103 protein-coding genes, 1 tRNA gene and 1 riboswitch are annotated in these 114,327 nt (G+C 71.3%); of the genes, 49 read left to right on the plus strand and 55 right to left on the minus strand.

The genetic code is table 11. The features are described from left to right. The coding region (locus ABT171_RS00005; RefSeq protein ID WP_351238003.1) for a type I polyketide synthase at positions 1-1,451 on the minus strand (1,451 nt) is incomplete at its 3' end. Positions 1,452-2,115: 664 nt separating this feature from the next. Here ABT171_RS00005 and ABT171_RS00010 point away from each other — a divergent pair. The 4 genes from ABT171_RS00010 to ABT171_RS00025 all read left to right on the plus strand — a co-directional run bounded on the left by ABT171_RS00010 (position 2,116) and on the right by ABT171_RS00025 (position 5,622). Then, positions 2,116-2,964: a 3-hydroxyacyl-CoA dehydrogenase family protein gene (locus ABT171_RS00010; RefSeq protein WP_351238005.1), complete on the plus strand. Its 849-nt coding sequence runs from the start codon at positions 2,116-2,118 to the stop codon at positions 2,962-2,964. Between the two features lie 104 nt (positions 2,965-3,068). Next, complete coding sequence (locus tag ABT171_RS00015) at positions 3,069-3,365, plus strand: acyl carrier protein (RefSeq protein ID WP_351238007.1); 297 nt, start codon at positions 3,069-3,071, stop codon at positions 3,363-3,365. Beyond that, on the plus strand, positions 3,358-4,497 hold the full coding sequence (locus ABT171_RS00020) for an acyl-CoA dehydrogenase family protein (RefSeq protein ID WP_351238009.1): 1,140 nt from the start codon (positions 3,358-3,360) through the stop codon (positions 4,495-4,497). The genes ABT171_RS00015 and ABT171_RS00020 overlap by 8 nt, the downstream gene beginning before the upstream one ends. Before the next feature lie 18 nt (positions 4,498-4,515). Beyond that, positions 4,516-5,622, plus strand: coding sequence for an HAD-IIIC family phosphatase (locus tag ABT171_RS00025; RefSeq protein WP_351238011.1), 1,107 nt, complete (start codon positions 4,516-4,518; stop codon positions 5,620-5,622). A gap of 9 nt (positions 5,623-5,631) precedes the next feature. Here the strand turns inward: ABT171_RS00025 and ABT171_RS00030 are convergent, their stop codons facing one another. The 16 genes from ABT171_RS00030 to ABT171_RS00105 all read right to left on the minus strand — a co-directional run bounded on the left by ABT171_RS00030 (position 5,632) and on the right by ABT171_RS00105 (position 23,878). Continuing rightward, on the minus strand, positions 5,632-6,300 hold the full coding sequence (locus ABT171_RS00030) for an O-methyltransferase (RefSeq protein WP_351239065.1): 669 nt from the start codon (positions 6,298-6,300) through the stop codon (positions 5,632-5,634). 79 nt (positions 6,301-6,379) lie between these two features. Then, positions 6,380-7,735: an MraY family glycosyltransferase gene (locus ABT171_RS00035; RefSeq protein WP_351238013.1), complete on the minus strand. Its 1,356-nt coding sequence runs from the start codon at positions 7,733-7,735 to the stop codon at positions 6,380-6,382. Positions 7,736-7,852: 117 nt separating this feature from the next. Next, complete coding sequence (gene glyA / locus ABT171_RS00040; protein ID WP_351238015.1) at positions 7,853-9,091, minus strand: serine hydroxymethyltransferase; 1,239 nt, start codon at positions 9,089-9,091, stop codon at positions 7,853-7,855. A gap of 85 nt (positions 9,092-9,176) precedes the next feature. Continuing rightward, positions 9,177-9,857, minus strand: coding sequence for an arsenate reductase/protein-tyrosine-phosphatase family protein (locus ABT171_RS00045; protein ID WP_351238017.1), 681 nt, complete (start codon positions 9,855-9,857; stop codon positions 9,177-9,179). Continuing rightward, positions 9,854-10,501: an L-threonylcarbamoyladenylate synthase gene (locus ABT171_RS00050; RefSeq protein WP_351238019.1), complete on the minus strand. Its 648-nt coding sequence runs from the start codon at positions 10,499-10,501 to the stop codon at positions 9,854-9,856. The genes ABT171_RS00045 and ABT171_RS00050 overlap by 4 nt, the downstream gene beginning before the upstream one ends. A 50-nt stretch (positions 10,502-10,551) precedes the next feature. Further along, the gene (prmC, locus tag ABT171_RS00055; protein WP_351238021.1) at positions 10,552-11,397 is read right to left on the minus strand and encodes a peptide chain release factor N(5)-glutamine methyltransferase; all 846 of its coding nucleotides are present in this window, start codon (positions 11,395-11,397) and stop codon (positions 10,552-10,554) included. A 51-nt stretch (positions 11,398-11,448) separates the two neighbouring features. Then, a complete protein-coding gene (gene prfA, locus ABT171_RS00060) occupies positions 11,449-12,516 on the minus strand; it encodes a peptide chain release factor 1 (protein ID WP_351238023.1) in 1,068 nt (355 codons plus the stop codon). Between the two features lie 107 nt (positions 12,517-12,623). Then, the gene (rpmE, locus tag ABT171_RS00065) at positions 12,624-12,845 is read right to left on the minus strand and encodes a 50S ribosomal protein L31 (RefSeq protein WP_093720256.1); all 222 of its coding nucleotides are present in this window, start codon (positions 12,843-12,845) and stop codon (positions 12,624-12,626) included. A 159-nt stretch (positions 12,846-13,004) separates the two neighbouring features. Continuing rightward, entirely contained in the window at positions 13,005-14,138 is a 1,134-nt protein-coding gene (locus ABT171_RS00070; protein ID WP_351239067.1) for an LCP family protein, read from the minus strand. 370 nt (positions 14,139-14,508) lie between these two features. After that, complete coding sequence (rho, locus tag ABT171_RS00075) at positions 14,509-16,470, minus strand: transcription termination factor Rho (protein WP_351238026.1); 1,962 nt, start codon at positions 16,468-16,470, stop codon at positions 14,509-14,511. Positions 16,471-16,874: 404 nt separating this feature from the next. Continuing rightward, a complete protein-coding gene (gene thrB / locus ABT171_RS00080) occupies positions 16,875-17,792 on the minus strand; it encodes a homoserine kinase (RefSeq protein WP_351238028.1) in 918 nt (305 codons plus the stop codon). A 238-nt stretch (positions 17,793-18,030) separates the two neighbouring features. Beyond that, positions 18,031-19,089: a threonine synthase gene (gene thrC / locus ABT171_RS00085; RefSeq protein ID WP_351238030.1), complete on the minus strand. Its 1,059-nt coding sequence runs from the start codon at positions 19,087-19,089 to the stop codon at positions 18,031-18,033. Positions 19,090-19,095: 6 nt separating this feature from the next. After that, positions 19,096-20,388: a homoserine dehydrogenase gene (locus ABT171_RS00090; RefSeq protein ID WP_351238032.1), complete on the minus strand. Its 1,293-nt coding sequence runs from the start codon at positions 20,386-20,388 to the stop codon at positions 19,096-19,098. Positions 20,389-20,540: 152 nt separating this feature from the next. Continuing rightward, positions 20,541-21,932, minus strand: a complete 1,392-nt coding sequence (gene lysA, locus ABT171_RS00095; protein WP_351238034.1) for a diaminopimelate decarboxylase — start codon at positions 21,930-21,932, stop codon at positions 20,541-20,543. 54 nt (positions 21,933-21,986) lie between these two features. Further along, positions 21,987-23,114, minus strand: a complete 1,128-nt coding sequence (nrtL, locus tag ABT171_RS00100) for an ArgS-related anticodon-binding protein NrtL (RefSeq protein ID WP_351238036.1) — start codon at positions 23,112-23,114, stop codon at positions 21,987-21,989. Between the two features lie 158 nt (positions 23,115-23,272). Then, positions 23,273-23,878: a response regulator gene (locus ABT171_RS00105; RefSeq protein WP_503072325.1), complete on the minus strand. Its 606-nt coding sequence runs from the start codon at positions 23,876-23,878 to the stop codon at positions 23,273-23,275. 118 nt (positions 23,879-23,996) lie between these two features. Here ABT171_RS00105 and ABT171_RS00110 point away from each other — a divergent pair. Further along, positions 23,997-24,068 (plus strand) — tRNA-Arg (locus ABT171_RS00110). Between the two features lie 221 nt (positions 24,069-24,289). Here ABT171_RS00110 and ABT171_RS00115 read toward each other — a convergent pair. Both ABT171_RS00115 and ABT171_RS41830 read right to left on the minus strand, forming a co-directional pair. Further along, positions 24,290-24,667, minus strand: coding sequence for a hypothetical protein (locus tag ABT171_RS00115; protein ID WP_351238040.1), 378 nt, complete (start codon positions 24,665-24,667; stop codon positions 24,290-24,292). Between the two features lie 339 nt (positions 24,668-25,006). Continuing rightward, entirely contained in the window at positions 25,007-25,174 is a 168-nt protein-coding gene (locus ABT171_RS41830; RefSeq protein WP_503072330.1) for a hypothetical protein, read from the minus strand. Positions 25,175-25,335: 161 nt separating this feature from the next. On the opposite strand from ABT171_RS41830, the gene ABT171_RS00125 reads away from it, so the two are divergent. After that, the gene (locus ABT171_RS00125; RefSeq protein ID WP_351238042.1) at positions 25,336-26,124 is read left to right on the plus strand and encodes a hypothetical protein; all 789 of its coding nucleotides are present in this window, start codon (positions 25,336-25,338) and stop codon (positions 26,122-26,124) included. A 284-nt stretch (positions 26,125-26,408) separates the two neighbouring features. On the opposite strand, the gene ABT171_RS00130 is transcribed toward ABT171_RS00125, so the two are convergent. Next, positions 26,409-26,930: a hypothetical protein gene (locus ABT171_RS00130; RefSeq protein WP_351238044.1), complete on the minus strand. Its 522-nt coding sequence runs from the start codon at positions 26,928-26,930 to the stop codon at positions 26,409-26,411. Positions 26,931-27,084: 154 nt separating this feature from the next. Continuing rightward, positions 27,085-28,110: a non-homologous end joining protein Ku gene (gene ku, locus ABT171_RS00135; RefSeq protein ID WP_351238046.1), complete on the minus strand. Its 1,026-nt coding sequence runs from the start codon at positions 28,108-28,110 to the stop codon at positions 27,085-27,087. Between the two features lie 70 nt (positions 28,111-28,180). On the opposite strand from ku, the gene ligD reads away from it, so the two are divergent. Further along, on the plus strand, positions 28,181-29,068 hold the full coding sequence (ligD, locus tag ABT171_RS00140; protein WP_351238048.1) for a non-homologous end-joining DNA ligase: 888 nt from the start codon (positions 28,181-28,183) through the stop codon (positions 29,066-29,068). A 34-nt stretch (positions 29,069-29,102) separates the two neighbouring features. Here ligD and ABT171_RS00145 read toward each other — a convergent pair whose 3' ends face one another. Next, entirely contained in the window at positions 29,103-29,906 is an 804-nt protein-coding gene (locus tag ABT171_RS00145; protein WP_351238050.1) for a nuclease-related domain-containing protein, read from the minus strand. Between the two features lie 101 nt (positions 29,907-30,007). On the opposite strand from ABT171_RS00145, the gene ABT171_RS00150 reads away from it, so the two are divergent. The 5 genes from ABT171_RS00150 (at position 30,008) to ABT171_RS00170 (ending at position 35,545) form a co-directional block, all read left to right on the plus strand. Further along, on the plus strand, positions 30,008-30,517 hold the full coding sequence (locus ABT171_RS00150; protein ID WP_351238052.1) for a protein-tyrosine phosphatase family protein: 510 nt from the start codon (positions 30,008-30,010) through the stop codon (positions 30,515-30,517). A gap of 108 nt (positions 30,518-30,625) precedes the next feature. Then, complete coding sequence (locus ABT171_RS00155) at positions 30,626-31,372, plus strand: hypothetical protein (RefSeq protein ID WP_351238054.1); 747 nt, start codon at positions 30,626-30,628, stop codon at positions 31,370-31,372. After that, a complete protein-coding gene (locus ABT171_RS00160) occupies positions 31,369-32,619 on the plus strand; it encodes an ATP-binding protein (protein ID WP_351238056.1) in 1,251 nt (416 codons plus the stop codon). The genes ABT171_RS00155 and ABT171_RS00160 overlap by 4 nt, the downstream gene beginning before the upstream one ends. A 71-nt stretch (positions 32,620-32,690) precedes the next feature. Beyond that, positions 32,691-34,052, plus strand: coding sequence for an FtsW/RodA/SpoVE family cell cycle protein (locus ABT171_RS00165; RefSeq protein ID WP_351238058.1), 1,362 nt, complete (start codon positions 32,691-32,693; stop codon positions 34,050-34,052). Positions 34,053-34,087: 35 nt separating this feature from the next. After that, a complete protein-coding gene (locus tag ABT171_RS00170; RefSeq protein WP_351239069.1) occupies positions 34,088-35,545 on the plus strand; it encodes a peptidoglycan D,D-transpeptidase FtsI family protein in 1,458 nt (485 codons plus the stop codon). A 5-nt stretch (positions 35,546-35,550) separates the two neighbouring features. Here the strand turns inward: ABT171_RS00170 and ABT171_RS00175 are convergent, their stop codons facing one another. Continuing rightward, a complete protein-coding gene (locus ABT171_RS00175; RefSeq protein ID WP_351238060.1) occupies positions 35,551-36,411 on the minus strand; it encodes a hypothetical protein in 861 nt (286 codons plus the stop codon). An 85-nt stretch (positions 36,412-36,496) separates the two neighbouring features. Further along, complete coding sequence (locus tag ABT171_RS00180; RefSeq protein WP_351238062.1) at positions 36,497-37,606, minus strand: ferritin-like domain-containing protein; 1,110 nt, start codon at positions 37,604-37,606, stop codon at positions 36,497-36,499. Positions 37,607-37,729: 123 nt separating this feature from the next. On the opposite strand from ABT171_RS00180, the gene ABT171_RS00185 reads away from it, so the two are divergent. The 4 genes from ABT171_RS00185 (at position 37,730) to ABT171_RS00200 (ending at position 40,897) form a co-directional block, all read left to right on the plus strand. Next, entirely contained in the window at positions 37,730-38,668 is a 939-nt protein-coding gene (locus tag ABT171_RS00185) for an AurF N-oxygenase family protein (protein ID WP_351238064.1), read from the plus strand. A gap of 100 nt (positions 38,669-38,768) precedes the next feature. Beyond that, a complete protein-coding gene (locus ABT171_RS00190) occupies positions 38,769-39,425 on the plus strand; it encodes a TetR/AcrR family transcriptional regulator (protein WP_351238066.1) in 657 nt (218 codons plus the stop codon). 4 nt (positions 39,426-39,429) lie between these two features. Next, positions 39,430-39,732 carry a DUF8847 domain-containing protein gene (locus tag ABT171_RS00195; RefSeq protein ID WP_351238068.1) on the plus strand — a complete coding sequence of 101 codons (303 nt, stop codon included), beginning with the start codon at positions 39,430-39,432 and terminating at the stop codon, positions 39,730-39,732. Positions 39,733-39,856: 124 nt separating this feature from the next. Then, positions 39,857-40,897, plus strand: coding sequence for a C40 family peptidase (locus tag ABT171_RS00200; RefSeq protein ID WP_351238070.1), 1,041 nt, complete (start codon positions 39,857-39,859; stop codon positions 40,895-40,897). Positions 40,898-40,904: 7 nt separating this feature from the next. On the opposite strand, the gene ABT171_RS00205 is transcribed toward ABT171_RS00200, so the two are convergent. From ABT171_RS00205 to ABT171_RS00230, 6 genes are all read right to left on the minus strand, one after another. Then, positions 40,905-41,153, minus strand: coding sequence for an SCO4226 family nickel-binding protein (locus tag ABT171_RS00205; RefSeq protein WP_351238072.1), 249 nt, complete (start codon positions 41,151-41,153; stop codon positions 40,905-40,907). Between the two features lie 139 nt (positions 41,154-41,292). Further along, positions 41,293-42,546, minus strand: a complete 1,254-nt coding sequence (locus ABT171_RS00210; RefSeq protein ID WP_351238074.1) for a styrene monooxygenase/indole monooxygenase family protein — start codon at positions 42,544-42,546, stop codon at positions 41,293-41,295. A 26-nt stretch (positions 42,547-42,572) separates the two neighbouring features. Continuing rightward, positions 42,573-43,184 (minus strand): GTP-binding protein, encoded by a 612-nt coding sequence (locus ABT171_RS00215; RefSeq protein ID WP_351238076.1) that lies wholly within the window; start codon positions 43,182-43,184, stop codon positions 42,573-42,575. Continuing rightward, on the minus strand, positions 43,165-43,575 hold the full coding sequence (locus ABT171_RS00220) for a DUF742 domain-containing protein (RefSeq protein ID WP_351238078.1): 411 nt from the start codon (positions 43,573-43,575) through the stop codon (positions 43,165-43,167). The genes ABT171_RS00215 and ABT171_RS00220 overlap by 20 nt, the downstream gene beginning before the upstream one ends. Further along, entirely contained in the window at positions 43,572-44,069 is a 498-nt protein-coding gene (locus tag ABT171_RS00225; protein ID WP_351238080.1) for a roadblock/LC7 domain-containing protein, read from the minus strand. The genes ABT171_RS00220 and ABT171_RS00225 overlap by 4 nt, the downstream gene beginning before the upstream one ends. Next, complete coding sequence (locus ABT171_RS00230; protein ID WP_351238082.1) at positions 44,066-47,461, minus strand: sensor histidine kinase; 3,396 nt, start codon at positions 47,459-47,461, stop codon at positions 44,066-44,068. Before ABT171_RS00230 ends, ABT171_RS00225 begins: the two co-directional genes overlap by 4 nt. 384 nt (positions 47,462-47,845) lie before the next feature. Between ABT171_RS00230 and ABT171_RS00235 the strand changes: the two genes are divergently transcribed. Continuing rightward, entirely contained in the window at positions 47,846-48,634 is a 789-nt protein-coding gene (locus ABT171_RS00235; RefSeq protein WP_351238084.1) for a protein phosphatase 2C domain-containing protein, read from the plus strand. A gap of 16 nt (positions 48,635-48,650) precedes the next feature. Here ABT171_RS00235 and ABT171_RS00240 read toward each other — a convergent pair whose 3' ends face one another. After that, positions 48,651-49,142 carry a MarR family winged helix-turn-helix transcriptional regulator gene (locus ABT171_RS00240; RefSeq protein WP_351238086.1) on the minus strand — a complete coding sequence of 164 codons (492 nt, stop codon included), beginning with the start codon at positions 49,140-49,142 and terminating at the stop codon, positions 48,651-48,653. Positions 49,143-49,380: 238 nt separating this feature from the next. Between ABT171_RS00240 and ABT171_RS00245 the strand changes: the two genes are divergently transcribed. After that, the gene (locus ABT171_RS00245) at positions 49,381-50,217 is read left to right on the plus strand and encodes a lysozyme (protein WP_351238088.1); all 837 of its coding nucleotides are present in this window, start codon (positions 49,381-49,383) and stop codon (positions 50,215-50,217) included. Between the two features lie 80 nt (positions 50,218-50,297). On the opposite strand, the gene lon is transcribed toward ABT171_RS00245, so the two are convergent. Together lon and ABT171_RS00255 are read right to left on the minus strand one after the other, a co-directional pair. Beyond that, the gene (gene lon / locus ABT171_RS00250; protein WP_351238090.1) at positions 50,298-52,718 is read right to left on the minus strand and encodes an endopeptidase La; all 2,421 of its coding nucleotides are present in this window, start codon (positions 52,716-52,718) and stop codon (positions 50,298-50,300) included. A 94-nt stretch (positions 52,719-52,812) separates the two neighbouring features. After that, complete coding sequence (locus tag ABT171_RS00255) at positions 52,813-53,622, minus strand: rhomboid-like protein (RefSeq protein WP_351238092.1); 810 nt, start codon at positions 53,620-53,622, stop codon at positions 52,813-52,815. Positions 53,623-53,817: 195 nt separating this feature from the next. Here ABT171_RS00255 and ABT171_RS00260 point away from each other — a divergent pair, with 195 nt between their 5' ends. From ABT171_RS00260 to ABT171_RS00275, 4 genes are all read left to right on the plus strand, one after another. Continuing rightward, positions 53,818-54,498, plus strand: coding sequence for a spermine/spermidine synthase domain-containing protein (locus tag ABT171_RS00260; protein ID WP_351238094.1), 681 nt, complete (start codon positions 53,818-53,820; stop codon positions 54,496-54,498). A gap of 113 nt (positions 54,499-54,611) precedes the next feature. Then, positions 54,612-55,352: a response regulator transcription factor gene (locus tag ABT171_RS00265; RefSeq protein ID WP_351238096.1), complete on the plus strand. Its 741-nt coding sequence runs from the start codon at positions 54,612-54,614 to the stop codon at positions 55,350-55,352. Continuing rightward, a complete protein-coding gene (locus ABT171_RS00270; RefSeq protein ID WP_351238098.1) occupies positions 55,349-56,464 on the plus strand; it encodes a HAMP domain-containing sensor histidine kinase in 1,116 nt (371 codons plus the stop codon). The genes ABT171_RS00265 and ABT171_RS00270 overlap by 4 nt, the downstream gene beginning before the upstream one ends. A 303-nt stretch (positions 56,465-56,767) precedes the next feature. After that, positions 56,768-60,544: a multifunctional oxoglutarate decarboxylase/oxoglutarate dehydrogenase thiamine pyrophosphate-binding subunit/dihydrolipoyllysine-residue succinyltransferase subunit gene (locus ABT171_RS00275; RefSeq protein WP_351238100.1), complete on the plus strand. Its 3,777-nt coding sequence runs from the start codon at positions 56,768-56,770 to the stop codon at positions 60,542-60,544. Positions 60,545-60,613: 69 nt separating this feature from the next. Here ABT171_RS00275 and fxsT read toward each other — a convergent pair whose 3' ends face one another. The 8 genes from fxsT to ABT171_RS00315 all read right to left on the minus strand — a co-directional run bounded on the left by fxsT (position 60,614) and on the right by ABT171_RS00315 (position 74,652). Next, on the minus strand, positions 60,614-63,622 hold the full coding sequence (gene fxsT, locus ABT171_RS00280) for an FxSxx-COOH system tetratricopeptide repeat protein (RefSeq protein ID WP_351238102.1): 3,009 nt from the start codon (positions 63,620-63,622) through the stop codon (positions 60,614-60,616). A 129-nt stretch (positions 63,623-63,751) separates the two neighbouring features. After that, positions 63,752-65,173, minus strand: a complete 1,422-nt coding sequence (locus ABT171_RS00285) for an aKG-HExxH-type peptide beta-hydroxylase (protein ID WP_351239071.1) — start codon at positions 65,171-65,173, stop codon at positions 63,752-63,754. After that, positions 65,173-66,297, minus strand: coding sequence for an FxsB family cyclophane-forming radical SAM/SPASM peptide maturase (locus ABT171_RS00290; RefSeq protein WP_503073033.1), 1,125 nt, complete (start codon positions 66,295-66,297; stop codon positions 65,173-65,175). Before ABT171_RS00290 ends, ABT171_RS00285 begins: the two co-directional genes overlap by 1 nt. A gap of 222 nt (positions 66,298-66,519) precedes the next feature. After that, complete coding sequence (gene fxsA / locus ABT171_RS00295) at positions 66,520-66,702, minus strand: FxSxx-COOH cyclophane-containing RiPP peptide (protein ID WP_351238106.1); 183 nt, start codon at positions 66,700-66,702, stop codon at positions 66,520-66,522. Between the two features lie 38 nt (positions 66,703-66,740). After that, positions 66,741-70,241: an SAV_2336 N-terminal domain-related protein gene (locus tag ABT171_RS00300; protein ID WP_351238108.1), complete on the minus strand. Its 3,501-nt coding sequence runs from the start codon at positions 70,239-70,241 to the stop codon at positions 66,741-66,743. A 7-nt stretch (positions 70,242-70,248) separates the two neighbouring features. Beyond that, on the minus strand, positions 70,249-71,265 hold the full coding sequence (locus tag ABT171_RS00305; RefSeq protein WP_351238110.1) for an AAA family ATPase: 1,017 nt from the start codon (positions 71,263-71,265) through the stop codon (positions 70,249-70,251). 109 nt (positions 71,266-71,374) lie between these two features. Beyond that, the gene (locus tag ABT171_RS00310; protein ID WP_351238112.1) at positions 71,375-74,098 is read right to left on the minus strand and encodes a VMAP-C domain-containing protein; all 2,724 of its coding nucleotides are present in this window, start codon (positions 74,096-74,098) and stop codon (positions 71,375-71,377) included. Next, a complete protein-coding gene (locus ABT171_RS00315; RefSeq protein ID WP_351238114.1) occupies positions 74,095-74,652 on the minus strand; it encodes a CU044_2847 family protein in 558 nt (185 codons plus the stop codon). Before ABT171_RS00315 ends, ABT171_RS00310 begins: the two co-directional genes overlap by 4 nt. Positions 74,653-74,834: 182 nt before the next feature. Here ABT171_RS00315 and ABT171_RS00320 point away from each other — a divergent pair, with 182 nt between their 5' ends. From ABT171_RS00320 to ABT171_RS00330, 3 genes are all read left to right on the plus strand, one after another. After that, a complete protein-coding gene (locus tag ABT171_RS00320) occupies positions 74,835-75,017 on the plus strand; it encodes a DUF6104 family protein (protein ID WP_019075209.1) in 183 nt (60 codons plus the stop codon). Positions 75,018-75,205: 188 nt separating this feature from the next. Beyond that, complete coding sequence (locus tag ABT171_RS00325; protein WP_351238117.1) at positions 75,206-76,123, plus strand: DUF4097 family beta strand repeat-containing protein; 918 nt, start codon at positions 75,206-75,208, stop codon at positions 76,121-76,123. A gap of 1 nt (position 76,124) precedes the next feature. Further along, on the plus strand, positions 76,125-77,171 hold the full coding sequence (locus ABT171_RS00330) for a PadR family transcriptional regulator (RefSeq protein WP_351238119.1): 1,047 nt from the start codon (positions 76,125-76,127) through the stop codon (positions 77,169-77,171). Between the two features lie 70 nt (positions 77,172-77,241). Here ABT171_RS00330 and ABT171_RS00335 read toward each other — a convergent pair whose 3' ends face one another. Together ABT171_RS00335 and ABT171_RS00340 are read right to left on the minus strand one after the other, a co-directional pair. Then, positions 77,242-78,207, minus strand: coding sequence for a zinc-binding dehydrogenase (locus tag ABT171_RS00335; RefSeq protein ID WP_351238121.1), 966 nt, complete (start codon positions 78,205-78,207; stop codon positions 77,242-77,244). Between the two features lie 194 nt (positions 78,208-78,401). Next, positions 78,402-79,625, minus strand: a complete 1,224-nt coding sequence (locus tag ABT171_RS00340) for an NAD(P)-dependent malic enzyme (protein WP_351238123.1) — start codon at positions 79,623-79,625, stop codon at positions 78,402-78,404. Between the two features lie 553 nt (positions 79,626-80,178). On the opposite strand from ABT171_RS00340, the gene ABT171_RS00345 reads away from it, so the two are divergent. From ABT171_RS00345 to ABT171_RS00355, 3 genes are read left to right on the plus strand one after another with little or no spacing between them, the layout of a single operon-like run. Next, positions 80,179-81,129 carry an ABC transporter substrate-binding protein gene (locus ABT171_RS00345; RefSeq protein ID WP_351238125.1) on the plus strand — a complete coding sequence of 317 codons (951 nt, stop codon included), beginning with the start codon at positions 80,179-80,181 and terminating at the stop codon, positions 81,127-81,129. Positions 81,130-81,176: 47 nt separating this feature from the next. Beyond that, positions 81,177-82,139: an amino acid ABC transporter permease gene (locus ABT171_RS00350; RefSeq protein WP_351238127.1), complete on the plus strand. Its 963-nt coding sequence runs from the start codon at positions 81,177-81,179 to the stop codon at positions 82,137-82,139. A 50-nt stretch (positions 82,140-82,189) separates the two neighbouring features. Continuing rightward, a complete protein-coding gene (locus tag ABT171_RS00355; protein WP_351239073.1) occupies positions 82,190-82,942 on the plus strand; it encodes an amino acid ABC transporter ATP-binding protein in 753 nt (250 codons plus the stop codon). Between the two features lie 59 nt (positions 82,943-83,001). Here the strand turns inward: ABT171_RS00355 and ABT171_RS00360 are convergent, their stop codons facing one another. Then, a complete protein-coding gene (locus ABT171_RS00360) occupies positions 83,002-83,241 on the minus strand; it encodes a hypothetical protein (RefSeq protein WP_351238129.1) in 240 nt (79 codons plus the stop codon). A gap of 219 nt (positions 83,242-83,460) precedes the next feature. Here ABT171_RS00360 and ABT171_RS00365 point away from each other — a divergent pair, with 219 nt between their 5' ends. Further along, the gene (locus ABT171_RS00365; protein ID WP_351238131.1) at positions 83,461-84,090 is read left to right on the plus strand and encodes a CGNR zinc finger domain-containing protein; all 630 of its coding nucleotides are present in this window, start codon (positions 83,461-83,463) and stop codon (positions 84,088-84,090) included. Here ABT171_RS00365 and sodX read toward each other — a convergent pair. After that, positions 83,994-84,428: a nickel-type superoxide dismutase maturation protease gene (sodX, locus tag ABT171_RS00370; RefSeq protein WP_351239075.1), complete on the minus strand. Its 435-nt coding sequence runs from the start codon at positions 84,426-84,428 to the stop codon at positions 83,994-83,996. The genes ABT171_RS00365 and sodX overlap by 97 nt on opposite strands. 145 nt (positions 84,429-84,573) lie before the next feature. Here sodX and sodN point away from each other — a divergent pair, with 145 nt between their 5' ends. Continuing rightward, a complete protein-coding gene (gene sodN, locus ABT171_RS00375) occupies positions 84,574-84,969 on the plus strand; it encodes a superoxide dismutase, Ni (protein ID WP_014674929.1) in 396 nt (131 codons plus the stop codon). Between the two features lie 110 nt (positions 84,970-85,079). Here sodN and ABT171_RS00380 read toward each other — a convergent pair whose 3' ends face one another. Further along, complete coding sequence (locus tag ABT171_RS00380; RefSeq protein WP_351238134.1) at positions 85,080-85,664, minus strand: helix-turn-helix domain-containing protein; 585 nt, start codon at positions 85,662-85,664, stop codon at positions 85,080-85,082. Positions 85,665-85,782: 118 nt separating this feature from the next. Between ABT171_RS00380 and ABT171_RS00385 the strand changes: the two genes are divergently transcribed. The 5 genes from ABT171_RS00385 (at position 85,783) to ABT171_RS00405 (ending at position 89,303) form a co-directional block, all read left to right on the plus strand. Further along, the gene (locus ABT171_RS00385; RefSeq protein WP_351238136.1) at positions 85,783-86,619 is read left to right on the plus strand and encodes an EamA family transporter; all 837 of its coding nucleotides are present in this window, start codon (positions 85,783-85,785) and stop codon (positions 86,617-86,619) included. Positions 86,620-86,882: 263 nt separating this feature from the next. Further along, positions 86,883-87,590: a B3/B4 domain-containing protein gene (locus ABT171_RS00390; protein WP_351238138.1), complete on the plus strand. Its 708-nt coding sequence runs from the start codon at positions 86,883-86,885 to the stop codon at positions 87,588-87,590. Positions 87,591-87,684: 94 nt separating this feature from the next. Continuing rightward, a complete protein-coding gene (locus tag ABT171_RS00395; RefSeq protein WP_503073040.1) occupies positions 87,685-88,038 on the plus strand; it encodes a helix-turn-helix transcriptional regulator in 354 nt (117 codons plus the stop codon). Between the two features lie 40 nt (positions 88,039-88,078). Continuing rightward, entirely contained in the window at positions 88,079-88,495 is a 417-nt protein-coding gene (locus tag ABT171_RS00400) for a VOC family protein (RefSeq protein WP_351238142.1), read from the plus strand. Positions 88,496-88,538: 43 nt separating this feature from the next. After that, the gene (locus tag ABT171_RS00405; protein ID WP_351238144.1) at positions 88,539-89,303 is read left to right on the plus strand and encodes a VOC family protein; all 765 of its coding nucleotides are present in this window, start codon (positions 88,539-88,541) and stop codon (positions 89,301-89,303) included. 74 nt (positions 89,304-89,377) lie between these two features. Here the strand turns inward: ABT171_RS00405 and ABT171_RS00410 are convergent, their stop codons facing one another. The 3 genes from ABT171_RS00410 to ABT171_RS00420 all read right to left on the minus strand — a co-directional run bounded on the left by ABT171_RS00410 (position 89,378) and on the right by ABT171_RS00420 (position 92,555). Next, a complete protein-coding gene (locus ABT171_RS00410; protein WP_351238146.1) occupies positions 89,378-89,710 on the minus strand; it encodes a DUF952 domain-containing protein in 333 nt (110 codons plus the stop codon). Between the two features lie 186 nt (positions 89,711-89,896). Next, positions 89,897-91,036: a family 2 encapsulin nanocompartment cargo protein polyprenyl transferase gene (locus tag ABT171_RS00415; RefSeq protein WP_351238148.1), complete on the minus strand. Its 1,140-nt coding sequence runs from the start codon at positions 91,034-91,036 to the stop codon at positions 89,897-89,899. A 112-nt stretch (positions 91,037-91,148) separates the two neighbouring features. Then, on the minus strand, positions 91,149-92,555 hold the full coding sequence (locus tag ABT171_RS00420) for a family 2B encapsulin nanocompartment shell protein (protein ID WP_351238150.1): 1,407 nt from the start codon (positions 92,553-92,555) through the stop codon (positions 91,149-91,151). Between the two features lie 218 nt (positions 92,556-92,773). Between ABT171_RS00420 and ABT171_RS00425 the strand changes: the two genes are divergently transcribed. Beyond that, on the plus strand, positions 92,774-93,367 hold the full coding sequence (locus tag ABT171_RS00425) for an N-acetylmuramoyl-L-alanine amidase (protein WP_351238152.1): 594 nt from the start codon (positions 92,774-92,776) through the stop codon (positions 93,365-93,367). A gap of 70 nt (positions 93,368-93,437) precedes the next feature. Further along, positions 93,438-94,346, plus strand: coding sequence for a 1-aminocyclopropane-1-carboxylate deaminase/D-cysteine desulfhydrase (locus ABT171_RS00430; protein ID WP_351238154.1), 909 nt, complete (start codon positions 93,438-93,440; stop codon positions 94,344-94,346). Here the strand turns inward: ABT171_RS00430 and ABT171_RS00435 are convergent. Further along, positions 94,343-95,938, minus strand: coding sequence for a Na+/H+ antiporter (locus tag ABT171_RS00435; protein ID WP_351238156.1), 1,596 nt, complete (start codon positions 95,936-95,938; stop codon positions 94,343-94,345). The two genes, ABT171_RS00430 and ABT171_RS00435, sit on opposite strands and share 4 nt — an antisense overlap. A gap of 61 nt (positions 95,939-95,999) precedes the next feature. Here ABT171_RS00435 and ABT171_RS00440 point away from each other — a divergent pair, with 61 nt between their 5' ends. From ABT171_RS00440 to ABT171_RS00450, 3 genes are all read left to right on the plus strand, one after another. Continuing rightward, positions 96,000-96,260, plus strand: coding sequence for a UBP-type zinc finger domain-containing protein (locus ABT171_RS00440; RefSeq protein WP_351238158.1), 261 nt, complete (start codon positions 96,000-96,002; stop codon positions 96,258-96,260). A gap of 336 nt (positions 96,261-96,596) precedes the next feature. Beyond that, positions 96,597-97,013, plus strand: a complete 417-nt coding sequence (locus ABT171_RS00445) for an ATP-binding protein (protein WP_031163342.1) — start codon at positions 96,597-96,599, stop codon at positions 97,011-97,013. Between the two features lie 17 nt (positions 97,014-97,030). Continuing rightward, positions 97,031-98,122: an RNA polymerase sigma factor SigF gene (locus tag ABT171_RS00450; RefSeq protein ID WP_351238161.1), complete on the plus strand. Its 1,092-nt coding sequence runs from the start codon at positions 97,031-97,033 to the stop codon at positions 98,120-98,122. 1 nt (position 98,123) lies between these two features. On the opposite strand, the gene ABT171_RS00455 is transcribed toward ABT171_RS00450, so the two are convergent. After that, entirely contained in the window at positions 98,124-98,570 is a 447-nt protein-coding gene (locus ABT171_RS00455; RefSeq protein ID WP_351238163.1) for a hypothetical protein, read from the minus strand. A 140-nt stretch (positions 98,571-98,710) separates the two neighbouring features. Between ABT171_RS00455 and ABT171_RS00460 the strand changes: the two genes are divergently transcribed. Together ABT171_RS00460 and ABT171_RS00465 are read left to right on the plus strand one after the other, a co-directional pair. Beyond that, positions 98,711-99,679, plus strand: coding sequence for a diacylglycerol/lipid kinase family protein (locus tag ABT171_RS00460; protein WP_351238165.1), 969 nt, complete (start codon positions 98,711-98,713; stop codon positions 99,677-99,679). A gap of 331 nt (positions 99,680-100,010) precedes the next feature. Continuing rightward, the gene (locus ABT171_RS00465; RefSeq protein WP_003992873.1) at positions 100,011-100,268 is read left to right on the plus strand and encodes a WhiB family transcriptional regulator; all 258 of its coding nucleotides are present in this window, start codon (positions 100,011-100,013) and stop codon (positions 100,266-100,268) included. A 177-nt stretch (positions 100,269-100,445) separates the two neighbouring features. Here ABT171_RS00465 and ABT171_RS00470 read toward each other — a convergent pair whose 3' ends face one another. Beyond that, positions 100,446-101,912 (minus strand): sensor histidine kinase, encoded by a 1,467-nt coding sequence (locus ABT171_RS00470; protein ID WP_351239077.1) that lies wholly within the window; start codon positions 101,910-101,912, stop codon positions 100,446-100,448. 505 nt (positions 101,913-102,417) lie between these two features. On the opposite strand from ABT171_RS00470, the gene nagB reads away from it, so the two are divergent. From nagB to ABT171_RS00500, 6 genes are all read left to right on the plus strand, one after another. Then, positions 102,418-103,203: a glucosamine-6-phosphate deaminase gene (gene nagB, locus ABT171_RS00475; RefSeq protein WP_351238167.1), complete on the plus strand. Its 786-nt coding sequence runs from the start codon at positions 102,418-102,420 to the stop codon at positions 103,201-103,203. A gap of 153 nt (positions 103,204-103,356) precedes the next feature. Continuing rightward, positions 103,357-104,121 carry a GntR family transcriptional regulator gene (locus tag ABT171_RS00480; protein ID WP_351238169.1) on the plus strand — a complete coding sequence of 255 codons (765 nt, stop codon included), beginning with the start codon at positions 103,357-103,359 and terminating at the stop codon, positions 104,119-104,121. A gap of 98 nt (positions 104,122-104,219) precedes the next feature. Beyond that, positions 104,220-104,510 carry a DUF3311 domain-containing protein gene (locus tag ABT171_RS00485; RefSeq protein ID WP_351238171.1) on the plus strand — a complete coding sequence of 97 codons (291 nt, stop codon included), beginning with the start codon at positions 104,220-104,222 and terminating at the stop codon, positions 104,508-104,510. After that, the gene (mctP, locus tag ABT171_RS00490) at positions 104,507-106,135 is read left to right on the plus strand and encodes a monocarboxylate uptake permease MctP (protein ID WP_351238173.1); all 1,629 of its coding nucleotides are present in this window, start codon (positions 104,507-104,509) and stop codon (positions 106,133-106,135) included. The genes ABT171_RS00485 and mctP overlap by 4 nt, the downstream gene beginning before the upstream one ends. Positions 106,136-106,283: 148 nt before the next feature. Further along, positions 106,284-106,383: riboswitch (adenosylcobalamin-variant (AdoCbl-variant) riboswitch) on the plus strand. Positions 106,384-106,518: 135 nt separating this feature from the next. Further along, a complete protein-coding gene (locus ABT171_RS00495) occupies positions 106,519-108,882 on the plus strand; it encodes a ribonucleoside-diphosphate reductase subunit alpha (protein ID WP_351238175.1) in 2,364 nt (787 codons plus the stop codon). Further along, complete coding sequence (locus tag ABT171_RS00500) at positions 108,882-109,892, plus strand: ribonucleotide-diphosphate reductase subunit beta (RefSeq protein ID WP_351238177.1); 1,011 nt, start codon at positions 108,882-108,884, stop codon at positions 109,890-109,892. Before ABT171_RS00495 ends, ABT171_RS00500 begins: the two co-directional genes overlap by 1 nt. A 494-nt stretch (positions 109,893-110,386) precedes the next feature. Here the strand turns inward: ABT171_RS00500 and ABT171_RS00505 are convergent, their stop codons facing one another. Continuing rightward, positions 110,387-110,578, minus strand: coding sequence for a hypothetical protein (locus ABT171_RS00505; RefSeq protein ID WP_351238179.1), 192 nt, complete (start codon positions 110,576-110,578; stop codon positions 110,387-110,389). A 92-nt stretch (positions 110,579-110,670) separates the two neighbouring features. On the opposite strand from ABT171_RS00505, the gene ABT171_RS00510 reads away from it, so the two are divergent. Beyond that, entirely contained in the window at positions 110,671-111,633 is a 963-nt protein-coding gene (locus tag ABT171_RS00510) for a GlxA family transcriptional regulator (protein WP_351238181.1), read from the plus strand. A 22-nt stretch (positions 111,634-111,655) separates the two neighbouring features. Here ABT171_RS00510 and ABT171_RS00515 read toward each other — a convergent pair whose 3' ends face one another. Together ABT171_RS00515 and cyc1 are read right to left on the minus strand one after the other, a co-directional pair. Beyond that, on the minus strand, positions 111,656-113,026 hold the full coding sequence (locus ABT171_RS00515) for a bifunctional albaflavenone monooxygenase/terpene synthase (RefSeq protein WP_351238183.1): 1,371 nt from the start codon (positions 113,024-113,026) through the stop codon (positions 111,656-111,658). Next, positions 113,023-114,108 carry an epi-isozizaene synthase gene (gene cyc1 / locus ABT171_RS00520; RefSeq protein WP_351238185.1) on the minus strand — a complete coding sequence of 362 codons (1,086 nt, stop codon included), beginning with the start codon at positions 114,106-114,108 and terminating at the stop codon, positions 113,023-113,025. Before cyc1 ends, ABT171_RS00515 begins: the two co-directional genes overlap by 4 nt. Positions 114,109-114,327 lie beyond the last annotated feature (219 nt).

A 114,327-nucleotide genomic window follows, 5' to 3' on the forward strand; every position in this document is an offset into this window, starting at 1 on the left:
CCGGCCACCAACTCACCACCCGAGGAACCGACCACCACAGCCCGGTCCTCCAAAGCCGCCCGCCCCGCCAGCGACCACCCCACATCCACCGGCGACACACCCTCGCCCACACGGGACAGCAACCGCTCGGCCTGCGCCCGCAGCGCCCCTTCCCCACGCCCGGACACCACCCACGGCACCACCGAAGGCACCGACCCCGAGACCCCCGGAACCTCCGGAGCCTCCGGAGCCTCCTCCACGATCACATGCGCGTTGGTCCCGCCCATTCCGAAGGACGACACACCCGCAACGAGCGAATCGGCTTCCCGGGGCCAGGTTCCCAGCTCTGTCTGCACCTGTAGCTGGAGCGAATCCAGTGGGATGTCAGCCGGGGGTTCCGTGAAGTTGAGGCTTGCCGGAACAAGCCTGTGCCTGATCGACAGAACGGCCTTTATGAGACCGGCGACACCGGCCGCGCCTTCCAGGTGTCCGAGATTCGTCTTCACCGATCCGACGCGCAGCGGATTACCGTTCGGGCGCTTCCGGCAGAAAGCGGCGCCAAGTGCCGCCGCTTCGATCCGGTCGCCCACACGTGTGCCGGTTCCGTGAAGTTCGACATACTGAACAGCGGCGGGGTCAATGCCGGCGCGTGTGCATGCGAGGCCGATGACTTCTTCTTGTGCCGCCTGGTGCGGCACGGTGAGTCCCGGTCCGCCTCCGTCGTTGTTCACCGCGCTGCCGCGAATGACACAAAGGACGCGGTCCCCGTCGGCGAGGGCGTCGGAGAGTCGCTTGAGAACGACGATTCCGCCGCCCTCTCCGCGGACGTATCCGTTGGCCTGCGCGTCGAAGGTCCGGCACTGTCCGTCGGGGGAAAGTCCGCCGAACTTCTCCGAGCGTTCGGCGCTCTCGGGGGCGAGGGCGAGGTTGACCCCGCCGGCCAGGGCGAGGGTGCACTCTCCGGTACGCAGCGCCTGGGCGGCCTGGTGCACGGCGACGAGGGAGGAGGACTGGCCGGTGTCGACGGTGATGCTGGGTCCGCGCAGGCCAAGGGCGTAGGAGACGCGATTGGCGATGATGCTGCGAGCCAGGCCGGTCATGGCGTACTGGCCGACGGCGGCGGGCGCCTGGCGGTGGGTGAGCATCGCGTAGTCGTCCCACATGGCGCCGACGAACACGCCGGTCGAGCGGCCTTGAAGGCTCGGCGGAGCGATGCCGGAATCCTCCAGCGCTTCCCATGCCAATTCCAGTGCGAGGCGCTGCTGCGGGTCCATCGCGGCGGCCTCGCGCGGGGAAACTCCGAAGAAACCAGGATCGAATTCTTCGACTCGTTCCAGCTTCCCGGGAACGACGGAACGCCCTTCCCGCAACAACTCCCAGAATTCGGCTGAACTGGACACGCCCGGAAAACGGCAAGAAGTGCCGATGATGGCGATGTAATCATCAGTTAAGGCGCGCATGTCGACCGACATACTGTGAAGATCCCCCGTCTGGCATGGAAAGCGGACATTGCACCCGCCGCCACCTTCCCCGGAGGGCGACCGCGCACTCCGGGTACGGCGACTTCCTGCAAGTCGATCGCACCCTAACCCGCTGACGCGATCCGACGTCAAGAAAATTCTGGCTGAAACAAGGTGCTCACCGACGGATGCTTCCGCCTCTCCGGCGGCGTGATCAGGCCATCGTCGTGACGGGCGACCGCACCGCTTCACCTGCGAACTGTGGTGCATCTCACGCCTGAGTGCGGCGGGGCCGGCTGGCATTGCAGTTCACTCCAATGGAACGCGCGCCTGACTGTCCTTCCCCTGCCTCGGACCGCGTGTTAGGTTGCAGTGAACGATCAAGGGGGAAGTCCTGGTGCGTCGGTGACTCTACGTCACCAGGCTGGCTCGTTAGCCGAGTTGTGGACGGCGCGGGTCCCAGGGGGTCTCGGCCGCCCTGGAGCGCGGCCCGTTTCCGGAGCCTCTCCCTCCAGGTGAACATCCGTCCCGTTTCCCGTACTTGCGCAGAAAGCCCATTGCCGTCCGCCGCCCGCCGGTGACGACCGCGACCGTGGCCCGCGCACATGAGCATGCCCCCGTCCCTGACAGCCGTAGCGAGCCGGCCCGGTGAGCGTGAAGGAGTGTGTCCGGCACGATGAGTGAACCAACAGCCCGTCAAGTCGCCATCGTGGGTGCGGGGGTGATGGGTTCGGGGATCGCTGCCCTGGTACTCGGACACGGCATCCCCGTCGTCCTGGTCGACGTCGACGACACGACGCTGAGCGCGGCCCGCACCAGGATCGGGCAGCAGCTGCGGCACGCCCAGCTCATGGGCGCGCTGCCCGCGGACACGGCGCCCGGCGAGCTGACGACCAGCGTGTCCCTGGCCGACGTCGCGGACGCGACCGCGGTGATCGAGGCGATCGTGGAGCTGCCGGCGGAGAAGGCCAAGGTGCTGGCCGAGGTCTCGGCGGCCGTACGGCCCGGGACGCCGCTGATCTCCAACACGTCCGGCATCCCCATCGCCGAGCTGGCCGGGGCGGTGGACCGGCCCGCGGAACTGCTCGGCACGCACTTCATGAACCCGTCGTACCTGATCAAGATGGTCGAGGTCAGCCGGGGTCCGCAGACCGGTGACGCCGCCGTGGCGGCCGTGGTCGAGCTGCTGTCCGCGCTGAACCGCAAGGCGGTCATCGTGCGGGACGCGCCGGGCTTCGTCACGAGCCGACTGCTGCATCCGATGATCAACGCCGCGGCGCGGATCGTCGGCGAGGGCACCGCGACGGCGGAGGCGGTGGACGAGCTGATGGAGGGCTGCCTCGGGCACCCGACCGGCCCGCTGCGCACCGCCGACCTGATCGGCCTGGACAACCTGGCCGACTCCCTCCAGGTTCTCTACGAACGCACCGGCGACCCCTCCTGCAAGCCCGCCGGCCTGCTGCTGGAGAAGGTCCGCCAGGGTGACCTCGGCCGCAAGTCCGGCCGTGGCTTCTACGCGTACTGAGACCGCGCTGAGACCCGCGCTGAGAGCTGATGCCGCGCCGAGACACGCGCGCTGAGAGCCGAAGACCCCCCTGAAAGTCACTCTGAAAGCCGAAAGGTGTTGCGGTGAGCACTGAACAGACCCCGCAGGGCGCCGAGTTGAACGCCGAATCCGTCGAGCGGGAGCTGCTGGGCTTCCTGGAGGCCAAGACCCGGACGTCGCTGACGCCGGACCAGGACATGTTCGCCTCCGGCCTGGTGTCCTCCATGTTCGCCATGGAGCTGGTCGTCCACCTCGAACAGACCTACCAGGTCGCCATCGTGGGCGCGGATCTCAAGCTGGACAACTTCCGGACCGTGCAGCGGATGACGGAGCTGGTGCTGCGGCTGCGGGCCGCGTCGGCCGCGGTCGGCCATGCCTGACCGGCACGTCGGCGATCCCGCTCCCGACGACCGGCTCACCGAGGGGTTCGCTCTCCTCGACTCCCTCGTCGACGGGCGGGCCGAGCAGTGGGATCTGTCCGGCGAGATCCCCCTGGAGGTGCTGCGCACCGCCGGGGAGAAGGGTCTGCTGTGCGCGCAGGTCGCCGGTGAGCTGGGCGGACTCGGCCTCAGCAGCCGGGACAACGGTGAGCTGACGGCGTACGCGGGCAGCCTGTGCAGCTCGCTGCGGAGTGTGATGACCTCGCAGGGCATGGCGGCCTGGACGATCCAGCGGCTGGCCAACCCCGACCAGTCGGCCGCGCTGCTGCCGGAGCTGGTCGGCGGCCGGCTGGCCGCGGTCGGTTTCAGCGAGAGTGGCGCCGGCTCGGACGTGACCGCCATGACCACCACGATCGAGGTGTCGGGTGACTCCGTCGTGGTCACCGGCCACAAGGTGTGGATGACCGCCGCCCACTACGCCGATCTGCTGGTCGTGTTCGGGCAGTGCGAGGGCGGCGCGGCGGTCGTCGTGGTGCCCGCCTCGGCTCCCGGCGTGCACGTGGAGCGGGTCGCCGACCCGCTGGGCTGCCGTGCGGCCGGGCATGCGAACGTGCGTTTCGACTCGGTGCGGCTGCCGCTGTCCAGCCTGCTCGGCACGCCGGGCATGCCGCTGCCGTTGCTGGTCACCACCGCCCTCGCCTACGGCCGTATCTCCGTGGCCTGGGGGTGTGTGGGCATCCTGCGCGCCTGCCGGAACGCCGCGGCGCGGCACGCCGCCTCGCGGGTGCAGTCCGGCAAGCCGCTGCACGAGCACCAGCTGGTGGCGGGGCACCTCGCCGACCTGTACGCGGCCGAGCAGGTCGCGGCCCAGGCGTGCGCGCATGCCAGCGCCTGCTGGGACGCCGGTTCCCCGGACCAGGTCGTGGCGACCGTGCTGGCCAAGCACGTCAGTGCCGGGCACGCGGCCCGCGGTGCCGCGGCGGCCGTGCAGGTGCTGGCCTCGGCCGGGGCGCGGGACGGTCATGTCGTGGCACGCGCGTACCGGGACGCGAAGCTGATGGAGATCATCGAAGGCAGCAACGAAATCTGCCAGTTGATTCTGGCGCAGCACGCCGTGGCGACGGCGCAGTGACCATCCTGGAGGATCTGCATGTCTGAAGCGCCGACCACGGTGAAGTGCCTGGTCTGGGACCTGGACAACACGCTCTGGCAGGGCACGCTGTCGGAGGGCGACGCGGTACGGCCGCTCGACGGGGTGCGGGAGCTGATCATCGAGCTGGACTCCCGGGGCATTCTGCAGTCGGTGGCCAGCAAGAACGACCACGACCTGGCCTGGGCCAAGCTGGAGGAGCTGGGGCTCGCGGAGTACTTCGTGCTGCCGCGGATCGGGTGGGGTCCGAAGTCTGACTCGGTGCGGGACATCGCGGAGCGGCTGAAGTTCGCGCACGGCACCGTCGCGTTCGTGGACGACCAGCCCGCCGAACGGGCCGAGGTCTCCTTCCATCTGCCGGAGGTCCGCTGCTACGCCGCCGACCAGTTGCCGGCGCTGGCGAACCTGCCGGAGTTCAGTCCGCGGAACGTCACCGTGGATGCGCGGCGGCGCCGCCAGATGTACCAGGCCGGCTTCCGGCGTGAGGAGGAGCAGGCCGCTTTCCGCGGGCCGACCGAGGAGTTCCTGCGCTCGCTGGAGCTGGAGATGCGCATCGGCCGGGCGACCGAGGAGCAGCTGTCGCGCGTGGAGGAGCTCACGCTGCGCACCAGTCAGATGAACGCGACCGGCGTGCACTACTCCGACGCGGCGCTGCGCGAGCTGCTGGCCGATCCCGGGCACGAGGTGCTGGTGACGACCATGGCCGACCGTTTCGGTCCGCACGGCGCGGTCGGGGTGATGCTCCTGCGGACGCGGCCGGATGTCTGGCACATCAAGTTGCTGGCGACGTCCTGCCGGGTGGTGTCGTTCGGGGCGGGTGCGGCGATCCTGAACTGGCTGATCGACCAGGCCGCCCGGGCGGGTGCCCACCTGGTGGCCGACTTCCGGCCCACGGAGCGCAACCGCATGATGGAGATCGCCTACCGGTTCGCCGGTCTCGGCGAGGAGCCCTGTGCGTGCCAGGACGCGTTGCCCGACGCGGGAGCGGAGGATCCGCGTCGGCTGCACCTGGTGCCGGCGCCTCGTGAGCCGCACGCGACGATCCGGATCAGCGCACCGGACCTGGCTGCGGACCACCGTGTGGCCACTGCGGGTCCGGTGCACTGACCGGCGTGCTCAGCATGCCTTCTTGCGCACCAGGGTGATGCCATCGGCCATCGGGAGGAGTGATATCTCCACCCGGTGGTCGTCGCGCAGGAAGGAATTCAGCTCGCGGATCGCGACCGTGTCGGGATCCTGGGCTTCCGGGTCGATGACCCGGCCGAAGAAGAGGGTGTTGTCGAGGACGACGAGTCCGCCCGGCCGTACCAGTTCGAGCGACAATTCGTAATAGCGACGGTAATTCGCCTTGTCCGCGTCGACGAAGGCGAAGTCAAAGGTGCCCGCTTTTCCTTCGCCGAGCAGGCCGGCAAGGGTTTCGGCGGCATTCCCGATACGGACGTCGATACGGTCCGACACACCCGCCTTCGTCCAGTACTCCTGGGCGATGCCGGGCCACTTGTCGCTGATGTCGCAGGTGAGCACGCGTCCGCCGGGCGCGAGGCTGCGGGCCATGCACAGGGTGCTGTACCCGGTGAAGGTGCCGATCTCCAGCACCTGACGGGCGCCCGTCAGGCCGACCAGGAAACCGAGCAACTGCCCTTCCTCGGCCATGACCTGCATGGCCTGCCCCATGGGCAGTTCACCGGTCAGCTCCCGCAGGCCGTGCAATATTTCGTCGTCCCGCAGGGAGACGTCACGCACATAGGACAGCAATTCCGGGGAGGACATGATTTGAGTAGCCACCGCCTCAACATAGTGGCGGCGCATAATGTCACGCAAGGGCGCCAAAGCGAACCCTGGAATTAAATTCCCGTGCCCTGTGTCAGCGCGGCGAACCCCGGAAGCGGGACCGGGCGCCGATGGCGGTCGCTCCGTTGGCCGAGGGCGCGCCGGCCGCGACCGGCGTGTTGCGGTCCTCGGCCTCATGTCCGTCACAGCCCCTGCCGGCCGCCGCGGTCCCGCCCGCCGGGGCGGACAGGGCCGCCGACGACGCGGCCGGCGCGACGGCCCGGCGACGGCGGTAGCGCGGCGGCACGAAGGCCTCCGCCCAGCGCGGGGCCCGCGGGGTGAAGCGCGGCAGCAGCAGCAGGACCAGGCCCACCGCGCTGAGGAACACCACGCCGAGCACGATCCACATCGACGCGGAGTTGACCGAGTACGCCAGCGTGCCGAAGGCGATCAGGGCCGACCAGAAGTACATGATCAGCACGGCCCGGCTGTGCGAGTGGCCGATCTCCAGCAGGCGGTGGTGGAGGTGGCCCCGGTCGGCGGCGAACGGGGACTGTCCGCGCCAGGTGCGGCGGACGATCGCGAGGACCAGGTCGGCGGTGGGCACCGCGATGATCGTCAGCGGGAGCAGCAGCGGGATGTAGACCGGCACGGTCTGGTGCACCGCCGCCTTCTCCGAACCCGCGTACAGGTTCAGCGCGTCCGGGTCGAGCTGGCCGGTGATGGAGATCGCGCCGGCCGCCAGCACCAGGCCGATCAGCATCGAGCCGGAGTCGCCCATGAAGATCCGCGCGGGATGCATGTTGTGCGGCAGGAAGCCCAGGCACATCCCCATCAGGATCGCCGCGAAGAGCGTGGCGGGGGCGGCGGCCTCGATGCCGTACGACACCCAGACGCGGTAGGCATAGAGGAAGAACGCGGCCGCCGCGATGCAGACCATGCCGGCCGCGAGGCCGTCCAGGCCGTCCACGAAGTTCACCGCGTTGATCGTGATGACGACGAGCGCGACGGTCAGCAGCGTGCCCTGCCACTGGGTCAGCGCGACATTGCCGACGCCGGGGATGGGCAGCCACAGGATCGTCAGACCCTGGACGACCATCACACCCGCGGCGATCATCTGGCCGCCCAGCTTGATCAGCGCGTCGATCTCGAACTTGTCGTCCAGGACCCCGATCAGCCAGATCAGGGCCGCGCCGGAGAGCAGGGCCCGCGGCTCGTTCGACTTCGCGAAGACCTCGTTGAGGTTGGTCAGGTGGTCGGCGACCAGCAGGCCCGCGCACAGCCCGAAGAACATGGCGATCCCGCCGAGGCGCGGAGTGGGCTCCCGGTGCACGTCCCGGGCTCTGATCTCCGGCATCGCTCCGGCCACGATCGCGAACTTCCGTACCGGCCCCGTCAGCAGATACGTCACCGCAGCTGTTGTGCAGAGCGTCAGCAGGTATTCACGCACGGGCTTCCCCACAGGTCTCGCTGGCCATCACAGACCCACACCCTAGCGATGGATGCATATAAGTGAGGACTTCCGGGTAACGAAGACAGTTGCACGACCGGCCGTGCTTCGGTGCCGTCAGCCTGGATACGGCGGAAACTGGCCGGTGAGGGCGCGCACCTCCTCCCGCGCCGCGGCCGGTGCCGTCTCCCCGCGCAGCACGTCCGCCATCAGCGCCGCGATCCGCACCATCTCCGGCTCCCCCATGCCCTGGGTGGTCACCGCGGCCGTCCCCAGCCGCAGGCCGCGCCCGTCGCCGTGCGGCAGCGCACAGCAGTCCAGGACGATCCCGGCGGCGGCGAGCCGGCCGCGTGCGGTGCGGCCGTCCACGCCCAGCGGGGCCGGATCGACGGTGATCAGGTGGGTGTCCGTGCCTCCCGTGGTGACGGCGAGGCCCTCGGCGGCCAGGTGACCGGCCAGCACCCGGGCATTGGCGACCACCTGACGGGCGTACGCGGCGAACGCCGGGGTCGCCGCCTCGCCGAACGCGACGGCCTTCGCGGCGATCGTGTGCATCTGCGCACCGCCCTGGGTGAAGGGGAAGACGGCGCGGTCGACGCGCTCGGCCAGCTCGCTCCCGCACAGGATCATCCCGCCGCGCGGGCCGCGCAGCACCTTGTGGGTGGTCGCGCACACGATGTCGGCGTACGGCACCGGGTTCGGCGCCACTCCCCCGGCGACCAGCCCGATCGGATGCGCGGCGTCCGCGATCAGGTAGGCCCCGACCTCGTCGGCGACCTCGCGGAAGAAGGCGTGGTCGAAGTGCCGGGGGTACGCGATGGACCCGCACACGATCGCCTTGGGCCGGTGGTTGCGGGCCAGGTGCCGCACCTGGTCGTGGTCGACGAGCCCGGTCTCGGCGTCCACCCCGTACCCCACGAAGTCGAACCAGCGCCCGGAGAAGTTCGCGGGCGAGCCGTGCGTGAGGTGGCCGCCGTACGGCAGGCCGAGGGCGAGGACGGTGTCTCCGGGGCGCAGCAGGGCGGCGTAGGCGGCCAGGACGGCCGAGGAGCCCGAGTGCGGCTGGACGTTGGCGTGGTCGGCGCCGAAGAGCTCCCTGGCCCGGTCGATGGCGGCGCGTTCGGCCACGTCGACGAGCTCGCAGCCGCCGTGGTGCCGGGCGCCGGGGTAGCCCTCGGCGTACTTGTTGGCGAGGGGCGAGCCGAGGGCGGCCAGCACGGCCGGCGAGCAGAAGTTCTCGGCGGCGATCAGCTGCAGGGTGGTCGATTGCCGGTCGAGTTCCGCGAGCAGGATCTCGGCCATCGCCGGGTCCTGCCGCCGCAGGACGTCGGTCTCAAGGGTATGGGTGACCGACATGGCGGGCTCCCGGGCGGTCGACGGTGACGTAACCCCAATGTAGGGCGGGGCCGCGCCGGGCGCGCGCCGCCGCGGCCGGTCGTTGCTACGCCCGCGCCGCGACACCCGTCAGCGCCGTCACCACAGGGTCCAGCGCCTGGTGTATCTCGTCGCCGACGGAGCGGAAGAACGTCAGCGGGGCGCCGTAGGGGTCGTACACCTCGTCCGCCTCCGCATTGGGCGCGAGCAGCCACCCGCGCAGTGCGGCGGCCGCCCGCACCAGTGCACGGGCGCGCAGGACCACCCCGTCCTCCAGCGGCGGCAGCGTGGCCGGGTCTATCGCCCGGACCAGGCGGGTGAACTCCTTCAGGGTGAAGGTACGCAGGCCCGCCGAGTGTCCCATCGAGATCACCTGCGCCCGGTGGTCACGTGTGGCCGTCAGCACCAGGTCGGCCTTGATCACATGCTCGTCGAGAAGCTCCCGGCCGAAGAAGCCCGAGGTGTCCGCGCCGAACTCGGCCAGCACCGCCTCCGCGTTGGCCTCCATCGGGGCGCCCTCGTGGCCCCAGGTGCCCGCGCTCTCCACGATCAGCCCGCCGCCGAGCACACCGAGCCGCTCCGCGACGAAATGCCGGGTCAGCCGCTCGGTGATGGGCGAGCGGCACACATTGCCGGTGCTGACGTGGAGGATGCGGAAGGTGTCGCGCGGGAGCCCGACGAACGTCGTCGTGACCTCCGCGGCACGCTCCCCGATGCCTATGCCACGCCCCGCGTCAGGGGCCGTCAATTCGCCACCTCAAGGTCGGGTACGACCTTCCGCAGCTCCTCCGGCGACAGCGCGCCCTCGCGCAGCAGCACCGGTACCCGGCCGGTGACGTCGACGATGGAGGAGGGGACGTTGCCGGGGGTCGGGCCGCCGTCCAGGTAGACGGAGACGGAGTCGCCGAGCATCTCCTGCGCGGCGTCGCAGTCCTCCGGCGCCGGGTGCCCGGTGAGGTTGGCGGAGGACACGGCCATCGGGCCGACCTCGGTCAGCAGCTCGATCGCGACGGGGTGCAGGGGCATGCGGACGGCCACCGTGCCGCGGGTGTCGCCGAGGTCCCACTGCAGGGACGGCTGGTGCTTGGCGACCAGCGTCAGGGCGCCCGGCCAGAACGCGTCGACCAGTTCCCAGGCCAGCTCGGAGAAGTCCGTGACGAGGCCGTGCAGGGTGTTCGGGGAGCCGATGAGGACGGGGGTGGGCATGTTGCGGCCCCGGCCCTTGGCGGCGAGCAGGTCGGCGACCGCCTCCGAGGAGAAGGCGTCGGCGCCGATGCCGTACACCGTGTCGGTCGGCAGCACCACCAGCTCGCCCCGGCGGACGGCGGACGCGGCCTCGCGCAGACCCGTCGCGCGGTCGGTCGCGTCGTTGGTGTCGTATCGCCGTGCCATCTAGCGGGCCTCCTCGTACACGTACTGCGGTTTCGAAGTCATGGGGGTGGTCACGGCAGCGCCTTGCGGGCGGTCGCGAACCGGGGGCGGTTGTTGAGGTCGGGGTGGTCGGCCGCGTCGGCCCAGCCCCGCTCCTCGGTGAAGATCCAGGGCACCTGGCCGCCCTGGGTGTCGGCGTGCTCGATCACGACGACCCCGCCGGGGCGCAGCAGCCGGTGCGCGGTGCGTTCCAGGCCCCGGATCAGGTCGAGGCCGTCCTCGCCGGAGAACAACGCCAGCTCCGGGTCGTAGTCACGGGCCTCGGGGGCGACGTACTCCCACTCGGTGAGCGGGATGTACGGCGGGTTGGAGATGACCAGGTCGACCTGCCCGTCGAGGTCGGGGAAGGCCGTCAGGGCGTCGCCCTGGCGCAGGTCGACCCTGGACCCCGCCACGTTCTTCCGCGTCCACACCAGGGCGTCCTCGGACAGCTCCACGGCGTGCACGCGCGAGCGCGGGACCTCCTGGGCGAGGGCCAGCGCGATGGCGCCGGAGCCGGTGCACAGGTCGACGATGCACGGCTCGACGACGTCCATGGCGCGTACGGCGTCTATGGCCCAGCCGACCACGGACTCGGTCTCCGGCCGCGGCACGAAGACACCCGGCCCGACCTGGAGCTCCAGGTAGCGGAAGTAGGCCCGGCCGGTGATGTGCTGCAGCGGCTCGCGCTGCTCGCGCCGGGCGATGACCTCCCAGTACCGGGCGTCGAAGTCCGCGTCCTTCACGGAGTGCAGTTCGCCGCGCTTCACGCCGTGCACGAACGCGGCGAGCTCCTCCGCGTCGGTGCGCGGCGAGGGCACGCCGGCGTCGGCCAGCCGCTGGGTGGCCTGGGCCACCTCCGCGAGCAGCAGGTTCACGCGAGTCCTCCGTGTCGTACTCGTACTTGCGCTCGTACGTGCGTACGTGTCTTACGCGGCGGCGAGCTTCGCCGCCGAGTCGGCGTCGACGCAGGCCTGGATGACCGCGTCGAGGTCACCGTCCAGGACCTGGTCCAGGTTGTAGGCCTTGAAGCCGACACGGTGGTCCGAGATGCGGTTCTCCGGGAAGTTGTAGGTGCGGATCTTCTCGGAGCGGTCGACCGTGCGGACCTGGCTGCGGCGGGCGTCGGCGGCCTCCCGCTCGGCCTCCTCCTGCGCCATGGCGAGCAGCCTGGAGCGCAGGATACGCAGAGCCTGCTCCTTGTTCTGCAGCTGGCTCTTCTCGTTCTGGCAGGAGGCGACGACCCCGGTCGGCAGGTGCGTGATGCGTACCGCGGAGTCGGTGGTGTTGACGGACTGGCCGCCCGGGCCGGAGGACCGGTAGACGTCGATCCGCAGGTCGTTCGGGTTGATCTCCACGTCCACCTCCTCGGCCTCGGGGGTCACGAGGACACCGGCGGCGGAGGTGTGGATACGGCCCTGGGACTCGGTGGCCGGCACGCGCTGCACGCGGTGCACACCGCCCTCGTACTTCAGCCGCGCCCACACGCCCTGCCCGGGTTCGAGCTGACCGCGGGCCTTCACCGCGACCTGGACGTCCTTGTAGCCGCCCAGCTCGGACTCGGTGGCGTCGATGATCTCGGTCTTCCAGCCGACGCGCTCGGCGTAGCGCAGGTACATGCGCAGCAGGTCGCCGGCGAACAGCGCCGACTCGTCGCCGCCCGCGCCCGCCTTGATCTCCAGGATGACGTCCTTGTCGTCACTCGGGTCACGCGGCACCAGCAGGAGGCGGAGTTTCTCGGTCAGTTCCTCGCGCTGCTTGTCCAGCTCCTTGACCTCGGCGGCGAAGTCGGGGTCGTCGGCGGCGAACTCGCGCGCGGTCTCGATGTCGTCGCCGGTCTGCTTCCAGGAGCGGTACGTGGCGACGATCGGGGTGAGCTCGGCGTAGCGCTTGTTCAGCTTGCGCGCGTTCGCCTGGTCGGCGTGGACCGACGGGTCGGCGAGCTTCTTCTCCAGATCGGCGTGCTCGGCGACGAGTTCGTCGACGGCCTCGAACATCTTGGGCTCCTGTACTGCGGGGGAAGGGCTGGCGGGCGACCAAAAACGCCGGTCCCGGCGCACGCCCCGGTAGGGCGTACGGCCGTGGACCGGCGAATTGGGGCTCGCTACTTCTTGGAGCCGGCGGCCTTGCCGAAGCGGGCCTCGAAGCGGGCCACACGGCCACCGGTGTCGAGGATCTTCTGCTTGCCCGTGTAGAACGGGTGGCACTCGGAGCAGACCTCGGCGCGGATGGTGCCGCTGGAGATCGTGCTGCGGGTGGTGAACGACGCGCCACAGGTGCAGCTGACCTGCGTCTCGACGTACTCGGGGTGGATGTCGCGCTTCAAGGTGTCTCCTAGGTTTCGGGAGGGCGCCGGGTCGCTGCCGCGGGGTGCGGGAACGTGAACCGGAGCCGACGTACCAGTCTGCCAGGACTGGGCCCATCCCCCAAAACCGGGGGCCGGTGTTCTTTATTCCGCGAGGGATTCCGCAGGGGTCCGCGGCCCTCAGCCGCTCACCACGCCCTTGGCCTCACCGGTGGCCGTGCCCTTGGTGGCCGACCGGGGGATCGGGCGGTCGTTCTTCAGCGCGTCCCACACCAGCTGGGCCTTGGACTTCTCCAGGAGGACCCGGTTGGGGTTGGCCGGGTCGTACTGGACCGGCATGGTGATCATGGTCATGTGCTTCGGGCCGATGCCCTTGAGGCCGTCCGCGAAGTCCATCAGGGAGTTGACCGAGCCGAGGTCGGAGTCGGTGGTGACGGTCTTGGTGGCGGTGTCGGCGAGGTCGTACAGCCTCTTGGGGCTGGTGAGGACGCCGACGTGCTCGACCTGGTCGAGCAGCGCCTTGACGAAGGCCTGCTGGAGCTGGATGCGGCCCAGGTCGGAGCCGTCGCCGACGCCGTGCCGGGTGCGGACCAGGCCGAGGGCCTGCTGCCCGCTCAGGGTGTGGGTGCCGGCCGGCAGCTTCAGGTGGCTCTGCGGGTCGTTGATGCTCTTCGTCGTGGTGACCGGGACACCGCCGAGGTCGTCGACGAGCTTCTGGAAGCCCGCGAAGTCGACCTCCAGGTAGTGGTCCATGCGGATGCCGGTGATCGACTCGACGGTCTTCACGGCGCAGGCCGCGCCGCCGGTGCCGTAGGCCTCGTTGAACATCGAGCCTGCGGCGGGCGGGTGCACGGTGCCCTTGGTGTCGGTGCACCGGGGCCGGTCGACCAGGGTGTCGCGGGGGATGGAGACCACGCTGGCCTTCTTGTGGCCCCGGTAGACGTGGACGATCATCGCCGTGTCGGAGCGGGCGCTGCCGTCGTCGGTGCCGCCGCCGAGCTTCTTGTTCGTTCCCGAGCGGGTGTCCGAGCCGAGGACCAGGATGTTCTCGGAGCCGTTGTCGACCTTCGAGGGCCGGTCGTTGCCGAGGGCCTGGTCGATGTCGACGCTCTTGAGGTTGCCGTTGAGCTTGAAGTACAGGTACCCGGCGCCCACACCGCCCAGCACCACCACTCCGGCGGCCGTCCAGGCCGTGGCGCGCAGGGCCTTGCGGCGCGTGCTGCGGGCCTTGCGGCGGCGGCCCTTGCCTCGTGGGCGGGGACCGGTCTCGCCCGCCTCGGGTATGACGGGCTCCGGCGTGCTCTGGGCGGTCAACATCGCTCCTAGGTCTCGTCGGTCGGTTACCCCCTGCTGTCAGGGTCAGGCGCGGGCAGTACCGCTCCATGGTCGCCCCGCTGGGTCAGACGGAGAAACTCGGGAAAGAGTTGCACAACGCAGAGTGCCCCTCGGGTGGGGCGATGGGCACTCTGCGTGGTCGTTCACCGTGGGTGTACGGCGCTCACCTGCGGCTTCAGCCCCAGAGGCCGCATGCCTGGAACCCGGCGCCGACCGAGATCCTTGTGGCAAAGATCTCGCTTGTGGCCTTTCCGGCCCCCTTGTGCAGGTACAGGTCGGGGTGGCGCCAAAAGGCCGCCCCCCGTCACCTGTGGACGGGGGGCGGCCTTCGGGATCACCTCAACGGCGCTCAGTCACCGTTGCCGGGCGTCGGCGTCGTCTTCTGAATCTGCATCAGGAACTCGACGTTCGACTTGGTCTGCTTCATCTTGTCGAGCAGCAGCTCGATCGCCTGCTGCTGGTCCAGCGCGTGCAGCACCCGGCGCAGCTTCCAGACGACGGCCAGCTCCTCGTTGCCGAGCAGGATCTCTTCCTTGCGGGTACCGGACGCGTCCACGTCCACCGCCGGGAAGATCCGCTTGTCGGCGAGCTTGCGGTCGAGCTTCAGCTCCATGTTGCCCGTGCCCTTGAACTCCTCGAAGATCACCTCGTCCATGCGGGACCCGGTGTCCACGAGAGCCGTGGCCAGGATGGTCAGCGAACCGCCGTCCTCGATGTTCCGCGCCGCACCGAAGAACCGCTTCGGCGGGTACAGCGCGGTCGAGTCGACACCACCGGACAGGATGCGGCCGGAAGCCGGCGCGGCCAGGTTGTAGGCACGGCCCAGACGCGTGATGGAGTCCAGCAGCACGACCACGTCGTGGCCCAGCTCCACCAGTCGCTTGGCGCGCTCGATGGCCAGCTCGGCGACCGTGGTGTGGTCCTCGGCCGGGCGGTCGAAGGTCGAGGAGATGACCTCGCCCTTGACCGACCGCTGCATGTCGGTGACCTCTTCCGGACGCTCGTCGACGAGGACGACCATCAGGTGGCACTCGGGGTTGTTGTGCGTGATCGCGTTGGCGATCGCCTGCATGATCATGGTCTTACCGGTCTTCGGCGGGGCCACGATCAGACCGCGCTGGCCCTTACCGATCGGCGAGACCAGGTCGATGATGCGGGTGGTGAGCACGCCCGGGTCCGTCTCCAGGCGGAGGCGGTCCTGCGGGTAGAGCGGGGTCAGCTTGTTGAACTCCGGGCGGCCGCGGCCGTGTTCGGGCGCCATGCCGTTGACGGAGTCGAGGCGGACCAGCGCGTTGAACTTCTCGCGCCGCTCGCCTTCCTTGGGCTGGCGGACCGCACCGGTGACGTGGTCACCCTTGCGCAGGCCGTTCTTGCGGACCTGGGCGAGGGAGACGTACACGTCGTTCGGACCCGGAAGGTACCCGGAGGTCCGGATGAAGGCGTAGTTGTCGAGGATGTCCAGGATGCCCGCGACGGGGATCAGGACGTCGTCCTCGGCGAGCTGCGGCTCGGCGATCTCGTCACGGCCACGGCGGCCACGACGGTCGCGGTAGCGCCCGCGACGGCCACGGCGGCCGCCCTCGAAGTCGTCCTCGTCCTGCTGACGGTCCTGGCGGCCGCCCTGCTGCTGGCCCTGCTGCTGACGCTGCTGGCCGCCCTGCTGGTCGTCGCCCTTGCTGCGGCGGTCGCGGTCACGGTCGCGGCCGCGCTCACGGCGGTCGCGGCGGCCACGGCCCTCGCCGTCACCGGCGTCACCCTTGGCCTCGCCCTGCTGCGCCTGCTGCTGCGCGGACGCCTCGGCCCTGGGCTCGGCCTTCGCCTCGGCGGCAACGGTCTCGGCGCCGCTCGCGGTGGGGCTGCCCGCCTCGGCGGTGGCACGGCGGCGACGGCGCTCGGTCGGGGCGTCGTCGGAGGCTGGTTGGCCGGGGATCTCGATCTGCTGCTGGGCCACGGCCTTCTCGGCGGGGGCCTCGGCCTTCTTCTCGCCGTCGGCGGCCTCACCCGTACGGGCCTTGGAGGTGGCGCGGCGCTTGGGCTTGGTCTCGGCGGCGGCCTCGGCCTTGGGGGCGGCTCCCCCGGCGGCCTGCGCTTCCTTGATGACCTCGATCAGCTGGCTCTTGCGCATCCGCGCGGTGCCCCTGATACCGAGGCCCGAGGCGACCTGCTGCAGCTCGGCCAGCACCATGCCCTCAAGGCCGGTACCGCGGCGCCGCCGGGAGCCGGCACCGGTGGCAGGCGCGGAGGCGTCCGTGGCGGGCGCGGCAGCGGTCTCCTCGACACGTGCGCCCATCAGATCGGTGGTGTCGCTCACGAAGGGTCCTTCCCTGGAGCGGACGTCGGCCTGTCTGGCTCGGCGACCGGTTGTGCTGTCCGGCTACGGTTCTGTCTTCCGTGAACCGTGCCGGGGCGGTGGTCCGCCAAAGCGGCGGAGGAAATGTGCGGTGATTGGCGCTTCCGCGAGCCGTGGCACTCAGTGTCACGTGGCGTGGTAGCACCGATTCCGGAGCGTGCCCAGTGGCCTGCTCAGTGTCCGCATACGACGTACTGCCCAGGTGCGGCGTACGGAACACGGAGTGGCGTGGGAGGCTCCCGGAGGAATGTCTGTCCCGGACTGGGACACGAGGCACCTCGCCATGGTGGGGTCGGGTGCAGACTTGAGATTAACACTACCGGATCCAACAAACATTCCCCCTCTCCAAATCCGGCAACCGTGTGTCAGGTCGCAAGCGGCAGCACGCTCGCTCCCTGCAGGTCCAGGCTCAGCCGGTTGGCGGCCCAGTCGGCGCCCGCCAGGGTCTCCACCTTGTCGGCGGTGCCGGCGTCGGCCAGGGCCATGACGGTGGGCCCGGCGCCCGAGATGACGGCCGGGACGCCCTCGGCGCGCAGCCGCTCCACCAGCGCGGCGCTCTCCGGCATGGCCGGGGCGCGGTACTCCTGGTGGAGGCGGTCCTCGGTGGCGGGCAGCAGCAGCTCGGGGCGCCGGGTGAGGGCCTCGACGAGCAGGGCGGCACGGCCCGCGTTGACGGCGGCGTCGACGTGCGGCACGGTGCGCGGCAGCAGGCCGCGCGCGGTCTCGGTCAGGACCGGCTTTCCGGGCACGAAAACCACCGGAACGATGGAATCACGGGGCTCCATCCTGATCGCCCGGGCGGCGCCGGACTCCATCCAGGACAGGGTGAAGCCGCCGAGCAGACACGCGGCCACGTTGTCCGGATGGCCCTCGATCTCGGTGGCCAGTTCCAGCAGCGCCGCGTCGTCCAGGCGGGCCTCGCCGCCTATGGTCACGGCGCGGGCGGCGACGATGCCGGCGCAGATGGCGGCGGAGGAGGAGCCGAGGCCCCGGCCGTGCGGGATGCGGTTGGCGCAGACGATCTCCAGGCCCCGGGGCTGTCCGCCCAGCAGGTCGAAGGCGGTGCGCAGGGAGCGGACGAGGAGGTGAGACTCGTCACGTGGGAGGGTCTCGCTGCCCTCCCCCGCGATGTCGATGTGCAGCCCGGCGTCGGCCACCCGGACGACCACGTCGTCGTAGAGCCCCAGCGCGAGGCCGAGGGCGTCGAAGCCCGGGCCGAGATTGGCGCTGGTGGCGGGAACGCGCACCCGGACGGCGGCGGCGCGGAACGCTGGACCGGCCATCGCTCGTTGACTCTCCTTGAGCTGCTTGACTGTCGAAGACATTCGATGACGTACGGGGAGACCCTCGGGCCGCGCAGACGGCGCGGCGCTGCCCCGATGCGAGGGCATATGCAACGGGCGGGTTCGGTACAGCCTATCGAAGGAAGGTTCTGTGGCGACATAGGGCGCACAGGAGGCGCACGATGCGTGTCGTAAGCCCCCTGTGCACCCTGTCAGGGAAAACCCGGGTGCCGGATCCTCAGCCGAGGCCGAGGCGCTCGGCCGCGGCGGCCGCGTCGACCGGGACGGTGACCGGCTGCGGGGCGCCGGCGACGGCCCAGTCGGGGTCCTTCAGACCGTTGCCGGTGACCGTGCACACGATCTTCTGGCCCGGGTCGACCCTGCCCTGCTCGGCGGCCTTCAGCAGACCGGCCACGGAGGCGGCCGACGCGGGCTCCACGAAGACGCCCTCCTGCGCCGCCAACAGGCGGTAGGCGCGCAGGATTTCACGGTCCGTCACCTCGTCGATGGCGCCACCGGACTCGTCCCGCGCCTGCAGCGCGTACTGCCAGGAGGCCGGGTTGCCGATGCGGATGGCGGTGGCGATGGTCGACGGGTCCTTGACCACCTCGCCTCGCACGATCGGCGCACTGCCGGAGGCTTGGAAGCCCCACATGCGCGGGGTCCTCGTGGCGATGCCGTCGGCGGCGTACTCCTTGTAGCCCCTCCAGTAGGCGGTGATGTTGCCCGCGTTGCCGACCGGGAGGACGTGGATGTCGGGTGCGTCGCCGAGCATGTCCACGATCTCGAAGGCGGCCGTCTTCTGGCCCTCGATACGGACCGGGTTGACCGAATTGACCAGTGCCACCGGGTAGTTCTCGCTCAGCGAGCGGGCGAGGGTGAGGCAGTCGTCGAAGTTCCCGTCGACCTGGAGGATCTTCGCGCCGTGCACGAGGGCCTGGCCCATCTTGCCGAGCGCGATCTTGCCCTGCGGCACGAGAACGGCCGAAACCATACCCGCGCGCACGGCGTAGGCGGCGGCGGAGGCGGAGGTGTTCCCGGTGGAGGCGCAGATCACCGCCTTCGCCCCCTCCTCCTTGGCCTTGCTGATGGCCATGGTCATACCGCGGTCCTTGAAGGAGCCGGTGGGGTTGGCACCCTCCACCTTCAGGTGGACCTCACAGCCCGTGCGCTCGGAGAGCACCTGCGCGGGCACGAGGGGCGTACCGCCCTCGCGGAGCGTCACGACCGGCGTGGTGTCGGATACCGGCAGCCGGTCCCGGTACTCCTCGATGATTCCGCGCCACTGGTGGGTCATTGCTGGTTACTCTCCTTCAACCCGCATGATGCTGGCGACACCCCGCACGGTGTCGAGCTTGCGCAGCGCCTCGACGGTCCCGGTGAGGGCGGCGTCGGACGCGCGGTGGGTGACGACGACGAGGGAGGCCTCGCCGTCCTTGCCCTGCTGGCGCACCGTATCGATGGACACCCCGTGCTCGGCGAACACGGTCGCGACCTGGGCGAGAACACCCGGTTTGTCCGCGACGTCGAGGCTGATGTGGTAGCGCGTGACGACCTCGCCCATGGGCGAGACGGTCAGGGCGGCATACGCCGACTCACCGGGCCCCGTTGCGCCGTTGAGCCGGTTGCGACAGACGGCGACGAGGTCGCCGAGCACGGCGGAGGCGGTCGGCGAACCGCCCGCGCCGGGGCCGTAGAACATGAGCTGCCCGGCGGCATCGCTCTCCACGAAGACGGCGTTGTACGCGCCGCGCACGGAGGCGAGCGGGTGGGTCAGCGGAATCATGGCGGGGTGCACACGCGCGGTGACCGACGCACCGTCCTTCGAGCGCTCGCAGATGGCGAGCAGCTTGATGGTGCAGCCCATCTCCTTCGCCGAGCGGAAGTCGGCGGCGGTGACCTCGGTCATGCCCTCGCGGTACACGTCGTCGAGGCGCACGCGCGTGTGGAAGGCGATGCCGGCGAGGATGGCGGCCTTGGCGGCGGCGTCGAACCCTTCGACGTCGGCGGTCGGGTCGGCTTCCGCGTACCCGAGCGCGGTGGCCTCGTCGAGCGCCTCCTGGTACCCGGCGCCCGTGGAGTCCATCTTGTCGAGGATGAAGTTGGTGGTGCCGTTGACGATCCCCAGCACCCGGTTGACCTTGTCCCCGGCGAGGGACTCGCGCAGCGGGCGGATCAGCGGGATCGCACCGGCGACGGCGGCCTCGTAGTAGAGGTCCTTGCCGTGCTCCTCCGCCGCGGCGTGCAGGGCGGCGCCGTCCTGGGCGAGCAGGGCCTTGTTGGCCGAGACGACGGAGGCGCCGTGCTCGAAGGCGGTGGTGATGAGGGTCCGGGCGGGCTCGATCCCGCCGATGACCTCGACCACCACGTCGATGTCGCCGCGTTTGACGAGAGCGGTGGCGTCGGTGGTGACGAGTTCCGCCGGGATGCCCTCACGGACCCTGGAGGGCCGCCGTACGGCGACCCCGGCCAGCTCGACCGGGGCGCCGATCCTGGCGGCGAGGTCGTCGGCGTGCGTCGTCATGATGCGCGCCACCTCTGAGCCGACCACTCCACAGCCCAGCAGCGCCACCTTCAGCGGACGCGTACGCATCATCCGACCTCGTTTCCTCATACCGTCTACGGTTGGTCCAGTCTCACTCACCGGACGGGCGTTTCTACCCTTCGTCCGGATCGTGAGACATGTATTTCATTTGTACGGGGGTGGAAGACCGCAGATCTTCCACGCCCGGGCTTCCTGGTGTCCGGTCACCCGACGTCGAGACGCAGGAGGTCCTCCTCCGTCTCACGCCTGACGATCACCCGGGCCTCGCCGTCCTTCACGGCGACGACGGGCGGCCGGGGCACATGGTTGTAGTTGCTGGCCATGGACCTGCAGTACGCGCCCGTGGCCGGTACGGCGATCAGGTCGCCCGGCGCCAGGTCGGCGGGCAGGAACGCGTCCTTGACCACGATGTCCCCGCTCTCGCAGTGCTTGCCGACGACGCGCGCGCGCATCGGCTCGGCGTCGCTGCGGCGCGAGACGAGGGCGACGCTGTACTCGGCGTCGTACAGCGCGGTCCGGATGTTGTCGGACATACCGCCGTCGACCGACACATACGTCCGCAGCCCGTCCAGCGGCTTGACGGTGCCGACCTCGTAGAGCGTGAAGGCGGTCGGACCGACGATGGCGCGCCCGGGCTCGACGGAGATGCGGGGCGTCCGCAGCCTGGCGGCGTCACACTCGCGGTTGACGATCTCCGTCAGCGCCTTGGCGATCTCATGCGGTTCACGCGGATCGTCGTCACTGGTGTAGGCGATCCCGAGCCCGCCGCCGAGATCGATCTCGGGCAGCTCGACCCCGTGCTCGTCCCGGATGTCCTTGAGCAGCCCGACGACCCGGTGCGCGGCGACCTCGAACCCGGACATGTCGAAGATCTGCGACCCGATGTGGCTGTGGATCCCGATCAGTTCCAGCCCGTCGAGCTGCAGCGCCCGCCGCACGGCCTCGGCGGCCTGCCCGCCGGCCAGCGGAATCCCGAACTTCTGGTCCTCGTGGGCGGTGGCGATGAACTCGTGCGTGTGCGCCTCGACGCCCACGGTGATCCGGATCTGGACCTTCTGCCGCTTGCCCAGGGCCTGGGCGATGTGGGCGACCCGCACGATCTCCTGGAAGGAGTCGAGCACGATCCGCCCGACACCGGCCTCTATGGCGCGGCGGATCTCCTCGGGGGACTTGTTGTTGCCGTGGAAGGCGATCCGCTCGGCGGGCATACCGGCGGACAGGGCGGTGGCCAGCTCCCCGCCGGAGCACACATCGAGGTTGAGCCCCTCCTCGTGCAGCCACCGCACGACGGCACGGGACAGGAACGCCTTCCCGGCGTAGAACACATCGGCGTCGCCCCCGAAGGCGGTACGCCACGCACGCGCGCGTGCCCGGAAATCGGCCTCGTCGAGGATGTAGGCGGGCGTGCCGTACAGCTCGGCGAGCCGGGTGACGTCGACGCCGCCGACGGTGACGACCCCGTCGGCGTCGCGCGCGACGGTCTGGGCCCAGACCTTCTGGTCGAGGGCGTTGAGGTCGGCGGGCGGCGCGGAGTAGTGCCCCTCGGGCAGGACGTCGGCGTGCCGGGGTCCGGCGGGGTGGGCGGAACGGCTCATGGCGTGGCTCTCAGACTCTCTGTCTCTCTCCGGGGCGCATCTGCTCTGGGGCCCTCAGAGGTATTCGGGTGCGTCGATGCCGAGCAGGGACAGGCCACCGGCCAGCACCGTCCCGGCGGCTTCGGCGAGGGCGAGCCGGGCACGGTGGGCGGCCGAGGGTTTCTCCTCGCCGCGGGGAAGCACGGAGGACAGGAAGGGCAGCGCGGCATCGGCAAGGGTGACGAGATGCCGGGCAAGCCGGTCCGGGGCACGGTGGGTGGCGGCCGCGGTGAGGATGCGGGGATGGTCGGCGAGGGGGGTGAGGAGGCGGCGGGCGTCGGGGGCGGCAGGACCCCGGATGCCGGAGGTGAAGAGGCCCCGGGTGCCGGGGGCGGCGTCGGGGGCCGGCGCACCGGCGCCACCAGGATGGGAGGCGCCCACCGGACGGAGCCCCCTGTCCCCCACGAGACCGGGACCCGTGTCCTCGCTGCCCCCCACGGGACCGGGTTCGGCGGTGAAGCCCAGGCGGGCGGCGTTGCGGGTGAGGGACCGGATACGGGCGTGGGCGTACCGCACCCGGAACAGCGGATTGCTCTCCCGCTGGACGAGATGGTCGGCGGTGATCCGCGGCCGGTCGTGCGGCGCCGGATGGAGCAGCGCCCACCGGGCGGCGTCGGCGCCGAGCGGAGCGGGGTCCTCCGGAGCCGGCACGGGCCGCAGACTGACGGGCTCCCCATGCTCGACGGTGGCCCGCCCGCCCTGCGTACGGACGATCCGTACGACCGCGTCGGCGACGACCTCGGCCCGTACCTCGTACGGCACCCGCAGTGCGACGACCTGCCCGGCGAGGGCGTCACCGTGCCCGTACGCGGCACCACGGGCCCGGATCTCCCGGACGAGCCCGGTGACGGGGTCGGCCTGCGCGTCGAGGCTGATGTTGAGAAAGCCGGGCCCGCTGACGACGACGTCCCGGATACCGTCGGCGCCGGCGAGCCGGGGCCGCAGGATCTCGGCGACCCGCAGCGGCGGCTGCCCGGCCGGCCGGGCGAGCTGCAGTGCGACGTTGGTGGCGAAGTCCCCGCACCCTCCGGGCCCCGGCTCGGTCACCACGACACGCTCGGGCACGGGCACACTCAGCTCCCCGTCGTCGACAGCACAACGCACCGCGCGCAGCACGGTGCGGGACAGCTCGACGGGGGTCACGGGACAAGCCTAGGGGAGGGAGGGGGTGGGTGGGCGAGGCGGTTCTCACTGTGGGACGGCCGACGGACGGCAGCCCCCCGCCGGACCGCACCGGGCACATGCGGCACGCGCGGGCAGGCGACGCCGGTGAGCCGCTCAGGCCGAGCCACCCCACAGCCCTAGCCGCCGTAGCCGCCGTACGAGATCCCACCCGGCACACCATCGGCGACCCCGCCGGAGACGCCCTTGGCCAAACCGCCGTCTCCGCCCCCTTCGCCGGCCCCGTCCCCGTCCCCGTCGCTGTTCCCGTCACCGCCCCCACCCCGGTGACCGCCGCCTCCTCCGCGCCCGTCTCCCCCGCTCCCGCGCTCGATGAGCTGCTTGACGAGCCGTACGAGTTCGGCGGGCTCGAAGGGCTTGGCGAGGAAGGCGTCCACGCCGACGTCGAGGCCGGTGTCGACCTCGTACCGCGTGCACGCGCTGATGATGGCGAGGGGCAGATGGTGGGTACGGGGATCGGCACGGAGCCGGGCGGCGGTGCGCAGTCCGTCCAGCCGGGGCATGACGACGTCGAGCGTCACGACATCCGGCCGCACCTGGTGCACCACATCCAGACACTCGGCACCATCGGCCGCGGTCACGACCTCGATCCCTTCCAGTTCGAGGTTGACCCTGATCAGCTGTCGGATGACCTTGTTGTCGTCCACAACAAGCACCCGACCCGAGGCGCCTGGCACAAGTCGAGAGTAGGTCCGGACCGGCCACCGCGTCCGGGTTTTCCCCACTTCCGCCCCCTACAGGTGACCCGCCCCGCCCCACCCCGGGAAACGGATTCCTGATCACCCCGCCGGACCTGCTAGTGTTCTACCCGTCGCCGCGAGCGAACAGCTCCACAACCGACACGCCCCCGTAGCTCAGGGGATAGAGCAACGGCCTCCGGAGCCGTGTGCGCAGGTTCGAATCCTGCCGGGGGCACCGTGGATTAGGTGCCCAAAGACCCCGTCACCAGCGGAAACGCTGAGGCCGGGGTCTTGGCGTATGTGCAGGCGTGTGCCGCCCGAAGCGGGCGTATGCCGGGGCCTGTGGACGAGGCGTGGACGGGATCTTGGAGCCTTCTCCCAGGTGAGCCCGCAAAACGATGTGGCCCCGGACCCGGGACAGGTGTGGGGCCACAGCGCAAGGCGGTACCGACTCCCCTAGTCGGCGGTGACCCCCCAGTAGGCGATCTGCGCGGGCTTACCGTCGCGGTAGAGCACTGTGCAGTTCCCCTGGGCGCGGCCTGGGAAGTCCAACCGCTCGGAGTCGAGCGCGGCGTCCCACTCCTCGTAGGTGGGCCGGCCGTGAGGAGCCCACGCGCGCACCTCGTCATCGGTCAGTGGCCGCATGAACGGACCGTCATCGGTGTCCGCGGCCTCGATCATGAGAGGGAAGTCCAACACGGAGCCCGTGCCGCCGGTGAAGATGTACTCCTGCCACTCCGGGTCATGCCACAGTTCCTCGACGGACCGCCCCTCGAAGCCGTGGTTGTCCCGCGCCAGCTCGTCTTCCTGCTCCTGCCGGAACGCGGCCGCCAAATCACGCTGATACGGACCCGTATGAGTCCATGCGTTGCCACCCATCCGAGTCCCCTCTCCACTCGAACTGCCTGTTCAAGAGCGGAGCGTAAGAGACGGCACTGACAGGGCACCCGCCCCGACGACGGTCACACCCCTGAAGACCACCACAGGCCCCGCAGGGGAGGCCGGCAGCTCGCTGAGGAGCACCGGCTCAGGCCCGACGCCAAGCCTGGCGATGGCGAGCGACGCCGTACACCTGCTCCACCCGGTCGGCCGTGAGAACGCCTGAGAGCGGACCGAGGGCCGACACCTGACGCTCCTGGTACACGCGGACATCGAGCTGCGTAGCAGCCACCTTCAGCTCGGTGACGGCTCCACCGGTACCGGGAAGTCGCAATAGCGCTCAAGCACTCGGGCGACCCGCTTGGCCTCTGCCCGGCTCTTGCGGGCGTAGGGCGCCGGCTTCCCGTGCTCGACCTCGACGATCAGGGCCAGACCGAGGGCGATGCAAGCAACCCTGCACACATGCGGGCGTTTTGGCATATGCCCCCCAGATGGGCCACTGGAGATGCCCAGAGGCAAAGACCAAGTGAACCTGACAGTGCCGGGGAAGCGATGCCGGCTCTCCGATGTCGCGGCTTCCGAGGCGTGCAACCCGCCAACCCCAACAGTCAGGAGGAATCCTGGTGAGCCACCCTCTCCGCAAGCACTCCACGAAAAAAGTTCCAACCTGGCCGTCCTACCGCGGCGAGTCCCACTTTGTTGGGGTGAGCCCGGGCGGATGGGTAACCGTCTACGTAGATCCCAGGCTCGGAACGCCGGGATTCCAGAACGCAGCGGATCTCCTCAGCGATGCCGACCGAGTGGTGGGCATCAACAACCAGATCTTCAGCACGCCCACGGAGCCCGTGAGCGTGATCGTCTTCGCCCTGCACGGCGCCACCGACGGCTCTGGGGGCGCAGACCACCTGGGCTGCACGTTCGAGTCCGGCGGAGCCATCGAGGTCTGTGCCTCCTTCGGGAACCCGGCCCGGGTTTCGGGGCTCTTCGAGGCAGAGCTGAGCGAATGCTCAATGAACGGAAGTCTCTGCGGATTCAGCACCGGTGAGGCATTGTCTCGGTGGTGCGCTGCCGTGGTCAGCAACAACGCGCTGGCTGATTTCGCCTCGGCTCCGGATTGGGCGGACGCAGGCATGCCTGACTTCGTCACCAAGACCGAGCACTCCGACACCAATCCGATCAGTATCGGATGCGGCATGGCATTCATCTCGTGGCTGATCAGCAACGGCCACAAGCTTCCAAAAATCGCCCAAGATATGGTCGAACTGGGTGACGCGGGCACTCTGGCGGATTTGTACGAGAAGCTCTCCGGGAACTCGGCCGACCGTGCTTGGCATGAGTTCAAGAAGGCAATCGATGCGCTGCCCGGCGGAGTTACCAGCGATGATCCGTTCGGCGGATTCCCACCCATGTGATCCGCGCCGGATGGCGCGACGGTAGGGCCGCTGTGCGTACTTCCCGGGGTGGCCGGCTTCGCCCAGTTCGAACTCGCACCGGGTCAGACTTCGAGAGCGGTGTCCCACGCCACCGTGGAGGCCGGATTCGAGGCGGATCACTGGTGACCCCGCCGGACTCACACGGGGAACGCCGGCCTCGGGCTGAACCTCTGCGCTCCCGACTGCCGTATCGAGCAGCCGGGAGCGCAGATTGCGCCTGTTTGTGGCCGCTCCGCTCCGGTGCGGGTCAGGGTACGGGGCAGTCACGCCGGTACGGGCGAGAAGGCGGTCCGGCGACGGTAGTAGTGCACCGTGACGGCGCCCAGCAGCGGGCCCCACAGGAGCAGTGGGGCGTAGACGATGTTGACCAGCCAGGTGCCCCAGGTGGATGCCTCCAGCTCCGCATGGAGCGAGGTGTAGACGAACAGCACGCCGTAGACCGTCGTGGCCAGCGCGCCGAAGCCCGCCAGGATGGTGGCCGGCGCGACGGGGACTCGTCGCCCGCGCAGATACGGGATCCAGCGCGGCCAGGTCTCGCCCCAGCTCTGCACGAGCCCGAGGGTGAGGAGGGCCAAGAGCTCGGAGACCAGGCTGAGCGCGACGAGGTACAAGGATCCCCATCCAGGGGCGTGCATCTGGTCGTACTCGGACTGGGCCAGCCCGACCGGAAGGCCCACCGCGATGGCCAGGCGCCACAGCCCCGAGGGCACATTGCTCAACGCCGCGCCCACAGCGGCACGTTGCGCCCAACGCGGCACGTTCGGCAGCGCGTTCACTCTCATCATGTGATCCACACTGCTGCGCGAGGGCGCTGTCACACATCGTTCTGCGGTCGCGTCCTCCTCACCCGGTCGGCGTACTCACGAGTGCGACCGCCGATGGAGTCGGCCGGCTCTGACCACGCCGAACGCTGCGCCCGCAGCGCACAGCAGTCACCCCTCAGGCCGTGCGCCGGCGCGACGTCGTCTTCTTCTGGGGTGTCTTCTTCGCCGTCGTCTTCGTCGTCTTCGAGGCCGCCGTCTTCTTCGTGCCCTCGGCCGCCTTCGACGTGGACTTCCTCGCCGGTGCCGCCTTCTTCGCGGCGGCCGTCTTCCTGGTCGTGGACGTCGACTTCTTGGTGCCCGCCTCCTTCGGTGCGGACCGGCGGGGCAGGGGTCTGACCTCGGCTTCTGCCGGGGAGGGCGGCGCGCCGCGGGACTCGCGGGCCGCCCGCACGCTGTTCTCCAGGGCCGCCATCAGGTCCAGCACCTTGCCCCCGGCGGCCGGTTCGGGCGCCTCCGGTGGGGCCTCGCCGGAGGCCTTCGCGGCGATGACCTCCTCCAGCGCCTCCCGGTACTCGTCGTGCAGGTCCTCCAGGTCGACCTCGCCGAGGGTGTCCATCAGGGCGTCGGCCAGGTCGAGCTCCTTGTCGCGGATGGTGACGGAGGTGTCCGGGGCGACGCCCTCGGGCGCGCGGACCTCGTCCGGCCACAGCAGGCCGTGCATGGCGATGGCGTCGCCGACCACGCGCAGCATGCCGAGGCGTTCGCGGCCGCGCAGCGCGTACTTCGTGATGGCGACCTTGTTGCTGCGTTTGAGGGCCTCGCGGAGGAGGACGTAGGGCTTGGCGGCGGGGGCTCCGCCGGCCGCGAGGTAGTACGCCGCGTCCATCTGGAGCGGGTCGATCCGGTCGGCCGGGACGAAGGCGACGATCTCGATCGTGCGGGCCGTGGGGATGGGGAGGTGGGACAGGTCGTCGTCGCTGATCGGGATGATCGTGCCGTCGGCGTCCTCGTACCCCTTGCCGATCTCCGACTGGGTGACCTCCCGCTCCTCCAGTTCGCACACCTTGCGGTAGCGGATGCGGCCGTTGTCCTCGGTGTGGATCTGGCGGAAGGAGATCGAATGGCTCTCCGTGGCGTTCACCAGCTTGATCGGGATGCTGACGAGCCCGAAGGAGATGGCGCCGTTCCAGATCGATCGCACGTGCCGCACCCTTCCTTGACCGGGGTACCGATTGCACCGGTTTCACCCGTTTTTCTGGGATTGTCATCTTATGACGCCTATCACAGAGGTGGAGGGGCGGCGGGTCGCCCTCAGCAACCTGCAGAAGGTGCTGTATCCGGAGACCGGCTTCACCAAGGCGGAGCTGGTGCACTACTACGCGACCAGCGCCGAGGTGCTGTTGCCGCATCTGCGCGACCGGGCCGTGTCCTTCCTGCGCTACCCGGACGGACCGGAGGGGGAGGTCTTCTTCACGAAGAACGTTCCGCCCGGCACGCCCGAGTGGGTCACCACCGCCGAGGTGCCGCGGTCCTCGGCGGACAGTCCGGCCCGGATGGTGGTGGTGCAGGATCTGCCGAGCCTGGTCTGGGCCGCGAATCTCGTCACCGAGTTCCACACCCACCAGTGGCTGGTGCAGACCCCGGACGAGGCCGACCGGCTGGTCTTCGACCTCGATCCGGGCGCGCCCGCGACCGTCGTCCACTGCTGCGAGGTGGCCCTGTGGCTGCGCGAGCGGCTCGCGGCGGACGGTATCGAGGCGTACCCGAAGACGGCCGGGTCGAAGGGGCTGCACCTGCTGGCGGCGGTGCGCGGGGTTTCGTCCGAACGGACGAGTGAGTACGCGAAGGCGCTCGCCGTGGAGGCCGAGCGGGCGATGCCGCGGCTGGTGGTGCACCGGATGACGAAGAGCCTCCGGCCGGGGAAGGTGTTCGTCGACTGGAGCCAGAACGCGGCCCGCAAGACCACGGCCACGCCCTACACGCTGCGCGCCCGCCGGGTCCCGCTGGTGTCCGCACCGGTGACCTGGGAGGAGGTCGCGGACTGCCGGAACCCCGCTCAGCTGGAGTTGCAGGCGGGCGACATCGCGCCGCGGCTGCAGGACCTCGGGGATCTGATGGCCGGCCTGCTGGATCCGGACGCGGCCACACCGCTCCCCTGATCCCTGCCTCCCCAGATCCCCGCCGCCGCCCGGCCTACACCCTCCCCCATGTGTTCCGGTCCCTGGCCATCCCGTGCAGCGCCTCCACGTCCGCCGGTTTCAGGACCCCGCCGAGCCGGGCCAGGTCCGGCAGCTCCGTGTCCTGGAGGATGCGTACGGCCCGGGGCGGTGCGGTCACCGTCAGCTCGGCCGGGCCCACCAGGGCCAGCACCGGGCGCACCTCGGCGGTCAGGGCGTAGGTGGCGCGGTCGGCGAGGGTACGCAGCCGGCGCAGCAGCGGCTCGGGCTCGCGGCGGCCCACGGTGACCATGGGGTCGGCGACCTGGATCCGGGACTTGCGGGCGTACAGGGCGCCTATGGCGAACAGGCCGCCGGGGCCGAGCAGCAGATGGTGGATGCGGTCGCCGCCGGGAAGGGGCATGGAGTGCAGGGTGTGCCAGCCGGCGCCCTCCAGGGCGTCCAGGGCCGCGCCGACGGCCTCCTCGGCGGCCAGGGCGCGGCGGCGCGGGTCGGGGCGCAGCCGGTGGGCGGGGCCGGGGTCGCGTTCGAGGGCGACGAGGAGGGCCTCGCCGGGGCGGTTGGGCGCGAGGTCGTCGTCCGGGTGCAGGGTCAGCCGGGCCAGTTCCGCGGGGGTGGGGACCGGGGGCGGTCCTACGGTCACCGGGCCGGTCAGGAAGGGTTTCAGGGCGAGGAGTACGTCGTCCCTGCTGTCCTCGCCGAGCAGATTGACCCGGCCCGCCTCACGGTCGTACCAGGCGACATTGCTTCCGTCCGGGCGGCAGACGTACAGCCGTTCCCGTCCGTGCCGATAGGCCGGCACCACGCGCAGTGCGCTCATGCGCCATCACCCCTCGGACCATGGGAACAGGCGGGGTGCCGCGGGGGCAAGACCGGTTACCGTGGAGGGCGGCCCCGCGAGGGGGAGTTGGGGAGGCGCCGGTGCGGATCCGCGGAAGGCAGCCCGACATACCGGCTCCGGACAGCCCGTGGAACGAGATCGTGCCCGGCCTGTGGATGGGCGGGCACGAGTTCCGGGGCCGTTCGGGGCGGCCGGAGCCGGCCGTCGTACGGGACGAGTTCGATGTGGTGCAGACGCTGCTGCGGCTGCCGGGGTACGGCCCCGCCCCGGGGGTCGAGCACCATGTGTGGCCGATTCCGGACGGCCCGCTGGACGGGACGCAGCTGGCCGGGGTGATCCGGCTGGCCCGGGCGGCGAACGAGGCCCTGGACGCCGGCCGCCGCGTCCTCGTGCGCTGTTACCACGGGTACAACCGCTCGGGCCTGGTCGTCGCCCACGCGCTTCTCCAGCGGCGGCACGCCTCGCCCGACGAGGTGATCCAGCTGGTCCGGGCCCGGCGCTCGGCCTGGGTGCTGCACAACGAGCTGTTCGTGGAGTACCTGCGCGCGGGCCTGTCGACCGTGCGACTGCTGGAGGAACTGGCCGAGTAGCCTCTCTTCCAGCACCACTCCGACGGGTGCAAAAAGGACTTACGTCATAAATTCCGTCTAGACATAAGGTGGACGGGGCCCAACCGACCCCGACGCCCCAGGAGAACCGTGTCCCCCCGCCGTCCCGCGCGCACCGCCCTCACCGTGGCCGTCGTCGCCCTGCTGTCGGCGACGGCGGCGGCCTGCGGGGACACCGGCGGACTGCGGGGCGCGGGCGCGACCCCCACCGCCGTCAGCCCGGCCAAGCTCTGGCCCGACCTGCGCCCGGCCTCCAGCCCGGCCTACCCCTACGACGTGGCGACCAGGGAGGTCGTCAAAGGGATCACGGTCCCCGGCGACGACATCCGCGCGGTGGACCCGGTGGCCGTGGTCGAGGCCGAGATCAAGGCGCGCCCGCAGGACTACGGATCGAAGGGGCCGTACCACGCGACCGTGGACCGGCTGAAGGACTGCCGGCCCGGCGGCGACCGGGCCCGCTGCCCGCTGCTGAAGCCGTACTACCGGGACCTCACGGGTGACGGCCGGGACGACATGACACTCGGCTTCCGGCTCTACCCGACCAACCAGACGGGCGTACGGGTCTACACGGTCGAGAAGCACAGGTTGGTGAAGGTGCTGAGCGACAACGACGCGATCATCGGGGTGGAACTGGCCGGCCGGACCCTGATCGAGCGCTCACCGGGTGACATCTCCGGGTACGAGTACCGCGCCACCTGGGTGTGGGATCCGGAGCAGCGCGCGATGGTGTTCTCCCGCGACGAGTTCCTGCGCACCGGTGGGGGCCGGCACGCCAAGAAGGCCACGCCCACGCCGTCCACGTCCCCCTCGGCCTCCCCCTCGGCGAGCGCGCGATGAGGCTCGTGCTCCCCCGGTGGGCCGGGCCGCTCGCCGTGAAGGCGGCGGCGTTCATCACGGTGATGTGCTGCGCCCTGGCCGCGCTGCTCGGCGTCCTGGTGCATGTCTCGGTGACCAACCAGACCGTCGGGCAGGCCCGCAGGCTGGCCCTGTCCAAGCTCGCGGACGCCACCCAGGCGTACGAGGCCGGGGACGCGCTGCTGCCGAACGCCGGGGTGAACCCACCCGGGCTGCCGACAGCGCTGCGGACGCTGGCGGCGGCGGGCGAGCGCGGCACCATGGTCTCCTCGTACGACGGGCACCCGACCATGTGGGCGGCGGGCCCGGCCGCCGGACACCGGGCGCTCGCCGTGGCGGTCGACTACTCGCAGCAGGCCCGCACCATCGCCGGGCTCGACAACTCGATCCTGTGGTCGTCGGTGCTCGCGATCGGGGCGACGGTGCTGGTCGGCGTGTTCGCGGTGTCCCGGGTGACCCGGCGGCTGCACGGCACCGCTCGCGTGGCCCGGCGGATCACCGCGGGCGACCTCGACGCACGCGTCGACGATCCCCGTACGAAGGACGCGTCCCGCCCGCAGGACGAGGTGGCCGCGGTCGCCGCCGCCCTGGACACGATGGCCTCGTCGCTGCAGAGCAAGCTGCTGAGCGAGCAGCGCTTCACCGCGGACGTGGCGCACGAGCTGCGCACCCCGCTGACCGGGCTGCACGCGGCGGCGGAGCTGCTGCCGCCGGGCCGGCCGACGGAGCTGGTGCGGGACCGGGTGGCGGCGCTGCGCACGCTCACCGAGGACCTGCTGGAGATCTCCCGGCTGGACACCGGCCGGGAGCGGCTGGAGGTGGACACCGAGGAGCTGGGGGCGCTGGCCCGGCGGGTGGTGCGGGCCTCGGGCACCGACACGGAAGTGCGGGTCCTGGCCGACGCACGGGTGGAGACCGACCGGCGGCGGCTGGAGCGGGTGCTGGGGAATCTGGTGGCCAACGCGCACAAGCACGGGGCACCGCCGGTGGTGGTGACGGTGAACGGTGCCATGGTGACCGTACGGGACCACGGCAGCGGGTATCCGGAGTATCTGGTGGCCCATGGGCCGCAGCGGTTCCGCACGGAGGGCGGGGCCACCGGGCACGGGCTGGGGCTGACCATCGCCCTGGGGCAGGCGGAGGTGCTGGGAGCGCGGCTGATCTTCGCCAACGCGGTGGACGGCGGGGCCGTTGCCACGCTGGTGCTGCCCGGGGCCGAGGGGCGGTAGGGCTCGGGGCACGCCACGCGGGCGGCGGCGGGCACGGCACACAAGACGCCCTGTTTGGGTAGGTTCCGGGCATGACCAAGGCCGGAACCACCGTGGCGGCGGCGCAGACTCCCGCGCCCGCCGTACGCCTCCCCCGGCGCCGTGGCATCGAACTGTCGCTGATCCTGCTGGCGGTGCTGCTGTCGGTGTACGGCTACTGCGCGGTGGGTCTGGCGCGGACCGGCACCGTCCCGCCCGGAGCCGCCGGTTACGGCGCCGGGCTCGCGGTGCTCGCGCTGTGCGCGCATCTCGCGGTGCGCATCCGGGCGCCGTACGCCGACCCGCTGTTCCTGCCGATCGGGGTGCTGCTGAACGGTCTCGGGCTGGTCCTGATCTACCGGCTGGACCTGGAGACGCCGCACGACCAGGCGGCTCCGGCCCAGCTGGTGTGGTCCACGCTCGGCATCGGACTGTTCATCGCCGTCGTCCTGGTGCTGCGCGACCACCGGACGCTCCAGCGGTACTCGTATGTGTGCGTGGCCGCCGCGCTCGGGCTGCTGGCGCTGCCGATCCTGTTCCCGGCGGTCAACGGCGCCCGTATCTGGATCCGGCTCGCCGGGTTCTCGATCCAGCCGGGCGAGTTCGCGAAGGTGCTGCTCGCGGTGTTCTTCGCCGCCTATCTGGCCGCCAACCGCAGCGCGCTCGCCTACACCGGCCGCCGGCTGTGGCGGCTGCAGTTCCCGACCGGGCGGGTGCTCGGGCCGATCGTGACGATCTGGCTGCTGAGCGTCGGGGTGCTGGTCCTGGAGCGGGATCTGGGCACCTCGCTGCTGTTCTTCGGGCTGTTCGTGGTGCTGCTGTACGTCGCCACGGGGCGGACGGGGTGGATCGCGGTGGGGCTGCTGCTCGCCGTGCTGGGGGCCTTCGCCGTGGGACGCCTTGAGCCGCATGTGAACCAGCGGATCGAGGACTGGCTGCATCCCTTCGCCACCATCGACGCCGGGCAGGGGCCGAACCAGCTCTCCCAGTCGCTGTTCGCCTTCGCCGCCGGCGGGCTCCTCGGCACCGGGCTCGGGCTCGGCCACTCGATCCTCATCGGCTTCGCCACCAAGTCGGACTTCATCCTGGCCACGGCCGGCGAGGAGCTGGGGCTCACGGGGCTCGCGGCGATCATCCTGCTGTACGCCCTGCTGGTGGAGCGCGGCTACCGGGCGGGGCGGGCCCTGCGGGAGCCCTTCGGCCGGCTCCTCGCGGTCGGGCTCGCCTCGATCCTGGCGCTGCAGGTGTTCGTGATCGCGGGCGGGGTCACCGGGCTGATCCCGCTCACCGGTATGGCGATGCCGTTCCTCGCCCAGGGGGGCTCCTCGGTGGTCACCAACTGGACGATCGTGGCGCTGCTGATCCGGGTGAGCGACTCGGCCCGCAGCCAGTACGACGGCCGGGAGGCCCCGTGAGCGAGTACGGCGGCTTCCACGAGGGCGGACGGCCGATGGCGCGGTACATCCGGCACGCCTGCGCGTTCTGCACCCTGCTGCTGGCGGCCCTGCTGGTCAACGCGGCCCGGGTGCAGGTGGTGCAGTCCGCCCTCTACGACGGCAACCCGGCCAACCGCCGCGCCGAGATCGCCCGTTACGGCCAGCCGCGCGGCGACATCCTGGTCGGCGACCAGCCGGTCACCGGATCCGTGGACACCGGCGAGCAGCTGCGCTATGAACGCACCTATCGGAACGGCCCGTTGTACGCCCCGGTCACCGGCTTCTCCTCGCAGTCGTACGGCACCACGTTCCTGGAGCACGCCGGGGACGGGGTGCTCTCCGGGACCGATCCGATGCTGTCGCCGCTGCCGCTGTGGAACGACGTGACGCGGGGGCCCCGCGCGGCCGGGAACCTCGTCACGACGCTGAACCGGGCCGCGCAGGAGGCGGCGTACCGGGGGCTCGCCGGGCGCAAGGGCGCGGTGGCCGCGATCGAGCCGGCCACGGGCCGGATCCTGGCGCTGGTGACGAGTCCGTCGTACGACCCCGGGGAGCTGTCCGGCAACGGCGAGGCGGTGACCTCGGCGTGGGCGCGGCTCAACCACGACCCGGAGAAGCCGATGCTCAACCGGGCGGTGCGGCAGACCTATCCGCCGGGGTCGACGTTCAAGGTGGTCACCGCGGCGGCGGCGCTGGACGCGGGCGTGGTCACCGACCTGGACGCACGCACCGACTCGCCCGACCCCTACCGGCTGCCCGGCACCAGGACCCGGCTGACCAACGAGGCCGACGACTGCCGCAACGCCTCGCTGCGGTCGGCCTTCGAGTGGTCGTGCAACACGGTGTTCGCCAAGCTCGGCGTGGACGTCGGGGTGAAGGGCATGCTGGGCACGGCGGGCGCGTTCGGGTTCAACGACACCGGGCTGCGCATCCCCTTCTCCGTCGCGCCCAGCACCTTCGACGCGCATGTGGACCGGGCGCAGCTGGCGCTGTCCTCGATCGGGCAGTACAACACGCGGGCCACGCCGCTGCAGATGGCGATGGTGGCGTCGGCGGTGGCGAGCGGCGGGCAGCTGCGGTCGCCGTATCTGGTGGACCGGACGACCCGGCGCGGCGGTGAGACGGTCGCCGGGAGCGGGACGCATCCGGTGCGGCAGGTGATGAAGCCCTCGACGGCCGCGCGGCTCAAGGAGCTGATGGCCGATGTCGTCCAGGAGGGCACCGGCACCCGGGCGGCCATCCCGGGTGCCCTGGTGGGCGGCAAGACCGGCACCGCGCAGCACGGGGTCGGCAACGCCGGTGTGCCGTATGCCTGGTTCGTCTCCTGGGCGCAGGCCGACAACTCCGTGGAGCCGCAGGTGGCCGTCGCGGTGGTGGTGGAGGACGCCTCCGCGGACCGCGGCGAGATCAGCGGCGGCGGGGACGCGGCGCCGATCGCACGGGACGTGATGCGGGCCGTTCTTGGCCGGTGAGACGGTCAGCCGATCGGCTTGACCGCCTCGGAGCGGATCCGGAGGGTCGTCTTCGCGTAGAGGGCGAGGTCCATGCCGGACGCGTTCTGCTTGGCCGTCCTGGCGGTGACCCATCCGACCACGGCCCCCGTGTTGCCGTCGTTCCAGGCGCAGATGGGGTAGGTCAGGGTGGCGCCGGACTTCGTCTGTGTCAGCACTTCACAGCTGACCGTGGGCGAGCCGTCCCGGGTGAAGTCCTTCTGCGGCACGGCCACCGTCACGCCCTCCGCCTCGGAGGCACCCTTCAGCGCGTTGCGACGGGCCTCAGCCGTGTTCCTGAACCGGCCGTACAGGCCCGACACCGCCAGGGTGCCCTGGGTCGCGTCGCCGTTCAGGGTGTAGCTGCCGACGACAGCGTGGGCGTCCTTGGCGTCCCAGGCGCCGTCCCCCTCGTCCTCGATCTTCTTGCCCTCGGTGCCGGAGAGGTCCTGGGAGAGCTGGAACCTGCCGTCCAGGAGCGTCTTGGGCAGGGTGAGCTTGTTCTTCGCCTCGGGGAAGCCGCTCGTGGCCAGCGCCCCGATCAGTACGAGCCCCACGACGACCGCCGTGAGCACACCGCCCACGATGCCGAGCACCAGCCCGACCCGGCGCTTCTTCGGCGGCGGGGCCATGGGCGGCACGCCCCAGGCCGGGTAGGGCTGCTGGGCGTAGGGCTGAGGCGGGTACGGCTGCTGCGGCGGGTACGGCGCACCGTACGGGCCGGGGACCGCCTGCTGGGGCAGGCCGTACGGTCCCGGACCGGCCTGCGGGTGCTGCTGGCCGTACGGGTACGGCGGCTGCTGGGGGCCGTTGGGGTACGGCTGCTGCGGTGGCGGAGGCGTGGACACGCCTGCAAGTTACTGCAACGGGGTGAACGCCCCGGCGGCCACCTCAGCCACGCGCCGCCCCGGACCGCCTCGACCCCCGGTCGCGTCAGCCCTCCGCCGCCCCCGCCTCGATGGTGTCCCGTACCTCCGCCACCCGCTCCCGTTCCTCCGCCGCGAAGCGCTCCGCGTCGAGTTGCTCGGCCAGTTCCTCGTCCTGGGCCATCAGCAGGTCCAGGTTGGAGTCGCCCATCTCGAAGACGCCCATGTCGACGTAGGCCTGCTGCAGCCGCTTGCCCCACAGGCCGATGTCCTTGACGCAGGGCACGATCCGGCTGAACAGCAGCCTGCGGAACAGCTGGAGGAACTCGGAACGCTCGCTCAGCGCCTCCGCCTCGGCCTTGGGGATGCCGAAGTTCTCCAGGACCTCCACGCCCCGGAGCCGGTCGCGCATCAGATAGCAGCCCTCGATCACGAACTCCTCGCGCTCGCGCAGTTCGGCGTCGGTGAGCTGCTTGTAGTAGTCCCTGAGCGCCAGCCGGCCGAAGGCCACGTGCCGGGCCTCGTCCTGCATGACGTAGGTCAGGATCTGCTTGGGCAGCGGCTTGTTCGTGGTGTCCCGGATCATCCCGAAGGCGGCCAGCGCCAGGCCCTCGATGAGCACCTGCATGCCCAGGTACGGCATGTCCCAGCGGCTGTCGCGCAGGGTGTCGCCGAGGAGGGACTGCAGGTTGTCGTTGATCGGATAGACCAGGCCCATCTTCTCGTGCAGGAAGCGGCCGTATATCTCGGCGTGCCGGGCCTCGTCCATCGTCTGCGTGGCGGAGTAGAACTTGGCGTCCAGGTCGGGCACCGACTCCACGATCCGCGCGGCGCAGATCATCGCGCCCTGCTCGCCGTGCAGGAACTGGCTGAACTGCCAGGAGGCGTAGTGCCGCCGCAGCTCGCCCTTGTCCTTCTCGGTGAGCTTGTCCCAGTACCTGGTGCCGTACAGGGACATCGCCTCGTCGGGTGTGCCGAGCGCGTCGTACGGGTCGACCTCCAGGTCCCAGTCGATGCGCTGCTGCCCGTCCCACTGCTTGTCCTTGCCCTTCTGGTAGAGGGCGAGGAGGCGGTCGCGGCCGTCGTCGTACTCCCAGCTGAAGCGGGCGGCGCCGGTCGCGGGCACCTGCCAGGGGGAGTCTCCGGGGCCGTTGGCGTACAGGTCATGGGTCGGCATACCCCGCAGGCTCACACGTAGACGCGAAGTCAACAAGTCATGCGCAAGGGATTGACGGTCTTGCTGACAAGCAGTCTCATAAGAGGCGGACGACGTACCCCCCGGTAACGAGGTGAGGGAGCCATGACGACCCTGACGGAAGCGGACGCGCTGGACGGCCTGCGCGACGCGCTCGGCCTGCTCAAGGACCGGGAGCAGGTGGCCGAACGGCTGCTGGTCTCCTCCGCCAAGCACTCCTTCGACCCGGACAGGGAGCTGGACTGGGACGCGCCCTTCGAGGAGGGCAAGTGGTTCTGGCCGCCGGAGCTGGTCTCGCTCTACGACACCCCGATGTGGCGGCGGATGTCCGAGGAGCAGCGCATCCTGCTCTCCCAGCACGAGGCGGCGGCGCTGGCCTCGCTCGGCATCTGGTTCGAGATCATCCTGATGCAGCTGCTGGTCCGGCACATCTACGACAAGGCGGCGACGAGTGCGCACGTGCGCTACGCGCTGACCGAGATCGAGGACGAGTGCCGGCACTCCAAGATGTTCGCGCGGCTGATCGCGCGGGGGGACGCGCCCTGGTACCCGGTGAGCCGGGCCCACCGGAACCTCGGCCGCCTCTTCAAGACCATCTCCACGACCCCCGGTTCCTTCACCGCCACGCTCCTCGGCGAGGAGGTCCTGGACTGGATGCAGCGGCTGACCTTCCCGGACGAGCGGGTCCAGCCCCTGGTCCGGGGGGTCACCCGCATCCACGTGGTCGAGGAGGCGCGGCACGTGCGGTACGCCCGGGAGGAGCTGCGGCGCCAGATGGTGACGGCACCGAAGTGGTCGCAGGAGTTCACCCGGGTCACGTCCGGGGAGTTCGCCCGCGTCTTCTCGGTGGCCTTCGTGAACCCCGAGGTGTACACGAACGTGGGACTGGACAAGCGGGAGGCGATGGCCCAGGTGAAGGCCAGCGGGCACCGGCGGGAGGTCATGCAGACCGGTGCCAGGCGGTTGACCGACTTCCTCGACGACATCGGTGTGCTGCGGGGTGTGGGGCGGCGGCTGTGGAGGGCGTCGGGCTTGCTGGCGTAGGCGGGGGAGGCGCCCGGCTCCGCCGCGCGGGCGCCATCAGCCACCAGGCGCCCGCGGTCGCCCACGCGTCCGCGTGCCGACGGCGATTAGGCTGCTGGCCATGACTCCCGCCACCACTCCGGCGTACCGCCGCCTGAGCGTCGAGGAGCGGCGCAGCCAACTGCTCGCCGCCGCGCTGTCGCTGTTCGCCCACCGGGCACCGGAGGACGTGTCCCTGGACGACGTGGCGGAGGCGGCGGGGGTCTCCCGCCCCCTGGTGTACCGGTACTTCCCCGGCGGCAAGCAGCAACTGTACGAGGCCGCGCTGCGCTCGGCCGCCGAAGAGCTGCAGCTGTGCTTCGACGAGCCCCGCGAGGGCTCGCTGCTGCCCCGGCTGTCCCGTGCCCTGGACCGCTATCTGGCCTTCGTGGACGAGCACGACACCGGCTTCAGCGCACTGCTGCAGGGCGGCAGCGTGGTGGAGACCTCGCGGACCACGGCCATCGTCGACGGGGTGCGCCGGGCCGCCGCCGAGCACATCCACGACCACCTCGGCGTCACCGACCCCGGCCCCCGGCTGCGCATGACCGTCCGGACGTGGATCACGGCCGTGGAGGCGGCCTCCCTGATCTGGCTGGACGAGGACAAGCAGCCCCCGGTCGAGGAGCTGCGCGACTGGCTGGTGGAGCAGTTCCAGGCCATGCTCACGGTCACCGCCGGCCGGGACCCGCAGACGGCGGCCGTCGTCGGCGCCCTCGCCGGGAATGACCGAGACTGAAGCAGTGAAGAGTCAGCACACCCCCTTCGAGGGCGGCCCCATGGACGGGCGGGTACTGCCGGTCCTGGTCGGTCCCACCGGCCACCCCCCGAAGACGTACCGCATCCCCGTCCCGGACCCGGACGGCGGCCCGGACACGGTGCTCGTCTACCGCCGCGTGCCGCGCGGGCACAGCAGGCGGCTCGGCCTGATCCAGGGGTGGAAGTACCAGTACGCCCCGGACGACACCTCCGGCGGCAGGCTCCGGTGGCCCTGGTCCAGGCCACAGGGCACGCCGTCCGGCAAGCCGGACGACGCGAACGGGTGACAGGGTTGCGCCGAACCGCGCACGCGCGGGGCGCGGCCCGCACGGACACGTCTGATTATCACGTCATGATCCCGGTGCGACGAGCGGCGGAGAGCCCGCCCTCACCGGCACCGGAGGTGAAGACGTGTCAGGAACGCTGCTGCGCCTGGCCTGTACCGCAACGGTGGCGGCCCAGGCCGTCCTCGCACCCGCACCGGCCACCGCGACGCCTGAGCCCCGACAGCAGTCGGTGGCCGCTCTCCTGACGAGCCTTCAGCAGCTGTACCGGCAGACCGAACAGGCCACCGAGACCTACGACGCCACCGCGGAGAAGCTGCGGCGGCAGCGTGCCGAGGTGTCCCGGCTCGACGGCGAACTGACCCGCGCCCGCCTCGACCTGCAGGACAGCCGCGCCGACGCCGGGCGGCTGGCCCGGCAGCAGTACCAGAGCAGCGACGGCCTGGGCCCCTACGTCCGCCTGCTCCTCGCCCGCGACCCGCAGCACGCACTGGACGAGGGCCATGTCATCGGCGAGGTGGCGCGCGAGCGGGCCCGCGCGGTGAGCCGGCTGACCGCCGCCGAGAAGCGGAAGGACGCCCTGGCCCGGGCGGCCCGCAAGGCCCTGGACACCCAGCTCGCCCTCGCCGACCAGCAGAGGAAGCAGCGCGACGACGTCAGGGCCAGACTGGGCGACGTGGAACACCTGCTGGCCTCCCTCACCCCGGCCCAGCTGACCGCGATCGCCGGCCTGGAGCAGCAGGGTGCCAGCGAGGCCCAGCAGAAGCTCGGCACCGCGGGCGCTCTGCCCGAGGACCGCCCCGCCTCCCCCCAGGGCGACCGCGCGGTCCACTACGCCATGGCCCAGCTCGGCAAGCCGTACCAGTGGGGCGCGCAGGGGCCCTCGGCGTACGACTGCTCGGGCCTGACCTCCGAGGCCTGGGCCCACGCCGGCACCCCGATCCCCCGCACCAGCCAGGAACAGTGGCACCGGCTCAGACGGGTCCCGCTGCGCGACCTGCGTCCCGGGGACCTGGTCGTGTACTTCCCCGAGGCGACCCACGTGGCCATGTACGTGGGGGGCGGCAACGTCGTACAGGCTCCGCGCCCCGGAGAGAAGGTGGAGGTCTCCCCTCTGGCGTCCTATCCGGTACTCGGAGCCGTACGCCCGGATGACCGTGTCGCCTGAACTGTGCTCACACGCTCAGGGGGACCGGGTGGATCTCGTCGGCTCGGTGACCAGCGCGTTCGTGGATGCGCTGGACCGCTTCAGCCGAGGGGGCCTCGGAGAGGCAGTAGACCGTGCCGGACTCGGGGTCCGCCCAGGCCTTCTCGAAGTGGACGCCTTCCTCGTTCTCGATGTCGAGATCGGCCCTGTGGGCCTGCATCAGCTGGTCGGCCGTGAGGCCCTTCATCCCACGGTGGACATCCATGAACTGGGGCATGGCGCTGCGCCTCCTTCCGACTGTCGCGTCGTGCGGCGCCGAATCGCCGGCCAGGCCGCCGTATCCATCCTGTCCCCGTCTCGCCGTGATGGCGAGACGGGGACAGATGACGACGGCCGAACCCCAGGTCGGAGACCCGTCAGGCGCCGGTGACCGAGGCCAGGTAGGCCGCCGTCTTCTCCGGCTCGTAGAAGAAGTCCTCGAAGTCGGAGGGGTCGTTGAACGCGTTGGCGAACCGGTCGGCCACCGGCTGCAGCTGGCCCGCCGCCCCGATCAGGTTCAGGATGTGCTCCGGCGGCGGCATGAGCATCGCGTTGGTCCACTTGGTGACGTGCTGGGCGGTGGCCCAGTACCGGTCGAACGTGGCCTGCATCCACTCCTCGTCGAACGGCTTGTCCCCGCGCTCCAGGATCGAGGCGAGGTAGGCGGCCGCGCACTTGGCGGCGGAGTTGGAGCCCTGGCCGGTGATCGGGTCGTTGGCCACGACGACGTCCGCGACGCCGAGGACCAGGCCGCCGCCGGGCAGCCGGCCGATGGGGTTGCGGACCGTCGGGGCGTAGCGGCCGGCCAGCGTGCCGCCGGCGTCGGTCAGTTCGACCTTGGTGGCCCGCGCGTACTCCCACGGAGTGAACTTCTCCATGAGCTCCAGGGTCAGGGACAGGTGCTCGGCCGGGTCCTTGACGCCGTTGAAGACGTCGAGCGGGCCGCCGGGTATGCCCTCCCAGAACAGGATGTCGGCCGGTCCGGAGGTGGTCAGGGTCGGCATGATGAACAGCTCGCCGACGCCGGGGACGAGGTTGCAGCGGACGGCGTGGTAGTCCGGGTGCTCGGGGCGCGGGCCCAGCCCGTGGACGTACGCCACCGCCAGCGCGCGCTGTGGCTCGCTGTACGGGGAGCGCGAGGCGTCGCGGCCGAACATCTGGACCAGCTCGCCCTTGCCCGCGGCGACCAGGACGAGGTCGTAGGTGCGGGAGAAGTAGTCGAGGTCGCCGACCGCCGCGCCGTGGATGACCAGCTGGCCGCCGCGCTGCGCGAAGGTCTCCATCCAGCCGGCCATCTTCACCCGCTGGTCGACCGACTGCGCGTAGCCGTCCAGCTTGCCCACCCAGTCGATGGCCCGCTGCGTGGGACCCGGGTCGTGCGAGCCGGGGGCCGCGACCGAGACGCCGAGCCCTTCGATCTTCGGGGCCTGGGACTCCCAGAAGTTCAGCTGGAGATCACGCTCGTGCTGCAGTGCCGTGTCGAACATGCACTGCGTCGACATGACCCGGCCGGAGCGGATCTCGTCCGCGGTCCGGTTCGACATCAGGGTGACCTCGTAGCCGTGCGACTGCAGGCCGAGGGCGAGCTGGAGACCGGACTGGCCGGCTCCGACGACGAGTATCTTCCGCATGCGGGGGTTGTTCTCCTACTCGGGGACTACTCGGGGGTTTCGTCCAGCGCGTGGGCGACGAGGGACAGCAGGGTCTCGATCACCGAGATCCTGCGCCGCGCATCCATGATCATGACAGGGATGTGCGCCGGGATGGTCAGCGCTTCCCGCACGTCCTCCGGTTCGAAGCGCTCACTGCCGTCGAAGTGGTTGACCGCCACGACGTACGGCATCCCGCAGCTCTCGAAGTAGTCCAGGGCGGGGAAGCAGTCCTTGAGCCGCCTCGTGTCCGCGAGGACGACCGCGCCGATCGCGCCGCGCACCAGGTCGTCCCACATGAACCAGAACCGCTGCTGGCCCGGCGTGCCGAACAGGTAGAGCACCAGGTCGTCGTCGAGCGTGATGCGGCCGAAGTCCATGGCCACGGTGGTGGTCAGCTTGCCGGGCGTGGCGGTGAGGTCGTCGGTCTCCTCGCTGGCCTCGGTCATCAGCGCCTCGGTCTGCAGGGGCACGATCTCCGAGACGGAGGTGACCAGGGTGGTCTTGCCGACCCCGAAGCCCCCCGCCACGACTATCTTCGTGGCGATGGGGGCGCGGGTGCGGTCCGTCTGCCAGGACTTCAGGTCCTCGTCGGTGTCCTCAAAGACGACGGAGTCCACTCAGCACCCTTTCCAGCAGCACGCGGTTCGGCCGGCCGGTGCCGTGACCGGTTCCGGTGCCGTACACACGGATCTTTCCCTGGTCCGCGAGGTCGCTCAGGAGCACGCGGACCACGCCGAGCGGCATTCTCAGCAGCGCGGCGATCTCGGCCACCGTGCGCATACGGCGGCACAGTTCGACGATGGCCCGCATCTCGGGCATGACCCGGGTGGTGAGGGGACCATTCGCCAGTTCCTTGCGCTCTTCGGGGGCTTCGAGCGCGGCCACGAACGTCTCCACGAGGAGGACGTGACCGAAGCGGGTACGACCGCCGGTGAGCGAGTAGGGGCGCACGCGGGCGGGTTTGCGGTCGCCGCCGCGCACGGGCAGTTTCCTGGGCGTGCCGCTCATCGGGGGCTCCCCGTCGACTCGGACTCCAGGGACCTGCGCAGCTCGCTGCGGAGTTCGGGGGTGAGGACGTGGCCGGCGCGGCCGACGAACAGCGCCATGTGGTACGCCACCACGCTCATGTCGCACTCGGCGCTGCCGTGCACACCGAGCAGCGAGCCGTCGCTGATCGACATCACGAACAGGCTGCCCTCCTCCATCGCGATCATCGTGTGCCTGACCCCGCCGAACGCCATCAGCTTCGCGGCGCCGACGGTGAGGCTGCCGATGCCGGAGACGATGGTGGCGAGGTCGGCGGAGGAGCCGCGGGGGCCCTTCGCCGGGCGGGCCTGACGGGACTGCTCGGTGCGACCGGGGTCGGACGAGAGCAGCAGCAGGCCGTCCGAGGAGACCACGGCGACCGACTGGATGCCGGGGACTTCCTCGACCAGGTTGGTCAGCAGCCAGTGCAGGTTGCGGGCTTCACTGCTCAGTCCGTACGTACTGGGCGCGGTCAACTGCTTGCCTCCTCGGCTGTGCCCCCCGTGGCTTCTGTGGCTTCTTCGGCGTGTGCGATTTCTGCTTCTACGGCGCGGTAGCCGGCCTGGGCTCCGCTGCGGAAGCCGCCGAGCCTCCTGCGGAGGGCCTCGGCGTCGACGCTTCCGGCCCGGCGGCGCGGGGCCTGGGCCGGTGCGGTGATCTTGGGGGTGCGCTTGGGGAGGCCCTTGGCGGTGACCGCCTCGGCTTCGCCCTCGGCGGGGTTTCCGTCGTCGGGTGCGGGTGGCCCCTGCGGGGCGGGCTGGTCCGTCAGCAGTGGCTGCGGCGCCTCGGTGCGGCCGGCCGTGGGCTCCGTGGCGAGGTCCGGGAGGAGCAGCTCCATCGTCGTCTCGGCGTACGTCTCCGCCGGGGCCTTCGGGCGGGTCTCCCCGTGCTGCGCATCCGCGTCGGCCTGCTCGTGGACCGCCTGCACCGCGTCCTCGCCGCGGGCATCCCCTACGGCCGGCTCGGAGCGCCCGCCGAAGGCATCCCGCACCGCGTCGTGGGCCGACCCGCCCAGGCCGACACCATCCACGTCACGGACCGGCCCATCCGGGTCGACACCGTCCACGTCACGGACGGGCCCGCCGGGGTCGACGCCATCCGCGTCGGCGGCCGACCCGGCGAACGCACCCTCGGCCGCCTCGGCCTCATCCCCCGGGCCTCCGAAGGAAGCCTCTTCGGCCGAGCCGCCGGAGACACCGGAACCCGAGGCGGACGCGCTCTCCCCGGCCGCGCCGGAGCCGGCCCCCTCAGCCGCAATCTGCGCAGCTACGGAACCCGGGACGCCCTCTTCGGCAGAGCCACGGGGAGCAGACACGCCCGCTTCAACCGACCCACCGGAAGCGGGCAGGTCCCCGTCCGCCGGCCCACCGGAATCGGGAGCCCCCTCCGCCGAACCGCCGAAGCCAGACGCACCCGCCCCCGCCGACCCACCGGAAGCGAGCACCTCCTCCTCCGCGGAACCACCGGAGCCAAGCGCACCGATCTCCGCCGAACCGCCGGAAGCAGACACACCCCCCTCGGCCGAACCGCCGGAGGCAGACGGACCCGTCTCCGACGACCCACCGGAAACAGACGCACCCCCCTCCGCCGAACCGCCGGAGGCCTGCGTCCCCCGGACCGTTCGTTCCGCCAGGGTGATCAGGGGGTCGGGGTCCTTGGGGCGGGCGGGGAGGACGTTGGAGTTGACCTCGGCGTCGGCGCCGGGGAGGGAGAAGGTGCCCGTGGTGCTGGAGGACGAGGTCTGCGGGGGCAGGGTGGTCTGTGGGGCCTCGGTGAGGAGGGTGGCCGGCAGGACCACGACCGCCGCGATGCCGCCCTGCTTCTGCTCGCGCAGCTGTACCCGCATTCCGTGCCGGTGTGCGAGGCGGGCGACGACGTACAGGCCGAGGCCGAGACCGGCGTCGCCCTCGTTGTCGTAGGGGGACTCGGGGTCGAAGTCGGTCAGCCGGGTGTTGAGGTGGTCGAGGCGCTCGGGCGCCATGCCGATGCCCTCGTCCTGGACCGACAGCATCACCTCGCCGCTCTCCAGGAGCCACCCGGAGATCTCCACCGGCAGCTCCGGCGGGGAGGCCGACGTGGCGTTCTCCATCAGTTCGGCCAGCAGGTGGGAGAGGTCGTCGGCCGCGAAGCCCGCCACGTGGGCGTGCGGGGGCAGGGCGGCGATGCGGACGCGTTCGTAGCGTTCGATCTCGCTGACGCCCGCCCGGACCACATCGACCAGCGGAACCGGCGCGTGGTGCTGCTGGACGTGCTCGGCGCCGGCCAGGACCAGCAGGTTCTCGCTGTGGCGGCGCATGACCGTGGCGAAGTGGTCCAGCTTGAAGAGCGTGGCGAGGCGGTCGGGGTCCTGCTCGCGGTCCTCCAGGCCCTCGATCACCGCGAGCTGGCGTTCGACCAGGCCGAGGGTGCGCAGCGAGAGGTTCACGAACGTGCCGCCGATGCTGGTGCGGAGCCGCTCCAGCCGGGCCACGGCGTCGCTGAGTTCGGCGCGGAGTTCCTCGCGGGCGTCGGCCATCTTCTGGCGCTGGCCGACCAGGTGTTTGCGGTCGGTCTCCAGGGTGGCGATCCGCTCGCCCGCGGCGACGTTCTGCTCGCGCAGGGCCACCGCGTGCGCGTGCAGGGCGTTGACCGAGCGGACGACCTGGGCGAACTCGTCGTTGCGGCCGGTGAAGGCGATCGGTTCCTGGGTGGTCGGGTCGTCCGATTCCGCGAGCCGGGCCGAGCCGCGGCGCAGCACCGACAGGGGGCGGGTCAGGGTGCGGGCCATGGCCGTGGCGATGCCGATCGCGACCAGCATCAGCGCGCCGAGGACGGCGACGCGTATCTCCAGGGCGGTGACGTCGTCGTCGCGGAGGTGCGCCAGGTCCTTGGTGCGGTGGTCGTAGAGGGCCGACTCCGCGCCGCGCATCAGGTCGACGCGGGCGGACAGGGCCGCGTCCAGCTTCTTGGTGCTGGTGGTCAGCTCGCTGTCGGCCAGCGTCGGCTGGGCGGTGAGCCGGGCGAGGTACTTCTCGGCCGAGTTGACGTCGGAGCCGGTGACCGTGGAGTCGTAGGAGTCGACGGCCGCCTTGGGTGCGGTCGCGCGGAATTCGGCGAGGGCGGCGTCGGCGCGCAGCCGGGCCTGCTGGGCGGCGGCGGTCAGCTGGTCGCGCTGCTTGCGGTCGGCCGCGGACGCGGTGGAGGTCGTGGTGGGCAGGCCGGTGACCGGGTTGATCACCGTGCGGGTGCCGGCCGGCACGTTCAGCGCGGCCAGCAGCAGGCCGCGGGCGGCCGCGGACTGCTGTACGGCGGTGTCCAGTTCCGCGAGCGCGTGGGCGCCGGCGGGGGCCCGCGGGGGCGTCTGCTCGGCCAGCTGCTCGGCGAGCCGGTGCAGCGCGGAGATGGTCTGCGAGTACGCCTGGTGGGTCTGGAGGGCCGAGGCCTTGCCGGTGAGGGCGGCCCGGCGGACGGCGTCGATGCCGTCGAGGTCGCCGCGCAGGCTCGCCGGGGTGTCGGTGTCGGCGCGCAGGTCCTCGACCTGCCGGTCGACGCGGGCGCTGCGGTCCTCGGACGGGGCCTTGGACTTGGGGCGGCCCGCCGCGATGTAGGAGGTGACCTCGTCGCGCTCGTCGGCGAGGGAGTTCGCGAGGGCGAGGGTGTCCTGGGTGCGGGCGGCCAGCGTCACCAGGTCCTGGGAGTCGCTGACGTCCTGCGAGGCGGTGAGCAGGGAGGGCGCCCCGGCTCCCGCGACGGCGGCGGCCACCACGGCGACGGCGACGATGAGCCGGGTGCGCACATGGGTGGGGCGGCCGGTGCCCGCGGGGGTCTGCTGGGCGGTCCCCGCGGGGGCCGTCTGCCTGCCTGTGCGCCGAGGCCGCATTTTCTGCACCGGTGCTCGCAATCCTGAACTCGTCTACCCAAGGGACCGGGTGGCGTGCCGTCATCTCGGTGCCAAGTGGTGCGTACACCCGGTTCGTACGGTTCCCGACCCTCCCAGCGCCGGTAGGCGGTGGTCGCGCATCACCTGACCCGCCACCCGAAGGAGTGAACATCGGAGGGGAGTTGGCGGGCAAGTTCCCGTGGCGCGTGCGGTGCCCCTGCACGGCACGCCGGTTGGACGCACGCCACAGGCTTTGGCAGTATTCGCCGCCACGCCTTCCCGGAGTCGCCCATTCCCTCCCAAATCAGGCGGCTGACCTGCGAGGTCGTGTCAATTCGGCGGACGTTGCCAGCCTTTGGCGCATCCCGTGAAGGGCTCGTGCAGACTGGCTGGATGCGAACTGATCTCGTTTCGGAACCCGGCGACGCGAACCGCCCCAACGAGGACTTCGCCAGTGCCGGACTACCCGCCTCCGGACAGGGAGGTTGCGTGATCGTCCTGGACGGGGTGACTCCCCCGCGGGACGGGACGGGGTGTCTGCATTCCGTTCCCTGGTTCACCGCGCGGCTCGGCGGAGCGCTGACCGAACTTTCCCTTTCGCGCAGAGATCTGACGCTCCCGGAGATTCTCTCCCGGGCGATCGGCCGCACCGCCGACGCCCATGCGGACACCTGTGAGCTTTCTCACCCGCGCACCCCCCAGGCAACCGTCGCCCTGGCCCGCTGGTCCGCCGACACGGTCGAGTACCTGGTGCTGTCCGACGCGGCGCTGCTGCTGCGGCGGACCGACGGGACGGTCACCCCGGTCCTGGACGACCGCCTGGCCCGGATCCCGCGCTCCCGGCTCGCCACCGACGCGCTGGTGGACGCCACCCTGCGCAACAAGGAGGGCGGCTTCTTCACGGCCGCCGCCGACCCGTGGGTGGCCGCCCGCGCGGTCGCCGGCTCCCTGCCCCGCCGCGAGGTCCGCGCCCTGGCGGCGCTGACGGACGGCGCGACCCGGTGGACGGAGAAGTTCCACGAGGGCGACTGGCCGGCCCTGTTCGACGTGGTCGCGAAGGAGGGCGCCCGGTCGCTGGTGGACCGGGTGCGGGACCTGGAGACGGCGGACCGGGAGGAGCGGGCCTTCCTGGGGCGGAGCAAGACGCACGACGACGCGACGGTCGTGTACGCGGAGCTGTGAGCCCCGGGTCGGGCTCCTACTTCTCCATGACGCCGTTCAGCTGGTGGAGCAGCCGGGCCAGTTCCGCGACCTCGCGGCGGTCCCAGTGGGCGAGCTGGCTGACGTACCGGGCGCGGCGCGCCTCGCGGACCTTGCCGACCCGGCCGCGCCCCTCGTCGGTAAGCGTGACGAGCCAGGCCCGGCCGTCGGCGGGATCCGGTTCGCGGGCGATCAGGCCCAGTTCCTCCAGGGCCCGCAGCTGGCGGGACATGGTGGCCTTGCCGACGCCGATGTAGGCGGCGAGTTCCGTGGCCCGCTGGCCGCCGTACTCGTCCAGGCGGATCAGCAGGCCGTACGCGGAGGACTCCAGGTCGGGATGGACCTCGCGGGCCATCTCGCCCTGGTTGGCCCGCGCTCGCCTCAGCAGCACGGTCAACTCCCGTTCCAGTGCCAGGAACTCCTGGTCCGCGCCCCTGGGGGTCACCTCGTGGGCGCCGCGATGTGCGTCGCCGTTTCCGCTCTCGTGCACGTCAGCACCCCTGCTCGGTTTCCCGGTCCTGAAAGTTTCTGCCAAAAGTCGTCATTGCCGCAGCTCCGTCAGTATTTCGCAGGCGTAGACCAACGGCAGCGTCCGGACCCCCTTCCCACGCCGTCATCTACGTGCGTAGCTTCTTTATCAGGCAATCAATGGCATGCCCACGCCAGTGCGCCACCCGGTTCACGGTCACCGCCTCGTTCCCCCCACCCCCGCATCCCGGAGGCACGTCATGCCCGTGCACAGACCCGGTTCCGACCGCTCCCCCCGCTCCCCGCGTCCCCTCGCCGTGCTCGTCACGGCGCTGCTCGCCGCGGTCTCCTTCGCCCTGCCCCCCACCTCCGCCCAGGCCGCGACCACGCCCAGCCGCGGCTCCGCCCACATGGGCATGGGCGTCCTCGCCCACGACGGCCGCCACGGCACCCCCGCCCCGGCCGCCGTCGCCCAGACCGAGGGCGTGGACGTCTCCGCCTACCAGGGCAACGTCGCCTGGTCGACCCTGTGGGGCAGCGGGGTGCGCTGGGCGTACACCAAGGCGACGGAGGGGACGTACTACACGAACCCGTACTTCGCCCAGCAGTACAACGGCTCGTACAACGTGGGCATGATCCGCGGCGCCTACCACTTCGCGACCCCGGACACCGCCGGCGGCGCGGCCCAGGCGAGCTACTTCGTCGGCCACGGCGGCGGCTGGTCACGCGACGGCAAGACCCTGCCCGGCACGCTCGACATCGAGTGGAACCCCTACGGGGCCGCCTGCTACGGCAAGACCGCGAGCCAGCTGGTCGGCTGGATCGCCGACTTCGTCACCACCTACCACTCCCTCACCGGCCGCTACCCCGTGATCTACACGGCCACCAGCTGGTGGACCCAGTGCACCGGCAACTACGGCGGGTTCGCCGCCGACAACCCCCTGTGGATCGCCCGCTACGCCTCGGACCCGGGGACGCTGCCGGCCGGCTGGTCGTACTACACCATGTGGCAGTACACCTCGTCCGGCCCGACGGTCGGCGACCACGACAAGTTCAACGGGGCCCTGGACCGGGTGCAGGCCCTGGCCAACGGCTGACGCTCCGCCGACCGCGCGCAGGGCCGGGGGCCCGGGCCTCCCTCACGGGACCCGGGCCCCCGCCCGTCCGGCAGCGTCCGTCACGCCGCCACCGGAACCTCCGGCGTCGCCCCGTTCGTCGCGGGCGCGAGGGCCAGTTCCAGGACCTGGCGGACGTCGGTCACGGTGTGGACGTCGAGCCCGTCCAGCACCTCGGCCGGGACGTCGTCCAGGTCGGGCTCGTTGCGCTTGGGGATGATCACGGTGGTCACCCCGGCACGCTGCGCGGCGAGCAGCTTCTGCTTCACGCCGCCGATGGGCAGCACGCGGCCGGTCAGTGAGACCTCGCCCGTCATGGCCACGTCCGTGCGGACGAGCCGTCCGCTCAGCAGCGAGGCCAGCGCCGTCGTCATCGTGATGCCGGCGCTCGGACCGTCCTTCGGGACCGCGCCCGCCGGGAAGTGGATGTGCACCCCCCGGTCCTTCAGGTCGCCGACCGGCAGCTCCAGTTCGGCGCCGTGGCTGCGCAGGAAGCTCAGCGCGATCTGCGCGGACTCCTTCATCACGTCACCGAGCTGACCGGTCAGGGTCAGCCCCGCCGCGCCCGTCTCCGGGTCGGCGAGGGACGCCTCCACGAAGAGGACGTCACCGCCGGCACCGGTGACCGCGAGGCCGGTCGCCACCCCGGGCACGGACGTACGGCGCTCGGCCGGGTCCTGGGCGGACTCGGGCACGTGGTGCGGACGCCCGATCAGGCCGCGCAGGTCCTCGTCCCGGACGGTGAACGGCAGCTCCCGCTCGCCCAGTTCGTGCTGGGCCGCGACCTTGCGGAGCAGGCGGGCGATGGAGCGCTCCAGGGTGCGCACACCGGCCTCGCGCGTGTACTCGCCGGCCAGCTTGCGCAGGGCGCTCTCGTCCAGGGTGACCTCGTCCCCGCCGAGTCCCGCCCGCTCCAGCTGGCGCGGGAGCAGGTGGTCGCGGGCGATGACGACCTTCTCGTCCTCGGTGTATCCGTCCAGGCGGACGATCTCCATACGGTCGGCGAGCGCCTCCGGGATGGCTTCCAGGACGTTGGCGGTGGCCAGGAAGACCACGTCCGACAGGTCGAGTTCGACCTCCAGGTAGTGGTCCCGGAAGGTGTGGTTCTGCGCCGGGTCCAGGACTTCCAGCAGGGCCGCGGCCGGGTCGCCGCGGAAGTCGGAGCCCACCTTGTCGATCTCGTCCAGCAGGACCACCGGGTTCATGGACCCGGCCTCCTTGATCGCCCGTACGATCCGGCCGGGCAGCGCACCGACGTACGTACGGCGGTGGCCTCGGATCTCGGCCTCGTCACGGACGCCGCCGAGGGCCACGCGGACGAACTTGCGGCCCATGGCGTGGGCCACACTCTCGCCCAGGCTCGTCTTGCCCACGCCGGGGGGCCCGACCAGCGCCAGTACGGCACCGCCGCGCCGGCCGCCGATGACGCCCAGCCCGCGGTCGCTGCGGCGCTTGCGGACGGCGAGGTACTCGGTGATGCGCTCCTTCACGTCCTGCAGGCCCGCGTGCTCGGCGTCCAGGACCGCCTTGGCGCCCTGGATGTCGTACACGTCCTCGGTGCGGGAGTTCCACGGGAGTTCGAGGACCGTGTCCAGCCAGGTCCGGATCCAGGAGCCCTCGGGCGACTGGTCGGAGGCCCGCTCCAGCTTGTCGACCTCCTTCAGGGCGGCCTCGCGGACCTTCTCCGGCAGGTCGGCGGCCTCCACGCGGGCGCGGTAGTCGTCGGACTCCGCGCCCTCCGACTCGCCGTTCAGCTCCCGCAGTTCCTTGCGGACGGCCTCCAGCTGACGGCGCAGCAGGAACTCGCGCTGCTGCTTGTCGACGCCCTCCTGGACGTCCTTGGCGATGGTCTCGGCCACGTCCTGCTCGGCGAGGTGGTCGCGGAGCTGCTGCGCGGCAAGCTTCAGCCGGGCCACCGGATCGGCGGTCTCCAGCAGTTCGACCTTCTGTTCGATGGTGAGGAACGGTGAGTAGCCGGAGTTGTCGGCGAGCGCGGAGACGCCGTCGATGGCCTGGACGCGGTCCACGACCTGCCAGGCGCCGCGCTTCTTCAGCCAGGCGGTGGCGAGCGCCTTGTACTCCTTGACGAGGTCCGCGACCTGACCCGGCAGCGGGTCGGGGACGCTCTCCTCGACGCGGGCGCCCTCGACCCACAGGGCCGCGCCGGGGCCGGTGGTGCCGGCCCCGATCCGCACGCGGCTGCGGCCGCGGATCAGAGCCCCCGGGTCGCCGTCGGCCAGCCGGCCGACCTGCTCGACGGTGCCCAGCACACCGGTCTTGGCGTAGGTGCCGTCGATGCGTGGCACCAGCAGCACCTTGGGCTTTCCGGGTTCCGACCGGGCGGCGGCCTGGGCGGCCTCCACCGCGGCCCGTACCTCGGCGTCGCTCAGGTCCAGCGGAACCACCATGCCGGGCAGTACGACCTCGTCGTCGAGCGGCAGCACAGGCAGGACGAGCGTGAACGCCGTGGACTCAGCAGCCATGATCTCCCCTTCGGCAGTCAAGTTGAGCTATGCCGACTCAACTGCTGGGGATGCGCTGATGTTCCCTTCGCTTGTTCGCTGTGAGCGATTGCCCCTAGGCCCGTTGCGCCCACCGGCGTACCAGAGGCCAGCCCGCTACGCCTATCGTCAGCGCGATCAGGTGACCCCAGTTCGTCATCGGGTCCTCGAAGGCGATCAGGTCGTTCAGGAGGAGGCCGGTCGCGACGGTGAGGACGGGCCAGCGGAGCCAGGGGCTCAGGAGGCCGGCCAGGGCGCCGGTGCTCGCGGCGACGCCGAAGCTGATGCCGTAGTCCAGGCGGTGCAGCGAGGTGACGGGAAGGTCGCCGAACAGCACGGCCAGGCCCACCGGGACCTCGGTGGCGAGGGTGGCCAGGACATGGCCGGCCAGGAAGACGCAGGCCGCCCGCGCGCCGCCTATGCGCCGTTCGAGCGCGGTGAGCACCAGCACGAACGCGAGCGCGTACGGCGACAGGACGCCGCCCGCGATCCACAGGGCGCTCGCCAGCAGCACCAGTACGGGGGTGCGCACCAGATGGGCGACGTCCGTGCTGGAGTCCCGGTAGAAGGCGTGCACCAGGCCCGGGTCGGCCAGGGCCGCGATCACCGAGGTGACGGCCAGGACGGCGCCGTAGGAGAAGGTGAACGGGGTCCCGGCCGGGGTGGGCAGCAGGTGCCACGGCCGCGGGACCCGCACGGCCGGGCGCGGGTCGGCCGGGGCGGGGGCGGGGTCGCAGGCGGGGACCGTGGCGTGCCGCTGGCGCGGCATGCCGTCCAGCAGGTCCGCCAGCGCGGGTGCCGGGACGACACCACCGCCGTCGGTGAGCGGAGCGCCCGGCAGGGGCGCGGACGCGGCCGAAGCAGGGCCCGTCGCGATCGGTTCCACGGTGTGGCGCTCCTCTCGTTCGCGCCCACCCTTCGCGTTGCGCGGGCCGCTGTCTATGACCGACGCCACGCGAGAGCGGATTCACAGCAACCTCTCACGTGCCGGATGCGTCCGGCTGCGATCCGATGCCGGCAGCGCGCGCGTGTCCTCCGCAATTCCCGTGAACGACACGGCGCGTTCAAGCAGGATGGAGGCATGACTGCTGCCGTCCACGACTCCCCCGTGATCCTCGACCGGCGCGACGGCCCGTACGGCGAGGTGGTGCTGCGCCGGCACGGAGCGCTCCTGCAGATCATCGCCAACGGCTGTTTCCTGATGGACACCTCCGACGGCCGCTCGGAACGGCTGCTGGTGGACGCCGCGTACGACGCGCTGGACGGGCGGCCGGAGCCGGACGTGCTGATCGGCGGCCTGGGCGTGGGGTTCTCACTCGCACATGCGGCGGCGGACCCCAGGTGGGGGCGGATCACCGTCGTCGAGCGGGAGCCCGCCGTCGTCGACTGGCACCGGGACGGGCCGCTGGCGCAGGTCTCCGCCGGTGCGCTCGGCGATCCGCGCACCGAGATCGTGCAGGACGACCTCGTGGCGTTCGTCCATGAGACATCCGACACGTTCGACGCGCTCTGCCTGGACATCGACAACGGCCCCGGCTGGACCGTCACGGAGGACAACGACAGCCTCTACTCGCCGGCCGGACTCACCGCGTGCGCACGGGTGTTGAAGCCCGGTGGCGTGCTGGCCGTATGGTCCGCCGAGCCCTCTCCGGAATTTGAAGGAACCATGCGGAATGCCGGGTTCCGGCAGGTGCGTACCGAAGAGGTCCCCGTTGCCCGGGGCGTGCCGGACGCCGTACACCTCGGCGTCCGACCTGGATAGCGACAGCACGGCCGATCCCCGTAATGTGCTGCCCTGACGCGGATCATTCAAGCGTCAATCGCAGACATGGGATCACCCCACTGGTTCCGGAAAGCAACAAGCAGGGGCGGGCGATGGAGCAGACACACACCTCCCAGAGCGGCGCGGCGACGACCACCCCGGGCGCCCAGCGCCGGGTGCTGGTCGTCGAGGACGACCCCACGATCGTCGACGCCATCGCGGCCCGGCTCCGCGCCGAGGGATTTCTCGTGCAGACCGCGTCGGACGGCCCGGCGGCCGTCGACACGGCCGAGGCCTGGCAGCCCGATCTGCTGATCCTCGACATCATGCTGCCGGGCTTCGACGGCCTGGAGGTCTGCCGGCGGGTACAGGCCCAGCGTCCGGTGCCGGTGCTGATGCTGACCGCGCGGGACGACGAGACGGACATGCTGGTCGGTCTCGGGGTCGGCGCGGACGACTACATGACCAAGCCGTTCTCGATGCGGGAGCTGGCCGCGCGGGTGCATGTGCTGCTGCGGCGGGTGGAGCGGGCGGCCCTGGCCGCCGCGACGCCGCGCAGCGGGATCCTGCGCCTGGGCGAGCTGGAGATCGACCACGCGCAGCGCCGGGTGCGGGTGAGGTCCGAGGACGTCCACCTGACACCCACCGAGTTCGACCTGCTGGTGTGCCTGGCGAACACCCCGCGCGCGGTGCTCTCCCGGGAGCAGCTGCTGGCCGAGGTGTGGGACTGGGCGGACGCCTCCGGCACCCGTACGGTCGACAGCCACATCAAGGCGCTGCGCCGGAAGATCGGCGCCGAGCGGATCCGCACCGTGCACGGCGTCGGGTACGCGCTGGAGACGCCCACACCGTGAGCGGCGACGGGCGCCAGGCCGCACGGAGGAGCCCCGGGGACGATCCCTGGGGTGGCGTACGCCCGTTCTCGATCAAGACCAAGCTCGGCGCGCTCGTCGTCATATCGGTGCTGATCACCACCGGACTGTCGATCGTCGCCGTGCACACCAAGACCGAGCTGCGCTTCATCACGGTCTTCTCGATGATCGCCACCCTGCTGATCACGCAGTTCGTGGCGCATTCGCTGACCATGCCGCTGGACGAGATGAACACGGTGGCGCGGTCGATCTCCGAGGGTGACTACACCCGCCGGGTGAGCGAGGGCCGCCGGGACGAGCTGGGCGATCTGGCCCGGACGATCAACGTCATGGCGGACGAGCTGGAGGCCCAGGACAGCCAGCGGAAAGAGCTGGTCGCGAACGTCTCGCACGAGCTGCGGACCCCCATCGCCGGGCTGCGGGCCGTGCTGGAGAACATCGTCGACGGGGTCACCGAGGCCGACCCCGAGACCATGCGGACGGCCCTGAAGCAGACCGAGCGGCTCGGCCGGCTGGTGGAGACCCTGCTGGACCTGTCCCGGCTCGACAACGGCGTCGTCCCGCTGAAGATGCGGCGTTTCGAGGTGTGGCCGTACCTGTCGGGCGTGCTGAAGGAGGCCAACATGGTGGCCTCGGCGCGCGCCGGCATCGCCTCCGGCTCCGGCAGCCACACCCGCACCGACGTCCATCTGCACCTGGACGTCTCCCCGCCGGAGCTGACCGCGCACGCGGATCCCGAGCGCATCCACCAGGTCGTCGCCAACCTGATCGACAACGCGGTCAAGCACAGCCCGCCGCACGGCCGGGTGACGGTGAAGGCGCGGCGCGGGCCGCAGCCGGAGTCGCTGCAGCTGGAGGTCCTGGACGAGGGTCCGGGCATCCCCCGGTCGGAGTGGCACAAGGTGTTCGAGCGGTTCAACCGGGGCGCGGTGACCCGGCCGCACGGCCCGGGCAGCGACGGCGGTACGGGACTGGGGCTGGCGATCGCCCGCTGGGCGGTGGATCTGCACGGCGGCCGGATCGGTGTGGCCGAATCCGAGCGCGGCTGCCGGATCATCATCACTCTTCCGGGACTGACTTCCTCCCCAAGTTGACGTAAAGTCCGAGGCGGAAGCAGAAGATCCACGACGGTCGCCGCCGTTACCGCGCAGCTGGACACGTGTGATCAGAGGCAGGCCCGCGCCACCCGTCGAACGAAGACGCGCCGGGCCGGGGCCGACGCACCCTCTCCCCTGCGGAACCACGCTTGTTTCCCGCCATATCAAGCCCTGAAACAAGATTTCCGATGTGACTTACGCGACGATGACCTTGCTCGACCTGACCTTCCCGGCTGTGGAGGCGTAGCCTTTATTCCCGCTGTCCATCACCTTGTGAAGCGGAAGAGGGCGGTTGCCGCCGTGTCGCCACAGTCCCCCAGTAACTCGAGCATCTCCACCGACGACCAAGCCGGGAAGAACCCCGCTGCCGCGTTCGGTCCGAACGAGTGGCTCGTCGACGAGATCTATCAGCAGTACCTCCAGGACCCGAATTCGGTAGACCGCGCCTGGTGGGACTTCTTCGCCGACTACAAGCCCGGTGCTGCGGCCGCGGGGGCCGCAGAGACCACCACGGCTCCGCAGGCCCAGAGCGCGCCGGCCCCGGCCGCGCCCGCGCCGGCCGCCGCGGCACCGAAGCCGGCCACCCCGGCCCCGGCCGCTCCCGCGGCGAAGGTCGCAGCCCCTGCCCCGGCCAAGCCGGCGACGCCCGCACAGGCGCCGGCCCAGCCGAAGAAGGCCGCCCCCGCCGCTAAGGCTCCCGAGGCCCCCGAGGGCCCCGAGCTGGTCACGCTGCGCGGCCCGGCCGCCGCGGTCGCGAAGAACATGAACGCCTCGCTGGAGCTGCCGACCGCCACCTCGGTCCGCGCGGTCCCGGTGAAGCTGCTGTTCGACAACCGCATCGTCATCAACAACCACCTCAAGCGCGCCCGCGGCGGGAAGATCTCCTTCACGCACATCATCGGGTACGCGATGGTGCAGGCCATCAAGGCCATGCCGTCGATGAACTACGCGTTCGGCGAGAAGGACGGCAAGCCGGTCCTCGTCAAGCCGCCGCACGTCAACCTCGGCCTGGCCATCGACCTGGTGAAGCCCAACGGCGACCGCCAGCTCGTCGTGGCCGCCATCAAGAAGGCCGAGACGCTGAACTTCTTCGAGTTCTGGCAGGCCTACGAGGACATCGTCCGCCGCGCCCGCGACGGCAAGCTGACGATGGACGACTTCACCGGTGTGACGGTCTCCCTGACCAACCCCGGCGGCCTCGGCACCGTCCACTCCGTGCCGCGTCTGATGCCCGGCCAGTCGGTCATCATGGGCGTCGGCTCCATGGACTACCCGGCGGAGTTCCAGGGCACCAGCCAGGACACCCTGAACAAGCTCGGCATCTCGAAGGTCATGACGCTCACGTCGACCTACGACCACCGGGTGATCCAGGGCGCCGCCTCCGGCGAGTTCCTGCGCCAGGTCGCGAACCTGCTGCTCGGCGAGAACGGCTTCTACGACGACATCTTCGAGGCGCTGCGCATCCCCTACGAGCCGGTCCGCTGGCTCAAGGACATCGACGCCAGCCACGACGACGACGTCACCAAGGCCGCCCGCGTCTTCGAGCTGATCCACTCCTACCGGGTCCGCGGCCACGTCATGGCCGACACCGACCCGCTGGAGTACCGCCAGCGCAAGCACCCCGACCTGGACATCGTCGAGCACGGCCTCACCCTGTGGGACCTGGAGCGCGAGTTCGCCGTCGGCGGCTTCGCCGGCAAGTCGATGATGAAGCTGCGCGACATCCTCGGCGTGCTGCGCGACTCGTACTGCCGCACCACCGGCATCGAGTTCATGCACATCCAGGACCCCAAGCAGCGCAAGTGGATCCAGGACCGCGTCGAGCGCGGCCACTCCAAGCCGGAGCGCGAGGAGCAGCTGCGCATCCTGCGCCGGCTGAACGCGGCGGAGGCCTTCGAGACCTTCCTGCAGACGAAGTACGTCGGCCAGAAGCGGTTCTCGCTGGAGGGCGGCGAGTCCGTCATCCCGCTGCTGGACGCGGTCATCGACTCCGCGGCCGAGTCCCGCCTGGACGAGGTCGTCATCGGCATGGCCCACCGCGGCCGCCTGAACGTGCTGGCGAACATCGTCGGCAAGTCGTACGCGCAGATCTTCCGCGAGTTCGAGGGCAACCTCGACCCGAAGTCGATGCACGGCTCCGGCGACGTGAAGTACCACCTGGGCGCCGAGGGCACCTTCACCGGCCTGGACGGCGAGCAGATCAAGGTCTCGCTGGTCGCCAACCCCTCCCACCTGGAGGCCGTCGACCCGGTCCTGGAGGGTGTCTCCCGCGCCAAGCAGGACATCATCAACAAGGGCGGCACGGACTTCACGGTCCTGCCGGTGGCGATCCACGGCGACGCGGCCTTCGCGGGCCAGGGCGTGGTGGCCGAGACCCTGAACATGTCGCAGCTGCGCGGCTACCGCACCGGCGGCACGGTCCACATCGTCATCAACAACCAGGTCGGCTTCACCGCGGCCCCCGAGTCCTCGCGCTCGTCGATGTACGCGACGGACGTGGCCCGCATGATCGAGGCCCCGATCTTCCACGTGAACGGCGACGACCCCGAGGCCGTGGTCCGCGTCGCGCGTCTGGCCTTCGAGTTCCGCCAGGCGTTCAACAAGGACGTGGTGATCGACCTCATCTGCTACCGCCGCCGCGGTCACAACGAGTCGGACAACCCGGCCTTCACCCAGCCGCTGATGTACGACCTGATCGACAAGAAGCGCTCGGTGCGCAAGCTCTACACCGAGTCCCTCATCGGTCGCGGCGACATCACCCTGGAAGAGGCCGAGCAGGCCCTGCAGGACTACCAGGGCCAGCTGGAGAAGGTCTTCACCGAGGTCCGCGAGGCCACGTCCCAGCCGGTCGCCGGTGACGTCCAGGCCCCGCAGGACGGCTTCCCGGTCGCGGTGCCGACCGCGGTCTCCGCCGAGGTCGTCAAGCGGATCGCCGAGTCCCAGGTCAACATCCCCGACTCCATCACCGTGCACCCGCGTCTGCTGCCGCAGCTGCAGCGCCGCGCGACGATGGTCGAGGACGGCACGATCGACTGGGGCATGGGCGAGACCCTCGCCATCGGCTCCCTGCTCCTTGAGGGCACCCCGGTGCGCCTGGCGGGCCAGGACTCCCAGCGCGGCACCTTCGGCCAGCGCCACGCGGTGCTGATCGACCGGGAGACCGGTGAGGAGTACACCCCGCTGCAGTACCTCTCCGAGGACCAGGCGCGGCTGAACGTCTACAACTCCCTGCTGTCCGAGTACGCGGCGATGGGCTTCGAGTACGGCTACTCGCTGGCCCGCCCCGACGCGCTGGTGATGTGGGAGGCGCAGTTCGGTGACTTCACCAACGGCGCGCAGACGGTCGTCGACGAGTTCATCTCCTCGGCCGAGCAGAAGTGGGGCCAGACCTCCGGCGTCGTCCTGCTGCTGCCGCACGGCTACGAGGGCCAGGGCCCGGACCACTCGTCCGCGCGTCCCGAGCGGTTCCTGCAGCTGTGCGCGCAGAACAACATGACGGTCGCCATGCCGACCCTGCCGTCGAACTACTTCCACCTGCTGCGGTGGCAGGTGCACAACCCGCACCACAAGCCGCTGATCGTCTTCACCCCGAAGTCGATGCTGCGTCTGAAGGCCGCGGCCTCGAAGGCGGAGGAGTTCACGAGCGGCGAGTTCCGCCCGGTCATCGGCGACAGCTCGGTCGACCCGGCCGCCGTCCGCAAGGTCGTCTTCTGCGCCGGCAAGGTCTACTACGACCTGGAGGCCGAGCGGGTCAAGCGCGGCGTCACCGACACGGCGATCATCCGCATCGAGCGGCTGTACCCGCTGCCGGGTGCCGAGCTGCAGGCGGAGATCAAGAAGTACCCGAACGCCGAGAAGTACCTGTGGGCGCAGGAGGAGCCGGCGAACCAGGGTGCCTGGCCGTTCATCGCGCTCAACCTGATCGACCACCTGGACCTGGCGGTCGGCGCGGACGTCCCGCACGGCGAGCGGCTGCGGCGCATCTCGCGTCCGCACGGCTCGTCCCCGGCGGTGGGTTCGGCCAAGCGCCACCAGGCGGAGCAGGAGCAGCTGGTGCGTGAGGTGTTCGAGGCGTAGGCCTCCGGGATCGCCTGACAGCAGGGGCCCGGTACCGAGTTCTCACTCGGTACCGGGCCCCTCGCCTGTTCAGTTCGCCTGCGGTTCGAAGTCCCAGTAGGGGCGGTTGCGGGCGCGGGCCGAGAGGGTGTGGACGTGTTGGGGGCCCAGGGTGGCGGCCAGGTCGGAGAGGGCCTCCTGTTCGACCTTCTCGGCCTGCTGACGGTCTCTCAGGGCGCGTAGGTCGGCCGCGTGGGCGACGCGGGCGGAGAGGGTGAGGGGGTGGGTGCGGCCCAGGGTCTCGGTGGCCCTGATGCTGGTGACCCTGCTGAGTTCGGCGGCGGACTCGGGCTCGCCGACGAGGTTGCGCAGGGCCGAGGCGTTGATGGCGCAGCCGAGTGTGTGCGGGTGGTTCTCGCCGAGGGCCGCGGTCATGCCGGCCAGCGCCTCCTCGATGACCGCGTGCGCGTGCTCCCGTTCGCCGACGCTGCGCAGGACCAGGGCGTGGTTGGCGCGGGCCCCGATGAGGAAGGGGTGGCCTTCGGACAGCAGCATCTCGTAGCGGGCGATGATGGACTCGCTGGCCTCGCGGGCCTGGTCGATGTCGCCGTGCTCGCGGGCGAAGCAGCTCTGGCTGACCGCGGCGGCCAGGGTGTGCACATGGGTGTCGCCCAGTTTGCGCTCGTAGCCCTCCAGGACATGGGTGAGCAGTTCCCCCGCGGTGGCACGGTCGCCGCCGCGCAGTTTGCACAGGGCCAGGTTGTGCTCGGCGCGCAGGGTGCTCTGGTGGTCCCGGCCCATGACGCGGTGGTATTCGTGCACGTTCTTCGTCTGGGCGGAATCGGCCTCGGCGTACTTGCCCAGCAGGCGCATGTCGATCGCGTAGGACGCCTCGGAGAACAGGGTCCAGGGGTGCCGGCCCTTGAGCAGCAGGCGGCGGGCCTCCAGCGTCTGCAGGTCGATGCTCCTGGCCTCCTCGTAGCGGCCCAGCAGCCGCATGGTGTAGCCGAGGTTGTTCAGGGCGTTGAGGGTGCGCGAGTCCTGCTCGCCGAAGAGGTCGCGGTAGGTCGGGTAGAGCCACTGGTCCAGTTCGAGGGCGTCCTCGTACTGGGCGAGTTCGCGCAGGTCGGCGGCGAGTCCGCCGGCCATCCGCAGATGGTCCAGGTCGTGCTCGCCGCGGTCCCGGCGGAGTTGCTCCATCGCCGCCCGGTCGATGGCCTCGGTCTCCTGGAACCGGCCGGCGGAGCGCATCAGGTTGGCGTAGTGGTACGTCAGCTCCCACACGCGGGGGTGTGACTCGCCGAGCAGCCGGCGCCAGGCGCGCAGGGCGCGCGCGCCGAGTTTGACGCCGGCGGTGTACTCACCCGCGAAGAGCATGTACCGCAGGCAGTTCAGCACCAGCGCCTGTACCTTGCGGTCCTTGCTCTGCAGCACGTCGGCGTACTTCAGGTGCGGCACGATCTCCGCGTACGCGTCCCAGTTGCGGGTGTCGGTGGGGCGGCCGGGGTCCGCCTCGGCCAGGGCGCGGCGGACGACCTCGATGAACTCGCGCCGGTCCCGCTCGGGCATGTCCTTGTGCACGATCTGGTGGACCATGCGGTGCAGGTAGACCGACTCGCCCGCGGAGGCGGTCTCGTCCAGGGCCGCCTCGTGCGACTCCAGGCGGACGACCGAGTACTGGCGGAGCTGGTTGATCGCCTTGTTCCACAGCAGCGGGTCGTCCAGCAGTCCGGCGATCTGCTCGGGCAGGTCGTCGTGGGACATCTCCTTCAGCAGCCGGACGGGGATGAACCCGGGGGCGAAGAAGGTGCACAGGCGCAGCAGGTCGACCGACTCGGGGACGGTTTCGCGGAGCTTGTTCAGCAGTATCGACCACGCGGTCTGGAAGGCGAGCGGGAAGTCCGCCGACACCTTGACCACGTCCTGGTCGATGCCGCCCTCCAGCAGGGCGATGTACTCGTCGACGGACAGGTCGGAGTCGTTGAGCCAGCCCGCGGTCTGGTCCAGCAGCAGCGGCAGGTCCTCCAGGGCGTCCGCCAGCTGGTCCGCGTCCGCCTCGGTCAGCCGGGGCGCGCGGCGCCGGATGAAGGCCACCGACTCGTCGCGGGCGTAGACGGGCACTTCGAGCAGTTTGCTGTTGTGCTCGCCCCACTCGGGGTTGCGGGAGGTGATGATCACATGGCCGGGGCCGCTCGGGACCAGGTCCCAGATCTGCTCGGGCTCGTCGGCGCCGTCGAGGATCAGCAGCCAGCGGGAGTGGGGGTCGCCGCGGCGCAGCGCGTCCCGGACGGCGCGCAGCCGTTCGCCGTACTCGGGGCCGGTGGACAGGCCGAGTTTGGGGGCCAGTTCGGCGAGCAGGCGGCGGTAGGTGACCCGTTTCTCGGAGCCGACCCACCACACGACGTCGTACTCGGAGCCGAACCGGTAGGCGTACTCGGCGGCCAGCTGGGTCTTGCCCACCCCGGACATGCCGTGCAGCGTGAGGACGCCGGCGCCCGGCTCGCTGCCCTGGAGGAGGTGGTAGGCGTCGTTCAGGAGCGGTTCGCGGCCGGTGAAGCGGGTGTTGCGGCGCGGTACGCCGCCCCAGACGTCCGGCATCGAGGCGGGAAAGCGCGGGGCCGGGCGGGTGACGTCCGTGGTCACAGGGGTGTCGAGCGGCACGTCCAGGCGGTCCAGCAGGCGCCGTTCGGCCTCGTCCGCGCCCATGTTGGTGAGGTCGACCGGGGCGAGGGCGGCGGTGGCGGAGGGCACCGAGGCGTTGGTGACGGACACCGCGGCGAACCGGGACGGGTCGGGGGCGACGACCTCGCGCAGGGCCGCGTTCCACTCCTCGTGGGTGCGCGGGCCGAGCTGGAAGTACCACTCGCTGACCAGGATCAGCGTCCGGCCCTCGGCCAGGGTGAGGTCGCGCAGCAGGCCGGCCAGGGACTGGTCCGGCGGGGCGTCCCAGCGCAGGTAGACCACGCGCAGACCGCGCCGCTCCAGCCGGTCCCCGATCCACGCCGCCCAGGGCCGGTTGAACCCGGCGAAGCTGATCGTGACGGTCTGCCGCGCGGCCCCCTTCCCGGTGGACCGGACCGGCGTACGAGCTTCAGACATGCGGCGGCCTCCAGCACGTAGTCCCGAAAATCGTAGAACCTCGGCGCGGCCCTGGGGAGTCCGGCGACTGCCTCGGGGCACGCCTCGGCCCGACGATCTTCCCGCAGTGAGGAGCGGGAAGTCGGCATTTCATCGATTCGTGAGCGGCGGGGCCGGAGGCTGACGCTGTGTCCACAGGGTGCGTACGGCTTTGATGTACGCCTGCGCGCGCGCCGTGTACCCCCGGGGTGCCGGACGCTCGGCGAGCCGTTCGTGGACGGCGGCCATGCCGTCCACGAAGCGCCGGCCCACCGGGGTCAGATCGGGCGAGCCGACGAGCGCGGGCAGGGCCGCGCCGACCTGGGCGTGGTAGCGGGCGTGTGCCGCCCAGGCGGACTCCCCCCGGGCCGGGTCCGCCAGCGCCCGGCGCTGGAAGAAGTCCGCCAGCGCCAGATGGGAGTAGGCACCCTGGAGCAGACCGTCGTACGGCCGCGGGTCGGGGCGCCAGGGCGCGAAGTAGCGGGCCTCGGGGCCGGCCCGGTGCAGTTCCGTCATCTCGCTGAGCGCGGCGAGTTTGGTGTGCTGCAGTTCGTGCACGAGGGTCGCGGCGAAGGCGACCGGGGTCGCGGGCGCGCTGCTGAGAAGCGCGCCGAACGCCTCGCGCCGGGTCGCGCTGCAGCTGCCGCGGCCGTCGGCGCCGGGCGGCAGTTCCAGGGGGACCAGGCAGCGCAGCAGGGTGAGCGCCTCGGTGAGCCGCTGCTCGCCCCCGGTGCGCAGTACGGCGGCGGTGCCGGACCAGGTCTGCAGCCATCGCTTGCGTTCGGCGTCGTCGGGGGCAGCGGGGCCGCTCAGCGCGTACTGGCCGGTCTCGCGGGGCGGGACGCGGTAGGGGTCGAGGTCGTCCAGGGGCAGCGGGCCGGCGCCGGGCACCAGGCCGGGCAGGGCGTACGCGGGCGTCCAGGCGGGGGTCGCGGACCAGGCGCCGGTGCCCTGCTCCAGGTGCACGGTGACGGGGGGCGCGCCGGGTTGGCGGAGCGTCAGCCGGCCGTCGGCGCAGCGCACCTCGACCCGTACGTCCGCCCGCTCGGCGGTGTGCAGGGCGCCGAGGGAGGGCAGGGTCAGGACGCCCTCGCGCGCGGTGAGCGAGGTGGTGAACGACAGGCCTGCGCGGGCCGCCGCGACCGCGGCGACCGCGCTGAAGTGGGCCAGGTCGCGCAGGAGTTCGCCGCGACCGTGCGGGGTGGGCCGGCCGTCGCGGGGGCTCAGCCCGGTCAGGCACCGGGTGGCCCAGGGGCCCATCAGCGGATGGGTGAGCCGCGCCCGGGCCGGGGAGTGCGCGCCGCCGCCGGTGGCCCGGTCGGCCGCCGTCAGCAGCGCCCAGTCGTCCCGCAGCCGGTCCCTGGCCGCGCCGGGGCAGACGGCGGGGCCGGCGGCCTCGGCGGCGTCGAGCACGGCGCGCAGCATGAGCAGGCGCCGGGTGTCCTGGTCGCGGACGAGGAGCGCGAGGGTGCCGGGACCGCCCGCGGTGCGGCCGAGTTCGGCAAGTGCCCGGTTCGGGACCGCCGGAAGTATCACGGGGTGCCCCCTTCGAGTGAGGCCGGGACCGCGGGGCGGGTGCCCCGGGTGTCCCGGGCCAGCCGTCCGGCCACGTGCTGGATGAAGAGCTGCAGGTCCGCGCAGTACACGGACGGGTTGCGGAAGCCCTGTCCGGCCCGGTACCGGTGGGCGTAGTGCCCGCCCCCGCACACCGTGACCAGCGGGCAGGCCAGGCACTGCTCGGCCAGGCCCGCCGGGCCGGCCTGCCGGGCCGCGACGCCGGGGTGGGCGAGGGCCTGGTCGAAGTCGTGCCGGAAGACGTCCAGGCCGGTCTCGGCGGCGCCCTCGTAGGCCGACTTCAGCGAGTCGACCTGCTCGATCGAGCCGTCCGTCTCGACCACGACGGCGTCGAAGGGCTGGAGCCCGAGCGACTCGGTGGCGGCCGGCAGTCCGAGCAGCAGCGCCAGGCACTCCTCGAAGAGCCGCACCCGCGTCTCCCGGTGTCCGGCCGACCACCAGCGGTCGAAGACCCGGCACAGCCAGGCGCCGTGGCGGGCGCCGCCCCAGTGCGGCGGCGGCGCCGACCAGTTCCCGTGCGGCAGCAGCAGGTCCAGCGCGGGCGGGCGGAGGTCGAGCAGCGACTCGTACAGGCCGACCGGGTCGGTCGTGGGGTCGACGACGGTGAGGAGGCCGGCGTACGCCTGGGGGAAGTGCTCGGCGACCAGGCGGGCACCGCGGGCCGCGGCGGGCCAGGAGGGCCGTCCGGCGTGGTCGACGCGGCGGGCGTTGTGCGCGGCGCTGCCGCCGTCGAGGCTGATGCCGATGCGGATGCCGTGCCGGGCGAGGACGGCCGCCCGCTCGCGGGTCAGCAGGGTGGCGTTCGTCTGAACGGTGGCCTGGACGGTGCAGCCGGCGGGGACGCGGGCGCGGACGTCATCGGTGAAGCGGGCGAGGGTGTCCGCGCCGGCCAGCAGGGGTTCCCCGCCGTGCAGGACGAGGGAGAGGGAGGTCAGCGCGTGGCGGCGGGCGTGCCGGGCGATGCGGTCGGCGGTGCGCCGCAGGACGTCGGCGGGGGCGGCGGCCGGGCGGGTGCGCCAGGTGTGGTCGGGGCCCTCGTACAGGTAGCAGTAGCGGCAGGCGAGGTTGCAGCGGCCGTGCATCTTCACGATGAACTGCCGGAAGGGGCGGGCGTGTTCGGGTCCGGGTAACGGACGGTCGGCGATGGTCTCGGACACTCCAGCACCCCCATGCCGTAGGCCCCGCCGGCTCCGGTACGAGCGCGCCACGGCCCTTTCCGCCCGTATGGACGCGCATTCCCGGCCAGTGGCTGGGTGCAAACCCCGTGCGATCGAAGTTGTCTCTTTCCGCTCCCAGTTGACCGGTCAGAGGCAGTTGTTGAAGCCCCAGAGCATCTCGCTCGGGCGCCGCGCCCGCTCCCGCAGGCCCGCCAGCACCTCCTGGAGGACGGGATGCTCGACCGTGCGCAGCTCCTCCAGGTCCAGCGCCGCCAGATCCGGCAGCGGCCCGGCGTCCTCCGGTGCGGGTGACTCGTCCGTCGCGCTCATCCCCGTTCCCCTCTCCCCTGTCTCCCCGGCCCGTGCGCTCATTCCAGCTCGGCCAGCCGGAGCGCCGTGTCCGCCGCCGTCGGCCCGCCCGTGCCGAGGCTGCCGTCGGGCAGCCGCGACCATTCGGCGCGCGCCGCCCGGTAGGCCTCGCGAGCCGCGCGGGGGCGGGCGGCCGCCTCGTAGGACATACCCCGCCAGTGGTGCGCTTGCGCACCCAGCTCCACCGCGTCCCGTCGCCTGCGCTCGGTTTCGGCCTCCGCCTCGGCCTCCCGCGCCGACTCCGCCGCCGAACGGAAGGCGTCCACCGCGTCGTCCAGGCGGGTGGGCCGGCCCAGGCTCCGGTAGGCCTCGTACTGCGCCTGCCCCAGCTGGAGCCGGCAGCGCGCGGCCAGCAGCGGATCGTCCGCGTCCGCCGCCGCCAGGGCGAAGAGGTGCTCGGCCTCCCGCAGGTCGACCCGGTCGCCGCGCAGCCCGTAGCGCAGGATCAGCGCCCGGCCCAGCATCAGCAGCCGGTACGCCGCGTGCGGGTTGCCCGTGGGCGTCTCCGTACGGCAGTCCCGCAGCACGCGGATCGCCTGGGACAGCGGCTCCCAGGCACGGGCCGGGCTCTCCGCACCGGCCCGGCGCAGCAGCGCCTCGCCCCACTCGGCGAGGACGTCGGAGTAGCCCGCCGCGTCCCGCGGCATGTCCGCCGCCGCCAGCGCGAACGAGTCGGCGGCGGCCGCCAGTTCACGCAGCTCGCCCGACTCGGTGTACCGGGCGGCCCGGACCCGTCCGGCCCGCACATGGAGCAGGGAGCGCAGGCTGCGCCGGCTGGTGCTCGCCAGCGCCTCGTCGAGCCGGTCCTGGGCCTCGGCCAGGTCCCCGCCCGACGCCAGCAGGGCGTCGACCAGGTCGAGGCGGACCCGGACGCCGTCCCGCGCCCGGTCGGCGCCGCCCGCCGTCCCGTCCCGCTCCTCGGTGGTCAGCGCGTCGCGCAGGGAACGGGAGGCCTGCTCGGCGTAGCCGCGGGACTGCTCCGGGTCGGTCGTGGCGTCCGCCAGGCGCAGCAGGAGCCGGCCGTGGGCGAGCGGCAGTCCGGGCGGGCGGTTCCGGCGGTCGGGCCAGATGTCGGCGAACGCCTCCAGCATGCCCACCGCGCCCTGGAGCAGCGCGCTGTCACCGCCGAGGCGCCACTGCGTCTCCAGCGCGCCCACCCGCTCCAGGGTCAGCCCCAGCGCCTCCTGCGGGTCCAGCCCCGGCGCGGCACAGGCCACCGCGTACTCCCGGTCGGCGCGGCTCAGCAGGTCCAGGGCGCCGTGCTGGTCGCCGCGGCGCCTGCGGTCGGTGGCCGCCGCGCGCAGCACCCGGGCCAGCGCCGCCCGCTCCCGCAGCGCGTGCGGGTGCGCCACGGCCCGCTCGGCGGCGCTCTCCGCCTCCCGCAGCAGCTCGGCCCCGCCCTGCACCTCCCACAGCCGCAGGGTGGCGTAGGCGTACTCCGCCCACAGCCCGGGGTCGGCGCCCGCCGGACGTTCGTGCTCGGTGGCGCCGCGCAGCAGCTGTACGGCGTCGATCGCGTCCTGCACCATGCCCTCGGTGTCGAACCGGGCCAGCAGATCGCGGGCCCGGACGACCGCCGGGTGCGTGGGCCGCTCCCCTGGCGGGACGCCGTTGCCCCGGGGGCCGTAGAGACGGAACTGTTCCGGCAGCGGCATGAAGCGCTCCAGTACCCGGGCCGCGATCTCGGCGAAGGGCTGCGGGACCAGCGTGGCCTCGCCGTTGTCGCCGTTGTCTCCGGGGTAGCCCGGCACGGGCGCGTAGGCGCGCGCCCGGGGTACGGCGGGCTCCCGGCCGGACTCGGCGGACTCCCGGCCGGCCGCGGCCGCGTCCCCGCCGCCGAGCTGGGCGAGGGCCAGCGCCGGGAAGTTGGCGCCGCCCTTGCCGAAGCGCTGCTCGATGTACTCGGAACAGTGCTTGAGGACCAGCACCGCCTCGTCCCGGCCGAGCGTCGACAGCAGCGCCTCACGCACGTCCGGGTCCATCTCGTACCACGGGGCGTCACCTTGCCCGTAGTCCTCCCCGGCGCGCTGGACGAGGCCGCCGAGCAGCACCTCCGCCAGTTCGGAGGGGCCGGAGCCGGGCAGCATCGTGCGCTGGACCAGCTGCATCACGGGCAGGCACAGCGGCGCGGCGGCCAGATACACGGCGAGGCGTCCGGCGGTCGGTGAGGCCGCGGAACGGAACCGGCTGACCCGCTCCACCGACGTCGGCCTGCGCGTACGGCGCGGCTCCGGCGCGGGCGGCTGGTCCGCCCGCACCCAGCCCACCGCTCCCGGCACCGGTCCGGTACCGGCCCCGGACAGCAGCCGCGCCCACGCCCCGAGCGCCACCGGCTCCGGCGGCAGCACCGGTACGGGCAGCACGCCCGGCGGCGGGACCACCGGGGCACCGCCGGGGGTGCGCACCCGCAGTGCGGTGCCGCCCAGGGTGTCGCCCCGGGTCAGTTCGCCGTACGTCACGGGCAGCCGGGTGCGGTTCCACAGGCGCTGCGGGAGCGGCTGGAGCACCGCGACGGGGGCCAGCCGGGCCAGGTGGTGCAGCAGCCGGTGCGCGTGGCCGCCGCGCCACAGCGGGCCGGCGCAGTCGCTGACCAGCAGGGTGATCCGGCGCCCGGTGGGGTCGCTCAGCCGGTCCGGGCCGTGCAGCGGGGCCGCCTGGACGTCCGGGCTGCGGCTGACCGCCGGCTCGCCGTCCGGGCCGGCGTGCAGATGGCTGACCTGGACGTCACCGAAGGCGCCCAACTGGGCGAACACCTGGTGGAGTTCGGTGAACAGCCGGTCCCACACCCGCATCGAGGGAGCGGCGTCCAGCACCAGCTGGAGCCGGGCGTCCCCGCGGGTCACCGCGCGCCGGACGGGCAGGATCAGCCCGCCCGCGCGAGCGCTCAGCTCGGCCGTGGCCGTCTCGTCCAGCACGGTGCGCAGCGCCGGCGCGGCACTGCGGTAGGCCTGCAACGGCCGCAGCGCGCGCTGGAGTTCAAGGGGTGCGGGCAGCGCCGGGGCGGCGGGCACACCGACCGGCAGGGCCGTGAGCCGCCCGTTGCCGCGAGCGCTCGGGGTGCTGTCCCGGGGCAGCGGATACAGCGTCACACGGCGGTCGGGCCCGGCGTCGATCGTCTGCGGCCCCTGCCAAGGGGCGGGCGGCACACCGACCCGCTCCGGGCCGATCCCGTCCTGCCCGTGCGTGCCGGTGCCCGCTCCCTCCCCCGAGGACACCGGGACCCCGGCACCACCGGCCACCGCCCCCTCGCCCTCCCCCTCGCCGTCCGCCCCGACCCAGCGCGCCAGCCACAACGCGTCGCTCAGCCCCTCGGCGTCGGGTTCCATCCCGGCCTGCCGCAGGCGGCGCACGAGTTCGACCATGGGGTCGCCGTCGACCCGGTCGGCATGGCCGGGGGCGGGGGCGGGGGCGGGGGCGGAGGCGTCGGGTGGGATGAACGGGCCGGACTGGTCGGCCGGTGGCGGTGGGACGGGGCCGTGGCGTGCCGCTGCGTCGGGCATCGGCGCCTCACCTCGAACGGTCGAGTCGCTGGATGAGCAGGTCGGCGAGTCGTTCGCGGCTCGGCGGGGCGGCGGCGCCGGTGAGGTGGATCGCGTTCAACAGCTGGTCGGCGGCGAGGAGTTCGCTGCGGGAGCGCTCCAGGAAGCGGGCGATCAGGTCGTCGCCCGCCCGCGCGGCCTCGTCCCCGAGGTGGGCGCGGACGAAGGTGGCGAGCCGGTTGTGGTCGGGCCGGCCCAGCTCCAGATGGATGCACCGGCGCATCAACGGGGCCGGGAAGTCCCGCTCCCCGTTGCTGGTGAGGACCACGAACGGGAAGGCGTGGCAGCGCACCCGGCCGTCGCGCACCCGCGCCTTGGTGCCGTCGGCGGTGAGCACCTCGGCCTCGCCGTCGGGCAGCCGGTCGGCGATGCGCTGCAGCTCGGGTATCTCGAACTCGCCCTCCTCCAGCACGTTCAGCAGGTCGTTGGGCAGGTCGATGTCGCTCTTGTCGAGTTCGTCGATGAGCAGCACCCGCGGGGTGTCCGAGGGCAACAGGGCCGTACCGAGCGGCCCGAGCCGGAGGTAACTGCCGATCGCCTCCACGGCTCCGGGACTGCCCGCCGCCGCACCGTAACCCCCCTGCGCGGCGATCTGGACGTCCTGCAGCCGGGCGATCGCGTCGTAGTGGTACAGCCCGTCCTGGAGCGTGGTCCGGCTGACGATGGACCAGCGCAGCACCTCGCCGAGTCCCAGCTCGTACGCCACCGAATGGGCCAGCGTGCTCTTGCCCGCGCCGGGGCTGCCGGTCACGAGCAGCGGGCGGCGCAGATAGAGCGCCGCGTTGATCATCTCCAGCTCCTCCGCGCCGGGCCGGTGCAGTTCCGCCAGGTGCCGGTGCGCGCCGAGCCTGCGGTCCTGCGAGCCGTCACCGCCCGCGTCCCGGCCGGCGAAGTCCCGCCAGGGCGGCGGCGGAGGCAGCCGGCTCATCCCGTCGTGCGGTTCGCCGGCACCCCGGTAGATGAGCCACTCACTGGATTCGGTCATGTCCGGTCCTCGTCGTCACTCGTCCGCCACGGCAGCCGTCGCACGTGCATCACGGTATCGACCCTCAGGACGCCTGGTAAGAGGATCCGGAGGGAACGCGCGCCCCGCGTCACGGCGCCTCCAGCAGATCTCCGGCGCCGGGCAGGGGCCTGTGCGGATCGTCGTACAACAGCGCTATTCCATGCGCCCAGTAGGCCTCGGTGAGCCCCGCGTGCACCTGCCTGCGCAGCCCGTGCACCACCTCGGGCAGCTGGGCCACGCCGTGACCGTCGTCGACGACCGTCTTGGCGCCCCGGTGGAACTCTCCGCACACGGACTCGGGTTCCCGCCGCCAGCGGCGCCACACCGCCACCCCGAAGCCGGCGCGCAGGATCCGGCCGAGCGAGGCGGGGTCGCTCTCGTACCGCAGGTCGCCCAGGCGGCACAGCACCGGGACGTCGTGCGGCGCGAGGCCGCGCAGCGCCGCCGTGTCCGGTACGGGCCTGCGCACGCCGTCGTCGCAGTCCAGCACTTCGGCCCGGGCCTGACGGACGTGCAGCCGGCGCCAGCGGTCCCGCCGTTCGCCGTCCTCGTCGTCGTACGCCTCCCAGGACGCCGGCGGCCAGGCGCCGGGGCCCTCCGCCGCCTCGTCGGGCAGCTGGTCGCGGTCCGAGCAGCGCACCAGCACCGGACGTTCGACGCCCAGCGGGACGCCGTCGGGCCGCAGCCGCCAGTCGTCCACCGGCGTGCCCAGGAGCAGATACGGCAGGGCCACGTGCAGGGTGGCGGGCCGCCCGGGCTCGTCGCACTGCCGGAAGGCCTCGGTGAGCGGGGCGGCCACCTGGGAGTCGAGGCCGGCCAGCGGGGTGCGCTGGGTCTCGTGCAGCAGTCGCGTCCCGCCGTCCGGGTCCGCCACGGAGACCGCCCAGTCGCAGTGGTCGGGCTCCCAGCCCCGTCGCTCCACCACCAGCAGCACGGACGGGCCGGGCGGCGCGGGAGACGGATGCGGGGCGGGGCGTTCCGCCGGCGCCTGGCCGGGGTCGTCGTCGGCCCGCTCGTGACCGGGACGCGCCGGAGGCGTACGGCCGAGCAACTCGGTGCGGCGGCGGGCGAGTTCGGTGCGGTAGCCGCTGTCCAGTCCCGTCGACGCGTGCCGCACCCAGTCCCACAGGGCCCGCTCGGCGGCGTGCACGCTGGGCGTCCGGTCGCGGTCGGCGGCCAGGATTCCCATCGCGTAGTCGATGACGAGCCTGCGCACCCCGTCCTGCCGCGCGTGCTCATAGAGCACGCCCAGGCCGTCCCGCCAACCGCGCGGGGCGGGCACCAGGGACGGGAGCCGGAAGCCGGGCAGGGCGGCGAGGATGCCGAGCAGGGCGCGGGTACTGGCCGGGGGCGGCAGATCGGCCAGCCGGCCGAGCAGTTCACCACGCTCGTGCGGGCTGAGCGTACGACCGGGACGTGCGCCGAGTTCGCCCTGAATGTCGGCCCACGTGGGGGCCGGCGAGTCGGACGGCTGCTGGCGGTCACGGTGATAGCGGTCGTGGGCACGGAAGACCGCTTGATAGAGGTCGCCCTGGGGGGTGCCGGTCGGGGGGAGGGGGCCGGTGGGGTTGAGGTTGGTGGGGTTGAGGTTGGTGGGCTGGAGGCCGGTGGGCTGGGGGCCGGTGGATCGGAGGCCGCTGAGGTGGGGGCCGTCGGGGTGGAGGGCGGTGGGCTGGGGGCCAGTGGGCTGGGGCCCGCTGAGGTGGGGACCGTTGGGGTGGAGGCCGCCTTCCTGGGAGCCGGTTCGGGGGGAGCCGCCGGAGTGAAGCCCACCCTCCTGAGAACCCACCCGGGAGGAGCCGCCGGAGTGAAGCCCACCCTCCTGAGAACCCGCCCGGGAGGAGCCGCCGGAGTGAAGCCCACCCTCCTGAGAACCCACCCGGGAGGAGCCGCCGGCCTGGAGGCCGCCCTCCTGAGAGCCCATCCGGGAGGAGCCGCCGGCCTGGAGGCCGCCTTCTTGGGGTCCGCCTCCTTGGGGTCCGGTCCTCGGGGAGCCACCGAGGTGGATGCCGGTCGCCTGGTCGGCGTTCCGGGGTGAACCGCTCGGATACGGACCGCTCACCTGGGCGGCGCCCGGGAAGGAGCCACTCGTCCGGGCGGCGGCGTGCGCCGTGCCGACCGCTTCCGTCGGTGCCCGGAGGGTGCGTAACTGCTCGACCCCGATGGACGTGCCCCCCGTACCCTGGTCCGCGCGTGACTTCAGGACGCCGACGACCTCACCACGCACCGGGTCGATCACCGGCCCGCCCGAGACACCGGGCGGCAGGTCGTTCTGCCCGAGCCGCACCTGCTCCTCCGGCGACCAGGCGCTGATCGTGCCCTGGACGGAGAGGTACCCGTCCAGGATCTCCAGCCGGCCCCGGGCGCCCGTCCAGCCCGCGTAGTACACCCTGTTCCCGCCGAAGTGCGGGTTGGGACGCTCGGAGACGTACACGCACGTGTGGCCGACCGGCTCGCGGAGCCGGACCAGCGCGAGATCCGGTGCGGGCCAGCTCCCCGGGACGAGAGGGGCGGCCTGCTCCGGCAGGGTCGCCGCCACCTCCGCAGGCACGGCGCACGGGTCCTCGTAAGGGCTGGTCCGGTACACCACGGTGACCTCGCCCCCCTCTTCGGCGTGAACCACGTGTGCGCAGGTCAGAACCCAGTTCGGCGCCACGAAGAATCCGCTGCCGAGAAAGCCGCCGGGCTCGTCGGGGGCATACCCGGCACCCGGGCGATGAATGCGCACGGTCGCCGCGAGAACGAGTTCACGGAGGGCGAGCCGGGCGGCATCGGAGCCGTCCGGTGCGCCCCCGTCGTACCGCTCCGTCATTCCGTGCCCCCGACGCCGCCGCCCCCGACCCCTCCGTGCCCCCGGACGCCGGTCGACGCGCCGGTGTGCGGGGCCTGGGCGGCGGAGGGCGGGGGTGCGCCGCCGGGGGTGCGGGCGCCCTGGGGCGGGGCGGGCGGTGTGCCCGCGTCCGGGTCCGGCGGGCCGTCCCCGTGCCAGGTCAGGGTGACCGTCAGGGCGGCCTTGGCCTCGCCGTCCGCGAGCAGGCCCACCACCTTTCCGGCCTTGGCGGTCAGCTCGATGCCGAACTCGACGCTCACCTCGTCCGGCCGCACCGCCCGCAGCGGACCGGACAGTGACCGTGCGACACCGGTGATCAGCGACTGGAGGCTCTCGACGCTCGCCTCCACCCGTTCGGCGAATCCGGTGTCCGTGTACGACAGTCCCCCCGACGCCGGTCCCCCCGGCGGTGCGGACAGTTCCTCGGCGCCCGATATCCGGGCCCACACCGGCGTCCCGTCCGGCAGCTGGATCCGCGCTACCCGCGTCGACTCCGCATATCGCGACTCCGCATGTCTCGACTCCGCGTCCCTCATGCTCCCCCGTCCCCTCACCCCGTCGGGACCGCCCGCCCGCCGAGCCGGACGGCTGCCTATTATTTTCCTGTTCTCGCCAGGCTCCTCAGGCGGAAATGCGGCATCTTCCACCTCTCACAGGTTGAGGGTTCTTCCCGCCCGGGAGCGGCCCTACCCCTGCACTGAACGACGGAGCGGCATCCATGTACTTCACCGACCGAGGAATCGAAGAACTGGAGAAGCGGCGCGGCGAGGAAGAGGTCACCTTCGAGTGGCTCGCCGAGCAGCTGCGTACGTTCGTCGACCTGAATCCCGACTTCGAGGTACCGGTGGAACGGCTCGCGACCTGGCTGGCCCGCCTGGACGACGAGGACGACGACGAGTAGGTCCCGCGGCCCCTCACCCGAGCTCGGCGAACGCTCCGTACCCGCGCCTGCGGTACGGAGCGTTCGCATGCCCTCGATCGGGTGTCTTGACTTTCCGTGACCGCGATATATCGTGAATGGAAGAAGACGCGATATGGCGTGTCATGACTGCGCCTGGCCTGCGCCCCGCCGCGCCCGAGGAGGCCCCCATGCCCGAGTGGTCCGTCACCGAGCCCCAGAAGCTGACCTTTGACACCCGCGTGAGCGACCTCCAGGTCCGCGTCGTCAACGGAACAGTGAACGTGGTGGGCACGGACGAGGGTTCCGCCCGTCTCGAAGTCTCGGAGATCGAGGGCCCGCCCCTCGTGGTCACCCAGCAGGGCGACACCCTCACGGTGGCCTATGAGGACCTGCCCTGGAAGGGCTTCCTGAAGTGGCTCGACCGCAAGGGCTGGCGGCGGAGCGCCGTCGTCTCCCTGGCGGTCCCCGCCGACACGCGCGTGGAAGTGGGCGTGGTCGGCGCGGGCGCGGTCGTCTCCGGCATACGCGGCCCCGCGGTGGTCAAGGGCGTGACCGGCGACACGACCCTGGTCGGCGTCTCCGGCCCGGTCCGCGCGGACACCGTGTCGGGGAACCTGGAAGCCCAGGCGGTCACCGGCGACCTGGTCTTCAAATCCGTCTCGGGAGACCTGACGGTGGTCGAGGGCTCCGGTCCCTCCGTCCGCGCGGACTCCGTCAGCGGCTCCATGATCGTCGACCTGGACCCGGACGGCCCCACGGAGGTCAACCTCACCAGTGTGTCCGGCGAGATCGCCATCCGCCTGCCGCATCCGGCGGACGCCGAGGTGGAGGCGAACACCGCGAGCGGCACAATCTCCAACGCCTTCGACGGACTGCGGGTGCACGGCCAGTGGGGCGCCCACAAGATCACGGGGCGCCTGGGCGCGGGCACGGGCAGACTCCGGGCCACCACGGTTTCCGGCTCGATCGCCCTGCTGCGCCGCCCGCCGCGCGAGGACGAGGCGGACACCCCGGGGGACGCCGGGCCCACCGAGCCGTCACGGAAGCCGGACGCCGCCCCGGCCGGCGGCACGACCGACGGCACGACCGACAAGAAGGTGCTCTGACATGCCCCCCGTCTTCGCCCACGGGCGCCTGCGCCTGTATCTGCTCAAACTGCTCGACGAGGCCCCGCGCCACGGCTACGAGGTGATCAGACTCCTTGAGGAGCGCTTCCAGGGGCTCTACGCCCCCTCGGCGGGCACGGTCTACCCCCGGCTGGCCAAGCTGGAGGCGGAGGGCCTGGTCCGGCACACCACGGAGGGCGGCCGCAAGGTGTACGCCATCACGGACGCCGGCCGGGCCGAACTGGCCGACCGCAGCGGCGAGTTGGCCGACCTGGAGCTGGAGATCCGCGAGTCGGTCGCGGAACTGGCCGCCGAGATAAGGGCCGACGTGCGCGGCGCGGCCGGCGACCTGCGCCGCGAGATGCGCGCGGCCGCGTCCGAGGCGCACCGGAACGCGAAGACGGGCGCGGGCGCGGCGGGCCCCTCCGGGGAGTACGGCGACCTCACCGACAAGGAGGCCTGGCGGGCCGCCAAGGAGGAGATGCGCCGCGTCAGGCAGGAGTGGAAGGAGCAGGCCCGCCGCGCCAAGGACGAGAGCCGCCGGGCTCGCGAGGAGGCCCAGCGGGCCCGCCGCCAGGCCCAGGAGGCGCAGGCGCGGGCGCGGGCCCAGGCGCAGGAGGAGATGCAGCGCATCGCGCGCCAGGTCCAGGACCGCGTCCAGGACCACTTCGCGCACGGCGACTGGCCGACGGGCGTCCGCGAGGGCCTGTCCGAACTGGCCAGAGAGCTCGGTGACTTCGGCAAGAACTGGGGTCACTCCCGCACTCCCGATGAGCCGGCGCCCAGGTCCGGCGCCACAGCCGCCGACGTGCACTACGTCCGGGCCACCGAGGACTTCCCGGCAGAGTACGAGCCGTCCTGGGCGCACGAGGACTCCACCGGCGACCCGGCCCGCGACCTGGACCGTCTCCTCGACCGCTTCCGGGACGACATCCGCGACGCGGCCCGCGACCACGGCGTCACCCACGCCCAGCTCCGCGACGCCCGCCGCCACCTGTCGACGGCGGCGGCCCACATCGGCGCGCTGCTGCGGACACCGGCGCCCTGACGGGAGCCACGGGGGCCGGGCCCGGACACCCGGGCCCGGCCGACGACCGCTCCCGCCGGAGCAGGAGGCCTCAGGACGTGGTGAGCACGATCTTCCCGAACTGCTCGCCGGAAGCGAGGCGTTCGAAGCCCTCACGGGCCCGGTCCAGCGGCAGCTCCTCGTCGATGACGGGCCGTACGCCGGTCGCGGCACAGAAGGAGAGCAGGTCCTCCAGCTCGTCCTTGGTGCCCATGGTGGAACCGACGACCTTCAGCTCCAGGAAGAAGATCCGGGTCAGCTCGGCATGCGAGGGCCGGTCACCGCTGGTGGCGCCGGAGATGACGATCGTGCCGCCGGGCCGCAGGGACTTCACCGAGTGGGACCAGGTGGCGGCGCCCACGGTCTCGATGACGGCGTCCACCCGCTGCGGCAGCCGCGCTCCGGGCTCCACGGCCTCCACGGCCCCCAGTTCCAGGGCCCGCTTCCGCTTGGCCTCGTCCCGGCTGGTGGCGAAGACACGGAGCCCGGCCGCCTTGCCGAGCACGATCGCGGCCGTGGCGACACCGCCGCCCGCGCCCTGCACGAGAACCGAGTCACCGGGCCGTACCCCGGCGTTGGTGAACAGCATCCGGTACGCCGTCAGCCAGGCCGTCGGCAGACAGGCGGCCTCGGCGAAGGACAGCTCCTTGGGCTTGGGCAGGACGTTCCAGGTCGGCACGGCGACCTGTTCGGCGAAGGTGCCCTGGTAGCGCTCGGTGAGGATGGAGCGCGGCTCGTTCGGGCCGACGCCGTGGCCGGTCTGGCCGATGACGGAGTGCAGGACGACCTCGTTGCCGTCCTCGTCGACTCCGGCGGCGTCGCAGCCGAGGATCATCGGCAGCCGGTCCTCCGGGAGGCCGACGCCCCGCAGGGACCAGAGGTCGTGGTGGTTGAGGGAAGCGGCCCGCACATGGATGGTGCTCCAGCCGGGCCGGGCCTCGGGAGCCGGACGCTCCCCCAACTCCAGGCCGGTGAGCGGCTGGTCGCGGTCGATTCGGGCGGCGTAGACAGCGAACATGCTGCCGACGATAGGCGCGCTGATCAGCCGGCGGAACCGCGGGGCCCTGTGACACATGCCCTCTTGCGCTGGGCCACCCGTCCGGCGCAGGCCGCCCCCAGCGCCCCGAAGGGCACCCCTGCCACACCAGATCCGGGCGGGCGGGTGGCAAAGGAACGGCCCCGCCCAAACGGACGGGGCCATTCAGCGCAACGTCAGCGACGGGCAACGCCCTCGGCGCGAGCCGCAGCCGCCACAGCCGCCGTGACCGCCGGAGCGACCCGTTCGTCGAACGGCGAGGGAATCACATAGTCGGCGGCGAGATCGTCGCCGACCACCGCGGCCAGCGCCTCAGCCGCAGCGATCTTCATCCCCTCGGTGATCCGGGTGGCCCGCACCTGCAGCGCGCCCGCGAAGATGCCCGGGAACGCCAGCACGTTGTTGATCTGGTTCGGGAAGTCCGACCGCCCGGTCGCGACGACCGCCGCGTACTTGTGCGCGACGTCCGGATGCACCTCGGGGTTCGGGTTGGCCATCGCGAACACGAAGGCGCCCTTCGCCATGGAGGCCACGGCCTCCTCCGGGACCGTACCGCCGGAGACGCCGATGAAGACGTCGGCGCCCGCGAGGGCGTCCTCCAGGGAGCCGGTGATGCCCGCCTTGTTGGTGAAACCGGCCAGCTCGCGCTTGACCGGGGTCAGGTCCTCCCGGTCGGCCGACACGACGCCCTTGCGGTCCGCGACCGCCACGTCCCCGATGCCGGCCTCGACCAGCATCTTGGCGATGGCGACACCGGCCGCGCCGGCGCCCGAGATGACGGCCCGCAGCTGCCCGATCTCACGGCCGCTCAGCCGCGCGGCGTTCCGCAGCGCCGCGAGCGTCACGACGGCCGTACCGTGCTGGTCGTCGTGGAAGACCGGGATGTCGAGGCGCTCCTGGAGCTGCTTCTCGATCTCGAAGCACCGGGGTGCCGAGATGTCCTCCAGGTTCACTCCGCCGAAGGAGGGAGCGAGCCGGACCACGGTCTCCACGATCTCGTCCACGCCCGTGCAGTCGAGCGCGATCGGCACCGCGTCGACGCCGCCGAACTGCTTGAACAGGATCGCCTTGCCCTCCATCACCGGGAGGGAGGCCTGGGGACCGATGTCCCCGAGTCCGAGCACGGCCGTACCGTCGGTCACGACGGCGACCACCGAGGACTTCCATGTGTAGTCGTTGACCAGCTCCGGCTGTTCCGCGATCGCGGTGCACACGCGCGCCACACCGGGCGTGTACGCGAGGGAAAGGTCGTCCTTGTCGCGGACCGGCACGGTGGCCTGCACGGCCATCTTGCCGCCGCGGTGCAGCGCGAACGCCGGATCGAACGAATCGAGGGGCTCGGCCCCGCCGTCCTGATCCGTTGTGCTGTCGCTGCGAGGATTGACGATCTCCGCTGCCACTTTGTTTTACCCCTTAGGTATGCATGGTTTGAGGGTCGACCACTCCTGGTGAGGGGTGGGCGGGCACCGCGTACGGCCCGATTGCTGATACGTACGAGCACATACGCGACGGGCGCGCCGCACACGCGCCCTGAGCCCCGGATGAGGGGTGTAAAGAACCTTCTTACCGGACGGACGGCGCTCACGACGAGTCCAATAGGCGCAAGGTCACATCTCGGAACCGGAAAGCCGCCGTGAGGTGACGCGCAGCTGACAACCGCGCCGAGCGCGCGAAGGCGTCGCACAGAGGCCCGAGCTGACCACATCGTGAGATGCGTCGAAGAATTTCCGGCCATATGGCCGGAATCCCGCAGATGGTTCGGTGCTGTTGAACCAAGGTGTACCGACCTGAGGCGGTTTCGGGGGTCACCCGTTATCCGATTTTGACATAGTCGGCCCCCTGGACGGCGTAGTCCGAATGGCAAGATGCCGTAAACCCACGAGGTCGCGACACCCGAAGGTGTGTGCTCTCGTCGACCGTCGGCACCTCTTCCCATCCGCCGGAGGAACCACGATGACCGCAAACTTAGCCCGTCGTACGACCGCCGCACGCTCCCGTCCGGCAGCGGTCGGTGCGATCGCGGTCGCGGGCGCCCTGCTGCTCACCGGCTGCGGTGACCAGACCAAGGACAAGAGCAAGGACTCCGGCTCCGCCAGCGCTCCGCTCGCCGGCAAGCTCCCCAAGGACATCAGGGACAAGGGCAGGATCGAGGTCGGTTCGGACATCAAGTACGCCCCGATGGAGTTCAAGGACTCCTCCGGCAAGGCCGTCGGTGTGGACCCGGACCTCGCGGCGGCCCTGGGCAAGCAGCTCGGCGTGACGCTGGAGTTCCAGGACGGCACCTTCGACGGTCTGCTCACCGGTCTGCGCTCCGGCCGCTACGACATCGCGATGACGGCGATGACGGACAACAAGGACCGCCAGCAGGGCATCGACCCGGACACGGGCAAGAAGGTCGGCGAGGGCGTCGACTTCGTCGACTACCTGACCGCCGGTGTCTCGATCTACACCCGCAAGGGCGACACCCAGGGCATCAACGGCTGGTCGGACCTGTGCGGCAAGAAGATCGCCGTCGAGCGCAGCACCGTCTCGAACGACCTGGCCAAGCAGGAGGCCAAGAAGTGTCCGAGCGGCAAGAAGCTCACCATCGAGCCGTTCGACGACGACCAGCAGTCCCAGACCCGGCTGCGCTCCGGCGGTGTGGACGCGGCCTCCTCCGACTTCCCGGTCGCCGCGTACGCGGTGAAGACCTCCGGCGGCGGCAAGAACTTCCAGATCGTCGGCCGGCAGGTGGAGGCGGCGCCGTACGGCATCGCCGTGGCCAAGAAGGACGCGCAGTTGCGCGACGCGCTGCAGGCCGCGATGAACGCGATCATCAAGAACGGCGAGTACGCGAAGATCCTCCAGAAGTGGGGCGCCCAGGACGGCGCCGTCAAGGAGTCCGTGATCAACGGCGGCAAGTGACCCGCGGAAGCAGACGAAGCAGAAGCGGCCACTGAGAGGCAACACCCGTGACTGACACAGAGAAGACGGCCGGGGAGGGCCCCACGGGCCCCGGGGAGGGCACCACTCCCCCGGCCGCCCCGGAGGCCATCAGGGCCATCCCGGTCCGGCACTACGGGCGATACGTTTCCGCCGTCGTCGCCATCGCGGTCCTCGTCGCGATCGTCTACGCGTTCGGCCAGGGCCAGATCAACTGGCACGCGGTGCCGGACTACTTCTTCGACCACCGGATCATGACCGGCGTCTCCAAGACGCTCATGCTGACGGTCCTGTCGATGCTGATCGGCATCGCCGGCGGCATCCTCCTGGCGATCATGCGGCTGTCGAAGAACCCGGTGACCTCGTCGATCGCCTGGTTCTACATCTGGTTCTTCCGCGGCACCCCGGTCCTGGTCCAGCTGTTCCTCTGGTTCAACCTGGGCCTGGTCTTCGAGTACATCGACCTGATGCCGTTCTACAAGGACTACTGGTCGAACTTCATGACGCCGCTGCTGACGGCGCTGCTCGGCCTGGGTCTGAACGAGGCGGCGTACATGGCCGAGATCTGCCGCGCGGGCCTGCTCGCGGTGGACGAGGGCCAGACCGAGGCGGCCCACGCGCTCGGCATGAGCCACGGCAGGACGCTGCGCCGGGTGATCATCCCGCAGGCGATGCGCGTGATCGTGCCGCCGACGGGCAACGAAGTGATCAACATGCTGAAGACCACCTCGCTGGTGGCGGCCGTCCAGTATCCCGAGCTGTTCCGCTACGCCCAGGACATCGGCCAGAACTCCGGTGCCCCCGTGGAGATGTACTTCCTCGCCGCGGCCTGGTACCTGATCATGACCTCCGTGCTGAGCGTGGGCCAGTACTACATCGAGCGCTACTACGCCCGCGGTTCCAGCCGCCAGCTGCCGCCGACGCCGTGGCAGAAGGTGAAGGCGAACATGTTCTCGCTGGGCCGTCCGAGGGGAGCGGTGGGCGCGGCATGAGCGGCAGGCTGAGCAAGACGCAGGATGCGCCGCCCGAGGGCACGGTCCCGATGGTCAGGGCCCAGGGCGTGCACAAGTCCTTCGGGCACGTCGAGGTGCTCAAGGGCATCGACCTGGAGGTCGAGCCGGGTGAGGTGTTCTGCCTGATCGGCCCGTCCGGCTCCGGCAAGTCGACCTTCCTGCGGTGCATCAACCACCTTGAGAAGATCAACGCCGGCCGGCTGTACGTCGACGGCGAGCTGGTCGGCTACCGCCAGCAGGGCGACAAGCTGTACGAGCTGCGCGACCGTGAGGTCGCCATGAAGCGCCGGGACATCGGCATGGTCTTCCAGCGCTTCAACCTGTTCCCCCACATGACGGCGCTGGAGAACGTCATGGAGGCGCCGGTGCAGGTCAAGGGCGTGGCCAGGACGCAGGCCCGGGAGCAGGCCATGCAGCTGCTGCAGCGCGTGGGGCTGGCCGACCGGGCCGGGCACTACCCCTCGCAGCTGTCCGGCGGCCAGCAGCAGCGCGTGGCCATCGCCCGGGCCCTGGCGATGGAGCCGAAGCTGATGCTGTTCGACGAGCCGACCTCGGCCCTGGACCCGGAGCTGGTCGGTGACGTCCTCGACGTCATGCGGGATCTCGCCGAGTCCGGCATGACCATGGTCGTCGTCACCCACGAGATGGGTTTCGCCCGCGAGGTGGGCGACAGCCTGGTGTTCATGGACGAGGGCGTGGTGGTCGAATCGGGCCACCCCCGCGACGTCCTGACGGACCCTCAGCACGAGCGGACCCAGTCGTTCCTGTCGAAGGTCCTCTGAGCACACACCCGTGAGGGGCGGTACGGATGCTCCGTACCGCCCCTTCCTGTGGACCATGCTCAGAAGCGACCCGCGAGTTCACCGGTGAGGGTGCCGAGGATGCCGCCCTCCTCCTCTTCTTCCTCGGCGTTTGGCGCAGCCGCCTCGCCGTGCCTGTGGCCGTGGGCGGGCTCGGGCCGGGCGGCCGATTGCGCAAGGGTGGCCTTTTCCGGAGTGGACGCGGCTGCGCCCGTCATTCCGATCGTGGCGAGCAGGACGGGGGTAGCGAGCGCGATGGCCAGGACCCTACGTGCAAACACGACTTTCCTCCGCATTTGGGATGATATTTCGCCGCCTAGCTACCCGAGCATTCATTCCAAAAAACCGCTCATCGAACTAACCACTCGCACGGCCCCGCCCACGCCCCGGCGACCGGCCGCGCCCCCAGCCGCACCACCGCATCGCGTAATACCCTGGACAGACGACCGGCTGTTACCCGACGCAGACATGACCATAAAGCGCCCTCGTAAGGACTACAAGTGGAACTGGCCTATTACTCGGATTATGCCGTCCGTCTCGTCAACACCGAGGAACCGGCCCGGGGCAAGGACTCGCTGACCTCGGTCGAGGCCGTCCGCGACCTCTTCGGCGAGAACTCGTCGGCGGCCCGCCGCGCCACCGACGCCGACGTCACCCGCTTCCGCTCGGTGCGGGCCCGGCTGCGCGCGGTCTTCGAGGCGGCCGACAAGGGCGACGAGACCCTCGCCGTCGACCTGCTGAACTCACTGCTGCTGGAGTTCCCCGTGTCACCCCAGATCTCCGGCCACGACCACCGGGACGATGACGGCCGCCCGCTGTGGCACATGCACCTGGCCGACCACCCCTCCAACGCCACGGCGGGCTACGCGGCCATCGCCGCCATGGGCCTGGCCTTCCACCTCACCGAGTACGGCGTCGACCGCCTCGGCCTGTGCGAGGCCGCGCCGTGCCGCAACGCCTTCCTCGACACCTCCACCAACCGCTCCCGGCGCTACTGCTCCGACCGCTGCGCGACCCGCGCCAACGTGGCCGCCTACCGGGCCCGCAAGCGCCTTGAGGCCGACCGGTCGGCGAGCAGCGGCCTGGCGGCCGAGAGCGCCCAGCGCACCAGCGTCAGCGGCGAACGCTGACCGGCCGGGAGCGGCCGGTACCTGAAGCGCGCCGTACCCAGCACCAGTTCGTCCGGTACGACGCCGTAGTCGGTGCTGTCCCCGCCCGCGTAGGGGTTGTCCCCGAGCACCCACCAGCCGCCCTCGCGCCGCTCCACGGCACGCTTGACGACGAGCAGGTCCTGCTGGAACGGATGGCGCAGGACGACGACGTCCCCCGGCCTGACCGAGGCCCCGTACTGGACCAGCAGGCGGTCCCCGTGATGGAGCGTGGGCACCATCGACGGGCCGGTCACCTCGGCCAGCCCGAACGGCGCCACCGCCCTCCCCCGCTCGCTCTCCTGCGACAGCTCCGGCATCCCCGGCACCTCCCCGGTCCGTTCCTCCACCAGTCTCAGTCTGACCCTGGACTTTTGTCCTAAGCCCCAGGGGGCACCCGAGAAATCGCCTTCTGCAGGGAGTAATGTCACACCTGAGAAGACGATCACGAGGAAGGAATGCTCCATGCTTTCCCGCCTGTTTGCCCCCAAGGTCAAGGTCAGCGCCCACTGCGACCTGCCCTGCGGCGTGTACGACCCGGCCCAGGCCCGCATCGAGGCGGAGTCGGTGAAGGCCGTCCAGGAGAAGATGGCCGGTAACGACGACCCCCACTTCCAGGCACGCGCCACCGTCATCAAGGAGCAGCGCGCGGAGCTCGCGAAGCACCACGTCTCCGTGCTCTGGAGCGACTACTTCAAGGCCCCGCACTTCGAGAAGTACCCGGAGCTGCACCAGCTGGTCAACGACACCCTGAAGGCCCTCTCGGCCGCCAAGGCGTCCACCGACCCGGCGACGGGCCAGAAGGCGCTGGACTACATCGCCCAGATCGACAAGATCTTCTGGGAGACCAAGAAGGCCTGAGGCCTTCTGTCCCTGGACAAGGGGCCCGGCCGGTCCTCCGGCCGGGCCCCTTGCCGTACCCACGCCGTCAGGGCGACGAGCGGGCTCGCCGGTGCGGGCCGCACGCTCTGTCAGGGCGTGGCGGCCGGGCCCGGTGGCAGGTGGACCGTCATGATCAGGTGGCAGGTCTCGCCGCCCGCGCCGCGGTAGGTGTGCGGGGTGTCGCCGTCGAAGGTGGCCGTCTGGCCTGCTTCCAGCGGGTGCTCGTCGCCGTCGACGACCAGGGTCATGCGGCCGGAGGTGACGCTGACGGTTTCCACGACTCCGGCCTGGTGGGGGTGGCTGGGGTATTCCTCGTCCGGCTCCAGTCGCCAGCGCCAGACCTCGACCGGCGCCGGCCCCGAGGTCGTCAGCATGAGCCGGGCCTCACTGCCGCGCTCTCCGGTCCACAAGGGGGCGACTGCGGCGGCGTCCACCACGCGGACCCGGCCTTCGGACGGTCCCTGCATCAGCGCGGACACCGAGATGCCGAGGGTGTCGGCGAGCCGCACCAGAGTGGCCAGGTTGGGATTGCCCTGGGCTTTCTCCAGCGCCACCAGGGCACCCTTGCTGACCTGGGCGCGCCGGCCGAGCTCGTCCAGGGACAGGCCCGCGCGGGCTCGGGCCGCCCGCACGTTCTGCGCGACCGTCCGCAGGGTCGCGGCCGTCTCGGCCACCTGATCACCATCCTTCCGCCTTGACCAGTGAAATGTACCGCCCGGTCGTTTGGTTGACACGCTTTGGTCGTTCCGTTGTACGGTGCAGTCGTTCCACTGTAATCGTAAGGAATGTGCTGTGATCGCTCTCCTGCTGGCCCTCGGCAGCTCACTCGCGTACGGGTGCGCCGACTTCCTCGGCGGCCTCGGCGCCCGGAAGGCCCATGTGCTGCGGACCGTGATGGTCGCGGCCCCGGCGAGTCTCGCGGTCGAGCTGCTGCTGTGGCCGGCGCTCGGTGCCTCGTTCGGCAGCGCCACCCTCGGCTGGGGCGCCGCGTCCGGGGTCGCCTCCGCCGCCGCGTTCGCCCTGCTCTACCGCACCCTGGCGATCGGCCCCATGAACGTGCTGTCGCCCGTGACCGCGCTGGTGTCCGCCGCGCTGCCGGTGGGTGTCGGCCTGCTCCAGGGCGAGCGGCTGACCGCGGCGGGGCTGGTGGGACTGCCGCTCGCGCTGGTGGCGGTCGTACTGGTCAGCGCCGGACACGGCGGCGGTTCGGCGCGCCCCTCCCGTACGGCCCTGCTGCTGGCCCTCGGTGCGGGCGCCGCCATCGCGCTTCAGCTGGTCTTCCTGCACCAGGCGCCGTCCGGCAGCGGGGTGGCGCCGCTGATCACCGGCCGGGCCGTCTCCTCGGCCGTCGTCCTGGCCGCGGCCGGGCTGATACGCCACAGGCTGGGCTCCGAACGGCCCGCGTACGCGATGTCGGCCGCCACGGGCGTGCTGGACTCGCTGGCGAACCTGTTGTTCCTGCTCGCCGCCCGCAGCGGGGACCTCACCGTCGTCGCCGTGGTCACCGCGCTCTACCCGGCCGGCACGGTGCTGCTCGCGCGCGGCGTGCTCGCCGAACGCATCCACCGCGGCCAGCTCGTCGGCCTCGGCACCGCCGCCGTCGCCGTCACCCTCCTCGCCCTGCCCTGAGCCCTCGCTCAGCCCCGCCCCGTTCCCTGGCTGACCCCCGGCCCAAGCCCTACCCGAGCCCTCGCTGAGCCCCAACCCGAGCCCTGGCTGACCCCCACCCCCAACCCTCGCTGACCCCCGACCCGAGCCCTCGCTGACCCCCGACCCGAGCCCTCGCTGAGCCCCGACCCGAGCGCCGGCCCGTGCCCCGACCCGAACCCCGACCCCAGCCCGGACCCGAACCCCGAACCCATCCGCACCCCAGCAGGAAACGGAACCCGCCCATGCCCGCCTTCCGCATCGCCCCCGCCGTCGCAGAAGCCTTCCCCGACACCCTCATCGCCCTCGTCACCGCCACCGGCCTGCGGGGCCACGAGCCCTGGCCGCACACCGACACCGCCGTGGCGGAGCTGGAACAGCAGCTCGCCGACGGCAGCTGGCTTCCCGCCGACGAGACCGACCCCCGCATCGCGGCCTGGCACACCGCCTACCGCTCGTTCGGCACCAACCCCCGCCGCATCCGCCCCAGCGTCGACGCACTCGGCCGCCGCCTCGCCAAGAAGGGGACGCTGCCGCGGATCAACCCGGCCGTCGACTCCTACAACACCGTCTCCGTCCGGTACGGTCTGCCCGCCGGCGCCTTCGACCTCGACCGAGTCACCGGCGATGTCGACATCCGGTACGCGGACGGCACCGAGTCCTTCACCCCGCTCGGCGAACCCGGCACCATCGAGACCCCCAGCCCCGGCGAGATCATCTACGCCGACACCACCGGGGTCCTGACCCGCCACTGGAACCACCGCGACGCCCACCGGACCCGCGTCACCGAGGACTCCACCCGCGTCGCCTTCCTCCTCGAAACCCTCCACGCCACCCGCGACGGCGACCTCCTGAAGGTCGCGGCGGACGAACTGCGGGGTCTTCTCGCCCCGCACGCCGGGCAGAGCGCCGTGCACTACCTCGGCCCCGCCCGGCCACAGGCCACCGCCTGAAAGGAGCGTGCCATACCTCGGTGTCAGTGCCCTGTGCCAAGCTGTCGGCGTGACCCTGGAGGACCTCAGACGGCTGCGGCGGGTGCGCGACCGCATGGACCGCGAGTACGCCGAGCCGCTCGACATGACCGAGCTGGCCCGCGGCGCCCACATGTCGCCGGGCCACTTCCAGCGCAGCTTCCGCAAGGCCTTCGGCGAGACGCCGTACAGCTATCTGATGACCCGCAGGATCGAACGGGCCAAGGCGCTGCTGCGCCGCGGCGACCTCACCGTGACCGAGGTGTGCCTCGCCGTGGGATGTACGTCGCTCGGCTCCTTCAGCTCCCGCTTCACCGAGCTGGTCGGCGAGACCCCGAGCGCCTACCGGGCCCGTGACCACGAGGAGAGCGCGGCGATCCCGTCCTGCGTGGCCCGTACGTTCACCCGGCCCCGCCGCCGGCCCTGGTGACTCGCGCGCGTCCGGATCCCGATGGGCCTAGCGTGGGCCCATGGACGTGAAACTCAAGCAGTGCTTCATCGCGGTGGACGACCACGACAAGGCGCTCGCCTTCTACCGTGACGTGCTCGGCCTGGAGGTCCGCAACGACGTGGGCTTCGAGGGCATGCGCTGGGTGACGCTGGGCTCGCCGCTGCAGCCGGACGTCGAGATCGTGCTGGAGCCGCCCGGCGCGAACCCGGACGCCTCCCCCGCCGACCGGCAGGCGATGGCCGAGCTGCTGGCCAAGGGCATGCTGCGGGGTGTGATCTTCACGACCGAGGACTGCGACGCGCTGTACGAGCGGGTGCGGGAGTCCGGCGCCGATGTGCTCCAGGAGCCCACCGACCAGCCGTACGGCGTGCGCGACTGCGCCTTCCGGGACCCGGCGGGCAACCAGTTGCGCTTCCTCCAGCGGCCCGCCCGGTGAAATACCGCGAGCCGCTGATGGGTTGGCGCCTACACTCCCCGCCGTGATCATTCGCTGGACCTACGCCTTCGTCGACCGGCCCGCCGCCCGGCTGCCCGAGGCCCGCGCCTTCTGGGCCGCCGTCACCGGCACCCGGCCGTCCGAACCCCGCGGCGACCGGGGGGAGTTCCTCACCCTGCTGCCCGAGGACACCGACGGGACGGACGCCTGCGTGAAGCTCCAGGGCGTCACCGGGGGCGACGGCGGTGCCCATCTCGACCTCTGCGCCGAGGACGTACGGGAGTTGACCGGTGCGGCCCGTGACCTCGGTGCGGAGAGGGTGGCGGAGCACGACGGCCGGGCCGTACTGCGCTCTCCGGCGGGGCAGTTGTTCTGCGCCGTGCCCTGGCACGGGGAGTCGGTACGGCCGCCGGTGGTGGCGGGCAGCCGGCTCGACCAGGTGTGCCTCGGCATCCCGCCGTCGGCGTACGCCACCGAGTCCGCCTTCTGGGCCCGGCTCACCGGCTGGGAGCGGCAGACCGGTTCACGGCCGGAGTTCGAGGTGCTGAGGCCGCCGGCGGGCCTGCCCGTCCGGATCCTCCTCCAGCGGCTCGACGAGGAACGCCCTGTCTCCGCCCATCTCGACCTCGCCTGTGCGGACGTCGCCGCCGTCCGCGCCCGGCACGAGGCGCACGGGGCGGTCCCGGTGGGCGGGGGCCCGCACTGGACGGTGATGCGCGATCCGGCGGGCGGCACCTACTGCCTGACCGGCCGGGACCCGGAGACCGGCGGCCTGCCCGGCGCCGGTCAGCGCCCGGTGGACGCGTAGAGGCACAGAACCGCAGGGGTGGCGGAGGACTCCGGACGCGGCGGGCACGCGTCCCCGCCGCCGCCCTTCGCCGGTCATCCCCAGGATTCCACGTCCACCACGGCGCCGGCCGGCACCGGCCCGTACACATGCGGGAACTCCTCCCCGCCCGGCTCCATGGCCTCGTACTTCACCGGCGCGCCGACCAGGGCCGGATCCACGACCAGCACGACCAGCTCGTCCGGGCCGTCGTAGTCGCCGTAGAGGAACGCGGCGACGCGCGGGAGCTGCTCGCGGGTGGAGAAGTGGATGAAGCCCTCCTCCTGGAGGGTGCGGCCACGGGTGGACACCTCATAGGAGCCGCGCTCGCGCGCCGTCTCCCACAGGGAGCGTTCGGTGATGTGGAAGATGCGGGGCAGTTTCGGCATGCGCCTACGGTACGGCGCCGAGGGCGGGCCCAGCGGCGGCTTTCCGTGCGGGTGCATGCGACGGACCCCGCACACCGTGGGGATGTGCGGGAGCCGCCCGACCGGAGTCCCGGGGACCGTACGAGGTCAGGAGTCGCACGGTCCCGGGACTCCGGGGTCTCTCCCGGCCGCCGGTGCCGGCAGCGCTCAGCTGCTGCGCCGGGTCACGAACTCGGCGAGCGCCAGCAGGCCGTCCGCCGCCTCGGGGGCGGGGATCGCGCGGGACAGCTCCTGCACGGCACGGGCCATCCGGTCGGCCGCCTCGGCCTGCGCCCAGTCCCGGCCGCCCGCCCGCTCCACGGCGAGGGCCGTACGCGCGATGCTCTCGGCGTCACCGGAGATGTACGGCTTGGCGTACATCTCGGCCAGTTCGGCCGCCGCCTCGGTGCCGGTCGACAGGGCCGCCACCACGGGCAGCGACTTCTTGCGGGCCGCGAGATCCGCACCGGCCGGTTTGCCGGTGCGGCGCGGGTCGCCCCATATGCCGATGACGTCGTCGATCAGCTGGAAGGCGAGCCCCGCCTGCCGGCCGAAGCCGTCCAGCGCCGCCACCTCCTCCTGGCCGGCGCCCGCGTACAGCGCGCCGAGGGCACAGGCGCAGCCCAGCAGCGCGCCGGTCTTGGCCTCGGCCATGGCGAGCACCTCGTCGAGGGTGACGTCGTCCGGGGCGCGGCGCTCCAGGTCCGTGTCGGTGTGCTGGCCGGCGCACAGCTCCAGGACACAGTCCGCGAGCCGGGCCGCGGCCGGTCCCGAGGCCGGGTGCGGGTCCTCGGCGAGCAGCCGCAGGGCCAGTGCCTGGAGGGCGTCACCCGCGAGTATCGCGTCGGTGTCGCCGAACACCGTCCAGGCCGTGGGCCGGTGCCGGCGGGACGTGTCCCGGTCCATCACGTCGTCGTGCAACAGCGTGAAGTTGTGGACCAGTTCGACCGCCACCGCCGCCCGCACCGCCGCCGTACGGGCCGCCGGGCCGCCGAGGGCGGCGGCTGCCGCCAGGACGAGCGCGGGCCTTATCGCCTTGCCGGCCCTGCCCGTCGCCGCGGTGCCGTCCTCGTGCTGCCAGCCGAAGTGGTAGAGCGCGATCCGCCGCATGGAGCCGGGCAGCGCCTCCAGGGCCGCGCGCAGCTCCGGGTCGACGACGGCCCGGGTGCGCTCCAGCAGGGCCGCCGCCTCCTGTCCTTCGAGCGGACCGGCGTCGGCGTCGCCGGTCCTCCCCCGCCGTTCCCCCGCCGTGCCGGGGTGCGGCACGACGGGGGAACGCTGTTCGGTCTCCGTCATGAACTCGGCCATGTCTCCCCCTCGCCAGGTCCGCGGACGCCGGCGTCGCCGGCCCGGCCGGACGCATGTTCCGAGGGTCTACCCGCCGCGGCGGGCGGGGACACGGCCGCGAAGTGCGGAAACGTCACCTCCAGCGGCCGATCTCGACGTTCTCCAGCACACCGAGCGCGTCGGGCACCAGCACGGCGGCCGAGTAGTAGGCCGTCACCAGGTACTTGATGATGGCCTGTTCGTTGATGCCCATGAAGCGGACCGACAGGCTCGGCTCGATCTCGTCCGGGATGCCCGACTGCCGCAGGCCGATGACGCCCTGGTCCTGCTCGCCGGTGCGCATCGCGATGATCGAGGTGGTGCGCTCCGGGGTGACCGGGATCTTGTTGCACGGGTAGATCGGCACGCCGCGCCAGGTGGGGATGCGGTTGCCGCCGATCTCGACGGTCTCCGGGACCAGTCCGCGCTTGTTCAGCTCGCGCCCGAACGCGGCGATCGCACGCGGGTGGGCCAGGAACAGCTTGGTGCTGCGCCGGCGGCTGAGCAGCTCGTCCATGTCGTCCGGGCTGGGCACGCCGTCGTGCGGCTGGATCCGCTGGTCGTACTCGCAGTTGTGGAGCAGGCCGAAGTCGCGGTTGTTGATCAGCTCGTGCTCCTGGCGCTCCTTGAGCGCCTCGACCGTGAGCCGCAGCTGCTGCTCGGTCTGGTTCATCGGCTGGTTGTACAGGTCGGCCACGCGTGTGTGGATGCGCAGCACGGTCTGGGCGATGCTCAGTTCGTACTCGCGGGGCCGTGCCTCGTAGTCCACGAAGGTGTGCGGGATGTCGGGCTCGCCGGAGTGGCCGGCCGCCAGCTCGACCTCCTTCTCGCCGTACTTGTTGGTCCGCTGCTCCGGGACGGAGCGCAGCTGCTCCAGGTGCGCGCGCAGGGTGTCGGAGCGCTCGGCGATCTGCTGGAAGTCCTGGCGGCTGAGGATCAGCACCGTGGTCGCGGTGTCCGCGCGGACGGTGTACTCCCAGATGGCGTCCGGGTCCAGCAGTGCCTGCTCACCGAAGTAGGCGCCGTCGGCGAGGACTCCGAGGACGGCGTCGTCGCCGTAGGGCCCCGTACCGATCTTCTCGACCCGGCCGTGCGCCAGCAGGTACACCTCGCCCGTCTGGTTGCCGAAGTCGGCGATCACCTCACCCGGCGCGAAGTCGCGCTGGCGGCAGCGCCGGGCCAGCTCCGTCAGCACCTCCTCGTCCTCGTAGGACCGCAGGGCCGGCAGTTCGCCGAGCTCGGCCGGGATGACCTCGACCTGGTCGCCGGTCTTGACGAAGGTGATGCGGCCGTCGCCGACGGAGTACGTCAGCCGCCTGTTGACGCGGTACGTGCCGCCCTGGACGTCGACCCACGGGAGTGTGCGCAGCAGCCAGCGGGAGCTGATCTCCTGCATCTGCGGGACGGACTTGGTGGTGGTGGCCAGGTTCCGCGCGGCCGCCGTCCCGAGGGACTGCTGCGGCTTGCTCTGATCCGTGCGGACCTCTTCGCCTACCGACATAGAGAATTGCCTCCCAGGTATCCCCGGTGCCGAATCGCCCTGGGCACCGGCCTCTGCACCGAGCCTTCCATCACCCTCAGTGGTCACGCCATTACCCGAAAGAGCGGGAATGGATCATCGGATCAGTGGGCACACAGCGGATCCGCCGTGGTCCGGGACGTCCGGTTTCGGTAGCGTCCGGCGACCGGAACGGACCGGCACGGAACGAAGGAGGCGGCATGGCCCCACCCATGTCCGCGAGCGGGTTTCTGGACGCCCTGCGAGCGGAGGGCCTCACCGTCGTCGAGGTCGGCGACTGGCAGAACCACAACCGCAACCACAAGGGCCCGTGGGGGCCCGTCCACGGCGTGATGATCCACCACACGGTGACCCGTGGCAGCGCGCTCACGGTGCAGTTGTGCAAGGACGGCCATGCGGCGCTGCCGGGCCCGCTGTGCCACGGCGTGATCACCAAGGACGGCAGCGTGCACCTGGTGGGCTACGGCCGCGCCAACCACGCCGGCCTCGGCGACGACGACGTGCTGCGCGCGGTGATCGCCGAGAAGGGGCTGCCGCCGGACAACGAGGCGAACACCGATGGCAATCGGCACTTCTACGGCTTCGAGTGCGAGAACCTGGGCGACGGGGAGGACCCCTGGCCGCAGGCCCAGCTGGACGCGATCACCCGGGCGGCGGCCGCGGTGTGCCGCCGGCACGGGTGGACCGAGAGCTCGGTGATCGGCCACTTGGAGTGGCAGCCGGGGAAGGTGGATCCGCGGGGGTTCGGGATGGGGTGGCTGCGGGAGCGGGTGGCCGAGCGGCTGAAGGGGTAGCGCCGCGCCCCTTCGTCCACGGAGATCCACCAGAAGGACCCGAGCCCCCGCACCGGGTGACAATGAAGCCGTGACCAGCCGGACCCCGCTCGCTCCCCGCCTCCCCTCCCCTCTCCAGGAGGTGGCGGACGACCGGTTCGAGCGGTGCGGAGTCCGGCTTCTCCTCAAGCGCGACGACCTGATCCACCCCGGCCTCGTCGGCAACAAGTGGCGCAAGCTGGTGCCGAACCTCCAGGCGGCCCGAGGCCGCCCCCTGGTCACCTTCGGCGGCGCCTACTCCAACCACCTGCGCGCCACCGCCGCCGCGGGCCGTCTCCTCGGTGTGCCGACCACCGGCGTGGTCCGCGGCGAGGAGCTGGCCGGCCGGCCGCTCAACCCCTCGCTGGCCCGGTGCGCGGCGGACGGCATGCGGCTGCACTTCGTCGACAGATCGACGTATCGCCGCAAGACCGAGCCGGAGACCCTGGCCGCGATCCTGCGCGCGGCCGGCGCCGAGGAGGCGTACGTCGTCCCCGAAGGCGGCAGCAACAGCGCGGCCGTACGAGGCTGCCGGGCCCTGGGCGGGGAACTGCGCGGGCACGCCGACGTCGTCGCGGTCGCCTGCGGCACCGGCGGCACCCTCGCGGGGCTCGCCGCCGGGCTGGCGGCCGGACAGCGCGCGCTCGGCGTACCGGTCCTCAAGGGCGGCTTCCTGGAAGGCGAGGTACGGAGTCTGCAGGAACGTGCCTTCGGCGCCCGCACCGGCTCCTGGTCCCTCGACGAGCGTTTCCACTTCGGCGGTTACGCCCGTACGACACCCGAACTGCACGCTTTCGCGCAGGACTTCGAGGACCGCCACGGGCTGCCCGTCGAACGTCTCTATGTCGCCAAGCTGCTCTACGGACTCGTCACCCTCGCCGGGGAGGGCGCCTTCGCGCGCGGGACGGCGATCGCCGCCGTCGTCACCGGGCGGCCGTTCCCGGGGGACGAAACCCCCTAGGGGGCCTCCCGGTAGACCGCCGCCTCCTCCAGGTCCAGGCGTCTGAGCAGCGCGCGCAGCATCTCGTCGTCGATGTAGCGGTGGTCGCGGAGCTTGACGAAGACCTCGCGTTCGGCGCTGATCATCTCGCGGGAGAGCCGGCGGTAGGTGTCGTCCACGGTCTCGCCGGTGACCGGGTTGGTCTGGCCGAGGCGCTCCCAGACCGCGTTGCGGCGGCGCTCCAGGACCGTGCGGAGGCGGTCGGCGAGCGGCGGGGGCAGGGCGTTGCGCTCGTCGGAGAGGAGGTCGTCCAGGCGGCTCTCGGCGGCCCGGGAGGCCTGTGCCTGGGCGTTGGCCTCGGCGAGCGTCTCGGCCTGCCGGTCGCGCCCGGGGAACCGCATCAGGCGGATCAGCGGCGCGAGGGTCAGGCCCTGCACCACGAGGGTGCCGATGACGGTGGTGAAGGTCAGGAACAGGACCAGGTTCCGCTGCGGGAAGGGCGCACCGCCGTGCACGGTGAGCGGGATCGAGAAGGCGATGGCCAGGGACACCACGCCTCGCATGGCGGCCCACCCGGTCACGACCGGCGCCCGCCAGGTGGGGTTGTCCTCGCGCTCCCTGATGCGGCTGAAGAGGCTGCGGGGCAGGAAGGTCGCCGGGAACACCCAGACGAAGCGGGCCGCGACGACCACGAGGAAGACCGCGAGCGCGTACCAGGCGGCGTCGGCGCCCTGGTACGCCCCCAGCCCCTTCAGCACGGTCGGCAGCTGCAGGCCGATCAGCGCGAACACCGCCGATTCCAGCACGAAGGCGACCATCCGCCACACCGCGTCCTCCTGGAGGCGGGTGGCGAAGTCGACCTCCCACGCGCGGTGCCCGAGATAGACCGCGACCACCACGACCGCGAGGACTCCGGAGCCGTGGAACTGCTCGGCCACGCCGTAGGCGACGAACGGGATCAGCAGGGAGAGGGTGTTCTGCAGCAGCGCCTCCCTCAGGCGGGTGCGCAGCCAGTGGATCGGCACCATGAGCACCAGCCCGACGACGACACCGCCGACCGCGGCCCGCAGGAACTCGCCGATGCCGCCCGCCCAGGTGGCGCCCTCGCCGACGGCCGCGGCGAGGGCCACCTTGTACGCGGTGATCGCGGTGGCGTCGTTGAGCAGGGACTCGCCCTGGAGGATGGTGGTGATCCTGGACGGCAGGCCGACGCGGCGCGCGATCGCCGCGGCCGCGACCGCGTCCGTCGGTGCCACCACCGCGCCCAGTACCAGCGCGGCGGGCAGCGGCAGCCCCGGAACGACGAGGTAGGCGGCCCAGCCGACGACGAAGGTCGCGAAGAGCACGTACCCGATCGACAGCAGCCCCACGGGCCGCATCTGGGCGCGCAGGTCGAGGTACGAGCTCTCGGTGCCCTCCTTGTACAGCAGCGGGGGCAGCACCAGGGGCAGGACGACGTCCGGGTCCAGCGTGTAGTGCGGGACGCCGGGGACGTACGAGACCGCCAGGCCCACGGCGACCAGCAGCAGCGGGGCCGGCACGGGGGTGCGCCGGGCGGCCCCCGCGACCGCCGCACTGCCCGCCACCAGCAACAGCAGCGGCATCACGTCCATGATCCTCGCCCACCCTCGTTGTCCGCGCGGCCACCCGCACGCCCGTCGTAATCTGGCAATCATGAAACAGTGCACGCACACCGACGCGCTGCCGCACCCGGAGCCGGATCCGCTCGACGCCACCTGCCCGGAGTGCCTGCGGGACGGCACGCACCCCGTCCAGCTGCGGCTGTGTCTCAGCTGCGGACACGTCGGATGCTGCGACTCCTCGCCGGGCAGGCACGCCACGCGGCACCACGAGGCGTCCGGTCACCCGGTCATGCGGTCCTTCGAGCCGGGTGAGGAGTGGCGGTGGTGCTTCGTGGACCACGTACTGGCCTGAGGTACTGGCCCGAGGTAGTGGTCCGAGCGTGCCGTCGCGTGATCACATTCCCGTCCGGCCCCGTTCTCGTGTGACACTGCATGCGGCGACGACCGCACGACGGTTCGAGCGTGAGACGTCTGGGTACGTCAACCCGGCGCGCCCTCTTCCCATTTGGGCCCGCACACCCTCTAGACACGGAGCGTATACACAGCTTTACTGTGAGTGACGCCAGGGGGGTTGGGGTCCCGGGACAGGAACGTTCGGAGCGCGATAGCGTCACCGCGGAACCACGTACGCGTTACCCCGGGGGGCGACCCTCGGCCCCGTAAAGCTTGTACCACCATGGAGGTGAGGGTGTCCCAGATCGCAGGCGAGCCCACGGCGAATCAGGACTTCGTGGAAGTCCGGCTGCCGGCCGCGGGTGCCTACCTGTCGGTGCTGCGGACGGCCACGGCCGGTCTCGCGGCGCGCTTGGACTTCACCCTGGACGAGATCGAGGACCTGCGCATCGCCGTGGACGAGGCCTGCGCGATCCTGCTCCAACAGGCCGTGCCCGGCTCCGTGCTCAGCTGTGTCTTCCGGCTCGTCGACGACTCGCTGGAGGTCACGGTCGCGGCGCCGACCACGGATGGTCACGCCCCCTCGCGGGACACCTTCGCCTGGACCGTGCTCTCGGCCCTCGCGGGCAAGGTCTCGTCCGCCGTCGACGAGGACAAGACCGTGTCGATCAGCCTCTACAAACAGCGCGGCGCGGGTCCCGGGCCGGCGTGAGGAACGGGGACGGTCCGGTGCGGGACGAAGAGCGCGGCACACGGGAGCTGCCGGCCGGGGACGGGGGTGCCCCCTGGCCGAGGACTGCCGAGACGCCCGGGGAGGGCCCCCGGGACGGTTCCCGGCGCATGGCGGACGGCATCGACGGCATCCCCGAGCAGGCCAGACCGCACCCGGAGGACGACTCCGCGCGGACCGGCGGTGACGGTTCCGCCGAGGGCGCGCCCGAGGCGGAACCCCGTGCGGCGGCCAGGCCTCGGGGAAGGGCTACGGGCGGGACGATGAGCGAGCACGAGCGGTACGCCGAGGACGACGCGCCGGGCGCGGAGGCCGTGCAGGCAGCACAGCACGGCCCCCAGGACCGCAGCGGGGCGCGGGCGATGTTCGTGGAACTGCGCACGCTGAACGCGGGCAGCCCGGAGTACGCCGAGCTGCGCAACCAGCTGGTCCGTATGCACCTGCCGCTCGTGGAGCACCTGGCGCGCCGGTTCCGCAACCGCGGCGAGCCGCTGGACGACCTCACCCAGGTCGCCACGATCGGTCTGATCAAGTCCGTCGACCGGTTCGACCCGGAGCGCGGCGTGGAGTTCTCCACGTACGCCACCCCGACCGTCGTCGGCGAGATCAAGCGGCACTTCCGCGACAAGGGCTGGGCGGTGCGCGTGCCGCGTCGGCTGCAGGAGCTGCGGCTCTCGCTGACCACGGCGACGGCCGAGCTGTCCCAGCTGCACGGCCGCTCCCCCACCGTGCACGAGCTGGCCGAGCGGCTCGCGATCTCCGAGGAGGAGGTCCTGGAGGGCCTGGAGTCCGCCAACGCGTACTCCACGCTGTCCCTGGACGTCCCGGACACCGACGACGAGTCCCCCGCGGTCGCCGACACCCTCGGCGCGGAGGACGAGGCGCTGGAGGGCGTGGAGTACCGGGAGTCGCTGAAGCCGCTGCTGGAGGATCTGCCGCCGCGCGAGAAGCGGATCCTGCTGCTGCGCTTCTTCGGGAACATGACCCAGTCGCAGATCGCGCAGGAGGTCGGCATCTCCCAGATGCACGTCTCGCGGCTGCTCGCCCGCACCCTGGCCCAGCTGCGCGAGAAGCTGCTCGTCGAGGAGTGATCTATTCGGCGCGGCCCGGTCCCTTGATGCCGAGGGCCCGGGTCGTCTCGCCGTTGACGAGCAGCACCAGCGCCGCCACGGCGACGGCCGTGAGGGCGATACCGGCCGGGACGGCCAGGCTGTCGGCATGGATCAGGTTGTACGCGATCGGCAGCGCCAGCAGCTGGGTGATCACCGCGGGGCCGCGGCTCCAGCTGCGCCGCAGCAGCAGTCCGCGCGCGGCGAGCAGCGGCAGCAGCGCGAGCACGGCCAGCGTGATGCCCAGGGTCACGGCCTGCTGCCGGTCGTCCGGGGAGCCGGTGATCCCGAGCACGAGCACCCACAGCCCGCCGACCGCCAGGGCGACACCTTCCAGCCCGGCCAGCACGGCGGCGTAGGTCAGCCGGCGGGGGCGTGCCGCCGCGCCGGCTTCAGCGGTCTCCTGGGCGGGGTTCTGCTCACTGCTCACCCCAGCAGGGTAACGGGGGCGGTGCGAGCGCCCCGAAAGGGGCGCGGGGAGCCGCGAGTGTCCACTGTCACGCCCCCGCCTCTTACCGGATCCCTACCTCGATATGGGCCCGGTACCCCCCAGTAGGTACGCTGCCCTCCATGCGTGCACTTCTCGTGGTCAATCCGGCGGCAACCACCACAAGCGCACGCAGGCGTGACGTCCTGATCCACGCGCTGGCGAGCGAGATGAAGCTGGAGGCGGTCACCACCGAGTACCGCGGCCACGCGCGCGACCTCGGCCGGCAGGCGGCGGACAGCGACGACATCGACCTCGTGGTGGCCCTCGGCGGCGACGGCACGGTCAACGAGGTCGTCAACGGCCTCCTGCACGGGGGCCCCGACCCCGAGCGCCTGCCCGGTCTCGCCGTCGTCCCCGGCGGCTCCACCAATGTCTTCGCCCGCGCCCTGGGCCTGCCCAACGACCCCGTCGAAGCCACCGGCGCCCTGCTGGACGCCCTGCGCGAGGGCGGCGAGCGGGTCGTCGGGCTCGGGCTGACCTCGGGCACCCCCGGCACCGTGGACGAGGCGGTCCCGGACCGCTGGTTCACCTTCAACGCCGGCCTGGGGTTCGACGCGGGCGTGGTCGGCCGGGTCGAGCAGCAGCGCGAGCGGGGCAAGAAGTCGACGCACGGCCTGTACGTACGGCAGGTGATGCGGCAGTTCCTCGGCGAGCCGAACCGCCGACACGGCTCGATCACGCTGGAGCGTCCCGGCGAGGACCCGATCGGTGATCTTGTGCTCGCCATAGTCTCGAACACGTCCCCGTGGACGTTTCTCGGCAATCGCCCCATGTACACGTCACCTAAGGCCTCGTTCGATACCGGCGTCGACGTGCTCGGTCTCAGCCGTCTGTCGACGGCCTCGGTTGCCCGGTATGGCACCCAGTTGCTCACTTCGTCCCCCGAGCGGGGCCCCCACGGCAAGCATGTGCTCTCCCTGCACGATCTGGACCGGTTCACCTTGCATTCGAAGGTGCCTCTCCCCCTGCAGATGGACGGTGACCACCTCGGGCTCCGTACGAGCGTGACGTTCACAGGCGTACGCCGTGCACTGCGTGTGATTGTGTGAGCGGAAGGCGCAAAAGTCCTTTCACTCGAACGTTTAGGCCAGGATCCACCCCATGGAAGTACGGCTGTGACCTAGTCGACACCGAGGAATCAAAAAAAACTTTCCGGAAGGGGTTGTATCCGCCGCTGAGGTTTGCGAGTCTCTACGTGGCGATCGGGACGGCCCGCAACACCGGCCTCCACTGATCACCGGAACCCCTCTTCAAACCAAGGACCACGCCGGGGAAGACTCGGCGGTCGGCCCTTCACTTGTTGAGGGATTCGTGAAAGCGTTCACATTCACAAGCAACCTGTACGTAATACGTTCAGAGAACCTAGGAGAGGTAGCAGCCATGGACTGGCGTCACAACGCCGTTTGCCGCGAGGAAGACCCCGAGCTCTTCTTCCCCATCGGCAACACCGGTCCTGCGCTGCTGCAGATCGAGGAAGCCAAGGCCGTCTGCCGTCGCTGCCCGGTGATCGAGCAGTGTCTGCAGTGGGCGCTTGAGTCCGGTCAGGACTCCGGCGTCTGGGGTGGTCTCAGCGAGGACGAGCGCCGCGCCATGAAGCGCCGCGCCGCCCGCAACCGGGCTCGTCAGGCCTCCGCCTGACATACCCACCCCTGCTGACAGCCTGAGCTTGGCGGCGCGTGCAGCACGCACGCATCTCCCGCCCCCGAGCCGCAGCGCGCAGTATCCCCCGATGCGCATAGCTTCGAGCTTTAGCCCCGGATCACCAAGTGGCCCGGGGCTCAATGCTGTCCGGCGCCGGGTGGGCCGCCGGTGAGCTCACTTCTGCGCCTGCACCGGAATGTCGAGGATCACCCGGGTCCCCCGGCCCGGCGCCGGCACCATGTCGAACGATCCGCCCAACTCGCCCTCCACCAGCGTCCGTACGATCTGCAGCCCCAGGTTTCCGGAGCGGTGCGGGTCGAAGTTCTCGGGCAGTCCGACGCCGTCGTCCTGGACGGTGACGAGGAGGCGCGCCTCCTTGGTCGTACCACCCCGCACCGCCGAGACCTCGACCGTGCCGGTGTCGCCCTCGCGGAAGCCGTGTTCCAGGGCGTTCTGCAGGATCTCGGTGAGGACCATCGACAGCGGGGTGGCCACCTCGGCGTCGAGTATCCCGAAGCGCCCGCTGCGCCGGCCGGTCACCTTGCCCGGTGAGATCTCGGCGACCATCGCCAGCACGCGGTCGGCGATGTCGTCGAACTCCACGCGCTCATCCAGGTTCTGAGACAGCGTCTCATGCACGATGGCGATCGAGCCGACGCGGCGGACCGCCTCCTCCAGGGCCTCCCGGCCGCGTTCGGAGTCGATGCGCCGGGCCTGCAGACGCAGCAGCGCGGCGACCGTCTGGAGGTTGTTCTTCACCCGGTGGTGGATCTCCCGGATGGTCGCGTCCTTGGTGATCAACTCACGCTCGCGGCGCCGCAGTTCGGTGACGTCCCGGCACAGCACCAGGGAGCCGATCCGGGTGCCCTTGGGCTTGAGCGGGATGGTCCGGAACTGGATGACCCCGTCGTTGGCCTCGATCTCGAACTCGCGCGGCGCCCAGCCGCTGGCCACCTTGGCGAGCGCCTCGTCCACCGGGCCCCGGGTCGGGGCGAGTTCGGCGGTGGTCTGGCCGAGGTGCTGGCCGACCAGGTCGGCGGCGAGGCCGAGGCGGTGGTAGGCGGACAGCGCGTTCGGGGAGGCGTACTGGACGACGCCGTCGGCGTCCAGCCGGATCAGTCCGTCGCCGACGCGCGGTGAGGCGTCCATGTCGACCTGCTGGTCCGGGAAGGGAAACGATCCTGCCGCGATCATCTGCGCGAGGTCCGAGGCGCTCTGGAGGTAGGTGAGCTCCAGCCGGCTCGGGGTGCGGACGGTCAGCAGATTGGTGTTGCGGGCGATCACGCCGAGAACCCGGCCGTCACGTCGTACGGGGATGGACTCGACCCGCACGGGGACCTCTTCCCGCCACTCGGGGTCGCCCTCGCGCACGATCCGGCCCTCGTCCAGCGCCGCGTCCAGCATGGGCCGGCGGCCACGCGGGACGAGGTGGCCGACCATGTCGTCCTGGTAGGAGGTGGGGCCGGTGTTCGGGCGCATCTGGGCGACCGAGACATACCGCGTGCCGTCGCGGGTGGGGACCCACAGGACCAGGTCGGCGAAGGAGAGGTCGGAGAGCAGCTGCCACTCCGAGACCAGCAGATGGAGCCACTCGAGGTCGGAGTCGTCGAGGGCGGTGTGCTGGCGGACCAGTTCGTTCATGGAGGGCACGTCTGCGAGCGTACCCGCGGGCTGCCGGTGGCCGGAAAAACACCCGCGGGCCGCGGCGCCTGGAAGGGACCCTCAACCCTCCCGGCACCGCAGCCCGGAGCATCATCGGCCGTGGGGTGTGCGGTCCCGGTCGGCCGAAGGCCGAGGAGCCGGGGCAGTCAGGGCAGAGAGCGCCGGTTCCTCGATCCGCCTTCCTGTGCGGGGAAGACGGAGGCTTGTCACGTTGGTGCGTTCTTGTCGATTCTGGACTAGACCACAACGGTATGTCCATGGTCTCGTCGGCATGCACGAGTGAGGGCACCCGATGCCACGCAGCCTAGCCCGGCTCGGTCAGCCGTGGGGCCAGATGGTCATGGCAATTTCCGCGAGTGCCGGGGAGCGGCCGACGAAGGCGCCGTGCGTGCGCGTCGTTTCCTGGGCCGGCGGAGGCCGCCTCTGCTAGATTGGTCTAAACCACATAGACGTACCGAGACCACTTCAGAACGGCAGGCCCAGCGTGGAAGTTGTCATCGTTCCGGACGCCGCGGCGGGCGGCGAGCTGGTCGCCGAGGCCATGACCCGGCTGCTGCGGCGCAAGCCCGACGCCCTGCTCGGCGTGGCCACCGGCTCCACCCCGCTGCCCGTCTACCAGGCGCTGACCGCGAAGGTCCGCTCCGGCGCGGTCGACGTCTCGCGGGCGCGCATAGCCCAGCTCGACGAGTACGTGGGGCTGCCCGCCGACCACCCCGAGTCCTATCGCTCGGTGCTGCGCCGGGAGGTGCTGGAGCCGCTCGGCATCGGCATGGACGCGTTCCTCGGACCCGACGGCACCGCCCGGGACATCCAGGCGGCGTGCGAGGCGTACGACCGCGCGCTCGCCGGGGCCGGCGGAGTGGACCTGCAACTGCTCGGGATCGGCACCGACGGGCACATCGGGTTCAACGAGCCGTGCTCCTCGCTCGCCTCGCGCACCCGGATCAAGACGCTGACCGAGCAGACCCGGATCGACAACGCCCGCTTCTTCGGCGGCGACATCGAGCAGGTCCCGCACCACGTCATCACCCAGGGCATCGGCACCATCCTGGAGGCCCGGCACCTGGTGCTGCTGGCGACCGGTGAGGGCAAGGCGGACGCGGTCGCCGCGACCGTCGAGGGACCGGTCGCGGCCGTATGCCCGGCCTCCGCGCTCCAGCTCCACCCGCACGCCACGGTGGTCGTCGACGAGGCCGCCGCGGCCAAGCTCAAGCTGGCCGACTACTTCCGGCACACCTACGCCAACAAGCCGGACTGGCAGGGGATCTAGGACCCGTAGGCCTAGACCAATCCGGTCCGGACGGTATAGAGAGGAGATCACGGAGCGTGCGGGTGCACCCGGGGACGGGAACCCGTGCCACGATGTGACCCGTGGCCGATGACAGTCGGTCGCTTTCGGCATCCGGAGCCGGGAAGGCAGAGCATGAGCACCGACGTCAGCAGTGCGGAGAACGAGGCCGGCACGACCGTCCGTACGGCGCGCGTGCCCAAGTACTACCGCTTGAAGAAGCACCTGCTCGACATGACGGAGACGCAGGCCCCGGGCACGCCGGTGCCGCCCGAGCGCACGCTGGCGGCCGAGTTCGACACCTCCCGCACCACCGTCCGCCAGGCCCTGCAGGAGCTGGTCGTGGAGGGCCGGCTCGAACGCATCCAGGGCAAGGGCACCTTCGTCGCCAAGCCCAAGGTCTCCCAGGCGCTGCAGCTCACCTCCTACACCGAGGACATGCGCGCCCAGGGTCTGGAGCCGACCTCGCAGCTGCTGGACATCGGCTACATCACCGCCGACGACCGGCTCGCCGGGCTGCTGGACATCGCCGCCGGCGGACGGGTGCTGCGCATCGAGCGGCTGCGCATGGCCAACGGGGAGCCGATGGCCATCGAGACCACGCATCTGAGCGCCAAGCGCTTCCCCGCGCTGCGCAGATCACTCGTGAAGTACACGTCCCTCTACACCGCGCTCGCCGAGGTCTACGACGTCCACCTCGCCGAGGCCGAGGAGACCATCGAGACCTCGCTGGCCACTCCGCGCGAGGCGGGCCTGCTCGGCACCGATGTGGGCCTGCCGATGCTGATGCTCTCCCGCCATTCCCTGGACCGCGAGGGCAAGCCGGTGGAGTGGGTGCGGTCGGTGTACCGGGGGGACCGCTACAAGTTCGTCGCGCGGCTCAAGCGCCCGGCCGAGTAGGGCCGATATACGGACGAGGTCTTCCACTGGCGCGACACCGTCACCTAGATTGCCTGCGCGTTACCCAGGTGATCAACGAGGGGACGGAGAGCCGAGGCATGTCCGAAACACCTGAAGTGAGACCACCCGTGGTCACCCCGGTCCGGGTGATCATCGGCCTGTGCCTCGTCGCGCCCTTCACGGCCATGCTCTGGGTCGGCTCCTACGCCAGGACGGACCCGGCCTTCCTGGGTATCCCGTTCTTCTACTGGTACCAGATGCTCTGGGTGCTGATCTCCACCGCCCTGACGATGACCGCGCACAAGCTGTGGCAGCGCGACCAGCGCGCCCGCACCGCCGGCGCTTCCCCCGCTTCCCCCGCTTCCCAGAAGGGCGGTGAGGCGAAGTGAAGAACGGCGTCAACGGCGTCGCGCTCGGCGTCTTCATCTTCTTCTTCCTGGCCGTCACGGTCATGGGCTTCCTGGCCGCACGCTGGCGCAGGGCCGAGAACGAGCACTCCCTGGACGAATGGGGACTGGGCGGACGGTCCTTCGGCACCTGGATCACCTGGTTCCTGCTCGGCGGCGACCTGTACACGGCGTACACCTTCGTCGCCGTACCGGCGGCGATCTACGCGGCGGGCGCGTCCGGCTTCTTCGCGGTGCCGTACACGATCCTGGTCTATCCGCTGATCTTCACCTTCCTGCCCCGCCTGTGGTCGGTCTCGCACCGCCACGGCTACGTGACGACCTCGGACTTCGTCCGCGGCCGCTTCGGCTCCAGGGGGCTGTCGCTGGCGGTGGCGCTGACCGGCATCCTGGCGACGATGCCGTACATCGCGCTCCAGCTCGTCGGCATCCAGGCGGTGCTGGACGTGATGGGCGTCGGCGGGGACAGCAGCACCAACTGGTTCGTACGGGACCTGCCCCTGCTGATCGCCTTCGGCGTGCTCGCGGCGTACACCTACTCGTCCGGCCTGCGCGCGCCCGCCCTGATCGCCTTCGTCAAGGACGCCCTGATCTACATCGTCATCGTGGTGGCGATCATCTACATCCCGATCAAGCTGGGCGGCTTCGACGACGTCTTCGCCAAGGCGGCCCACGCGTTCAGCCAGGTCAACCCGGCCACCGGCAAGCCGCGCGGCGCGCTGGTCCCGCCGGAGGCGAACCAGTGGACATACGCCACCCTGGCCCTCGGTTCGGCGCTCGCGCTCTTCATGTACCCGCACTCGATCACCGCGACCCTGTCGTCCAGGAGCCGCGAGGTGATCCGCCGCAACACCACGATCCTGCCGCTGTACTCCCTCATGCTCGGCCTGCTGGCCCTGCTGGGCTTCATGGCGATCGCGGCCGGAGTGAAGGTCACCAACGGGCAGTTGGCGATCCCGCAGCTGTTCGAGGACATGTTCCCGGACTGGTTCGCGGGCGTGGCCTTCGCGGCGATCGGCATCGGCGCACTCGTACCGGCGGCCATCATGTCGATCGCGGCGGCGAACCTCTTCACCCGCAACATCTACCGGGACTTCATCAAGCCGGACGCCACACCCCGGCAGGAGGCCCAGGTCTCCAAGATCGTCTCGCTGCTGGTGAAGGTCGGCGCGCTGGTCTTCGTCCTCACCATGGACAAGACGGTCGCGATCAACTTCCAGCTGCTCGGCGGCATCTGGATCCTGCAGACCTTCCCCGCCCTGGTCGGCGGCCTGTTCACCCGCTGGTTCCACCGCTGGGCACTGCTCGCCGGCTGGGCGGTCGGCATGATCTACGGCACGGTCGCCGCGTACGGGGTCGGCTCGCCGACCCAGAAGCACTTCGGCGGCGCGGCCAAGGAGATCCCTGGCATCAAGGAGATCGGCTACATCGGCCTCACGGCGTTCGTGCTGAACGTCGCCGTCACCGTGGCCCTGACGCTGGTCCTGAAGGCCGTGAAGGCCCCGGAGGGCATCGACGAGACCAAGCCGGAGGACTACACGGCGGACGCGGGAGACCCCGGCGTCCAGGTGGAGCTTCCGCCGGCGACGGCGGGCGCCGGTCACTGAACTGCCGTACGACGGGCCGCCGGAGGAAATCCGGCGGCCCGTCGTCGTCCCTCACTCCGCTCACCTACGAGTTGACGCTCTGACACCGCCACGACACAACATCTGGGGGTGACCCGACAGCCCGGCACTAGATGTATGCTCGTCCTCGCTGTCGCCGCAGGGGAATCCGGTGTGAATCCGGAACTGTCCCGCAACGGTGTACTTGCGTGCATGCGCACGCCTGCGTCAGTCCGAGGACCTGCCGACAGCGCACCCGGCCGGCCGGCCGGTGTGCCTGAGACGTCCGGGCCTCGTGGAGTGGGCCGGTGGACGCGACGCCGTGTGCGCTCGTGGCTGCCCCCTGCCCTCCGCAAGGCCCCGTGCCGAGCGAGGGAGAGCCCCACGTGACCATCGCGCCAGCAGATCCGGCTTCAGCCAGCGGCCTGGAGACCGACGGTCCCGGTACCGCGCTGCTGCGGACCCTGACCGAGCTGACCGCCGACCTCCCCGACGCCGACCCCGGCCGGGTCGCCGCCGCCGCGCTGCGCGGCCGGTCGGCCCACGCCGACGAGGCGGAGTTGCGGGAGCTGGCCACGGAGGCCGCCGCCGGGCTCATCTCCGAGGACCCCGCCTACTCCCGGCTGGCCGCCCGGCTGCTGACCCTCACCATCCGCGCCGAGGCCGCCTCGCAGGGCGTGACGTCCTTCACCGAGTCCGTGGCCGTGGGGCACCGGGAGGGGCTCATCGCCGACCGGACCGCCGAGTTCGCGCGGCTGCACGCCGAGCGGCTGGACGCGCTGATCGACACCGGCGCGGACGACCGCTTCGGCTACTTCGGGCTGCGCACCCTGCACAGCCGGTACCTGCTCCGGCACCCCCTCACCCGCAAGGTCATCGAGACCCCCCAGCACTTCATGCTGCGGGTCGCCGCGGGTCTCGCCGAGGACGACAGCGTCCGCTCCGTGGACGAAGTCGCCGCGCTCTACGGGCTCATGAGCCGCCTCGACTACCTGCCGTCCTCCCCCACCCTCTTCAACTCCGGCACGCGGCACCCCCAGATGTCGTCCTGCTACCTCCTCGACTCCCCGCTGGACGAGCTGGACTCCATCTACGACCGGTACCACCAGGTGGCCCGGCTCTCCAAGCACGCCGGCGGCATCGGTCTGTCGTACTCCCGGATCCGCAGCCGCGGTTCGCTGATCCGCGGCACCAACGGGCACTCCAACGGCATCGTGCCGTTCCTGAAGACCCTGGACGCCTCGGTGGCCGCCGTGAACCAGGGCGGCCGGCGCAAGGGCGCCGCGGCCGTCTACCTGGAGACCTGGCACTCGGACATCGAGGAGTTCCTGGAGCTGCGGGACAACACCGGTGAGGACGCCCGCCGCACGCACAACCTGAACCTCGCGCACTGGATCCCGGACGAGTTCATGCGCCGGGTCAACGCCGACGAGCAGTGGTCGCTGTTCTCCCCGGCGGACGTGCCGGAGCTGGTGGACCTGTGGGGGGAGGAGTTCGACGCCGCCTACCGCAAGGCCGAGCAGGCGGGGCTCGCGAAGAAGACGATCCCGGCCCGTGAGCTGTACGGCCGGATGATGCGCACCCTCGCGCAGACCGGCAACGGCTGGATGACCTTCAAGGACGCGGCCAACCGCACCGCCAACCAGACGGCCCTGCCCGGCCATGTCGTCCACTCCTCCAACCTCTGCACGGAGATCCTGGAGGTCACGGACGACGGCGAGACGGCGGTCTGCAACCTGGGGTCGGTGAACCTCGGTGCGTTCGTGAGCGGCGGTGACATCGACTGGGAGCGCCTGGACGAGACGGTCCGCACGGCCGTCACCTTCCTCGACCGCGTGGTCGACATCAACTTCTACCCGACCGAGCAGGCGGGCCGGTCGAACGCCAAGTGGCGTCCCGTCGGCCTCGGTGCCATGGGTCTGCAGGACGTCTTCTTCAAGCTGCGCCTGCCCTTCGACTCGCCGGAGGCCAGGGCCCTGTCCACGCGGATCGCCGAGCGCGTGATGCTCGCCGCGTACGAGGCCTCCGCCGACCTCGCCGAGCAGAAGGGCCCGCTGCCGGCCTGGGAGAAGACCCGTACCGCCCAGGGTGTCCTGCACCCCGACCACTACGACGTCGAGCTCACCTGGCCCGAGCGCTGGGCGGCGCTGCGCGAGCGGATCGCGGCCGTCGGCATGCGCAACTCGCTCCTCCTCGCGATCGCGCCCACCGCCACCATCGCCTCCATCGCGGGTGTCTACGAGTGCATCGAGCCGCAGGTCTCCAACCTGTTCAAGCGCGAGACGCTGTCCGGTGAGTTCCTGCAGGTCAACTCGTACCTGGTGAAGGACCTGAAGGAACTCGGCGTCTGGGACGCGCGGACCCGTGAGGCGCTGCGCGACTCCAGCGGCTCCGTGCAGGACTTCGCCTGGATCCCGGCCGACGTACGGGCCCTGTACCGCACGGCGTGGGAGATCCCGCAGCGCGGCCTGATCGACATGGCCGCGGCGCGGACGCCGTTCCTGGACCAGGCGCAGTCGCTCAACCTCTTCATGGAGACGCCGACCATCGGCAAGCTCTCATCGATGTACGCGTACGCCTGGAAGTCCGGGCTGAAGACGACGTACTACCTGCGCTCGCGGCCCGCGACACGCATCGCCCGCGCCGCCCAGGCGCAGGCCCAGAAGACCATCCCCGTCCAGCAGGCCGCCGATCCCGACGCGGTCGCCTGCTCCCTGGAAAACCCCGAGTCCTGCGAGGCCTGCCAGTAATGCCCAGCAACCAGAACCTTCTCGACCCCGGCTTCGAGCTGACTCTCCGCCCGATGCGCTACCCGGACTTCTACGAGCGCTACCGGGACGCCATCAAGAACACCTGGACCGTGGAGGAGGTCGACCTCCACTCGGACGTGGCCGACCTGGCGAAGCTGACTCCGGCCGAGCAGCACCTGATCGGCCGGCTGGTGGCCTTCTTCGCGACGGGCGACTCGATCGTCGCGAACAACCTGGTCCTGACGCTGTACAAGCACATCAACTCCCCCGAGGCCCGGCTGTACCTGAGCCGTCAGCTCTTCGAGGAGGCCGTGCACGTCCAGTTCTATCTGACCCTGCTGGACACCTACCTCCCCGACCCGGACGACCGGGCGGCGGCCTTCGCGGCCGTCGAGAACATCCCTTCCATCCGCGAGAAGGCCGAGTTCTGCTTCAAGTGGATCAACGAGGTCGAGAAGCTGGAGCGCCTGGAGTCGAAGGCCGACCGCCGTCGCTTCCTGCTCAACCTCATCTGCTTCGCCGCGTGCATCGAGGGCCTGTTCTTCTACGGCGCCTTCGCGTACGTCTACTGGTTCCGCAGCCGGGGTCTGCTGCACGGTCTCGCCACCGGCACCAACTGGGTGTTCCGCGACGAGACGATGCACATGTCCTTCGCGTTCGACGTGGTCGACACCGTCCGCAAGGAGGAGCCGGACCTCTTCGACGACGAGCTGCGGCAGCAGGTCACCGACATGCTGCGGGAGGCCGTCGAGGCCGAGCTGCAGTTCGCGCGCGACCTGTGCGGTGACGGCCTGCCGGGCATGAACACCGAGTCGATGCGGCAGTACCTGGAGTGCGTCGCCGACCAGCGTCTTTCCCGCCTCGGCTTCGCCCCGGTGTACGGCTCGGAGAACCCGTTCTCCTTCATGGAGCTGCAGGGCGTTCAGGAGCTGACGAACTTCTTCGAGCGCCGCCCGTCGGCGTACCAGGTCGCCGTGGAGGGCACGGTCGACCTGGACGAGGAGTTCTGACCGGCCGTTACCTCAGTTCCACCGCGTCCCCGGCCGACACGGCCCGCGCGGTCGTCGCCGTGCCGGGGAAGTACCAGCGCCGGCTGCCCGCCGAGGTGGCCGTGACGCTGGTGCTGAGCTTCCCGGCGTCGCCCGTGCGTACGGTCCTGACCGTGCGCTACCGGGCGGCGCCGTCCGCCTTGAACTGGAGCTGCACGTCCTGCCCGGTGAAGCCGTGGTGCTTCAGGTCCTCCCGGTTCGCCCGGGCGAGCGCGCCGGTGACGGTCAGCCGGCCGCCCCTGGCGACGGGCTCGGGTGAGGCGTCGGCGGTGAGCCTGGCCGCGCACGCTGACGTGCGACAGGCCCTTCACACCCGAGTCGTCCCGGATGGTGAGGGCGATCGGGTAGGTGACGCGCTGGGTGGTACCGATCGTGACGTCGTGCCCGCCGTTGACGACGGCGCCCGTGACCCGGATGTCGCCAGGGTTCGTACAGGCGTTGCCTTGGGCGTTCCCTCAGGCGGGGTGGGCCACGCCGTGGCGGCCGTGGGTGCGGTCCGGCGTGCCTTCGCCGCGTTCCGCCTGCCTGAGCTGCCGGTCGATGCGCCATTCCCGCACGGCGCCGATCGCGGACGGGAGGATCATGAGCAGGAGGATCCCGAAGGTGGCGAGCATGCCGATGAGGCCCTGGATCTGGTTTCCGTTCATGCCCTCACTCTCGCGCGGAACGCTCCGTCCCGTGAGTGGCAGGACTGCCGTGCGCCCTCGAATTACTGCCACCGACCCGGCACACTGGCAGCATGCTGAAGAACGTGGCCGCCGTACTGCTGGACGGGGTGCATCCCTTCGAACTGGGTGTCGTGTGCGAGGTGTTCGGCATCGACCGCAGCGACGAGGGACTGCCGGTGTACGACTTCGCCGTGGTCTCCGCCGAGGGGCCCACCCTCGACACCCACTGCGGGTTCACCGTGTCCACCCCCTACGGGCTGGAGCGGCTGGATGAGGCCGACCTGATCACCGTCCCGGCCGGGGAGACCTATGCCGTACGGGAGTACCCGGAGGAGCTGCTGGACGCCCTGCGGCGAGCCGTCCGGCGGGGGGCGCGGGTGCTCAGCGTCTGCTCCGGCGTGTTCCTGCTGGCCGCGGCCGGGCTGCTGGACGGCCGGCGGTGCGCGGTGCACTGGCATCACGCGGAGCAGCTCGCCCGCCGGTATCCGGCGATCGCCGTCGAGCCGGACATGCTCTACGTCGACGAGGACCCCGTGATCACCTCGGCCGGCACCGCCGCCGGGATCGACGCCTGTCTGCATCTCGTGCGCAAGGAGCAGGGGCCCGAGGTCGCGAACAAGATCGCCCGCCGGATGGTCGTACCGCCGCACCGGGACGGCGGGCAGGCGCAGTACATCGAGCGGCCACTGCCCAAGGCCCCGTGCGACACCGTAGGCGAGGTGCTGGTGTGGATGGAGGAGCACCTCGACCAGGAGGTGACCGTGGAGCAGCTGGCCGCCCGTGCCCATATGGCGCCGCGCACCTTCGCACGCCGCTTCCAGCAGGAGACCGGGACGACGCCCTACCGGTGGGTCCTGCGCCAACGGGTGCTGCGCGCCCAGGAGTTGCTGGAGGGCACGGACGAGACCATGGACGAGATCGCCTGGCGCACCGGGTTCGGTACGGCGGCGGCGCTGCGGCACCAGTTCATCCGGGCGCTCGGCACCACCCCGAACGCGTACCGGCGCACGTTCCGGGGCCCACGGGCCGCCTGAGCGCGCGCCGGTGCCGGGTGACCTACCAAGGCATCGGCCTCAGCAGCAGGTTGTGCGGGCGGAGCGTGATGCCCACGCGGGTGGTGTCGTTCGACCCGGCGACCTGCTCGAAGCGGTACTTCGCCGAGATCGCCGCGGTGATCAGGCTCAGCTGGGTCATGGAGAAGTGGTCGCTGGGGCACTTGCGGTTGCCCACGCTGAAGGGGCTCATGGCGTACTTCGGCACGTCCTTGGCCCGCTCCGGCAGCCACCGGTCGGGGTCGAAGTCGAGGTGGCGGTCGTAGGAGCGGGCGTCGCGCTGGATCGCGTAGGGGCTGTAGACGATGTCCGCCCCGGCCGGAATGCGATAGCCGCCGAGCGAGGTGTCGGTCACCGCGCGCCGCGTCAATATCCATACGGCGGGCCTGAGCCGCATGGCCTCGACGACGACATTGTTGGTGTGCGTCAGCGCGCGAACATGCTGGAATCCGACGGGCCGGCCGCCGGTCACGGATTCGACCTCGGTCCGTACCTTCTCGGCGTGTTCCGGGTGTTCGGCGAGAACCTGCAGCAACCACATGATCGTGGACGCCACCGTTTCGCTGCCGGGGGTGAGTATCGCGACGACCTGGTCGTGGATCTCCTGTTCCCCGATGGGGTCGCCATTGTCGTCCTTTGCCTCCAGCAATGCCGTCAGCAAATCGTCCGGCTTTTGACCAGATGCCCTCCGCTCGGCGACGATCTCGTCCACCAGCAGATGCAAATCGGCCAGGGCCCGGTTGAATTCGCGGTTGGCCGGGAGCGGCAGCCGGTACAGCGGTCCGAGCGGGACGACCATCCGGCGGTACATGCCCCGGAAGACGCTGGCGAGGTCGACGCTGAGCCGCTCGGCACGCTCGTCCATGTACTCGCCGCGCAGCAGGCAGCGGGCGGCGATGCGCACGGCCACCCGGAAGGACTCGGAGGTGCAGTCGATGGTCTCGCCGGGTCGCCAGCGGTCGGTCAGCGCGTGCGCCTCCTCCTCCATGACCGGCCCGTAGTGCGGGATCGCGTCCAGCCGGAACGCGGGCTGGATGGTGCGGCGCTGGCGGCGGTGCCGGGGGCCGTTGGCGGTGGCCACGCCCTCCTTGCCGAGCAGGCCTTCGAGGGACTCCCAGAGCGGTCCGTCGATCTTGAAGTCGGGGCTGAGCGCGAGCGCGCCGGTCAGCTCCGGTGTGGTGACGGCGTACACCGTCTTGGGGCCGAGCCTGAGGCGTACGACGTCGCCGTGGTCGCGCAGCCGGGACATGAAGGCGAGCGGGTCGCGGACCAGCTTCAGGCCGTGCCCGAGGCCCGGCACGGCGCCGCCGGCCAAGGGCGGCTCGCGCAGTCCGGCCGACTCGGGGGCAATGGGCCGCACTGACTCGACGGTCATTTCTCACCTGCCGCTTCGTTGGTGACGTACGGGGGCGTGGACCGGTCGTCCCAGGTGTCGACCCGGTACCGGCCGGACTCGTGGTGGAACCAGTAGACGGAGCTGAACCAGTTGCGCATATTGCCGACACAGGCGCGGACCGCGGTGCTCAGTTCCTTTCCCCGGACCGTTCCGTCGGCGAGTTCGCCGGCGAACCGCAGGGCGTCCTGCTCGGCTTGGAGGAATTCACTGACGCATTCCTCGACCCGCCGCCTGACTTCGTCCACCGCATCTTCGAGAGCCAGCCCCTCATGGGTGATGAGACTGATTCCGAGATTGTGGACCTCGTCGCCGGCGATTTCCTTCGGCAGCGAGCACAGGTCGTTGTACCAGGCGGCGAATTCCTGGCTGAGCAGCGCCGCCCGGCGATAGGCCGGTTTTTTGCGTACGGCGTCCGGGAGTTCGCATCCGGCGCTCGGTTCCAGCAGGTCCGTCCATATCCAGTGCGCGAAGGTGTGCCGGCGCAGGGCGAGGTACTCCTCGACGCCGGGTATGTATCCCCCGGTGCGGTTGCGGAACTCGCGGTCGTAGGCCTCGATGACCGCGTGGAAGTGCCGGGCGAACCGCTCGTTCCAGGTGCGCGGCAGGAAGCCGTACAGCCGCACCACACTGTCGGCGAACCCGGCCACCAGCGGGTCGGGATGGTGCAGATGGTGCCGGGGTGCGTCGAGGGCCGCGTGCAGGCGGTACCTCAGCCGCCGCCAGTCGCCCGCCCGGCCGTGGACCACACAGCGGTCGTGGTGGTCGTCCCAGACGAAGAACCACGCGCTGTAGTCGGCGATGGCCTGCATGACCTCGTCGGGGGCGCCGAGGTAGTAGCCCGCCATCAGGTCGGTGTAGCACAGTCCGTCGGCATATTCCTGCACCTTGTCCGCCGGCATGAGCCGTTTTTCGAGCAGCCAGAGGCGCGTGCTGTGCTGTAGCCGGGGCCAATACGGATGCAGTTGCCGGGGAAAGGCGGACTCGATCACCGGGAGTGCCAGTGAGGGTGGTACGACGACCGCCGTCGGCGTCGCTGTGGTGCCGTGTGGGAAAGCTTGCACGAACAAACCCCTCTCAGCCGCGAGTGGCGCGCACCCCTCTCCGGTTGTGCCGGGCGTGCGCCGTTGCGTATCCCGCTCTTACATTCAGCACCACAACTGACCGCCGTGGGAACGGATTTGCTTCACTCACTACCCCAAGGCCGCATGGAATCGCGCCTTGTGTGACCGATTAAGGATCACAACAAGGGCAGAAGGGTTCGGTTGTACGACGCACGAATG

The organism is Streptomyces sp. NPDC001851 (assembly GCF_040297165.1).
Lineage (GTDB): Bacteria > Actinomycetota > Actinomycetes > Streptomycetales > Streptomycetaceae > Streptomyces.

Excerpts from the sequence above, each read along its gene's own strand:
- ABT171_RS00010 (WP_351238005.1), top strand. The coding sequence starts at position 2,116 with ATGAGTGAACCAACAGCCCGTCAAGTCGCCATCGTGGGTGCGGGGGTG.
- ABT171_RS00020 (WP_351238009.1), top strand. The coding sequence starts at position 3,358 with ATGCCTGACCGGCACGTCGGCGATCCCGCTCCCGACGACCGGCTCACC.
- ABT171_RS00025 (WP_351238011.1), top strand. The coding sequence starts at position 4,516 with ATGTCTGAAGCGCCGACCACGGTGAAGTGCCTGGTCTGGGACCTGGAC.
- glyA (WP_351238015.1), bottom strand. The coding sequence starts at position 9,091 with ATGTCGGTCACCCATACCCTTGAGACCGACGTCCTGCGGCGGCAGGAC.
- ABT171_RS00050 (WP_351238019.1), bottom strand. The coding sequence starts at position 10,501 with ATGGCACGGCGATACGACACCAACGACGCGACCGACCGCGCGACGGGT.
- prfA (WP_351238023.1), bottom strand. The coding sequence starts at position 12,516 with ATGTTCGAGGCCGTCGACGAACTCGTCGCCGAGCACGCCGATCTGGAG.
- thrB (WP_351238028.1), bottom strand. The coding sequence starts at position 17,792 with ATGGCCGGTCCAGCGTTCCGCGCCGCCGCCGTCCGGGTGCGCGTTCCC.
- thrC (WP_351238030.1), bottom strand. The coding sequence starts at position 19,089 with ATGACCCACCAGTGGCGCGGAATCATCGAGGAGTACCGGGACCGGCTG.
- ABT171_RS00090 (WP_351238032.1), bottom strand. The coding sequence starts at position 20,388 with ATGATGCGTACGCGTCCGCTGAAGGTGGCGCTGCTGGGCTGTGGAGTG.
- lysA (WP_351238034.1), bottom strand. The coding sequence starts at position 21,932 with ATGAGCCGTTCCGCCCACCCCGCCGGACCCCGGCACGCCGACGTCCTG.
- ABT171_RS00130 (WP_351238044.1), bottom strand. The coding sequence starts at position 26,930 with ATGATGAGAGTGAACGCGCTGCCGAACGTGCCGCGTTGGGCGCAACGT.
- ligD (WP_351238048.1), top strand. The coding sequence starts at position 28,181 with ATGACGCCTATCACAGAGGTGGAGGGGCGGCGGGTCGCCCTCAGCAAC.
- ABT171_RS00145 (WP_351238050.1), bottom strand. The coding sequence starts at position 29,906 with ATGAGCGCACTGCGCGTGGTGCCGGCCTATCGGCACGGACGGGAACGG.
- ABT171_RS00160 (WP_351238056.1), top strand. The coding sequence starts at position 31,369 with ATGAGGCTCGTGCTCCCCCGGTGGGCCGGGCCGCTCGCCGTGAAGGCG.
- ABT171_RS00165 (WP_351238058.1), top strand. The coding sequence starts at position 32,691 with ATGACCAAGGCCGGAACCACCGTGGCGGCGGCGCAGACTCCCGCGCCC.
- ABT171_RS00170 (WP_351239069.1), top strand. The coding sequence starts at position 34,088 with ATGGCGCGGTACATCCGGCACGCCTGCGCGTTCTGCACCCTGCTGCTG.
- ABT171_RS00180 (WP_351238062.1), bottom strand. The coding sequence starts at position 37,606 with ATGCCGACCCATGACCTGTACGCCAACGGCCCCGGAGACTCCCCCTGG.
- ABT171_RS00185 (WP_351238064.1), top strand. The coding sequence starts at position 37,730 with ATGACGACCCTGACGGAAGCGGACGCGCTGGACGGCCTGCGCGACGCG.
- ABT171_RS00190 (WP_351238066.1), top strand. The coding sequence starts at position 38,769 with ATGACTCCCGCCACCACTCCGGCGTACCGCCGCCTGAGCGTCGAGGAG.
- ABT171_RS00205 (WP_351238072.1), bottom strand. The coding sequence starts at position 41,153 with ATGCCCCAGTTCATGGATGTCCACCGTGGGATGAAGGGCCTCACGGCC.
- ABT171_RS00210 (WP_351238074.1), bottom strand. The coding sequence starts at position 42,546 with ATGCGGAAGATACTCGTCGTCGGAGCCGGCCAGTCCGGTCTCCAGCTC.
- ABT171_RS00220 (WP_351238078.1), bottom strand. The coding sequence starts at position 43,575 with ATGAGCGGCACGCCCAGGAAACTGCCCGTGCGCGGCGGCGACCGCAAA.
- ABT171_RS00235 (WP_351238084.1), top strand. The coding sequence starts at position 47,846 with ATGCGAACTGATCTCGTTTCGGAACCCGGCGACGCGAACCGCCCCAAC.
- ABT171_RS00245 (WP_351238088.1), top strand. The coding sequence starts at position 49,381 with ATGCCCGTGCACAGACCCGGTTCCGACCGCTCCCCCCGCTCCCCGCGT.
- lon (WP_351238090.1), bottom strand. The coding sequence starts at position 52,718 with ATGGCTGCTGAGTCCACGGCGTTCACGCTCGTCCTGCCTGTGCTGCCG.
- ABT171_RS00260 (WP_351238094.1), top strand. The coding sequence starts at position 53,818 with ATGACTGCTGCCGTCCACGACTCCCCCGTGATCCTCGACCGGCGCGAC.
- ABT171_RS00265 (WP_351238096.1), top strand. The coding sequence starts at position 54,612 with ATGGAGCAGACACACACCTCCCAGAGCGGCGCGGCGACGACCACCCCG.
- fxsT (WP_351238102.1), bottom strand. The coding sequence starts at position 63,622 with ATGTCTGAAGCTCGTACGCCGGTCCGGTCCACCGGGAAGGGGGCCGCG.
- ABT171_RS00290 (WP_503073033.1), bottom strand. The coding sequence starts at position 66,297 with ATGCACGGCCGCTGCAACCTCGCCTGCCGCTACTGCTACCTGTACGAG.
- fxsA (WP_351238106.1), bottom strand. The coding sequence starts at position 66,702 with ATGAGCGCGACGGACGAGTCACCCGCACCGGAGGACGCCGGGCCGCTG.
- ABT171_RS00300 (WP_351238108.1), bottom strand. The coding sequence starts at position 70,241 with ATGCCCGACGCAGCGGCACGCCACGGCCCCGTCCCACCGCCACCGGCC.
- ABT171_RS00305 (WP_351238110.1), bottom strand. The coding sequence starts at position 71,265 with ATGACCGAATCCAGTGAGTGGCTCATCTACCGGGGTGCCGGCGAACCG.
- ABT171_RS00310 (WP_351238112.1), bottom strand. The coding sequence starts at position 74,098 with ATGACGGAGCGGTACGACGGGGGCGCACCGGACGGCTCCGATGCCGCC.
- ABT171_RS00315 (WP_351238114.1), bottom strand. The coding sequence starts at position 74,652 with ATGAGGGACGCGGAGTCGAGACATGCGGAGTCGCGATATGCGGAGTCG.
- ABT171_RS00320 (WP_019075209.1), top strand. The coding sequence starts at position 74,835 with ATGTACTTCACCGACCGAGGAATCGAAGAACTGGAGAAGCGGCGCGGC.
- ABT171_RS00325 (WP_351238117.1), top strand. The coding sequence starts at position 75,206 with ATGCCCGAGTGGTCCGTCACCGAGCCCCAGAAGCTGACCTTTGACACC.
- ABT171_RS00330 (WP_351238119.1), top strand. The coding sequence starts at position 76,125 with ATGCCCCCCGTCTTCGCCCACGGGCGCCTGCGCCTGTATCTGCTCAAA.
- ABT171_RS00335 (WP_351238121.1), bottom strand. The coding sequence starts at position 78,207 with ATGTTCGCTGTCTACGCCGCCCGAATCGACCGCGACCAGCCGCTCACC.
- ABT171_RS00345 (WP_351238125.1), top strand. The coding sequence starts at position 80,179 with ATGACCGCAAACTTAGCCCGTCGTACGACCGCCGCACGCTCCCGTCCG.
- ABT171_RS00355 (WP_351239073.1), top strand. The coding sequence starts at position 82,190 with ATGGTCAGGGCCCAGGGCGTGCACAAGTCCTTCGGGCACGTCGAGGTG.
- sodX (WP_351239075.1), bottom strand. The coding sequence starts at position 84,428 with ATGCCGGAGCTGTCGCAGGAGAGCGAGCGGGGGAGGGCGGTGGCGCCG.
- sodN (WP_014674929.1), top strand. The coding sequence starts at position 84,574 with ATGCTTTCCCGCCTGTTTGCCCCCAAGGTCAAGGTCAGCGCCCACTGC.
- ABT171_RS00390 (WP_351238138.1), top strand. The coding sequence starts at position 86,883 with ATGCCCGCCTTCCGCATCGCCCCCGCCGTCGCAGAAGCCTTCCCCGAC.
- ABT171_RS00395 (WP_503073040.1), top strand. The coding sequence starts at position 87,685 with ATGGACCGCGAGTACGCCGAGCCGCTCGACATGACCGAGCTGGCCCGC.
- ABT171_RS00400 (WP_351238142.1), top strand. The coding sequence starts at position 88,079 with ATGGACGTGAAACTCAAGCAGTGCTTCATCGCGGTGGACGACCACGAC.
- ABT171_RS00410 (WP_351238146.1), bottom strand. The coding sequence starts at position 89,710 with ATGCCGAAACTGCCCCGCATCTTCCACATCACCGAACGCTCCCTGTGG.
- ABT171_RS00415 (WP_351238148.1), bottom strand. The coding sequence starts at position 91,036 with ATGGCCGAGTTCATGACGGAGACCGAACAGCGTTCCCCCGTCGTGCCG.
- ABT171_RS00420 (WP_351238150.1), bottom strand. The coding sequence starts at position 92,555 with ATGTCGGTAGGCGAAGAGGTCCGCACGGATCAGAGCAAGCCGCAGCAG.
- ABT171_RS00425 (WP_351238152.1), top strand. The coding sequence starts at position 92,774 with ATGGCCCCACCCATGTCCGCGAGCGGGTTTCTGGACGCCCTGCGAGCG.
- ABT171_RS00435 (WP_351238156.1), bottom strand. The coding sequence starts at position 95,938 with ATGGACGTGATGCCGCTGCTGTTGCTGGTGGCGGGCAGTGCGGCGGTC.
- ABT171_RS00440 (WP_351238158.1), top strand. The coding sequence starts at position 96,000 with ATGAAACAGTGCACGCACACCGACGCGCTGCCGCACCCGGAGCCGGAT.
- ABT171_RS00460 (WP_351238165.1), top strand. The coding sequence starts at position 98,711 with ATGCGTGCACTTCTCGTGGTCAATCCGGCGGCAACCACCACAAGCGCA.
- ABT171_RS00465 (WP_003992873.1), top strand. The coding sequence starts at position 100,011 with ATGGACTGGCGTCACAACGCCGTTTGCCGCGAGGAAGACCCCGAGCTC.
- ABT171_RS00470 (WP_351239077.1), bottom strand. The coding sequence starts at position 101,912 with ATGAACGAACTGGTCCGCCAGCACACCGCCCTCGACGACTCCGACCTC.
- ABT171_RS00480 (WP_351238169.1), top strand. The coding sequence starts at position 103,357 with ATGAGCACCGACGTCAGCAGTGCGGAGAACGAGGCCGGCACGACCGTC.
- ABT171_RS00485 (WP_351238171.1), top strand. The coding sequence starts at position 104,220 with ATGTCCGAAACACCTGAAGTGAGACCACCCGTGGTCACCCCGGTCCGG.
- ABT171_RS00500 (WP_351238177.1), top strand. The coding sequence starts at position 108,882 with ATGCCCAGCAACCAGAACCTTCTCGACCCCGGCTTCGAGCTGACTCTC.
- ABT171_RS00505 (WP_351238179.1), bottom strand. The coding sequence starts at position 110,578 with ATGAACGGAAACCAGATCCAGGGCCTCATCGGCATGCTCGCCACCTTC.
- ABT171_RS00510 (WP_351238181.1), top strand. The coding sequence starts at position 110,671 with ATGCTGAAGAACGTGGCCGCCGTACTGCTGGACGGGGTGCATCCCTTC.
- ABT171_RS00515 (WP_351238183.1), bottom strand. The coding sequence starts at position 113,026 with ATGACCGTCGAGTCAGTGCGGCCCATTGCCCCCGAGTCGGCCGGACTG.